We start from the raw sequence: 115,343 nt of genomic DNA on the forward strand, positions 1-115,343 counted from the left end.
GGCGAAGCACTTGCCTATTTCGGCGTATTTATGAGTCTGCCGATGGTAATTGGTCCTTTTTTAGGTTTAACAATTATTTCTCATTTTTCGTTTACTGTATTATTTATCGTTTGTTCCGTATTTTCATTACTTGCATTTTTATTAGGACTACTTGTCAATATTCCGCATGAAGCACCTGTAAGCAAACAAAAACGAGAAAAAATGAAATGGAAAGACTTACTTGAACCATCTTCTATTCCAATCGCTCTTACAGGATTTGTTTTAGCCTTTTCTTATAGTGGTATTTTATCCTTTATTCCTATTTATGCAAAAGAGCTCGGTTTAGCTGATATTGCAAGTTACTTCTTTATTTTATACGCACTTGTTGTTGTCATTTCTCGTCCATTTACAGGTAAGATTTTTGATCGCTTCGGTGAAAACGTACTTGTTTATCCAGCTATTATTATTTTCACAATTGGGATGTTCATTTTAAGTCAAGCACAAACTTCATTTTGGTTCCTTGGTGCAGGTATGCTAATCGGTTTAGGTTACGGAACATTAATTCCTAGCTTCCAAACGATTGCGATTTCTGCCGCTCCAAACCATCGACGTGGTTCTGCGACAGCTACGTACTTCTCATTCTTTGATAGTGGTATTGGCTTTGGTTCTTTCATTTTAGGTATCGTCGCGGCGAAATCAAGTTACCATAATATGTATTTTATCGCAGCTATTATCGTTGCTTTCACTTTACTTCTATATTATGGATTACACGGCCGCAAACAAAAATTCAAGAAACAACGTACAGATGGACAAATATCCGCTTAACTTTTATAAGGAAAGTAAACTTCCCCGTTTACTTTCCTTATTTTGTATTTCTTTCAATAGAAGCGTATACTTATAATAGAAATAAAAAGGAGGGACCGCTATGAAACTAAAAAAATCTCCCCTACTCTTACTTATAATCACATTCATATTTGTAATTACAGGGCTCGGTTTTACATACTTCAAACATAATAAAACGACTCCATCGAAAAATAACGTGACGAAGAAAAATTGGTTAGACGATCCTTACTTACGTTGGTCATACACACATATGAAAGAATTTACTTTAATTAATGATGTAAAAAACAAACCTGATCAAATTGCTCGCTTCCCATCTGCATTGCAAAACTTAGACGATTTTGCTGTAGAGCGTAGATTGGGAAATACAACTCCTCTAAAAAAACTTTTAGATGATAACAAAACAGATGCGTTTGTCGTTGTACACAATGGACAACTTGTTTATGAACGATATTTTAATGGATATAACGAGAGTGAACCTCATGGCATGGCATCATTAGCAAAGGTATTTACTGGAGCAATAATACAATCTCTCGCTGAAGAAAACCGTATTGATTTAGAAAAAACAGCTGATACATATATAAAAGAATTAAAAAATACACCATTTGGAAAAGCAACACTACAGCAATTAATGGACATGCAAGTTTCTGTGGAATACCCTACTCACGGATACGAACATCCAGCGTTAGAAAATCAAGATGCACAACTATACTTGGCGAGCAATATTTTACCTCGAGGTAAAAATTACGACGGCCCGATGAAAATTTATGATATGTTACGAGAAGCAGAAGAAACTGCACCGCCTGGTTCCGATTTTTCTTACGATAACGGATCAGCAGAAACACTCGCTTGGATTATTCGAACGATCACTGGGAAATCATTAGCTGAAAACGTTAGCGAGCGCATATGGTCTCAAATTGGTATGGAAGAAAACGCGTATTACGTAACAGATGAAACAAAAGTTGAACAAGCAAGCGCTGGTTTAAATGCAACTGCTAGAGATATGGCGAGATTCGGACAATTATTATTAAATAACGGGGAATATAACGGAAAACAAATTCTCCCTTCTTCTATTACTGAAGATATAAAAAATGTGCAAGAAGGTGAACTTGCAGTTGGCCCTGGAGCTTCCATTTCTTATCATAATCAATGGTGGATTCCGCATAATGAACAAGGTGCTTTTGAAGTGTTAGGTAGTTACGGACAAACACTTTACATCGATCCGAAAGCGAATATGGTAATTGTCCACTTCTCTTCTAACGCTACGCCAAGTAATGAAATCCATTCCGTTTACTCCAATATGTATATTGATATTGCACATCATTTAGAGAAGCTTCCACAGTAGTGGAAGCAGGAGTTTAAACCTTACATGTATGACTATTTGATTGAACACACGATCTGTTGTGTGGAAACATCAATATATCTAAAAAAAGGAGCTCTCTTCATAAAGAGAGCTCCTTTTTTTATTTCTTCTTCTTTTCTGTCGGTTGACTTTGTTTAGCGAAATTAGATGAATCATCGAAATTTGGTTGCTTTTTACCAGCATTATTACTTCTACCTTTTCCCATATGTAATACACCTCCCCTCATCCTTACTATTCCCAATAAAAAAATCCTCTTGCATCCAGAAATTTTTTTATTGTCCCTTATTCATAAGGCACCACTGTTCTCGTAGTACTTCCAACACCCCATTACCCTCATCACGTTTATTCATAATGAAACTTTTTATTAGCAATCCAATAATACGTTACGAAGAGTGTCAATAAGATCCAAACTATAGTTAGTACTCCTGTAATTATTGCGTTTGAATGTACGCCCCCCGTAACTAACGTTTCCATTGCATACTTACTCATACTAGCTGGATTAAGCTGATTCATTATTGGATTCAAACCGACCATTACTCTACAGGCTAACAGGAAAACAATTGCAATTAATGCAATCATACCTTGACTGTGAAAAATAGCACTTATCATTGTTGTAAAAGATACGATAAAAAGAATCCAAATTAGATACAATAGTAATCCAGTAATTAGGTGCGCGAATGGAACAGCGCTAAAAAGAAAATTTACATATAGATAAGAAGTAACGTATCCAATTGTTACACTACAAGCTACCATTAAATAGTTGGCCACTATTTTCCCACCTACATATGAAGTAACAGTAACGGGTCTTGTTAAAATAAAAGCCAACATACCATTGGCTTTATCTGTTTGAATAGTACCCATCATAGATATCACTAGAATCATAAGTCCGAGCTGATCAAACTGGGATCCCAAAGTACTTGCTAATACTTCGCCTCCTTTTTGTGTTGCCATATTTGGATCAATGATAATTCCCTGCCCTCCACCTAACGCTTCTAAAATTGATGGTACATAATGAGTTACTATCGGTTGTGTCGCGCCTAAAAATATAAAAACAATTGGTAGCCAAATGATCTTAAAATCACGTAACATTTGAACATATTCTTTTTTTATCAATACAATTGAGTTATTCATTTTTGCACCACCAATTTCAAAAAAATTTCTTCTAAAGTATCGTTGCTCATTTCAAATTTAACGATGTTCACTTTATGTTCGAGTGCATTTTGCAATAACATATTTTTGTTGATTTCGATACTTTCAACCTTCACTTTGATTTTAAGCCCAACCACTTCTACGTCCTTCACATACGGTAATTTTTTTACAACTTCAATCCACTTTTGATCTTTAGTTGTTATTTCAATAATCAATTTATTTTCACTATTACGGTGTAAAAGTTCGGTAATCGTTGTGTCTTCTATTTTTGTTCCATCTTTTATAATGACAAATCGTTCACAGATTTCTTCTGCATCGCTTAAGATATGGGTTGATAATAAAATGGTTGTATCTTTTTTTATTTCTTCAATCAGATTCAATACTTCTCGCCGGCCGATCGGATCTAATGCGGATACCGGTTCATCCATGACAATAAGCGAAGGTTTATGCAATAATGCTTGTGCAATACCAAGTCGTTGTTTCATTCCACCAGAAAATGTACTAACCTTTGCGTTTTCTTCGCCCTTTAGTCCAACTTTCTCCAAAATCTTTGGAATCAACTTTGACAATTCTTCTTTTTTCAATCCCGAAAGTTGGCCCATAAACGTAAGCGTTTCTCTCGCTGTCATCCAATAAAAAAAATTAGGATATTGAGGTAAATAACCAATTTCTCTTTTCATTTTTGATATTTTTATCCCATTCAATAAAACTTCACCAACAGTTGGATGAATAATATCCGAAATTACTTTTATTAATGTAGATTTCCCTGCTCCGTTTGGTCCAATTAATCCAACGCATTCCCCCGCTTGCAGTTCCATCGAGAAATTATTGACAGCAGTTTTTCTTTTAAATGATTTTGTTACATTTTTAATCTCTAGTTTCATAATTTCTCACTTTCCTTTCTCCCTATAACAAAGTAGAAAATAGGTCCCAATATATTAACGAAAAGAATAATGAACGTCCATACAAGTACATTTTTTCTTGTTTTTCTATGTCGGTATAAATCAATGAATGCAATGAAAACTAAAAGTACCCCCACTGCAATAACTGGCAATATAATGGGTAGAAAAGTCATAATATCAATGTCTTTAAGATCATTCAATCCATAATGTAGTTGCATTATTGTCATTCCTCCCTAAATTCATTCTCATTATTGATAATGATAAATCATAAGCGAATGAATTGCAAACATTATTCTCATTATTTATAATGAGAATAAAAATATATAATAAATAAGGTGAGTGAATGAGTAATAAAGTTGAAATTTTAATGCATCCGGTAAGAATGAAAATTTGCCAAGTGTTAATGAGAAATAAGGAAAATGGGCTAACACCATTAGAAATGGTAAAAATCATTAAAAATGTACCACAAGCCACACTATATAGACAGCTACAAACTATGGTTGATTCTGGTATCGTCCATGTAATTAAAGAAAAAAAGGTAAAATCTGTTTCTGAAAAATATTATGCAATCAATGAAGAAGATGCAAAAATTGAAGGAAGTGAGTGGAAAGAATTATCTAATGATGAAAAGTTAAACTACATTTCCTATTATCAGTTATCACTTATGACACAATATCAAAGTTACCTTAAGAAATTAGAGGAACAAAACAGTCAAGAAGATACTGCTACTTTTTCTGTAGTGGAATTAAAGCTAGATGAAGAACACTTTGGAAAATTTCAAAGCGAACTTAACGAATTAATGATTAAATACTACAATAGCCAAAATAAAGATGAAATAGAGGCTCCGGTTCGGACCATCGCTATTACAATTATTCCAGAAACGTGAACTCACTCAACATACATAATACAAGCCGATGATTCCTTACCGTAGGAATCATCGGCTATCTTCATTTTGACTTTTGCTGTATGACTGGCGAAAAAACAGAACTTGAAGCTGAAATGTTTTAAAATCTAGAATTCGAATGTGCTTAAAGTTGCTATCTATATTACATGAATTCTTTTCTCGTGTTAATCTCATACGATCCACACTCTCTCCAAACACTTTTAAAAAAGAAGCATGGGTAAACTAACAAATATAAATTAGGGATCCACCAAGACATATCAAAATCTAAACGAATTGTCCAAAATGCTAGAGCTTGTAATCCTGAGCAAAAAGTTAAAATTAATGATAGAAATGCAAAGTGGCTCCAAATATGTTTTTGTTTAGAATGCAAATACAAACTTAAAAATCCCGTTAACGAGATTAACAAATCTAGAGGCAGGAAAGACCAATTCCATGCTACTAAAATAGGATCTTCATAATCTTTAAACAAATATTCTTGCGGAATCATATGAAAAATTGTTATGAGCCAATATATAACAAACCCAACATCAGTAATAAGGAAAAAATACTTTAATCGATTCAATGTATACGTTCCTCCACCATTTCTTTTTTCTTCGCTTCATGTGCCGTACTATTAAAATTTAATATTACGACTCCAACTAAAATAAAAAGAATTGCTAGTATCTTAATTATATTGATACTTTCTCCAAAATAAATAAAGCCAATTGTTGTAATCGTTACAATTCCCATACCTGACCACACCGCATATGCTACGGACATTTCCATCCCTTTTAATGCAAATGACAGAAATGCAAAACTTACTACATAAAATACAAAAATAAGAATGCTTGGTACAAGTTTCGTTAATCCATCAGATAGTTTCATTGCAGTTGTACCTGCTACCTCAAATAAAATTGCTAAGCATAAATAAATCCACTGCACTACTCTCCCACCTTCTATTTCGAATTAGAAATGCCATATAGTAACATATCCATAATAGATTCCAGCATACTTCCTAATGTATGATCACTTTTTTCGATAAACATCGGATCATATATGCGATTCAGTGCCCCCAAATAGACTTCAATAAAAAACGGAATTTGAATTTTTCTTATGCTTCCTTCTCTCATTCCCTCTTCTATTAAACCAATTACAGTAGACCACCCTTCACGTAAAAACTGATCTAATTTTAACCATTGGTAATAATGATGTTTTTTTAGTTCTACTAATAAACGTGCATCCATGAATGTAAATTGTTGTGGAATGCAAATTAAGATGAGTCTTATTTTTTCAACTGTTTGTAACGTATCATCTTCAGCGATATTTTTTTCCTTTTCTTGAATACTTTCTATTACATTACGAATAACTTCATCTACTATTTCATCTTTTGAAGAGAAGTGCTCATAGATTGTCCTCTTACTGACAGCTAATTGTTTTACTAAATCACTAATTGTAAATGTAAACCCCTTCGTTTGAATTTGATGAATGGTTTCTGTTACTATTCTTTGTTTCATAATCCGCCCCCTAAACCTTTGGTACCAATTTAGTTTTTTTGGTACCATTTCATTTTACAATATTTAACACAATGTATACAACTAACATTTCAAATTTTCTTATTTTTAACTCAAAACAGGTAAACATAAGAGCGTTGAGAATCATACCTGCATATTTAACAATCAAGTGAATGTATAAAATAACACTCATACATGAAAGTTTAACTAAAGTTAAATGCAATTGTATAAGGCTATGTTGGTAAATATTCTTTTTTAGCTTGATGGGGAGAAACGCCGATTTACCTTTCACCTAAGTAAAAAAGCGCCCTATAAACAGGGCGCTTTGCTCCAACCTAATGACTAATACTAGCCGTTGGGTATAATGTTGTTCCTCCAATTGAAACCTTTATTTCATTTGTTAATGGAACATTTTGTTCATTAATAATTGTTCTCCACCATTCCCATGCAAGACCTGTACATTCTCTTGCTACTATTTTTATATTTTTTGAATTTGGTGGAAGAGGGATTACTGTAGAGTAATGGGCTGTTTTGTCTTTGCCACTACCTTCCCATGTTTTATGTGTTAGTACTTCTTTCCCATTTTGATCAAATGTGAATTCATCCCAAGATACATCAAATTGCGCAACGTAAGCACCGTAATGATCAAGTGTCATTTTTGCACTTGAATATTCTGTAGTTGTCGTCTCGATATAATCTGTATTGTTATGAACAGCAGCAGTTGCATTATCTCTTAAGAACGTGCTTGTATATGAAATTGGGTATGCTGGATTTTTAAAACTTAATTCAGCATTATCTTTAATGATATTTCGGATTTCATTGAAATCTTTTGTAACAACCTTGTTATGCTCTTTCGCATCTCCACCTAATACGACAGCAGTAAAGGTACTTTCTTCAAAAATATCTTTGTACTGTCCACTCGTTTCGACGCTGTTATTCTTCAGTAAAGCTTTAAAAGCAGCTTGTACATCTTTACTCTTAGATGTTGTTTCTAATTTTACATAAACCGTTCTACCATAAGCTACATTTGAAACCATAACAGGTGGAGCCGAATTACTTACTCCTTTACGAGTTAGCTCATCAAAAGTAACACTATTATCAAATAGATCAGATGGATTATTAGGTAGTTCAGCACTTACAGTATAAAATATTTGTTTATATGCCGCCACCATCACTTTCTTTTCTCCATTTGCAACTGCATTAAAGTCAATATTTAGACTGTTATCAAGATATTTAGCATTAACATTAAGAGCACTTGCGATTTGTGATTTACTATAAACCATAGATTCTGTATACTGCATTCTTGCAGGTAACGTATGTGTTGTGGAATACTTTTCATTCCAAGTAGATACTAAATCATCTACTGCTCCAGCCACATTACCATATGTCGGATTTTGGACAGTGATTGTATTTTCTTTTCTCATACCAGGTAAGTCTATACTAATATTCAAAGGCTTTCTCTTAGCCACTAATAAACTCGGTTGATTGTCTGCAAAAGCTTTATTGGCAAGTTGTACAGCTCCTGGATACGTACGATTCGCTACAGAATCAATAATCGAAATATCGACTGGTGATGTTGTAAGTGATTTTTTCTCACGTTCCACTACTACAAATTTACCATTTGAATTGATACTTTCTTTCGGAACAAAACTCTCTACTTTATCACCATTTACAGCTAAAACCTCTTGATTATTATATGTAAGATTCCCTATACCAGTATCAATGCTACTAGCATTTTTATTTATATCATTTGCATGACCGATTTGTGTTTCTGCGAAAGAAATAGATGAATAATTAAGAGTGCATAGACTAACTAATACACATGTAAGGAACTTTCTTTTCTTGTAATTTTTCTTAATGTTCAGAAAAATCACCCCGTTCTTTTTTTAGTAAGATATAATAATGATGGATATATGATAGCTAACGAATAAACTTACATAAACGCTTTTAAAAGTTCTTGAACTAAAGGAATTACTCCACCTAAAAATTTTAAAACTGCCATTGCGATTTCCATATTCCTTCCTCCTCTTTGCTGTATTAAGATGTGTTGTATATTTATGCTTTCATTATAATAAGCTTTTACATTTGCATCAATTCATTTTTATATGCAATATTTCATATTAGGGAAAAAGCAACTTTTTCTGTCAGGGTGATGATGCTACGACTCTTCTTGAACATATTTCAATCCCTCTAAAAATATCAGAATTTTCTATTTTTAAGAGGTTATGAACGAAACAACCTCGAATAATTGTAATAAACATACATAAGGAGGTTGATCTATTTTGTTTCGTTCTTTTACTAATGGTTGCGTCGCCTTAGTGCAACGTTTCTTGCCAGAACCGTTTATTTTATCATGTTTATTAACTGTTTTTGTTATTTTCTTCGGCATGTTTGCAACGCATCAAACACCTGTGGAAATGATTAATCACTGGGGGAATGGCATTTGGGGACTTCTCGCCTTTTCTATGCAAATGGCACTTGTACTCGTGACAGGATCTGCTTTAGCAAACGCTCCTCTTATTAAAAAAGGATTAACGAAAGCGGCAAGACTACCAAAAACAAATGGACAAGGTATTATTGCCATTTCAATCGTAAGTTTACTAGGGGCATACATAAACTGGGGATTTGGTATTGTTGTATCTGTTTTATACGCAAAAGAAGTGGCAAGACAGCTGGAAGGATTAGATTATAGACTGGCAATTGCTTCTTCTTACTCTGGATTTCTCATTTGGCATGCAGGGCTTTCTGCTTCTATCCCTCTTACGTTAGCAACAGGCGGAGAAACGTTAATGAAAACGACAGCTGGAAGTATTAAAGAAGCGATTCCAATCACTGAAACGTTATTCTCCCCATACGCTCTCGTTCCAGTTATTATCTTTTTAGTTACGATGCCTCTCATTAATAAGGCGATGCATCCAGATGCAAAACATACAATAACAGTAGATCCTAGCGTATTCCATGAGGAAGCTGCCGCTCAAGAGATAGGAAAAAATACGTTCGCTGAAAAAATGGAAAATAGTATCATCATTACACTTTGCGTTGGATTATTAGGTCTCATTTATATTTTCAACTACTTTTATACGAAAGGCTTTAACCTTACTCTTGATATCGTTATTTTTATGTTATTAATTGCTGGACTCGTTTTCCACCGTACTCCGATTCAATATATTCGCGCTTTTTCAGACTCTACGAAAAGCGCTTCTGGCATTCTACTTCAATTTCCGTTTTACGCAGGAATTATGGGGATGATGATTGGAGCAAATAGTGAAGGCCTTTCACTTGGAGGAGCTATTTCGAATTTCTTTATTAGCATTTCAAACGAAACAACTTTCCCGCTCTTTACTTTTTTAAGTGCTGGCATCGTTAATATTTTCGTTCCATCTGGTGGCGGTCAATGGGCTGTGCAAGCACCCATTATGATTCCAGCTGGCGCTGAACTTGGTGTACCTGCTGCAAAAACAGCAATGGCCATTGCGTGGGGCGATGCTTGGACAAATTTAATTCAACCTTTCTGGGCATTACCAGCATTAGCGATAGCTGGTTTAGGTGCTCGTGATATTATGGGATTTTGCGTTGTGAACTTACTATATGCAGGATTTATCATAAGCCTATGTTTCTTATTTATTTAAACGAAAAGCTAGTTTTATACTAGCTTTTTTACATAATAAATCATTTATTTCCCACGCAATTTATCACGGTCTTCCACTCTATCTCCGTAAGATATAATGCCTCAAATGCAAAAAAATCTTCACATACTTTTTCAATTAAATGTGGATTGTTCTTAAGGAAATTCCACTGTAATGCTTTAGGAAGAAAATATGTATCATATTCTTTACTTCCCCTTACTACTTCATCAACTTCTCTTTCACAAATTCCTCTTATTAAGTAATCATTTCTTAATTGTATTTGAATTTGCTGAAATGTTTCGCTACATTTCTTCAATTGAATTAAGCAATTAATATATGTACGAAAAAGTTCATTATCATACTGACAACAATTTATAATACGTTCCATTTCATTCATAACGTACGAGCCTTTTCTTCAATTTGTAATAACCACTTTTCCCGCTTCTCTCGTTTACTCGTTTTCACAGATTGAAAAACAGATCGTTTTATATCGCGAATGCCGCAAAAACGTAAAACACCTCTCTTCATTATAATCCAATCGGCTGATCGATATAGTAGTGCGACGTACCATAACGGTGAGTCTAACGTATTAATTACCCATGCCTTCTTACCTTTTAGTAACCCTTTCGGCAGGGCACCTTCATATTTATAAGCAAAACCAGCAACGAAAATGCGATCAATAAATCCTTTTAAAATAGCTGGCATCCCCCACCACCATATTGGATAAATGAAGAGAAGAGTATCCGCTTCTTCTACTAACGCTCTGTACCGAGCTGTTTCTTCTTCATTTACTAAATCACGCCTTTTCTTCTCTTCATTAAATACAAGGACGGGATTAAATTGTTCTTTATATAAATCAAGTACCGTAACCGAATGGTTTGTTTCTTGTAATCCTTTTTGTACATGCTTTAAAATCGCCGCGTTAAAACTGGAAGGACTAGGATGAGCGTATACAATTAGTACATTCAATACATAACAACTCCCTCTATAAGTTAAAGTTTCCCCTTCTTTAACATCTTCTCTACAATTTGTACATTTTTTGAGCTTTGTAATAAACGGTTTAATACGGTAAGCAACTCTTCCTTGTCTAAATCTTTCAGTTTCTCTTTCACCGTACTTTCACCAGCACCTTGAATATCATAAACAACTGCCGCCATATGTTTACAATAGTTTTCATATGGACACTCACAGCTACTTTCTGTAAAATCTTCAAGATCAATAATCACTTCATAGTTTCCTGCATTTCCAGTAACGAAAGCAAATATTTTCTTGTCTTGTATTTCAACATCATCTACATGTCCTTCTTCATAATATTCATACCCTTGATCCATAATGTACTTAGGAATCCATTTCGTTATATCATGTAATAAATAAGCGTACATAACAACACCTCTTCCTTTAATTCCCTTTTGACTTCTAGAGCCACTGCATGTTATTCTAATAACTGTCAAATAGCAAGTCTATATGACAAAACAACTGACACCTATTCGGCGAAGGTGTCTCTTTTCATTTGCAGCCGATATGAAGTGCCTCTTTCAGGCACATTCAATCTTTGACACTACACACTCAACACCATTCCCTGTATCAGGCTGCTTAAGCAGTCTTTTACTCTACATACTTCAAAAAAAGAGAGCTTAGCTCCCTTTTCTCGCCTTATAAAATACCCCTTTTTCCGTATAGAGATATTCATCAGCTAATGTAATTTTCCCATCCAGTTTCAGTTCATCTAATAGTCTTGATAAATAAAATTGATGTAACATCTTTTTCGTGAATTTTCCTTCATGATGCGAAACGATATGTTCTTGAATATCTAACAATGATATTGGCTTATCTTGCTCTATCATATATTCATAAACTGTACTACGCAGTTTTACGTATTTTTCGAGTGTCACAGTAATGCGCAACCCCTTTCTTCTTAATGTAAATTTTCGTAATCGGTTTTTTTGCAATAAAAAAACCTCTCCGATAAGAAGAAGTTACGTATATATCTTCGTCTTATCTCCCAGAACAAATTTGTTCTGCTGGAATTAGCACCTGCATCGCGGTTGCTGGGTTTCATCGGGCCAGTCCCTCCACCTCTCTGGATAAGAAAATATTCACTTAATTCTTACTATACGTAATTTCATTTCAATTGTCAAACAAATATAACAAATTATATTTTCTTCTTTACTGTTCATACTATACATATATGAATATGCAAGGAGGATTATAAAATGCATCAAAATGCCCGCGGATATGTCCAAGACTCTTTTCAATCATTACAAGAAGCAAAACAATGTTTAGAAGCAGCATTACAGACTGTTGAAAAAGATTTTAATCGCGCTCGTATTGAGCAATCTCTTTATGCGATCGAACAAGCTATTCAACGCTGCGATTACACCGTTCATATTTTAGAACAAGATTGAAAAAACTTCCCATCATAAGGTGGGAAGTTTTTTCAAATGGCATACTTCATAATTATTGCCGTTATGATTAAAAAATATACAGAATTCACAATTTCTAAAATCCCTACTTTTATAATAGAAATTTTTTTGCCATACAATATAATGGCTCGAATGACACTTGGTATAAAAATAAGAGAACACAACGGATTAATAGCAAATACAATGATCATTAATAGAATATGATAACCCCAAGATATAAAGCGATACTTCGGATTATTTTTCTCACGTATCATCGTTTTCACATAAAACGTACTTCCTAAAAAATATAAAAATGAAATAAGCGCAATAAATAATGCTGTTTTATCTATAAGTTTCATTGAAAAATAATAACTAACTAAACCACCAATACAGAAAACAACAATCGCACTAATGTCATTTAGTAATGCCCTTTCATTTTTTTGACGAGCATAATGCATATTTACTATAAATAGTGGAATCATGACTATTACGAATAAAAGAATGCGCCATTCATATAATAGAGAAATCATCCCAAATACAAAAGCGATGATAAAATACACAATTGCTGCATGTAAATACTCTTTTTTTCGTTTTTGCTTTATATACATAAGGAATGGATACGTAGCTAAATAGATAAAGAACCAAGCTATAAACAATGGAATATGATATATAGTAGGTTTCCCAAGTATGACACTTAATAGAAATGGTATAACAAGCATCGCCCATGCACCATGTTGCTTCGGAATAACTAACTTCATTAACTATATACCTCCCTTTTGAAAATAATTCTCACCTACTATTATACAAATAATTTTATATAGTAACGGATATATATTGGACTATTTTTTGACAATAAAAAATGCTCCTTACAATATGTAAGAAGCATGAAAGAGGCAAACGAATATGTAAGTCGCGACCCTACCTTATATGAGTATGCTTTTCTATACCATGTTATGCTCATCTAATATGCCATATTTCTTTTTAAATCTTGTAAGAATTGTAATCCAAGAAGTACTAAATAATAGCAAGAACACAACATTTGAAATTGCATGGCTCAAATCGAAATAAAAACTTGCGATATAATACGAAATGACTGTTTCCCACGTTGCCTCTCGTATAAAACCGAGAAGCCCCCAAAAATTCATGATCCAGCCAAATAAAAATCCAACAAACAATCCGTATAGTAGTCTTCCCCATAGCTTTTTCATTAAAAACGTATTACGTAATAATCCAGCTATAAAACCAATCATACCCCATGAAAACATTTGCCACGGCGTCCACGGACCTTGTCCTAAAAAGATGTTAGACACAATCGCTGCTGTTGCCCCAATCATAAATCCCGTCTCGCTTCCAAACACAATTGCTGAAACGATAATAACAAAAGAAGTCGGTTGTACACTTGGTAAAATAGAAAATGGTACGCGGCTCACTGCTGCAATTGCGGCTAACACAGCGACGAGAACAATTTCACGTGAAACAAACGCCTTTCTTTCAAAGCGGATATAGAAAGGTAACATAATAACGACTAATAAAAACAAACTACTTAACATGTAATACCCATCCATGATAAGTGTAGTAAAGAGTAATGTGCCTATTATTACTGCAAAAATACATATTATGAATGCAACATATCGTTTGGACACGCTCCGTACACATCCTCCCACGTTAATGCATATGGCAATTCTTTTCGAATGAATCGGTTAATAGAGGTTGTATAAAAGAAGTTACCACTAAAAAATTCTTTCGGTGCATCATTCATAATGACTGCTCCGTCGAATAACATCATACATTGATCAACGTATTTCGCTGCAAACTCAATATCATGCGTAGCCATTACAATTGTTGTACCTTCTTTTTGCAACTTCCTAAATAGCTCTCCTACTCTTTCTTTCTTCCATGGATCGAGTCCCTTTGTCGGTTCATCCAGTAATAATAAAGTCGGCTTTGATAATAACGTTGTACATAATGCAAGTAGTTGTTGCTCTCCCCCGCTACAATCATGTGGATGGCGTTCTTTAAGCGAGTACAACCAAAACTGTTTTAGCGTATCTTCTGCTCTTTCTTTTCCTTGTTCTCCGTATAATTCACGTGCTCGTTCATACACTTCGTCCCACACTGTATCAAATGTAAAATGATAATACGGATGCTGCGATACATACCCAATACTTTTAAATCGTTCTTTCGAATCAATTTTATGTATCACTTTCCCATTCCACTTTACTTTCCCTCTTCTCGATTTTTGTAACCCTGCTAAAATCGTTAACAGTGTAGACTTCCCTGTACCATTCTTTCCAACGAGAGCTACCCATTTTCCTTTTTCAATCGATACTGTTAAATCTCGTAAAATGAGCGGACTATTCTTTTCATATTGGAACGAAATATGCTCGGCACTTAAAATGACTTCTTGCTTTTCACTTTGTACTATTGGCTCATTTACATATGATATCGCTGAAGAATCATTCATTTTCATTTGTGCTTCTCGCACTGTAAACGGAATATCTTTCGCATTCCACTCTAAAAACAATCTTGGAATTTGCGGAATAAATGGCCGGAACTTTTCTACTTTCCACATATTTGCTACAACCGTTTTCGGACTACCGTCATACACGATTTGGCCGTTACTCATACAAATAACGCGCGTTGCAAGGGGTATTACTTCATCTAAACGATGTTCACTTAAAACGATTGTAATTCCAAGTTCTTCATTAATACGCTTTAACAATCCTAAAAATTCTTTCGCAGCAATTGGATCTAACTGCGCAGTTGGTTCATCTAATAATAATAATTTCGGTTGCATCACTAATACCGCAGCTAAATTGACAAGTTGCTTCTGTCCGCCAGATAACGTATGAACAGATTGATGCAATAAATCTTGAAATCCTAAGAAACTAATAAGCTCGGCTATTCTTTTTTGAATAATATGTGATGGTAATCCGATATTTTCTAAAGAAAACGCTAATTCTTGAATTACTGTATCCATTACGAGTTGATTTTCTGGATTTTGAAATACCATACCAATTTCTTGAGCAGATAACAAATCCGGTACATTTTCTAATAAAGTACCATCATAATATGTATCCCCAGTACGCTTACCGATTGGAAGTAATTCCTTTTTAAAATGTTTTAATAAAGTCGTCTTTCCAGATCCTGATCCTCCAGCAAGTGCAATAAACTCTCCTTTTTGAACAGAAAGAGAAATATGCTGTAACGCTTTTTCGTTTTCATCAGCATATACAAATGATAAATTGTTTATTTCTGCATGCGCCACCATAACCATTCCCTTCCTTCCATTATAATTGGTAAACTAATAAACATCGTAAATACGATAAACATCATCCCATCGTATTGCTGAAATAAAATAGATTCGACTTTCGGATAAATGATTAACTTTCCTCCGCCATACGTACTACATATGATAGTAATTATAAATAGAATACTTAAATAACTGAGCGTATACCAATCTCGTTTTTCCATTCTATAGCGAATATATGTCGTACGTTTCGTTACACCAAATCCACGAGCTTGCATAGAATCTGCCGTTTGCAGTGCATCTTCCAATGAACAAATTAATAATACTTGCAATAGTTGCATACCATTTTTCACACGTTCCACAATGGAACCTGCATCTACCTGTACACCTTTCGTCTTTTGGACGAGTGTTATTTTCTGTAATCTTCTCATAAACAAAGGAACAAATCTCACTGTAATCATCGTTAACAATGCTACTTTCGGTGAAATTCTAGAAAACAAATATAAAAATTTATGACTTGAAATAATATCATTATACGAAGCAAACGTAAACATAATCGCAACTAGTAATAACCCCATTACTACTCCAAACATAATTGCCTCAAGTTTAATACGGCTATCACCTAACCAAAATAACGTAGTTCGGCCTCTATGTGTTAATAGCGAATTAAATAAAATGACCATAACAAAGAAAACGATTGTGCTCGGTAACATCTTTCTTACCTTTTCGCTATTCCCTTGCATCACATTTAAAATAACAATTAATAGTATTGCTCCAATTAAAAAAAGAGGATGAAGACACATCATACATAGTATCATCACCCCGATATAATAGAAAAAATTCACAAAAGGATGTAAAGAAGAAAAACTTATTTTCATAGTCCTTTACCGAATGCCTTTCTTAATTTAGTATACATACACCCATTCGATTGTATCTCCGGGCTTCACTGTAACTACACCCGCACTATAGTTTGGAAACGAACCGTTTACACGATATTTCCATCCGCTATTATCGTTTACATCTTTTTCATATAAATCATTAATACCTTTTACATAAATATCACCTTTAGAACCCATTGCATCCACATCTAAACCTGTACGTTGCAATACTTTATAAACTGTATCGCCTTCTTGTACATCCATTTTTCTCGCACCCAATAAGTAGCCTTTATCACCTTTTACTGAGATCGTGACTTGTTTTGCTTGTGGTTTTGGTGGTGGAACTGGGTTTGGTTTTTGTTTTTGTTGTTCAGAATTTGGAACGGGCGGAGTCGGTATCGTTTTCTCCTCTTTATTCGGATCAACTTTTTGCTCCTGCTTCGGTGTTTCTTTCGGCTGATTCACAACCTTCGCTTCTTCTTTTACTTCTGGTGCTTTCGGTTGTTGCTCTTGTTGTTTCTCTTCTTGTGCTTTTTGTTGTTCTAGTTGCTTATTTACAGCTGGTTGTTCTTTCGGTTGTTCCTGTTGTTTCTCTTCTTTCTTTACTTCTGGCTGTGCCTGCGGCTTTTCTTCTTTCGGCTTCTCTTCTACTTTTTGTTCTTGTTTCTCTTTCTGTTCGTCTTGCTTATTTTGCTCTTGTTCAGCTTGTTTTTCCTCCGGCTTTTCTTCCGGTTTCGCTTCATCTTTTTTCTCTTCTTGTTTCGCTACTTCTTCTTGCTTCGGTTCTACTTTCTTCTCAGGCTTTACCGCTGCCTCTTCACATCCGGCAAGTAGCCCAAGTGAAAGCAGTAAAGAAATAAACCACTTCATCTTACTCATGTTGCCTCTCACCTTTCATATTAAAAATTAGGAGCAAATGATTGCTCCTAATTTTTGTTAAGCTGCTTTACGTCTCCATAATACATATGCAGAAGCAATACATAATACACCCATACCTACTTCTGTCGCTGCACTATGAGAAGATGCTCCTGTTTTCGGTAATGTGCTACCGTTTCCGGATTTTTTATTTTTAACCGGTTCGTTATCCACAACAACTTTTAAAGTGTCATCTTTTGTTTCTTGTTGCACTTGTTTTTGTTCTTCTGGTTGTTCAGTAACTTCTTTTTCTACTACAACATTTTCTGAATCTACATTTGGTTTTGGATTAATTTCAGTAACAGATTCAGTTGACCAGTCATAAATCGATTTTCCAAGATCTTTAAACTGAAGTAAAGCTAATAACGCTTGCTCTGTTGCCATTCCGCTACCGTTTTGATCGCCTGGTAACCATTTAAATTCACCATTTGGAAGTTGATATGACAATAGATTTTGCACTGCCTTATGTAGACGGTTTTGATCTACATCTTTCACAAGTGATAATCCAATAATTGCTTGCGCAACACTATTAGAATTTTCTTGTCCATCAGCAGAGAAACCGCCATTTTCTAGTTGTTCATTATATAAGTATGCGACAGCCTTTTGCACTGCTGGTTTCACATCTGCTCGGTCTTGATAAGGAGCTAATGCTGATAAAACCATACCTGTTACATCAACGCTACTAGCACTATCTTTACTGCTTGCGCTATCGTAAGTCCAACCGCCATCTGTATGTTGCGCGTTTAAAAGTGCATCTACTAAAGCAACTCGATTCCATTTTGAATCTACTGGAATTTCATATTTTTTCGTATCAAATGCAAGTAAAGCAAATGTATAACCTGTAACAGAATTCACTTTATCTGATTCGTACAATTTTTGAACTAAATTATGTTCGCCTACCATTTTTGGGTCTGCATTCATTGCATTCATCATAATAATTGTTCTAGCTAAATCTGTCGCTGAAAAACGATTAACGCGCTTTTCTACCTTTTCAGTTACAGCCTTAACATAATTTAATTTCGCCTCGATTGGTATATCCTTTCCAGAACGAGAAAGACCTAGCGCTACCCAATCACTTTCAATTCCATCTTGTAACATCTTTTCAGATGTTTTAGAGATCGCGTCATTTACTTGTGCTGCTGGAACTTGAATGTTCTCTTGCTTTGGTTGTTCTGGTTTTTCTTGTTTTGGATCATCCGTCTTCGGTTCTTCTGGCTTTTCTTGTTTGGGATCATCCGTTTTTGGTTCTTCTGGCTTTTCTTGTTTTGGATCATCCGTCTTTGGTTCTTCTGGTTTCTCTTGCTTTGGATCATCCGTCTTTGGTTCTTCTGGTTTTTCTTGTTTTGGATCATCTGTTTTTGGTTCTTCTACAGTTTTACAAGTACCAAATTTATCTAATGTTTGTTGTAATGTTTCTTGACTCATATTGTTCCAATCTGAAACAAATCGGAAAACAACAACATCTCCAGATTTTAATTTATAACTATCCGCTCCAACTTCTGCAGATTGATCATTTACATCATATAGCCAGCCGCTTGTAGCCCCGGCCATTAAGCCATCAATGCCTTTTACATACGTTCCAAACGACATCGTTTCAGCTTCTACTTTGTCCCCCATGACTTTTTGTAGCAAGCTTAAAGCTGTTTCCCCATCTTTAATTTGCTCTTCTTTCGGACATAACATAATGCCCTTTTGTGATTCACCAATAATTGCAAGTTTTGCTGTATTTCCTTCAGCAAACGTAATATGTACTGTATTCGCAAAAGAAACAAATACAAGTGTAACTGCCATTAACGACGTAAGCAGCCATTTTTTTAACATTGCCATCCCAAAATTTCCTCCCTTACTACTATTCACACAAAAAAAGGCCCTTCAAGGGCGTGCAATTGACACTCTTTTTTTGTAAGTGTCGAACAAACTGTGCAACACCTCCTACCCGCATCATTCGCGGCTATATTTGTATAGGAAAAATAATTTTGTTCATGAACGTATCATTGTGATAACATTCACTTTTCTAGGCACAACTTACTTCCATTTAAGTTATCGTAAAACGATAAACCTATACATTCTGTTAATTTTAAATTTCTGTATTATTTTACTATTGACAAAGAATTTTGTCCATGCTTTATCGGATTTATTTTCTAAGAATAGTAACTTACTAACCTTTAACGATGCAAACTCTTTTCACTAATAATGACGCCATCTTCATCCACATACACATATTCATCCGGCTTCCATTCTACTCCTCCAAATTGCAATGAAATATTTCGTTCTCCTTTCCCTTCTTTTACACTTCTATTCGGCATTGTCCCTAACGCTAAAATACCTATATTTATATTCTTTAGTTCACTAGAATCACGAACGTATCCATATACAATAATTCCTGCTAGCTTTCTTTCCTCCGCAATAGCTGCCAAATTATCACCGAGTAACGCACAATTCGTAGACGCTCCCCCATCAACAACTAATACCGTTCCTTCTGGTAATGTTTGCAACCCTTCCTTCACTAGTACATTATCATCCTTCACTTTTACCGTTGCAATTTTCCCGTGGAATTGTTCTTTCTTCCCAAAAGATCGAAAAGACTGGCGACATATTTGTAATTCATTTTCAAACTCATCACATAGATCCGTAGTTTTCCACATCTTTTTCCCTCTTTTCTTTTTACTTTCTATTTAACATATTCTTGGATTATTTTCGTTTCCCTGTCTAATGTTGCAAGAATTTGTATGTGCGGGAAAAGGACAGAAAAACTATTGCCTTACGAAGCCACCTTTATTATAATCTATTTCACAGATAAATTTCAGAATATTGAAAATTAACCAAGTGAAAAAAGGAGGGGTTTTATGCAATTACAAACTGAAGTAAAAAAACAGCCTAGTAAACGAAAGTTTAAAATGCCTGACGCGTACGTACTACTATTTTTTATTGCTCTGCTTTGTGCAATAGCTACGTATTTCGTTCCTGCAGGAGAATTTAAAAGAGTTACAAACGGGACTGTTACAACGACAATACCAGGAAGTTACCATTCTGTTCCGCAATCACCGGTAGGGTTTGTTTCTTTTTTTACCGCTATTGAAAAAGGAATGACACTTGCTGCTCCGATCATCTTCTTAATTTTATTTACAGGCGGTGCCATTGCGATTCTTGAAAAAACCGGTGCTCTTGACGGTTTAATCTATCATGTTATTAACAAATTTCGTAATCAGCAATTACTTTTCATATGTATTGTCGCCGCACTCTTTTCCATTCTCGGAACGACTGGCATTATCGTTAACTCAGTTATCGGCTTTATCCCCATCGGCATCATCGTTGCACGCACATTAAAATGGGACGCTATCGTCGGCGTAGCAATTATTTATTTAGGGACTTATGCTGGTTTTAATGCTACTATATTATCTCCTTCACCTTTAGGCATTTCACAAAAGATTGCAGAACTTCCGATGTTTTCGGGAATTGGTTTACGTACAGCAATCTATCTCTCTTTTTTACTTGCTACCATTCTATATATTAATTGGTATATAAAACGCTTAAAGAAATCGAATAAAGGAAGCATTCTCGGCGACAACTGGTTTCCAAGTAATGCTCTTTCAAGCGGAAAAGAGGCGCAAAAAACAGAAGTTCCTTGGACAATACGTCATAAATTAATTTTACTCGTTTCAGCTTTATCATTAATTGCATTTTTAATCGGCGCTTTTCGTCTACATTGGACAGACGCAGAAATGACTGCTACTTTTATTTTCATAGCAATTACAGCCGGAATAATAGGTGGCATGAAAGCAAACGATATCGCTTCTACTTTTCTAACAGGCTGCCAAAATCTCATATACGGTGCTTTGATCGTTGGAATGGCTCGTTGTATTTCAGTCATTTTGGAACAAGGTAAATTACTTGATACAATCGTTAACCAACTCGCACAGTCTCTCGAAGGACAAAGCCCAGTATTTGGCGTAATCGGTATGTATGTAAGTAGTGCCGCATTGCATTTCCTTATTTCATCCGGTACAGGTGAATCTGTTATTTTTATTCCGATATTAGCTCCGTTAGCTGATTTCATGCACATTACACGCCAAGTTACAGTACAAGCTGTTATGCTCGGCGAAGGTGTAGTGAACTGCCTCAATCCAACTTCCGGTGTTTTAATGGGCGTTCTCGCAGCGAGCGGTATTTCTTATGGAAAATGGATTCGATTTATGGCTCCACTTGCATTCATTTGGTTTATTATTGGACTTATTTTTCTTATTGTTGGCGTGAATATTGAGTGGGGACCGTATTAAAACTATGAAACTTTCTCCCTATTATTTCCCCGTTATCTTATAATAATGAAAAAAGGATTGATTATAGTAATCAATCCTTTTCACTTGCATCTCTCAAAGCTAAATCTCTGCAGCTAATAAATTGTACTCATTGTCAAAAGAAGCATGGATTCTATGGCCACCAAATACATCTCCATCATTGAATTCGCAATATATATCATTTTCTCTCATTACAATGTCCATAAGAGTAATAGATTGCTCAAATGTTTCTTTCGTCATATCATATTCTCCTGCATCTACAGCATCCCAATCTAAATGTTCATCATTCTCATCATATTCAGGCCAAAAATCATTTTTATACTCTATTAATTCTTCCGCTATAGCAAGCTTAGCTTTTTTATCAAATTCCTCTAAACATACATAAAGCTTTTCTGCTCTTTTCAGCATTTCATGTACTTGTACATGCTCGTTTCTAACATCCAATTCCCAATGTACTTTTCCTTCGTTTTGTACATATGTATGTAAAGTTTCATTAAAGATAAACATTCCAATTAATTCACTTTTTATTGATTTTTCCATGATTTCATTTCCTTTCTATCTCTGAAAAAGAAACTTTAATTAGTTTGATAGACATGGGACTGAACTCCTAATGCTTTATTTTTATGCTGATTTTTTTCATGAAATAAAACTCAGTTATCAGTCTAAACCATTTTTTAGATTTAACAATAACATGTGTGCATTTGTAAAATTCCAATTAAGTTTGTTAAAAATGAAAAATACTGAAGTTAGTCTTTTATTAAATTTTATTTCAACCCAACAGCATTTTTATCCTTCAAATAGTCTCTTTCATTCTAATTTCTGCATTTCTTTCAGCCGTTCTATATCCTTTTCTGAAGCCTTTTCTATTTTATACAATTCATAGCTACCCTTTATCTCATTTATCACTACAAATTCGATTTCATTCCGAACATAGCTTTTCGTTTTTCCTTTTTTATAACCAATAACATTATCTAATATAGTTTTCCCACTATCTTTTTTATATAAATTATAGCTAACAGGTGGACGACCAATTACATACTTATTATCAGAAAATCCGACTATATCATCCCTTCCTAATCCTGTCGAAGCACTCCAGACAAACATAATCTGAAATATAGAATAAACAACAATACCGCATAAGAAAAAAAATAGGATTGATTTAAAAAATAACTTTACAGGCATGCTTCCCAAAAGACATTCCCTCCCATTTCACCTCAGGATAGCAAGAACAATACGTGAATTTTGTATGCTAAGGCACCAAAGTTTTTATAATGTTCCACAGCTAGTTTAAATAGTGCATCCTTACCTCAAAAACTATCGTAGAGAGTAGCTCGGCTTATGACCTTTCTCCAAAAATAAATACATAGCTTTATTTAAAGCTTGCTCTTTATTAAAACTAATCTTTCTACCCATTAACCACACCCCCGTATTATATATTTTAGTATAAATATTTTGGAACGATAAGCCCGCAAAATATTTTAAAATTAATTCTTCCGTTAGAGGGCGCTTTAAAGGTTTATATAAATGTATTAATAATAATCAAAAACACTTGAAGTTGACGTTAGGTCATTTTATATACTGTTAAGTAGCTACTATTTAGCAATTTCATAAAAGAAATTAGAAAAATAGGAGGTTTCCAGATGAAACAGGGCGATATTATTATTTATGGATGTGTCATTATAGGTGCAGGTATCGGACTGACATTAGATTATGCATTTCCTGGTGTACTAATTGGATTAGGAGCAGGCTACTTACTTAAAAATCTTCTTAGTAAAGAAGGTTAGATGCGAAATAAGAAAATAATCGTTAAAGATAAAATCTTAACGTACAGAAAGGTAGGTTTATCAGTTGATACACATTAATAAAGTTGCAGAACTGACAGGCGTTACAGTAAGAACACTGCGTTATTACGATAAAATCGGATTATTAAAACCAGCATCCAAAACAGAGGGGGGCCATCGTTTATATACAAATGAAGAAATAAAAAAACTTCAGCACGTTCAATTTTTAAAAAAGGTTAGCTTTCCGTTACAAGAGATTAAACATATGCTCGACTTCAATGAGTGGGATTGGTCGGATAGTTTAAAGAGCCAATTATCTTATGTAATAAATGAGCAGAAAAATTTAAAGAAAATAGAATTATCCTTACGAGAAATGATAAATGGAATTGCGTTAGAGGGAGAAGAAAGCTGGATCGCGATTCAAAAAATCATGCAATTATCCAGCAAAGATAAAGAAATACAACAGTATTATCGCGAATCTGTATTTAAAGAAAAAGAAATAAAACTATTGGAAAAGGTTCCTAAAATGGCAAGTGACTGCTCTGATTCACTCGAATGGATTGCTCTCATCGGCCAGTTAAAGCGTTATATGAAGGATGGCCCAAAAGCAACGAAAGTTCAAAATATCATAAGACGAATGGAGGAAAAACGCTTAGAAGAATTTGAAGGTGAGGATGAATTTCTAAATAAGCTTTGGGAGATAAGGATGGCTCCCGAACAATCAGAGAAACTTAGTTTATATCCAATCGATCAAGATGTGCTTCAGTTTATGAACGAGGCATATGCCATTTTTATGACTAAAAAAAATAATCCTGAGCCGGAATAAGGGGGAAAGCACAATGGGTACAGAGCAACTTCTCCTAATAGGCGGATTAGCTATATTAGACACGCTAAGCCCTACTACAATAGGAGTAACAATATATCTACTTTTAACAGATAAAGAGCGTCTCACGAAACATTTATTCGTTTATCTATTGACGATAGCAGGATGTTATTTTGCTGTTGGAGTTTCACTTATGTTAGGATTAGATTTTTTGTTTAAGATTATTTCTGACGTATTTCAAAACCGAATCGTAAGCTGGTCGTTCTTCATTATTGGCGTCATATTATTCATCGCAAGCTTTTATATTCCACCAAAGAAAAATTCAGAGATTCCCTCACCAAAATCAAAAAGCATTTTTTCTATGATTGCGCTAGGATTCACTACTACATTCATTGAAGCGGGTACTGCATTTCCTTATTTTGCAGCAATTGGCATACTTACTACTTCTAATCTATCCTGGATAGAATGGTCTTCTATTTTAGCGGGATACAACTTTATTATGGTATTGCCCTCTCTCGTACTGTTTCTCTTCTATCTCCTATTTGGTCGCTGGATGCAAAAACCTCTCGAGAGGCTTCGAATGAAAATCGCTAATAGTACAGGATCAGCTCTGTCATGGATTATGTGTATAGTTGGCTTCTTCCTAATATTAAATAGCCTGGATTATTTATAGGGTATTTATAGAACCTACACTCAGGGGAATATGTTTGAAACTACAGAAGTACTTACACCTACCATTCCCCCACACCAGTTTGTCTTTTACAGGCAGTTACTCTCCCTTCCATCTTCCTCATATTCACCTAATTTTGATGTAAGAGTCCTACTACCGGGGATAAAATATGATTCCATCCAATTTATAATTATTTCTTCCAGCTCTGGATGAAGTGGCTTTCTTGCCCCTTCTTCATAATTCTTTTTAAACTCTAAAGCCTTGAAATCCCCCTCAAAACTTTTCAAACTATGATCCATATCTTTTATTACATGTACTTCAGAATCCCCCTTCACATAATCACCGATTCGCTTCGCTCTTTCAGGATCAGCCTGAATATCTTTATCACCAGCGATAGCTAGCACTGGACATGTTACTTGTTGTAAATCTTTATAAATATCATGCTGAAAATGCTCTCTAAACCACTTTGCGTTCATCGGTTTAAAACCAACTTTAATCATATCTTTTTCTGTGTTCATCATTTTCTTTTTTATTTTTTCCATCTGCTTCTCTCCACGTTTCTCCACATTGAGAAGACGCATTAGTTTTCCTTTTATTCCTTTCTGTTCTTTTAGTTCTTTATATGCAATTTCTCTTTGTCTTTTCGTAGCCTCTTCTAATGATTCCGCAGCTCCTGTAAGAAGGATAAGCCCATTAACTGGTGTTCTTGCGTTTACTACAGTTGCCAACATACAACCTTCACTATGACCAGCTAAAATGATATTTTCCGGATCAACAAATGGTTGTTCTTTTAAATACGTAATCGTAGACTCTATATCACTAACTAAATCCCACATTCCAGTCTTTAGAAATTCTCCACCACTCTTTCCTACTCCGCGCTTATCAAAGCGGAGCGTCACTACACCCTGTCCCGCTATTACATGCGCTAAATCTTTATATATGTTCGCCTCAAGCTTTAGCGGTACGATCGTTCCATCACGGTCAATTTCTCCAGATCCCACGATAATAACAACAGCCGCATACTTCCCTTCAGCTTTGGGCCTTGTAATCGTACCTTGTAAAGTACACTCACTCTTTATCGCTACTTCATATTCATCAAAAGTCATCATTTTGTCACCCCTATTCTTTTATATCCAATTTAAATTTCAAACTCGTTATTATATTTTTATACTCTCTTACATCTTTCATTGGAGCAAAAACTGGATTCTCTGCAATACTTTGTAGCATGCTTCGCTTTATAATCTCTTCATTTCTAACTGTTTTAGCGCCGAGCGGAAACTCTGCAAACCATCCATCAATCGCATCAAAATATGAATCACCGTGTAAATGCAGACTATTTACTGTGAAGCTTGCCGCACAAACTGCTACATATTTACGTAACATTTCTAATGCTCTTTCAAAATTGCCTTGCATACAATATACTTGCGCAGCAGCATAGTATACTTTTAAAGTCATATTAGGATGTAATGTTTCTATTTCATATATATCTATTAACATGAAAGCTCTATTTAAAATTACCTCTACTTTTTCAACGCTTGAGGCATTTACTACTACATAATTCGGTATTGTCGCAACGAGTTGTATTAAATGTTGATACATACTAATTTGCATTATTTCATTCGCCTTTTCAGTATTTCCAAGCATTTGATACGCCTGTGCGATTAAATCTTCCTCTGGAACGTTAGGACGTATCGTTTCACCAAGCAATTGCAATACTTCATTCGGTTTATTGAGTATAAGATAGCAAGTTGCTTGAAACGATACCGCCTCTTTCACAAGAGAAACATCATCACTTTCTTCCTGAACCCTGCTAAAGAGATGAATTGCTTCTTCTAAAGTTTCAATTCTTTTATCCGTATCCTCTGTTAACATGTGATGATTAATAAAAAGTATTCCTATTTGAATTAATAATGGAAAGCAAGAATAATATTTTTTTATGATTTCCCTACACTCCATCATTACTTCATTAAATGGTTTTTCACTAAAAGCTTCCGCTAGTCTATGATATAAATTTTTAATATCTTCCTGTTCCATTTGCGGTTTATAACTGATTAGTTCATCTATACTTATATTAAAGTACGATGCTAGCAGTGGTAAAAATGTAATATCCGGATAACTCTGCCCCGTCTCCCATTTGGAAACAGACGCCTTCGTAATACCGATATACGCCGCTAACTCTTCCTGCGTAATCCCCTTTTCTTTTCTCTTATCCGCAATTATTTTATAAATGTTTATCTCCTTCACATCATCACCTCATACTTTTATTATATGCTTTTATTTCACACAAAATATGGATTTGAAGTCAACTTTCGTTAACAAAATCAACTGTTAGGAAACATGTCTCTAAAATCAAAGGCAGGGACATATTTGATATGTCCCTGCCTTTTTAATGTGGGTACCGCTACATAGCCATCTAGCTAAGATTTTGAAGTACTTCAAAATCAAACATTTCATCTCACCACAGTTTTCTATGGGAATCCAGTGAACAGCTTATTTATATAGTTTTCGAAAGCGGAAGTTATTTTAAAATTCTATGTTTCGATTTTTTCTTTACCCTTACGGATAAACCACCATATCAAAGCCACAAATAGCACGAAAAACGGTATTATTTGAATAAAGAAAAATCCTTTCCAAAAATAAAGTGGATTATTATATATAAATTCTGTTGACGCCTCATGTTTATAAGAAACAAACGAACCTACCAAACAAGAAATTGGAATTGTAAATACATTTATCGCTAAACAGATTATTATCAATGATAAATTTTTAGCCTTAATTTTTGGTGAAACAGATAAGAAAAATAAAAATATTGAAATACCGGATATAAGAAACAATGGTATTACATAAAAAATCAACATAATATCCCTCCATGATTTTGATTATACCATCAGCAAAAACAATTTTGATAACCTCACATGAATGGAGTATTCATGTGAGGTTATCAAAACGTCTCATTATCGGCATCAATGAAAAGAGGAAAACATATACTCACAAGAGAACCTTCTTTTTTACATGGATCCATGTATTTTTTATACATTCCTATCCTAGCTCAGTTTTAAAATTCTCGTTTGTTACTGAATTAGCTGAAAATCCACATAAAAATTTGCATACTCTTAACCTGGAAATTTTCTAAAAACCTGACGATATCCCTCTCATAAAATCTTCTTTTGTACAGAAATAATAGAGTGCTATAAAAATACCGGTCATATTTTTCAGCAATTGGGCCAGATTATAGAGTGATTTTATTAATTGCGAATCAATCGTTTTGCATTTCATATAATCTTGCCCCTACTGTGCTGTGCGCTCTAATCCAATTTTACTAATATTTGTTTATGACATCTGACATCGTAGATTTCATTGTTCGTAACAGTTCTTCTTTTGTTATCTTTTCTTGCACATTTTTAAAAGGACCACCTAAAGATTTACCATTTTGATCCTTAATCTCTAGTTCTGTTATCTTTTTATTATTCTCCTGAATGAGTTGAAATAGAGCATATAAACGATCTAATTCTACGGAATTCAATTGGCTAAAGTCAATCTCGTTACTCATTTGCAAAGTTAATAATAATTCATTAGTAGGTTTTCCTTCATCTGGATCTTTATTATCTAATATATATTGAAGAGGATTTTCCGTTTCAGATTCCACGTATCCTAATTTTTTTATTTCTTCTAGAGTTGGTTTGAATTTCTTATATTCCTCAAATGTTTTTTTCCCATATTGGTATTCATCACCTACTAGATACGAATAGAGGAGACCTTGTACCTTTACTCGGAATTTTAGATATTTGTTATTTTTTTCTTGTACAGTATGGTAGGTATTACCACCATTATTTTCATTTATCGGGCTCCAATCTGTTACAACAACATCAATACCGTGTTTTTCTTTTATATATTCTTGTACCTCAGCTCCATTTTCTTGATTACAACCATTTAGACATAAGAAACATAATACTACTATTACATGCTTCAAAGTTTTCATATAAGCACTCCTATGTAAGAATTAATTCTTGAATGTGTGGCACACTACAAAACCTTCTTTTCCTTAGTCATATACTTTAACTTTTATATAGTTTGAATCTTAAATCATTTAAGTTACTTAATCCCCTAAATATACCACTTAAAGTATTACCGTCTTAAAATATATAACTTATTTGTTTTTAGGTCTTTCTCAATTCTATAAGCCTATGTTTCATTGGGCTCATATCTAAAACGTACATTTATACCATGATACCTATTTTACTATAAAATCCGGTTACATTGTTAAAATATCCCTTTTTTCATTTCCTAGTATAGGCGTTCCTTCTACTCAATGAGGGAATATTTATGGAAAGACATTATACAATTTCAAGTTATGCACCATCTATAACCAGAGAAAACATAGATATAAACATAACAAAACCAAAGTAATATATACGAATAATCACATTTAGAATCACTAATGATAATGTTATACTACTATCAACCAAGAAGAACCCAATAAACTATGATTAATCACTACATCCTCTTTCAAGGGTAGCACCCCATGCCCATCTAGCTAAGATTGGGTATTTCTTGAACCCCTATTAAACACTCTCCCGTCACTTGTCTATCTTTAAGAGTAACTCTGCTTGTTTATTTAAAGTCCTCGCACCGAGGCTTTGTCGTCCCCAAAAATCCAAACAAACGATTCAGATTATATGTTTATATCAAACTGAACATTCAATCTTTATTTGGTTTATCCAGTTTGAAAATAAAAAAGGATAATCCGCCCTCATAATGGACTAACTATCCTATAAATCTTTATCTAAAGTTAATAAAACTAGAACTTCTTTTCCTATGTATCATTACTTCGTTACCTCACCAAACTGCGCTCTCGTCACTTTCGCTAAGTCATCCACTTTCAGCTCAATTTGTATACCTATTTTCCCGCCGCTTACAATAATCGTTTCAAGTGATTGAGCACTCGCATCAATACATGTAGAAAACAACTTTTTCATTCCGACTGGTGAACAACCACCGCGAATGTATCCTGAAACTTTCGTAATATCTTTTACAGGAATCATTTCAATTTTCTTTTCACTTACTGCTTTTGCGGCAGCTTTTAAATTCAATTCCTCATCTACTGGGATGATAAAAACGTGATAATTTTTACTATTTCCTTGAGCGATTAACGTTTTATATACTTCTCTCACTTCTCGTCCAATTTTCTCGGCTACTGATACGCCATCAATTTTCCCATCGTCTGGATTATATGACATCATCGAATATTCAATTTTCTCTTTATCTAATATTCGCATCGCATTTGTTTTATCTTTTTTCATAGCGTTCTCCTTAAACGGTTATTTCATATTATTAAGTTTTATTATACACCCTTTTCCATTTCTCCTACATAACTTCACGTATTTTTCAAAACTAAAAATATTGATAATTCAAAAATCATCTGATATAATTTGGAAAAACTTATGTTAAGGAGAGATTTGTAATGCAAAATTTTAATACTTCTTTCCAACTTCATCATCATACGTAACGCCTTGTATCCGAAGAAAAATTTTTCTTCGTGGGTACAGGGCTTTTCCTGTTGACCCACGAAGCGTTCATAAAGCTATGTGGGTATTTTTATACCTGCATAGCTTTTTTTAATTTAAAAAGGAGTGATTACAATGGAAATGAGAAATGTAAAAGGAACGAAAGACTATTTACCAGAGGAACAAGTGCTGCGAAATAAAATTAAAAGGGCTTGTGAAGACACGTTTGAGCGATACGGATGTAAACCGTTAGAAACGCCGACATTAAATATGTATGAGCTTATGTCATACAAGTACGGCGGTGGTGATGAAATATTAAAAGAAATATATACACTTCAGGATCAAGGAAAACGCGACCTTGCCTTACGATACGATTTGACAATTCCATTCGCAAAAGTCGTGGCAATGAACCCGAACATCCGCCTTCCTTTTAAACGGTATGAAATTGGGAAAGTGTTTCGAGATGGCCCTATTAAACAAGGGAGATTTCGTGAGTTTATACAATGTGACGTTGATATCGTCGGTGTTGAGTCTGTCATGGCAGAAGCTGAACTTATGAGCATGGCGTTTGAACTGTTCCGAACGTTAAACTTAGAAGTAACGATCCAATATAATAACCGAAAATTGTTAAACGGTATTCTTCAGGCCATTAACATCCCTACTGAGTTAACGAGTGACGTCATTTTATCATTAGACAAAATCGAAAAAATTGGGATTGATGGCGTACGAAAAGATGTATTAGAGCGCGGAATTTCTGAAGAAATGGCTGATACGATATGTAATACTATTTTATCTTGTCTAAAGCTTTCAATTGCTGACTTTAAAGAAGCTTTCAATAATTCACTCGTTACCGATGGAGTAAACGAATTACAACAATTACAGCAATTTTTAATCGCACTTGGAATAAATGAAAATGCTATATTCAATCCGTTTTTAGCGCGAGGACTCACAATGTATACAGGTACCGTATATGAAATCTTTTTAAAAGATGGTTCGATTACATCTAGCATCGGTAGCGGTGGTCGTTACGATAATATTATCGGAGCATTCCGTGGTGATGATATGAACTATCCAACAGTCGGTATTTCATTCGGTTTAGACGTTATTTATACAGCACTATCACAGAAAGAAACAGTATCATCTACAGCGGATGTATTTATCATCCCGCTCGGAACAGAAATACAATGCTTACAAATCGCCCAGCAATTACGTTCTACCACTTCCTTAAAAATCGAACTCGAACTAGCAGGACGCAAATTAAAACGTGCCCTTAATTATGCCAATAAAGAGAATATCCCTTATGTGCTTATTATTGGAGAAGAAGAACTTAGTACAGAAACCGCTATGCTGCGGAATATGAAGGAAGGTAGTGAAGTGAAGGTTCCGCTTTCTTCTTTAAGTAATTATTTGTAATACGAACCACCCTCGTTTGGGTGGTTTTTCTATTTTATAGATACCCAACAATTAGTTTGCATAAAATTATTATATTCTACTAAAATCTACAAATATATAATATCCAATTACATATTATTTTTGGTAATATATAGATATGAATTATTTTAGGAGGATTCACTTTGAAAACCTACATCCAAGCACTAAAGTGGACTACAGGGATCTATCATCTTTTATTACTTCCTTGTTATTATTTATTTCTAAGTCACGTTAACCTATATGGGATACCTTTACTTCTATTGATTGTGTTGCATATCACTACTATTTTATTAGCTAAAAAAGTAGACATGAATACGTACCCTCATTATATCGGCATTATCGTTACTCTAGTTGCCTTCTTTCCTTATATAGTAATCGTTCTACATATTATAGCAGCCATTTTCCTTTTATTAGATGCGGCTTCTATGAATGCAAAAGAAGTGTATGATTCATAACAGGATAAAATGAAACTTTAATCAGTAGAGTTTTGAAGTCGGTTAGCAAATTGCAATACTTACATAATAACGTTATTGTTAACACCCAAAAAGGATTTACTTTTTAAGTAAATCCTTTTTCAAATTACTCTCCTTACCCCAGACTAATAAAAGAATATTCTGTTTAATTTTTATACATTTCTAAATATTTATAAAATATTCAAATTAACATACATTTTAGTTATGTAAAAAACTAAGTTTAAAGGAGAGGAATTTATGCTTAAAAAATTGATAGTAGGTGCAGTGGTAGCCATTTCATCATTAACTGTAGGATTGGGATCAGTATCAGCTAGTACCGAAAAGAATTATTCGATTACCTCTTTTGAATATGTAAGTGTAGATGAAAAGACTGTAGATTCGTTTAACAAATTGGATGCTCCATCAAAGGAAGACATAAAAATAACTTTAGTTCTACCGAAACAAAATCAAAATGGAGAATGGTTATCTTATGGATTTTCGAGCAAAGAAAGTTTAGAGTCTTTTATTAAAAAAGATAAACAAAGATTGAATCATACAATCACTCCCCTTGGGGTTGAAGGAAGCGGCCCTGGTAGTACAGACTTCTATAAACGTACAAATCAAGTTAGCGAGTATTTTTCTCTAAGTAGCGGTTATAAAAACTTGTCTCCTAGTTGGCAAAATAGAATTTCTTCTGTAAGTACAGCGTCCCCTACTGCTAGCTATTCAACAACGCTATGGGAACATACTTCAACTGAAGGATATGGAAAAGGTGTTGTTTTTAAACACGCTGATTGGTATGGCAAAACTGTAAACTTGAATGACTTTTTAACTTCAGCAGTTGAAGTTAAAAAGTAAAAATACAGAAATAAAAGGTGTCTTCACGTATGGAAGACACCTTTTATTTCTACAACTCTTAACTATTATTTTTCATATTCCTACTCTCCAAAACTTTCTCCATATTATGAGTCGCCCACTCCATCATTAATAGAATCATTGGACGCAGTGATTCACCAAGCTCCGTTAACGAATATTCTACTTTCGGGGGTACTTCACGGTACACTTCACGATGTATAATGCCATCTGCTTCGAGTTCCCTCAGCTGTAATGTTAACATTCTTTGTGTGATATTTGGCTTTAACCTTTTTAACTCATTAAACCTCTTTGTACCATCTAATAGATGATACAAAATTACCCCTTTCCATTTCCCTCCAATGACCTCGACCATCGCTTCCACTGGACAAGAATATTTATTTAAAAATGGGTAATTTATATTATTTTCGTTTGAACAATCCATAATAAATCCCTTCCCTTAACATTAGTATCTTTTTTGATACTATACCACATAAATGTGCGTACTTGTTTCTATGTTGCTTTAAAAATATAATTTACTTACAAAATAAATAAATGAAAAGAGGAATTTTTATGACAAATACAAATCAAATTACAAAAGAAAAAATTATGGAGGCTTATCATTTCAGACATGCATGTAAAGAGTTCGATTCTATGCAAAAAATTTCAGAAGAGGATTTTAAATTTATTTTAGAAACAGGAAGATTATCTCCTTCTTCTTTCGGATATGAACCTTGGAAATTTGTTGTCGTACAAAATAAAGAATTAAGAGAAAAACTACGACCATATTCATGGGGCGCTGGTGGGCAACTTGCAACAGCTAGCCACTTTGTCATTGTTCTTTCAAGAAATATTAAAGATATGCATTATGATGCAGATTATATTAAACATATGATGAATGATATTATTGAATTACCTGAAGACGCGCAAAAAATTAGATATGAATTCTTCAAAAAGTTCCAGGAGTCAGATTTTAACTTATTACAATCCGACCGTGCTGTATTCGATTGGGCATCTAAGCAAACTTATATTGCTTTAGGGAATATGATGACGAGTGCAGCTCAAATTGGCATTGATTCTTGTCCAATAGAAGGATTTGATAAAGAGAAAGTAGATTCTTTACTTCGTCAAGAAGGCATTATCAATGGAGATAACTTTGAAGTATCTGTTATGGTTGCCTTTGGTTACCGTAAAGAAGAGCCAAAACGTGATAAAACAAGACAGACTATGGATGCAATTGTTGAATGGATTGAATAAGATAACATGCGCTCCTTATAGCTGTATACTCATACGAAAAAAGTAGAATTTCATTTCTCTTATGTATGAAATTAGTTTTTCATGGAAAGATATATTAGTATGTATGCAGTTTAAATACTCTATTTATTAGAGTTGGACAGGAGGAGAATGAATATGTCTGATATTGAAGTTGGCGAAGTGTTTACTCTTAGTGATGAGAATAACGAAGAGCAAGAAGTAGAAGTGCTCGGAGCGATGGATGTCGAAGGTGCAGAATATATTGCAGTTGCCTTTGTTGAAGACATTCAAACAGAAACCGAGGAAGACATTGATATTTTCTTTTTAAAAGTAGAAGAAGATAGTGAATTCTCATATATTGAGAATGACGAGGAATTTGAAAAAGTATCTGCTGCGTTTGAAAAGATTTTGGATGAGCAAGAGCAAGAATAGAATGAAACACACGAGGACGGATACATATCCGCCCTCTTTTTATTTTTCACTCACCCAAAGATTTATGCAACAATTCCAGTACATCTTTCATCACAAACGGACCATCTTTCTTCACATGCTCAGCAAATTCAGAAACGAGACGTAGTGTACTCACACTTTCAACCGGATGCTCTCCTGAAGCACTTTCAGCAGAAAGCATAACAGCATTCGTTCCATCCAGTACAGCTTGAAACACATCAGTTACCTCAGCCCTTGTTGGAATCGAATGATCTACCATAGATTGAAGCATTTGTGTCGCTGTAATAACATATGTATTCGTTCGATTACATTCCTGAATCATCATTTTCTGCAAGAGCGGAATAAATTGATACGGCAACTCTACTCCTAAATCGCCCCTTGCAATCATAATTCCGTCTGCTTCTTTACATATATCTTGAAAATTCTCGATTGCTTCCATCGTTTCTATTTTTGCAATTAAATTAGGTGATGTTTCTTTATACTGTTGTATAAAATCTCGTATTTCTTTTATATGACTAGGTTTTCTTACGAAAGAACACGCGATAAAATCAACATCCTCTTCTAAAAGAAACTGAATATCTTTTTTATCTTTCTCTGTAATAGCTGGTAAACTAACGATTGCTCCTGGTAAGTTCACTCCTTTATGTGATGAGATATTACCACCTGTTTTGACCTTTGTTTCTATTTTATCCGTACTTACCTTCTCAACGATTAACTCAACTTCACCATCATTCATTAAAATTCTACTTCCGACTTTCACATCATTCGCGATTCCTTCATAATCAACACTTGCTTCAGTACTACTCCCTGTAACTGGTTGCGTACGTAACATAAAAGAATCTCCCGCCTGAAGTGTAATTTGTTCTCCTTTTATTTCACCTAACCTTATTTTAGGACCTTGTACATCGCCTAAAATTTTAATAGAATCATCTAACGATTTCACTAAACGAATAATATCTTTATGACTTTCATGCGTGCCATGTGATAAATTTAGCCGAACAATTTTCATACCATTGCTTATCAACTTCGCTAACGTTTCTTTATTATTACTTGCTGGCCCAATTGTACAAACTCGATCGATTGTCATATTTCCACCATCCTTTTTCATTAGGATTCCCATAAGCTTTAATTACACTCTCAACATAAAAAAAGCCTACTCACACAAGTAGGCTTTTGAAACTACGAAAGTTTTGTTAATAATTGATTTAAATCTTTTTTCGTTTTCGTCGTTAATGACTTCATTTTAGTAATATCTATCTTTTCTTTCTCCGCTCCTACAATTAATGGATACATACTTTGTCCAATTGTTTTATATTCAGCTGGGTGTGATGTTTCTAACTCTTTCTCGATTACATCCCACTTTGCATTAATTTGTTTTCCAAGTTTATTTACTGTTTCTAATTTCGGATTAGCAGCTAATTGCTTATCTAAGCTATCAACTAATGCAACAACTTCTTTCACACTCGTTTTCACAGCTACACTTTTCTTCGGATCTTTCGTTGTTTTTCCGTCTGAGTTTGTACTTGTACTTTGATCTGTTGTTTTTCCGCTAGTCGTTTGATCATTTGTTTTTCCTGTCGTCTCTTTTTCTTTTGTTTTTACATTCTCGTTTTGAGTTGACGTTTTACCGTTACTTTCTGTTCCTGATGATTCTTTCGTGTTTTTAGCATCTTTATCTGTTTTTTCGTTGGAAGAAGTATTTGTTTCTTTGTCAGTATCTTTCGTTGTTTTTGACGTTTCATCTGTACTTGTCGTTTTTACTTCCCCTTCATTTTGTGCAGTTACTTGTTCCTTCTTTTCTGTCTCTTTATCTGCTGACGGACTACAAGCTGCCATAGTAAGCATTGTACCAATTGTTATCGATGCGATAGCGACCTTTTTCATTTTCATATAAATCCCCCTATGTTTACTTTATTTATCCTCCCCTTTACGATTCGATTTCCCTTTAAAAAATCCTTTTCATACGAATTACCATCTTTCCGACAGTAATCTTCATAATAATACGTACAAAAACTGATAAATCAATTTGAATATTCGAGTTTCTTCTACTTCATTTTTCTTCTCTGTAGGAAAAGAAAAAGAGTATATTGTCACATGAAGAATTACGATCTTCATATGACGATATACTCTTCTATCAAATTTTTATCTTTCTTGACATTTTATTTATACAAAAAAATAAAATTTTCTTTCATTTTTTTGTTTTCTCAATGATTGTTAACATAATATATTTATGAATAACCACCATTCGAATGAATAACTTGCCCAGTAATCCATTTTGCTTCTTCACTTACTAAAAAAGATATTAAGCGCGCAGCATCCACCGGCTCTCCTACTTTACCTTGCGGGAACTTCCATACTAAATGATGCTTCAGCTCCTCTGTAATCCATCCTGTATTCGTCGGTCCTGGATCAACAGCATTTACTGTAATCCCCTTCTCCATCGCAACTGGTGCTACTGATTTTGTAAATGCTTCAATTGCTCCTTTCGTTGCTGCGTATGCTAGTTCATCAGGCATTGGCCCTAGTGACTGTCCTGAAGTAAGATTAATAATACTCCCACTCGTCTTGCTTGCATACTGTTTTATAAATAATGAACTTAATAACATAGTAGCCCGAACATTAACCGTATAATGTTTATCTAACTGTTCTACATTTAATTCCTCAATTCTCGTATGAGTAGCATACGCTGCATTATTAATTAAAATAGATGGATCACCTAACCGTTCTGATACCATATAAAACAAACGATTGGGCGAATACGACTGCGATAAGTTGATTTCTGCCATTTCACATCGAACACCGTAACTTTCAATCTCCTCTTTCAACAAAAAGGGCTCTTTGTCATGCATTCCCCACGGCATCGCTTTATCATACTGAGACCAATACGTGAAAAAAATTTCTATTCCTTTTTGAGCAAGCACCTTGCATACAACTGCACCAATTCCATTCAGACGAGTGGCCCCTGTTACAATTGCTATTTTCTTCACCTTTTCTCCTCCACCTATGGATAAATCCTCTGCACGAATACAGAGGATCTATCTTTTTATTCAATATTTGACAATATACGTTCTGCACCTAATTTTAAAATTTTAATAAAGATATAATTTACAATCGTAAACATTACAAATAAAACGATAAACATAACCCACAGTCCGACATGAAGGAAGAAGTATAATAGACTTACTCCCGCTACAATAACTAAAGCTATTAAAATATTAGCTAAAAAATTCCACAAAGTTGTATAGCGGCTCTTAAATAATTTCTGCTCTGTATCCCAATGTATATCTGCAGTTTGTGCATCCCAGCGTGTGCCGATTAAATTAATTAACAATAAACCGTTCGCACTTAATAAGAACCAAAGAACCATAAATACTGGAGAAATTCCCGCTACAACTGCCATCGTAATACCGAACACTGCTAAAATAATTACATTAATTAGCCAAGCAGTGATCGCTTTCGCAAAAAAGATATCCGAAGCTTTTACAGGTAAATATCGATTCACAAACCAAGAGCTTCCATCACGTGAGAATGAAGTTGTTGCGATGACGTTACTTCCCATTAAAAATAGAGAGGCACAAAGGCCAACACCAATTGCAAGTCCTGCTGATTTTGGATTATCAATATATCCCGTGACCCATTTTAAATTCCCATCTTGCACGAATAAAATGAAGAACAACATAATCGGCATAACGAAAGTTTGTACGATACAATTTAAGAAAAATTGTGGTGTACGGAATAACGTTTTAAATTCTTTTTTCACATATGCTTTCAAATGTGAACTTTGTACCGTAGATTTCTGTAAGCCTTCTGCTGAAATGACTTCTTTTTTTGCTGTACTCGTTGAAAGTCCAATAACCCCTTTTAAATATGTACGCTCTGCAATGTAATAAAACAACACAAAAAATACAAATGAAATAACTGCAAAGATTATTACGTATAAAGGACCCTTCCAATTTGCATTTTCTACTAATGCTACTGCTCCAAAATATGTAGTTGGAAAATAGTTTGTCATTTGTACTAAAAGAGAAGACTGGTTGTTTGCAAGATAATCCGCAATTGCATCTTCAGAAAACGAACTTTTATTTTTCCACTGCAAAAATACGTTAATTCCTACAATAAATAGTATACTTACGATTCCAATAAATATATTTCCTCGGTCTTTATTTTTCGCTATATTTGTATACCTCATAATAACTGTCATGAGTAACGAAGCTAGTACTAACGGCACAATTGGGAAGAGTAAGTAAATGAAAATCATATATATGTAATATGTAATAAATGCGCCACTTTTTAAACCGTACGTAATAAAGATTGGTAATAAAATAAATGAACTCATTACGTATTGTGTAATTAATACCGTTAAGAATTTGGCTGAAATAATTTGCGCTGGTTTTAATGGTAATGGTAATAACATTTCAATGTCATTGCTGTAGTAAAATACAGTTAAAATGTTCGTAATACTCATTAAAAATACCCATATACTCGCAATCGCAAGTCCCATTGCGATAATCATTCCTGGATCTTGCCCTAAATGTATCATTCCCTCATACATTGCATGCGTGATAGAACCAAACAGTAAAAAGCCGACAAATAAAATAGCTGCAAATGAAAATACATACGCCCATCGCTTCTTCTTATCTGTTATAAAATCTGCATAATTTAATTTCAATAATACTTTCGTTAACGTCCAAATTTTACTCATTGCCTGTCATCTCCAAGAACATTTTTTCAAGTGATTCATTGGATTTAAAATGATCTCTCATTTCATCTAAATTCCCTTTAAACTGCAGATTTCCCTTATTAATAATCGCGACGCGGTCACATAATTTTTCTGCCACTTCTAATACGTGTGTAGAGAAGAATACAATCTTTCCTTTATCCGCATGTTCTCTCATCATTTCTTTTAAAATATATGCAGATTTCGGATCAAGCCCCGTTAACGGTTCATCTAAAATCCATACATCTGGCTCATGCACGAGCACACCAATAATAACAATCTTTTGTCTCATACCGTGCGAGTAACTTTGAATTTGATCTGATAAAGCATTATAAAGATCAAATTTCTTCGCTAAGGACTCAATTCGTTCTTGGCGTACTTCTTTCGGCACTTCATACATATCTGCCATAAAGTTTAAATATTCAATTCCCTTTAATCGTAAAAACATATCTGGACTATCTGGGACATAACCAAACGTCCTTTTCGCTTCCATCGGATTTTTCATAATATCTATACCGTTAATCGTAATCGTCCCTTTGTCCACCCCATGGATACCAGTAATCATCTTAATTGTCGTTGATTTACCCGCACCATTTGGCCCTAAAAATCCAAAGATTTCTCCGCTAGGCACAGATAAACTTAAATCTTTTACTGCATAGGTAGAACCATTATAACTTTTTGACACATTCGTAATTTCAATCATTCCATCCAATCCTTTCCTTAATTACCAAATAACTATATTAACATTATAGCATACTTCTATTTTTAGATTTTTGTATTTTTCAGTTTTTTAACCTTTAAAATAAATATACAAACCTAACCCAACGATTAAAACGACAGCTAGTATAATATAAATCATCGTAAGTCTTCTAATATTCCCCTTTGTCGCTTTACTATAATTTGCATCACCCTTTCGCCCAATTAACACCGTCGCGACTACAGTAATCACTACAAGTAATACAACGATCATGATCCAATTTAGCATACCTTCCTCCCCCTCCTTACAACCATTTTACAATATTATCCTCTTTGTTTCGCAGTATATTTCCTCTTTTTACTATTATTATGAAGCAAACTGGAAAACTATTATTACCATTCCCATCTATATGTGATATATTTATAACATAACGTGATTTATTTCTAACATGATAAGGAGGAACTATCATGAAAACAACTTGGATAAAATATTTAGGATTTCTTGGTTTCTTCGGTTTTCTTGGCTTTTTTTATGAAAAAGTATTGTTCACTATGTTTTGTTTCTTCTCCTTTTTCACATCGTATAGAACAGTTCAACACGATGAACTATTTGAACAAATCGTCAATAAATCGTGCCATAATGCTTTTATCGTTACATTACTAACTACCGCTATCATTCTGTTTATTGAAATGTTATTTCCAAACCCGGCACTACAAGAGATTGATATCGCTCTTATTTTCAGCACACTCATTCTTACGTTCGGATTCTCTATGTTCTTTTACGATAAACCTGTTGACGAAATGGAAGATGCACCATGGCGTTCGTAACGAAAATAAAAGAATACCGCGCCAAATTGAATATGACACAAGAAGATTTAGCAAAGAGCGTTGGTGTACGTCGTGAAACAATTAGCCACCTTGAAAAAGGAAAATACAACCCTTCCTTGCAGCTTGCTCACGATATTGCGAGGGCACTTCATAGTACGATTGATGAAGTTTTTATTTTTGAGGATGAATAAAAAATACCGGCATTCTTTTCACAAAGAATACCGGTATTTTTCATTTATCACCCATACAAAACCGCATGAAATACGCTCAATAGTAAATATTGATCCTCTATATAATCCTTATCATATACATTCATCTCGATGTAATACATATCTTCCTCAAGACGAATATTCCAATCTGCAATTACATAGCCTTTTCGTAATAACTTTCCCATCCCAAAAGTAGTTTTATGAACAACAAATTCTTCTCTCTTATATGTGAAAGTAAATAAGAAATTTGCATCCAATAACTTTCCGTCACATACAAGTATTTCATGCTCTGCATCATGATTATCTTTATATGTTACTAAAATCCTTCTTTGGCGCTGCCTACTTACATCCTTTGCAATGACGCGAATATTGTCCTTACTATCCTTTATTTCATAAATAATATTACTACCGACTTTCGGAATGAAATCTAGCACTCTCATCAACGTATTTTTATAATACCCCCGTACTGCGCCTACTCTGTCGCTTCCAATGTAAACCTCAATAGGAACCGTGTCCGCTTTACTATCACACAGTCTTTTGTAAGAAAGCTGCATCACCCGCTCTCCTCTTAAGTACTGATCAAACGTCACAGGATATTCTATCGCGCGCAGTTCTTTATTTAACTCATATAAATAACGCTGAACACTCTCCACTAATGCTGTAGTAGAAATACATTCCTGAACCTCAAATTGTTGCCAACTGGAAGAAACTCTCCATTGATTGTCCTCTTCATAGGAGAAACTAAGAATGATTTCTTCACGGTCAGGCGTTTCATAATTCATATGTACATTCTGCCCGTGTTGCACTTGCTCCATCCACTGTCCTAAATAAATACCGAGCTCTGCGACCTTCATACATGACTTTTGAAAAAATACGCTGTTACTCGCGTGAATCGTTACATCCCCTTCGATAAAGCCCTTTGAATAAGCATCATACCGCGGCTCATCTTTCTGTGGGATATTCTTGTCTAACTCAAATAAAAATGTTAACATCTTTCACTCACCTCTAGTTATTACACCGATCGTACCTATAAAATGAACGCAACTCAAATTATATCGACGATTTTGCCAATATATCTACCGTAACTTAAAATATATCAACGATTTTTTCGATATATCGACGATTCGACAAAGAATATCGACTTATCAACAAATATCGACACGATTAAAATGAAACTACCTTTTCTTCCGCCACTTCTACAAGTTCTAAAATTTGCAGCAGACTCTTCACTTCATAAGTCGGATTAACACTTGCCTTATTCTCTTTCAAACTCGGATTATACCAACACGTATCAATGCCGTACTCTTCTCCGCCTTTCATATCAGAAGTGAGCGAATCTCCAACCATTAGTACACTTGATTTATCCGTAATTCCAAACTTTTCAAACGCATAATCAAAAATCTCACGTGCTGGTTTTTGATGGCCAACCTCTTCAGAAATAATAATATGATCAAAGAAGTTACGTAAAGGCGAATTTCCAATTCTAGATTGTTGTACCCTCGTATATCCATTCGTAATAATACCTAACTTGCAATCTTGTAGATTCTCACATAATTGCACTGCACCTTCTATAAGATGTACTTCTTTACCTAAGTTTTCAAGGTATACATCGCTAAATTGCTGCGCATCTACTTCTATATTATGAAGGGCAAATAATTGTCTAAATCGATCTACCGCTAATTCACTTAACGTAATCATTTTATTTTCTAAATCTCTCCATAACCCATTACTAATCTCTTTATAACTTGCAAGATAATCAGTATACCCTGTAGGCATACCAAACTGTACAAACGCATTATGCAGTGCGTGTTTTTCCGTTTCAGGGAAATCTAATAATGTATCATCTACGTCGAATAATATAACTTTGTATTTCATGATGTTCTCCTTAGTTCCTATTTTAAAAGCTTCGTTCTCATTGCTTATAAGTTTTTATATATTTCTTGATGAAGCGCTTTAACCCGCTCTTTATAGAATACACCTTTATCTTTTATTTTCAAATGTGCTATAAATAAGTTTGCTAGCATGACAGCTGTATCTAGTCTATAAAATAAACTAACGATATGAGGGGTAACATTAAAGATACTATCATTCTTATATCCATCTTTAAATTCATCCCAACTAATTTCATTAGTTTCAGCTATTCTCATTAACTCCAGCAATGGATGACCAATTAAAGCGTTATCCCAATCAACTATTGCTTTAACTTCTCCATTATACCCGATTAAATTGGCTGGTCGAATGTCCATATGTAATAAGCATTTTACATGATCTGCTGTACTAAGAATATGTTCAATTATTTTTGTATCTGGAAGTTTAATTCCACAATTCGTAATTGTATTAAACCCTTCTATCCGTTTCACAATTCTTTCTGCTATATACTTACTAATCGGCTCTTTAATATTTTTCTCGTAATGCAAACCATCAATTGGCATGCTATGAAGCTTGCTCACTAACTCTCCTATTTTGTGCGCAGAAATTGGCATATGATCCGTATACACACAATCCGAAATTAAAAAATCAAGTTCGGCAGAAAGATGCAATCCGTGTATCTTTGGCACCGAAATACCTTTTGAATGACAATACTTAGAAAGCTCTGCTTCCTTTTTCAATGAAATTCGACTATTAAATAAATCTTCATTTATATTTTCTACTTCTCTTTCCCACGGCACTCGAAATGCCAAAGACCCCTTTTCTGAATCTCCTCGAAAAACAATATTTTGCACTCCCGTTCCAATCACCTTTAAATCCTGAACAGCTAATTCCTTATAATCTTGACTTAGTATTGTTGCTAGCTTTTCTCTTAACCCCTCTGTTTTTCCACGTGTATGAATCATTTTATCCCCCGATTCGTAAGTTCTTTTCATCCATTCTCTCTTCGTTGCACAACATTCTCATTAGCAAAATTATAACAACAATAAGAAAAGGAGGCTAATCCAATCAGCCTCCCTCTTCTTTATTTATCTTCTAACAATAAAACTTTCATTTCTTCTAACGACTCTTTCGTAAAGCCAAGTGCTTTTTCAGCATACGCTTCAACTGAACCATATTGTTTTTTCACTTCATCAATCGCAGCTTGTAAATACTCAGCACGAGCTTCGAACATCGCACCTAATATCGCTCTACTCTCATCGTTTTGTAGTTTTGCACCTAAAAAGGCCATCATTTTCTCGTTTAACTTTTCACGGAAACCGTTACTTAGTAAATAATCTTCCATTACTGTTTTCTCTGGTACACCTAGTAAAAGTAATAATAATGCTGATCCAAATCCAGTACGGTCTTTTCCAGCTGTACAGTGGTTTACTAACGGTAAGTTTTCCGGGTTTTGCGCTAAGTTTAAGAAGCTTACGAACGCCTCGTTACCACTTACGAAATCTTGATTCATTTTCACAAGGTATTCGCCTGGTTTGCCTAACATAGAAAGGTCACCAACTTGGAAAAACTCATTTATGTTCAAGTCTTTTGCTAAGTCTTGCATAACTGGTAAGCACACTTGACGAGCTCCTGTAATCTCAGGGTTTGGCTTATGCTTCACTTCAAAGTCTGTACGGTAATCGCAAATTAACTTTAAGCCAGACTTTTGTAAATACGCAATATCCCACTCTGTTAATCCTGCTAATTCTTCAGAACGGTATAATTTACCCCATTTTACTTTACGGCCTTCTGTCGTTTCATATCCTCCCATATCACGGAAGTTAAACGCGCCTTGTAATGGCAGTCTACGCTCAGCTACTGTCACTGCTTGTCCATTACTACCTACTAATCTAAAATATGGACGCTCATTTTCGCTCGGGTTTTCAATTGTATATGATGATTCTCCATTTACCGTTGCAAGTAATTCTCCATTTTCTTCAATATGATCTGGCGAAGTACTCCAGTAAATGCGAACTTCCTCTATATTATTTTCCCACTTTATTTGTAACGTATTATCTTCATTTCTTTCTACAGTTGCTTGTAACCAATGTCTTTGCTGCTCCATTCTTTCACCAACGCTTTCTCTTATAATCAAATCTTACTCTATTTTATTATAGGAATATCTACTTTGTCGTTCTCATTTTTCTTTTTATCTTACAAACAGGCAAAAAGTTCTTTTACTTGTTCATAAGTTGTACATGGATTCCCTCGAAATGAGTTCAAGAGAGTACATCATTCATCCTCCTAAAACTTCCTCACATACCGCTCAGTAGAACTCAGCAGCTGACATCCGTTCTTTTCAAAAATATCCTTCATCCACTCATTTTGCACATTTGTCTCACCGATATAATAAGATGCTCCTATTTCTTTTAATACAAACATTGCCCCTGTAAAGAATGCTGCTTCATACCCTTTATTACGCATATTTGGAGCGACTGCGAAATACATAAGTTTTCCTTCTTCTAACGTCCCCTTTTCAATATGGGGGATTACAATTCCGATCGGCTCTTCATTAATACTCGCAGTTAAACAATGTTCTTTCCATTGCTCTCCAATTTCTTGTAGCATCATATTTACAAATTGATCATAAGTGACTTGTTCTTCTGTCATCTCGTTCCAAAGTGAATAAAAAGCATCTTCACCAACTTCTTCAATCAACTTAAAATCAATTTCACTTTCTACATCTTCTACTTTATATAGGTCCTTAAACACAATGATGTTTTCAGTAACATATTCAAACGAATACGTTTCAAAACATTTTTTATACATATTATAATTGGGGCTTTTCGAAGAAATCTCAAAATGTAAGTTTTCTATTCCCTCTTCTTCAGCCTCAGCAACGCAATATTGCATCATTTCCTTTAATTGCTCTTCTGTAAAAATCTCTGCATTATTTTCTTTTATCATGATAGAAGAAGCATTTCTTCTTATTTTAAAATGTTTTTCTAACTGTTCTATAGTCGTCATATACTTCCCTCATCTATGTCATACTTGAATTTATACTTGTTCTCCTTGCATGAGCAGGATTGTCCTTGAATATATAGAATACTAGAAAACATCGCATCTTTAAAGTGCGGAGGAGGTTCTCCATTGGATATTACAGCGCTGCAACAACAGTTAGAGCTTATACAACAAAATGACTATACGCAACTGCGACATATAGATATTAATGAGTTAACGCTCAATATGCTTCAGTTTATCGGAACGACTGATAGTTACGTTCGTTATCAACTTATCTATAAATGTTTTGTGCATTTTATTCATCATGAATTTCTTATGGATGATCAGCTGAAATTGCTTTTACATACTTGTTTAAGTGATGAGTATTTATATTGTGACATTTACACTCCGCATACAGATGGAGTTTTCACCCGTTCATACACTGTTTCGTTAATTGCGTTAATACTCCAATTCGCTAACTCGCACTACTTTTGTACGGAGGAGGATATCGAAGAAATAAAAAACAAACTCATTACATATACAAACTTAGAAACAGATTTTCGGGGCTATATTGAAAATAAAGGATGGGCTCATTGTCTTGCTCACGTATCTGATGCCTTTACGGAAATTGTTCATAATACGTATACAACTTTTGAATGGTACGAGGAGTTAATTCATTGCTTATTAAATAAAATCTTTATTCCATCTGACCTTTTTCATAATAACGAAGATGAACGAATTGTTACGCCATTACTAGCGATGTTGTATCATGACTTTCCGCAAGACGAGTTAATTTCTATTATTCATAAAAAAATAAAAAGGCTTCCTCAAATTAGAAAACGCCTTTCACTTAATGAGTATTGTATTTTATGTGCCAACATTAAAACCTTTTTACGCACTTTATTTTTCAGAACGAAAGATGATCATAACTTAGCCTTTACAGTACGGAAAACAGAAAGAATGTTAAAAGAACTTCCTAATTATTACTAGATATAAGGAGAACAACTATGGGTTATATTGAAGATATGAGAAATTTAGTAGGAAACCAGCCACTGATTTTAATAGGATCACACGCCATTATAGTAAATGAAAACAATGAAATATTGCTGCAGCTCCGCACCGACTTTAACCGCTGGGGTATTATTGGCGGCGCCTTGGAATATAACGAAACGTTAGAAGACGCTTTAAAGCGAGAAGTATATGAAGAAACTGGACTTATTATCAAAAATCCAGAACTATTCCGTACATACTCAGGACCAGATTTCTTTCAAATCTATCCAAATGGCGATCAAGTACACGGTGTACTCGTTGTTTATATTTGCCGAGAATTCAACGGTGAGCTTGTATGCGACCATACGGAATCGAAAGAACTACGCTTCTTTTCACTGAATGAGTTACCGAGTAATCTTCCTCCTGTTATTGAGAGAATTATTAATGAGTTTCAACAATCCAATTTATACGTGAAATAGAATGGCTTTTCCTTTCATTTTATATAGTAATATAAAAACCTCATTTCTCGTCATTACAACGTGAAATGAGGTTTTTATCGTTCACCGTAACTCCCTATTTCCCCAAAATGATATTAACGTTCTCTTTCTACAACTTTATATCCCTTTATAAAAAGTATAGTTATATAAGAAACGATAAATGAAAGAATCGTATACATGCCAACCCAAAAGAAAAATACTGGATCGTGCACTGTAACATTTAACATAAGAAAAATAAGAAATGTTACCATTGGCATCACGTAAAATGTACCAATTTTATATGTCACAGCTATTGAAAAAATACAAATAAGTAATGGATATATACAGAAAATCAAAATTGACTCACTCAATGTTATGTCCCCCTTTCTGCAGAAATAATAGGTTTCTTGTAAACATTTTGGGGAACAACAAAGTTTTATATTTTCATTCGTTTTTAGTAAACAAAATGTTAGATCGTTATCTCAATCTGATTTCCTTCAGGATCACTTACTACACTTTCATAGTAACCATCCCCTGTAGTACGCGGGCCATTTAACACAGCGTATCCTGCTTCTCTTAATGTATTCGTTAATTCGTTCACCTTTTCTTTACTACCTACAGAAAAAGCAATATGCGCATATCCTATTGTTTCTGTTTGTAATGCATCATCTAACCCTACCTGCTTCATAAGTTCTAGACGCGCACCGCCTTCAAAAGTTATGAAATAAGATTCAAACTGCTTTTTCGGATTGTGATATAAGCTATTTTCTTCACCGTTAAAATACTGTTTATAGAAATCACGCATTTCTTCTAAATCATTCACCCAAATTGCTACATGTTCAATTTTCATAATCGACACCTTTTCTTTTATGTTATTCAACTGGCAATTGGATGCTTCATTGCCAGTACATTTAATTTTCTTTATTTGTTCTCGTAATCATAAGATCAAGTCCAAGGCTTTTTAGCCCATATAAATAATCTTCTTTCCAGTTGCTCACTGTTATTTTCGGAATATGTTCTGCCGGGATGTACTGCGGACAACTTTTTACAATTTGATCTATTACAATTTGATTCACTTCATCATCACAGAAGATGAAGGCATGAGGGTTAATAATAGCTATACATGTAGCGATTAAACGAGTAATAGCATCTATATTATATTCCTCTGGATTATTCGAATCTTCACTTCTCAAAGCTTGCAAGAAATTTTTGTTATTATACTGCGGGACGAAAGATATCTCTCCTGAGAAAAATGTGCTTCCGCGTACGACATCTCCATTTACCATAATACCTGCACCTGGACCATTTTGACCGGAATACAAATATACAAGAGAGGAATTGTCATAGTTTCCAGTGTTTTTATAATAACCAAGCACAGCAGCATTCATATCGTTTTCTATTACTACTGGTATAGAAAACTGTTCCTCTAAATGACTTTTCAAATTAAAATTTTGGAACTTTTCATATCCAGGAATATAAAAAATACGACCATTATCAACCGAACCAGGCACACCAATTGATATAGAGCTTATTTTCGGGAATGTAGCGATAAGACCTTCAATATGTTTAGATAATACATTTACGCCCGTATCAATTAACATACTTGAAGTACTCCCCTGTTCTTTTACTTCCCCTAAACAGTTAAAAATTGTATAGTTCGTCTCATTTTTTTCTAAAAATATCGCTAAACCTAACATATATTCTGGATTATATTCATATCGTTTCGCTCTTCTTCCACCACTTGAATCATCTAAACCAGCTAAAGTGACTTCACCGTCTTGTTTCATTTTTTCTATAAATTTACTTATCGTTGGAAAACTAATTTCTAATGTATTACTAAGCTCAACTTTCGTTGCACTACCTCGCTCTAAAAGAACTTTACGAATGCCGCGAAGGATTGTCTCTTTAATTGATTTTTGAGTAACAAACTGTTCACTCAAATCGCTCACCACCTTAATCAACATACTTATTAAACACTTTTAATAAGTTGCGTTGACAATATATCATACATCATTTTCTAAAGCAATAAAGATGATATATTTCCGATGCATGCACTCCCTGTTTCGCTTCATGTATTCATACAATTCCAGATAACAGAGCAAATAATAAAACAGCTAGTAAAGCATTACGTATTCCGAATGATTCCCCTAGTATACCAGATGACTAAAAAGGCTATATAACCGATGAGAGAAACTTACAGCAAACGAGAAAACCAGCAAAACAAATAAGAAAAAGAGCGTTTCAAGAAGTAAGTAATGTCTTCGTACGATTTTCCGCACTATTTTTCTTTATATGAAACACCTTTCACATTTTCTATACGATACAACATCTGTTTATTCATGCACTCATAAAAAACGATTTCTATAAGTCTATCGTTTTAATAACTTTAGCTGGGTTACCACCAACTACTACATTATTGGGTACATCTTTTGTCACAACTGCCCCTGAAGCAATTACAGCGTTATCTCCAATTGAAATACCAGGGTTAATAATAGCTCCCCCGCCTACCCAAACATTGTTACCAATCTTTACAGGCTTTCCATATTCTTTACCAGAATTCCGCTCTACCGGGTGTAAAGGATGAGTAGCAGTATAAATGTGAACACCAGGTGCAAACATACAATTATCCCCAATTCGCACTTCACAAACGTCTAAAATCACACAATTGAAATTGGAGAAAAAATTCTTTCCAATATGGATATTGTAACCATAATCACAACGAAAAGTAGGTTTAATATGTGATGCCCCGTCAGCTGAAGAACCTAAAAGCTGATTTAATAATGTAAAACGCCTCTCATCTCCTGTCTCCATCGCCTCGTTATAAAGACGTGTTAAACGTTTTGCCTTCACCCTATCAGCTACTAATTCTTCTTCATCTGCAATATACATTTCTCCCGCTAACATCTTTTCTTTTTCTGTTTTCATAGAATCATCTCCTTCGTAATCAAATGAACCCTACTTATTAAATATCTTTATTAAGTGACTTTCATTATACTTATTAAACACGTTTAATAAGTAACCCTATAGTAGCATACTTTTTAATATATGCAACTAATAAGTTTCAAAAGAATATGCGAATTCCTTGCTTTACTCATCGATATGACGAATAAGTTATAGAGAAAAAAGAGGGAACGCTCAGTGCTCCCTCTCAAATCCAATCCGTTTCTTAATTTCTGTTAAATTTACCTTCGCAATAGTCCGCGCCCGCTCAGCACCTTTTTCCAACGCTTCATATAATAAATTTGGTTCATTCATATACATAGCATATTTCTCACGAGGCCCAGCCAATTCACGGTCTACAACGCGAAACAACTCTTTTTTCACATCGCCCCATCCAATGCCAGTTTCATATTTTTCACGCATTGACTGCATTTCATCTTCCGTTGCAAATTCTTTATATATTGTATATAACGTTTCTAGTTCTTTCGGTTCATTTGGAAGTGAAGAATCTGTTTTGATTTTAAATATTAACTTTCGTAGTTTTTCTTTCTCTGCAAATAATGGGATCACATTCCCGTAACTTTTACTCATCTTTCTTCCATCAAGCCCTGGTAATATTGCGCCTTCTTCTTGTATGACATACTCTGGAAGCGTAAATGTCGTGCCGAAAGTATGATTAAAATACGTCGCAATATCACGCGCGATTTCAATATGCTGAATTTGATCTTTTCCGACAGGCACATGAGTAGCTTGAAATAATAATATGTCAGCCGCCATTAATATTGGATACGTATATAACCCCATATTCACACCAGCATCTACCTCTAACCCTGCCTCTTTATTTTGCTCTACTTTCGCTTTATACGCATGAGCACGGTTCATAAGCCCTTTCGGAGTTAGGCAAGCTAATATCCAAGCTAATTCTAGAATCTCGGGCACTACCGTTTGCCTATAAAAAATAACATCTTCACTAAGTCCAAGTGATAACCAAGTAGCTGCTACCTCTTTCGTATAACTACTGAACTGACCCGGATCATGCACAGCATTTAACGCATGATAATCAGCTATAAAGTACAATGCTTTTCCTTCATTCTTCTTTGACATTTGCAACGCAGGTTTTATAGCGCCAATATAATTTCCTAAATGCGGATAACCTGTTGGTTTAATCCCAGTTAACATTATTTTCTCACTCATGCTAACTCCTCCTTTCTCAAAATAAAAAGAGCCCCTCATCCTTAAAAAAGGACGAGAGACTCCCGCGGTACCACCTTAATTAGCTATTGTTAGCTCACTTCAACTTCTTAACGTGAAGCAACCGTCTTTACCTACTCATTTCAGTTAGAAGCTCCAGAGCCCATTCCACATTCATCCCTTACTGATTCCCACCACACATCAGCTCTCTGAAAAGTTTCGAATATGTACTCTTCTCTTTCATCGCTTTTCGTTATTTTTTACAGTTTATCACATTTCACTTCTAAACAAACCAAAATTTTCTATTTTATATAGCAGGAATTTCCACTTCAATTGCCTAATATTATATAGGTTTGCAGAAATACTCGAAACAACTTTGGAGGTTTTTTTCATGGTAAAATATATATCCATTTTAGGTTCAACAGGATCTATCGGCACATCTGCATTAGATGTCGTTTCAGCTCATCCCGAACATTTTAAAATCGTCGGTTTAACCGCAAATTATAATATCGAGCTTCTTGAGCAACAAATCAAAACGTTTCAACCTCGCATTGTAAGCGTCGCGACAAAAGAATTAGCAGACACGCTTCGTACGCGTATTTCAACCAACGTAAAAATTACATACGGAACAGATGGCTTAATTGCGGTAGCTACTCACCCTGATTCAAATCTTGTATTAAGTTCCGTCGTTGGTGTTTCAGGATTACTCCCAACAATTGAAGCATTAAAAGCGAAGAAAGATATTGCCATCGCTAATAAAGAAACGTTAGTTGCAGCTGGACATATTGTAACTGAACTTGCGAAACAAAACGGATGTCGTTTAATTCCAGTCGATAGCGAACATTCAGCTATTTTCCAATGTTTAAACGGAGAAAATAATAAAGAAATTGACAAATTAATCGTTACAGCTTCTGGTGGTGCATTCCGTGATAAAACACGTGAAGAAATGAAAAATTTACAAGCAAAAGATGCTTTAAAGCACCCAAACTGGTTAATGGGTGCAAAACTAACGATTGATTCTGCTACGTTAATGAATAAAGGTTTTGAAGTAATGGAAGCGAGATGGCTATTTGATATCCCTTACGAAAAAATTGATGTTATGATTCATAAAGAAAGTATCATTCATTCTTTAGTAGAGTTTATTGATGGATCAGTTATAGCGCAGCTCGGTGCTCCTGATATGAGAATGCCAATTCAATATGCGTTTCACTACCCTACTCGGCTACCTTCTTCCTATGAAAAATTAAATTTATTAGAAATCGGTAGTTTACATTTTGAAAAACCAGATTTAGAGAAGTTCCCTTGCCTACAATACGCATTTGAATGTGGCAAAATTGGTGGTACTACTCCTGCTGTATTAAATGCAGCAAATGAAATTGCAAATGCACTATTCTTAAAAAATGAAATTACCTTTTTCGATATTGAAAAAACAATTTACAAAACAGTTGAAGCCCATCATAACGTAAAAGATCCTTCACTAGATGCTATATTAGAAGCGGATCAATGGGCACGCCAATATGCAAATCAATTGTTAATAAAAAAGAGCTAAAACAGATAATACTGTTTTAGCTCTTTTTCCTACGTATTCAACTTAACAAATCGATAACCGTGCGTAACTAACACTTTTAGTATCGCATATCCTGGAATTGCTAAAATAATCCCCATAATTCCAAATAAATTTCCGGCAGTTAAAATAATAAAGATAATAGTAATCGGATGAATATCTAACTTTTTCCCCATGACTTGCGGAGAAATAAACTTACCTTCTGCTAATTGTACAACCATCATTACGATAATTACCTTTAAAACCATTGCTGGCGAGTCAATAAATGCGATAATTAACGCTGGTGTAATTGCAATGATTGGTCCTACATACGGAACAATATTTACAATCATCGCTAAAATAGCAAGTAGTACTGCATATTTAATACCGATAATAAGGTAACCAATTAATAGCATAATACCGATAAATAAGCTAACGATAATTTGTCCTCTAATATACGAGCTAATCGCATAATGCATATCGTCTAGTATTCTCATCGCTGCTGGTCGTCTTTGTTCTGAAATAAACTTTAAAAAGTGATTCGGTAATTGCTCACCATCTTTTAAAAGATAGAACAATATAAACGGAACCATTACAAACGTTAAAACGACCTCTGTAAGGGTACTTAAAAATCCAGTTACATTTCCTGTTACTGATGATAACGACTTCGTAAAATCAACTGTATAGTCTTTTACCATACTCGCTACATCAATATTTAAATTCTCCTGAATTTTTCCTAGTAAATTACTTTCCCCAAATCTACGTGCCGCTCGTTCAATTTCATGACCGAAATACGGTAAGTTATCTATTAATGCATCAATTTGATCTTTAATAATTGGAATAACCGTTAAAACTAAAAACACAAATAACCCAATTACGATTAAGTATATCGAGGCTATCGATACGATTCTTGAAACACCTTTCTTTTCTAAAAGTGAAACGAATGGATGCAAAATGTAAAATAATACGCCCGCTAATAATACCGGGAAGAAAATTGTTTTTAAAAAGACGATAAACGGTGTAAAAACAAATGATATTTTTGTTAGTAGTAAAATATTAATGAACAATAGTGCAAACCCAAGTAACACTGCTAAATAATTGTGTTCTCTAAAAAACTTTTTCAGCTTATCTCTTTTTCTTATACTTATTTTCTCCAACGAAACCACCTCTTCGAATGATGAAAAGCCCTTATTCAGGGCTTTTCATCATAATCTATATATCTATTTCTTTGCAGCTTTCACTACAAATGATACAATAAAAATTAACACGATTGCTCCTAATAATGCTGGCACAACATGAATCCCACCAAGTGATGGCCCAAAGGATCCAAATAACTTACCACCTAACGAAGCACCTAATAAACCTGCAATTATATTACCGAACATACCACCCGGGAAATTTTTACCCGTTATAGAACTAGCAATTGCACCTATAATAGCACCAACTATTAATGTGATAATCCATCCCATCTTTAGTCCTCCATTTCTATTATAGTGTAATTCTTTTTCATACTAAATTATTATGTAGCTATTATAATTATTATATCCAAAAAAGAAAAATGTTGTCAAATCTATGAAAAGAAAGTCTAAAAGGAGGTTTTACCCTATGATTCAAAAATTAGTAACAACTTCTCACAGAACCGCTACTTCTATTTTAAACATTCAAATACCTGCTTATGAAATCGAGGCAAAATATATAAATAGTACAGCTATCCCTCGACTTTATGATACTGTAGCCGATATTCAATCATGTGATGAAATTTTCTACGGCTATTTTTATGAAGATACACTTGCTGGTTTTATTTCTTTTAAAATAGATGAAGAGGAAGTAGATATTCATCGTTTAGTAGTATCCCCCGATCATTTTCATAAAGGGATTGCAACAAAACTACTACTTTATGTATTTGACATGTTCTCCTCTTCGAAAACATATATTGTACAAACAGGGAAAGAAAATACACCTGCTTTGTCATTATATAAAAAACATGGCTTTATTGAAGTACAAAATATCGTATTGCCTGATGGTGTGATTTTAACCTCACTAAAAAAGACAGAAAACAATAAATAGTTTGACTAACCTGATTATTTGTGTTATCTTTTACTCTATAAAACCTTTTGCTGAGTCCAAATTTTGGAGCGGGGGAACCACTTTTGTAGCTATGCTACTTGGGGCGAATCTTTTTTAAGTAGGGAACTCTCACTTCCCGAGTCCGACAGCTAACCTCGTAAGCGTAATGGGAGAGGAAGGTGCTTTTTGCCTATGCTACACATTTTGCCTCCTTAGTTATAAATATGGGATCGATACCAAATAGTCACCTATATTTATAGAAAAGGGGAAATGTATTATGTTACGTTTATCTGATCACGCAATCAAAATGATGGAGCAAAGACTCCGACTCGAGCAACATCGCACATATCAAGCAAATAAAATTGTAGATAACTTACATCACAAATACTTCTTTCAACATATTTTTCAACCGAAGAGATAAGTATTAACCTTTAATAAAATACAGCGTACGCTTTTTTCAGTGTACGCTGTATTTTTCATTTTCTTGCCTTAATAATAAAAGTAGTCGGCACCATCCTAGCTTTATGTAAAGAATAATATTTCGTAGACGGCTCAGCTAATTCTTCATCAAACGAGCTCGATGGTTCAGGCTCTTTAATCCTCTCAATTGTAAAACCAACTCTATTTAACTCATTTATGTATGTACTCATTTTTCGTTTATATAATGTCGCTTGTACATCTTCCCCTTTAAATGTTTCAAACGTAATAGGAGTTTCTTCATGATAAGACGAGCTGAAAGCAATCTCCTCTGTTCCATACATTAAGTTTGAATATACGGGATGCTCCCAGCTAAAAATAAAGCTTCCTTCTGGCTTTACATAAGAATAAATTAATTCCAACGTTTTTCTTAAATCTGAAGTCCAACCTAATGCATAAATGGAGTATACTATGTCAAAATACCCTTTCGGAATATCCCTTTCCTCTTCCATTGCTCCACATATTAACTTTGGATTCCACGACTGTAACGTTTCATGTGCCGTTTCAATTTGTGTGCTCGAAAGATCCAGTCCCCACAATTCTTCTGCACCACGTTCCGCCATATATTGCAACGAATGCCCACTTCCACATCCAATATCAAGAACCTTTTTACCTTTAATTGAATCAAACAAATGAATCTCATCTTCAGACGCTGTATACGGGCCATATTTCGGTAAACAGTCCACTTGAAAGAAATAAGGTGCAACTGTATCCCAACACTTTTTATTTAAAGCTAACATTTGTGTACCTTTCATATGCTACATTCCCCCATCCATTTTCTTCCCTTACTATTAATTACACATTATAACCCGTTCTTCCTTTTCTCTTCGCTCGGTAATTTTTCACTTTTGCAATTGTACCGCATGCTCTGCCTCCTTCTTCACCAGCATACATACCGCACCATCTTTTGCTTCCATTTCGCGAATGATCGTAAAATACCCAGCGACAATCTGGACATGCTTTTAACCTCCCCCACAAATTTTCTTGAACTGCCATTAAAACAATACTTAATACTTTTGTATATATATTTTCCTCGTGCATTGGTTCATACGTAATACCTTTCATATCTTCCATTACATGTACATGAAATGGATATTTCTCTAACCACTTTTGCAACGATCCCTCACCTTCAATTGCCGCCCGAATATCTTCTCGAAAACTTTTTAATTCCTCTATCGTATGAAATGGAAACTGTTCATGAAAAGATTCTTTCATAAATTTCTTTATATCCTCTTCTGTTTGCAGCAAGTCAATTGGCTGTCTCGTATCATTTGGTATTTTCCATGTATTTAAAAATTCCCGAATATATTCTAGTTCATTTGGTGCATTTTGATTCAATTCCATTCACCTTCTTCTTAAATTTTACTTTTTTCTGACTTTATGTATAATTATAATATAAAATAGTTAACCATTAAATCATTTTACTGGTTACAATATTAGGAGGAGTTCTATGAAAAGTTTCTCAACACCGATACGTTTCATGCTTATTTCTTCATTTTTTATGTCTTTTGGATATTTTGCAGTATACGCATTTTTAGCTATTTATCTATTAACCTTTCTCCATTTTTCAGCTTTTCAAGTAGGAACAGTGTTGACGGTTATAATAATTACATCACGAGTTATCCCTTTATTCTCAGGATTAATTGCTGACAAAATAGGCTATATCATTATGATGATAGCCGGTTTATTTTTGAGAGGAATCGGATTTATCGCTTTAGGAATATGCTCTGATTTCTATACAATTTCTATTTCTTCTGCACTTATTGGCTTCGGAACTGCATTTTACGAACCTGCCGCTCGCGCTATATTTGGCTCACAGCCAGCTCATTTGAGAAAAAATTTATTTACATATTTAAACCTTAGCTTTAATTGCGGTGCAATAATCGGACCAATTGCTGGAGGGTTCTTACTCTTACTCGATCCAATCTATGCTTTCTCTCTAACAGGATTTCTTATGCTGTTATTTGCTTTTATCTTTTACTTACTTAAAAATCACTTCCAAGTCACTACTGAAAACACGTCTATTACATTAGGAATACAGGCCATCTTACAAAACAAGTCTTTCCTTCTGTTTTCCTTTATCATGATTTTCTTCTATATTATGTTTACTCAGCTCACTGTCGCACTTCCACTTCATATGAAAAACATTAGTAATAGCAATCAACTTGCTACACTCGTTATTACGATAAATGCAATAACAGGCGTCATATTTATGGTATTATTCCGAAAATTATTCCACAAATACAACACACTTTCGATTATTAAATACGGTGTTTTATTAATGAGTATTTCCTTTTTACTCATTCCTTTATTTCAACACCCATATTGGCTCTTTATTTGTGTAATTTTATTTACAATCGGTGAAACACTCGTATTACCTAACGCTGATATCGCTATTGCAAATTACAGTAATGAATCATATACAGCCACTTTCTTTGGATTTTATCAACTATCACTCGCATTTGGTTTTATCATCGGTAATTATACCGGTACATCTTTTACATCCAACTTAAGCGGAGTGTATACACCATGGCTTATTTTTGGTGGAATAGGACTTATTGGTTTTATTTCATTACATATTTTAAATACGAAAAAGGATTTCCTAAAGAAGATATATGCCTACTGTAAAAATACTAATTTACAGCAATAAGTAAACTTTCAATCTCCCTTAAATTGGATATACAGCCTGCGTCATTTTACATATTATGGTACAATCAAAAGGAATGCTCACGAAACGTTTACATAAAACACTAGCAGTCTAACAATGCCAAAATCAAAAATCACATAGAATCGGGGGGATGTTATGAAAAAGAAATTAATTGTTCTTCTATTCACCGGAATCATACTATCAGGATGTTCAACTATAGCAGAAAATTCTTTAGAAACCGGAAGCGGCAGTATGGAATTATTAACACCAACGATTACAACAAAAGATAATGAGTTAGAAATTAAGACCGAGGGAATTGATGACAATAAAGTAACTTTTATTTATGTTGCTAATAAAAAAGTGTTAGAACAAAAGCTAAAGAATGGTGAATCCTACAAGCTTAACATTAAAGATATCGAACACGCTCATCGGACAGACTACAAACCAAAAGTTCAACTTTTACAAACGAAAGATAATAATGATGATGGAGAAATAGTCACCTTCAAACAAGTTAGATATACAGTTAAAAACTAATTTTAAAGTTGTTTCATTATAAATGTAACGAACGAAAATATGCTTTTAACAGCGGATACATGTAAGGGGTGTTAACATGAAAAAACGATGGATTTCTTGGTGGATTGGTAACCTATTTTGGATTATCGTTTTTGGAATATGGGCCGCTATCATTTGGCTACGAGATGTGGATGGTGCTGGTGTTATTCAAACACCCGAAATTAAATCCATATCACTTATCGTTTTATTAATCGCGTTTATCATACCGGTATTTTTTCAAGTTATATGGCTAATCATTAATTTGAGGATGAGTAAAAAAAATAATTATACGATTTAGTTTTTCAATTAACAATAAAAAAGAGAGGAATCTATTTTAATGTAGATTCCTCTCTTTTACATATGGGAACTTTTAAAGCGGCACTACTCCCTTTTCTTTACGATGCATGATGATCTTTTTTCTTCATTAACGCTCTCTTCTTCATCGCCTTCGTTAAATATCCACCTTTAAATGAGCGGATTTCATAAGAAGACATAAAGGCTTTCGGTGCAATTTCATTAATAATTTCTAACAGTTCTTTTTCTCTAGAACGTTTTGCAACGATATCTAATCGATAACGTATCGAATTAATACCTTCGCCTTCAAATACTGTGACGCCAAATCCAGAGTGACGTAATTCATCTACTAATTCATTACAACGGTCTAGTAAACTAACTTGATACGTAATATAACCAATTGCTAATTTATTCTCTATATAACCGCCTAATAACAGTCCCGCACTAAAGCCAATGACATAGGCAACGATGTTCATCCAATTTGATAAATCTTGAAACACAATACCTAAACTGACAATGTAAATAGCTCCTTCTAACAATCCAACAGCAGCAGCGGATCTTGTTTGATTCTTTACAAGCAAAATCGTACGAATTGTTAAAATGGGAACGTAAATAATTTGAAGCACAAAAATTAGTAGCGCTTGTAACATTGATATCCACCTCTTTCAAAAAGTCTTTTGTCATGATAACATACATAACCTTAAGAAATCGATGGGTTTTTAAATTTTTTTTTATTATTTTTCATACTATTGAAAAACGCAAAAAAGAAGCGTATTATATTTGTCGTTAATTTAGTTACTTGTATCATATCAATAAAATAAAAAGGAACCCCAATTAGGCCCCTCTCATCATAGCTCAATGTTTTTCGAAGCATGTTCCCTTTTCTTTTCTTCTTCTTTCACTACCTGCATATTTGCATAAGCTAAATTCGCAATCATTAAAAAGTGACCACCTAAAATGCCTGTACCGAATGCCCACATTTCCATTTCATGCTCAATTTCATACATGATGATAGCTCCTAAAATGGCAGCTGCAAATCGGTTTAAAACTCCTAATCCAGGAGCCTTTTCTTTCATTACAATGCTTTTCCCTATTTTCTCTACTCTGCGAGCTAATAGCCAAAGACAATATGCACTTACAGCTAAACCAATTCCAAACCCTGTTACTTGTTTTCCAAACGGAGTAATCGTCCACATAAGTAGTAAACCACTAAAGATCACATACAATTGTAATCGATATACGCGTAAGGCTTCTTGAATCAAAATATCCGCTCCTAAGTTCTCATTTTTTTGTACTTTAGAAGAAAAGCAGCAACTTACACAGTTGCTGCTTTCTCTTCTTCTTGTTCCTCTTCCATCTTACGAATTTCAACACGTTTAATTTGGTAAGCGTCTTTTTCTAACACTTTAAATTCATAACCTTCCGCCTCAACGTGTTGTCCTTCTTCGATTTCATGATTTTGCATCATAATCCATCCACCGATTGTATCCACATCATCTTCTTCAATGTGTAATCCAAATAAATCTTTCACTTCTGAGATAAGCACTTTTCCATCAACAATGATATGTTGCTCGTTCACATGTTGAATTGGTGGTGCTTCATCTTCATCATATTCATCACGAATTTCGCCGACGATTTCCTCCAAGATATCTTCAAGCGTTACAATTCCAGCTGTTCCTCCGTACTCATCATATAAAACAGCCATCGGAATTCGCTTCTTCTGCATTTGAAGTAATAAATCGTGAATTGGAGTCGTTTCCATCACTTCAATAATCGGACGCATATACGAGCGAATTGATGATAAATCTTTTTGATCCTCGGTCATATATCGAATAAAGAAATCTTTTACGTTGACCATACCGATAATATCATCTTTATCTTCTCCAAAAATCGGATAACGTGTGTATCGCTCATTTTGGATTACTTTCATGTGTTCTTCTACTGAATCTTCCAAATAGAAACCAATGATTTCTGTTCGCGGTACCATAATCTCTTTTGCAATACGATTATCAAATTCAAAAATGTTATTTACATACTTGTATTCAGCTTGATTAATTTCGCCACTTTCATAGCTATCTGAAAGGATAAGGCGTAATTCTTCCTCTGTATGAGCTACTTCATGTTCTGAAGCTGGTTTTAAACCGAATAAGCCAGTTACAACACGCGCTGAACCATTCAATACCCAAATAAATGGATACATCACTTTATAGAACATCATTAATGGACCCGCCAATAATAACGTTACCCTTTCAGCCTTTTGAATTGCCATCGTTTTTGGAGCTAATTCTCCTACTACAACGTGTAAATACGTCATAATCATAAAAGCAAGACCAAATGTTAATACTGATGAAATAGAAGGATTTAAGTTCCATTTCTCAAATAACGGGTGTAATAACTTTTCAATTGTCGGTTCACCTAACCAACCTAATCCCATAGCTGTAACTGTAATACCTAATTGACAAGCAGATAAATATTCATCTAAATTTGTTGTTACTTTTTTCGCTGCTAAAGCACCGCGTTTTCCTTCTGCAACAAGCTGATCAATACGACTTGAACGTACTTTTACAATCGCAAACTCAGCTGCTACGAAAAATCCAGTAAATGCGATTAAAATCGCAACCATGACTAAATTAAATATTTCCAATGAATCCCCTTAGTAAAAAAACTAAGGTGTCCACCTCCTGTATACTATAATGTTTTCTTATTTCTTTCTTAGAAAACATAGCCCGATACAAAAATTAAAGAGGTCGGATTTCACTTTTTCTATAATAATAGAGCAAGTGTCTGTATTAAAGCTGTCGTTTGACCAGATAAAGATTTCGATATTTTTTCACGTTGTGAATCAGTCAATCCATCTAAAAGCGGCTTTAATTCTGTTAACTCTGCTTCTAATCGATGAATATGGTCTGTCACTTCATTCACTTGTTTCGAAACGTGTTCATTGATACCGAGCAGCTTTTTCTTCTCCTCGATTTTCTCTTTAATCTCACAAAGCGGCATATGCATTTCTTTGCACTTCTCAATAAATTGTAATGTCTCAAATGCTGTTTCGTCGTAATAGCGATAATTAGATTGAGATCGCTCCGCTTTTAAGATACCTAGATTCGTATAATAATCAATCGTTCGTTTCGACACGTGAGCCATGAGAGCCAACTGTCCGATTCGATACACCTTCCCAACGATCTTCCCCCCTTGTTTATATTACTACCATCATACAATACATAAACTATACAGTCAAACGTGACGGTTTATTATTCATAATTTATACACAATTCCACTTACCATTTTATCATTTTGTAAATTAACAATATATTACTTAATTCTTATAATCGAATTATATTTCCTATACTACATTACTATGAAAATATCATCATAGAATCGCATATTCCTTTCAACCTTTTTTAATACAAAACATATGATAATAATATTTAATTAAAATTATTATTCATGCTATTGGAGGAGATTGAAATTACTAAAACTATTATCTCTCACTTTTATAACGAGGAGTATTTATTACCATGGTGGCTTATGCATCATACAAAAATATTTGATCACGGTATTTTAATTAATAGAGGTTCTACAGATCGTTCCGTTGAAATTTGTAAATTATTTGCTCCCCACTGGGAAGTACGAGATTCAAGATTCCTTGAATTCGATCCGACTAATACTGATATTGAGGTAATGGAAATTGAAAGAGAAGTTTCAGGTTGGAAGATGGTATTAAATACTACAGAATTTCTTTGTTGTAACAATGTAGAAGAATTTTTCTCATCACTTCATACGTTAGGTCAAAATATGTATGCGATTCGAATGATTGTCATGATTGATAAGCATGATTACAATTATTCAAAACTAAGATATTCCACTCCTTTAGTAGAACAACGATATCACGGACTTTTTCCTTATAACCCAGAAATCGGCTGTGCCTGGAGATTTATACACAACCATCTTGATGGTGCATATTTACCAGGCAGACATTTTACGCGGCATCAACATGTCGTTTATAACTCCCCTTCATTCATTGTTAAATTTTACTTTAGTCCTTGGAACGAACATACAAAGGCAAGAAAGTTACAAATAACACCTACCCTTTCAAAAAAAGGCATTCGAATGGGGCTTCAAACACATTATGGTCAGTCCTCTGATCAACTTGAAACTCGATTTTTAGAGCTTAGTAGCATAACACAAGACTTACGTAACCACCCTGAATATCAACAATTATTCCCTAAATTTAAACCTTAATATTTCTCACACCATCATTTTCCACACATTTTTACGCACTTAGTCAAAAACAAAACCATTTGCATACAATATGAATACTGTATATATTATAAATTTTTATTTTAGGAGGAAAAAATGAAAGCTGTTATTCTTGCTGGTGGATACGGGACAAGGATTGGGGAAGAAACACATTTAAAACCGAAACCTATGATTGAAATTGGAACAAAACCTATTCTATGGCACATTATGAGTTTGTATAGCCATTACGGCATTACAGAGTTTATTATTTGCTTAGGGTATAAAGGATATGCAATTAAAGAGTTCTTTCTAAATTACAACTTACACATGTCAGATTTCACGATACATTTAAGCGATAATACAATTACTAGCCATTCTCAACGTGTAGAACCGTGGAAAGTTACACTAATCGATACTGGTGTAAATACCGAAACGGGAGGACGAGTGAAAAAGATTCAAAATTTTGTTGGCGACGAACCTTTCTGCCTCACTTATGGCGATGGATTAAGTAACGTAAATATAAAAGAACTTATTGCATTTCATAAAAAACATGGAAAAACGGCAACTGTTACCGCCGTACAACCTCCTGGTAGATTCGGTTCTCTCATATTAAATAAACAGTCTGTAACATCTTTTCAAGAGAAGCCACTCGGGGATGGCGGATGGGTTAACGGTGGATTTTTCGTTTTAAACCCTGAAGTTTTCAATTACATTAGTGGAGATAAGTCTGTTTTTGAAACAGACACTTTAGTTCAGTTAGTAAACAAAAACGAACTATCAGCATATCAACATACTGGTTTTTGGCATCCGATGGATACATTGCGCGATAAAAATAAATTAGTCGAGCTATGGGAAAGTAATAACGCTCCGTGGAAGGTTTGGTAATATGGCTTCTTCATCTTTTTGGAATAAGAAAAAAGTATTTATTACGGGACATACTGGATTTAAAGGCTCTTGGCTCACCCTTTTCTTAACTTCTTTAGGTGCAGAAGTAGTTGGCTTTTCTTCTCATCCCCCATCGATTCCTAATCTTTTTGAACAATGTAACGTAGCAAAAGAGTGCATAACAATTAAAGGCGACATTACAGATTACGATTCTTTATTACACGCCCTAAAACATCATAACCCTGACATACTATTTCATTTAGCTGCCCAGCCAATCGTCACCACTTCATACAAAGATCCTATCGAAACATTTAAAACGAATGTTTTAGGCACTGTTCACGTATTGGAAGCTGCAAAACATATAGAAAGTATACGTGGCATCATTAATGTTACAAGTGATAAATGTTATGAAAATGACGGGAGCGGTAACCGGGCATTCGTGGAAATTGACCGGCTAGGAGGTTTCGACCCTTATAGTGCTAGTAAAGCTTGCGCTGAAATAGTGGCAACATCCTATCAAAAATCATTCTTCCACACTAATACTCAGAAACTCGCCTCAGTAAGAGCAGGTAACGTCATCGGTGGTGGGGATTGGGCCGAAGACCGATTATTCCCAGATGTCATTCGTGCATATTTACAAGATGGTACGTTAACGATTAGAAACAAAAAGGCTATTCGCCCGTGGCAACACGTATTAGATCCTTTACACGGCTATATCCTTTTAGCTGAAAAACTTTGGACAGACGCTGCATATGCAGAAGCATGGAATTTCGGCCCGTTGAACGAACTTAACAAAACCGTTCATGATGTCATTCAATCTGTAATAAAATTATGGAATAAACAACTAACAATCACTTCCCCCTCTACAAACACTCCTTATGAATCGCCTGTTTTAACACTCGATAGTACAAAAGCAGTAACTAAACTCGGCTGGACTCCTAAGTTATCAACAGATAAGGCTATCACTTGGACTGTTGATTGGTACAAAAAATATGCATCTGGTGAAAATATCGAATCTTTCACGCGACAACAAATCGATGCATTCAAAAATTTATAAGGGGGCTATAAAATGGAACAGAAAAAATGCCGTTTTTGCCACTCATTACTCAGCAACACTTTTTTAGATTTGGGTGTTTCTCCTCTCGCTAACTCATTTGTTTCTCCAGAAAACTCATATAAAATGGAGCCTTTTTATCCGCTGCACACATTTGTTTGTCACTCTTGTTTACTTGTGCAATTAGATGAATTTGAATCTCCGCACAATATTTTTCATGACTATTTATACTTTAGCTCTTACTCATCAAGCTGGCTACTGCATGCTAAACAATATGTAGAAATGGCGATTAAGCGTTTCTATTTAAAGAAAGACTCCAAGGTGGTTGAAATCGCGAGTAACGACGGGTACTTATTACAATACTTTCAAAAAGAAAATATCGAAACATTGGGAATTGAACCTGCAAAAAATGTAGCAGAAATCGCTATCCAAAAAGGAATTCCTACGGAAGTGAATTTTTTCAGCAACGACTTAGCAAAAAAATTACCGCAAGCAGATTTAATCATTGCTAATAACGTATTAGCACACGTTCCGAACTTACATGATTTTGTGGCAGGTTTAAAAACGTTATTAAAACAAGACGGAACAATAACAATTGAATTCCCGCACTTATTAAATCTCATATCCTTTAAACAGTTTGATACGATATACCATGAGCACTTCTCCTATTTCTCACTTATAAGCCTGCAAAAAGTTTTATCTCACCATCATTTACAAATTATCGATGTAGAAGAACTTGCTACGCACGGTGGTTCCTTACGTATTTTTGTAAAACATCATAGTGACGAATCAACTACCCATTCTAGTGTTACAAAATTAATCCAAAAAGAAGTGGATCACGGGCTAAATACATTAGATTGTTATCTCCTTTTTTCTAAACGCATCGAACAATTGAAAATAAATATTTTACAGTTTTTTATCGAAGCGAAAGCTTTAAACAAACAAATTATCGGTTACGGTGCGCCAGCTAAAGGAAACACCCTTTTAAATTATTGCGGGATAGGAAAAGAATTTCTAGCTTATACAGTAGATAAAAACCCTCATAAACAAAATCTCCTTCTACCAGGAACCCGCATTCCAATAAAATCTCCAGAAGAAATAAAACGTACAAAACCTGATTACATTCTTATACTTCCTTGGAATTTAAAAGACGAGATTATGAAAGAATGCTCTTTCATTCGTGAGTGGGGCGGCAAATTTTTAGTAACAATACCAGAAGTTGAGGTAATTGAGCCATGAAAAAAATCCTTGTAACAGGCGGTAGCGGATGGATTGGTAAATATGTTGTACATTCTCTTATTCAAAAGGGCTATGAAGTGCACGCCACTTACAATACAAATAAGCCTTCCCATCTTTCTTGCCATTGGCATAAAGTTAACTTACTTTGCGATGAAGAAATAAAAAAACTCATTTACGACATAAAACCTAGTCATCTCATTCATTTAGCTTGGGAAGCAGTGCCTCCAGCATGCTACGTATCCATTAATAATTACTATTGGCTTACATCCAGTATCTCATTGATTCAACACTTCACAACATGCGGCGGAAAGCGAGTCGTCGTTGCCGGTACTGGCGCAGAGTATGAATGGTTTAACGGTGTATTGTTTGAAGATTCACCGCTTCTTTCTTATAAAACCCCGTATTCATTATGTAAAAATGCACTACACTCCTGGCTCCAAACGTACGCCAAGCAAACCGGTCTCAGCATGTGTTGGGGCCGCATTTTTCATATGTATGGCCCTCATGAACAAGGGAACCGGCTCGTTTCTAACATTATCACTTCTTTATTAAAAAATGAGGAGGCAATATGTACACATGGAAAACAATCAAGAGATTTCCTCCATGTGAGCGACGTCGCTCATGCTCTCGTAACGATATTAGAACACGACGTTACAGGCACAATCAATATCGCTTCTGGTCAATCTGTACAAATTAAAGAATTAGCATCTATCATTGCGAAAAAGATAGGAAAAGAGCACTTAATTAAACTGGGTGCAATCCCTTTCTCTAAAGATGAACCTTTATTTGTCGGGGTTCATGTAGAACGTTTAAAAACTGAAGTAAACTGGAAACCGACATACGATCTAAATACAGGAATCGAAGAAACAATTTTATGGTGGGAATCATTTATACAAAAGCATAACGGTACGCATCACTAAAACGTAAATCCTTCGTCCCTCTTGCTAATTCCTTATACCATTCTTCTAATCTTTCCGGCGTAATAATATGGTGTGTACCCATCCCCCCATGCTTACTAGCTTCAGAAAGAGTCGGACCAATTTGTAACTTTCTCTTTCTCATCGCATCGTTCCACGGACTAAATCCAAACCATAATATACAAGCAAGAGGGGGATAAATCATAGATTCATGCGCGGATAAATGTCTTCCAACCGTATAACTTCCATGTTCATGATTATGAATAAATCTACCTCTTCTCCACAACGGCCAGTCTTCTGGTAAATAACCGTGAAATCGCTGTTTCATTAAAGGTAGTCCAAAGTTAAGGTCCGGATAATTGTAGTTAGGATCATCTACCATAATAAGCCCTTCTAGCCAATACATTCTTCCTCCCAATTCATTTAGTGATTTCCAAAACTGATTTTTATCTTGCACACAAAGAAACTCGGTCGTATTTAAAATCATTTTCCATCCTTGTATTTCTTGTTCTACCCTCATCACTTCATGATCCGTCGCATATGCATCAAACTCTGGATTTACAGAATCTCGTACCTCCCAGTGTGGTGCGAATTTTTTACAAATCTCAACCGAACGATCTGTTGAGCCTTTATTAATTAAAATGCCATGATCAAACAGTTTCGTATGATGAGCGAGCCACCACGGTAATAAATACTCTTCATTATAAAAATGAGAAATAACGGTTGTAGTTATAATAATCTCCTCCACTTTCTCTATTAATCTACTTTTTCACCCTACTCTTAATATACTTATCAATTATGTAATTGGTTTCTTTTATTTAAAAAATATGTTTTTCTACTATATACTATGCTTTCTTACACAACCACCATTTCCATTTTCTAAAGAAACACACTAATAAACTGAAAATTAAGTTATAATATCATTATAAAATTATGAAGGAGGAATGCACGCATGTACTACAACACTTCATTCGAAAACGATCAACCTGTAGGCCGTCTATAAACTAAGACGGGCAATCATATAACAAGTGCACTATGCCTCGTCTTAGGGAACTCATCATACCTAAAAATAGACGGAGGTACTTTACATGAAACAAACCATTTTAGGAGCTATATGTTTATCACTAGCAGCTAGTATATGGGGCGGTATGTACGTTGTTAGCAAATATGTACTCGACTTTATCCCACCACTAACACTCGTTTGGCTACGCTTTATCATTGCTTTTGTTGTTTTGTATATGATTTTAAAAATTACTGAGAAAAAGCAAAAGAAAACAGTAACCATCCGTAAAAAAGATTGGTTATTATTCGCTTGGATTGGATTTATCGGATATTTCATTTCGATCACTTGTCAATTTATCGGAACAAAATTATCCGACGCTCATACAGGATCTTTAGTAACATCAGCTACACCTGCATTTATGGTTATATTTGCAGCGATCATTTTAAAAGAAAAACTAACCGCTCGTAGATTACTATCTACCATCATAGCGACAATCGGTGTCATTATCGTAATCGGATGGGATATTGAAATTGGCTCCTATTTTATCGGTACAATCATATTAGTTGGTGCCGCTATTACGTGGGCTTTACTATCTATTTATGTAAAAATTGCTTCAGCCAAATTTTCATCTTTAGTGATTACAACGTACGCCATATTCTTTTCACTCTTTTTTATTACACCTTTTATGATATGGGAATTTCAATCAAGCCCGATTGAACATATAAGCCTATATGTACTATTAGGCGTACTGTATTTAGGAATCGTCTCAACAGCAGGTGCCTTTTTCCTTTGGAATAAAGGATTAGAATTAATGGATGCAAGCATCGGCTCGTTATTTTTCTTCTTCCAACCTATCGTCGGATCATTGCTTGGTTGGCTCTTATTAAATGAGACATTAAATAATAACTTTTTTATTGGCGGTATTCTTATTATATGTAGTGTTTTCATTACTACTTTTGAAAAGAAATAAAAAGCAGGCAGAGGTTCTTAATCTCTGCCTGCTCGCATAATTGGATCTTGGTCGTGAAAACCAATACAAATCGGTATATTACTTTGCACTTCACTACGTACACTTATAAAACTACACAGCGTTTTAGCAATTAAATATAAAGTGATACCGATTGCTTTTTCACTTGTATCAAAGCCATTTTCCTTATACATATCTGCTAATTCTACAGACCCTGGCCCCTCAATATTATATGTCCATTCAGATGCCCAATCGTCATCCTCTTCTTCCATCGGAAAATACTCCTCACAAACATAAAACTGACTATCCCATTCGTTATCAAGGTCATACTCAAAATAAATCGCTTTTGCTTCTTCATTAGTAGCCATTTCTACAGCTACATCCAAACCTACTCGAATACTTTCCTTATATGACTCTAAATCAATTGCTTTAATTCGTTCTGCATATTCTGTAGACGCCATCATGCAACAAATATCATAATACTTCGCTTCTATTTGCTCTACTGCTAACGAAAAGACATCCTCTTGCATCTCTTCTAAATACTGAAATATGTCCACTCTAAATACTCCTCACTCTTTACGCACTCCAATGCGATGGACGAGACAACAATTTCGGTAATTTCGTATGTTTATCCCCTCTTGCCGCATTAACTTGAACTTGCGTCAGAAAAATACTATTTGTAAAATCAGCCCCACGAATATCTGCATCTCGTAAATCTGCTCCAATGAGATCCGCCCCTCGTAAGTCTGCACCATTTAAGTTTGCCGCAATTAAATATGCTCCTCTTAAATTCGCCCCTTGTAAATTTTTCTTTTTCAGGTTTGCTCCCATAAGATCTGCGCCGCGGTGTATGATTCGTTTCTTACGCGCAGTATTCATTTCTTTCCATACTAGTTCGCTCGTTTCTAAAAGAAGAATGTTCACCTCTGCCCTATGCATTGGAACATTTATTTTCATTAACTCATCTGGATTTAGATTCGAAAGTCGCTCTGTCTCCTCAATTGCAGTCTTCAACTCTTTATGAATTGGCTGTGTTGCCTTTAAAAGAATCGCCTCATTCAAATACCAAAGCATTTCATGGAGCTGATGCATAACTGGAAAAGCATCATACATTTTTCTCGCATGCTTAGCATCTTTCCGCCAATCTACCCCGTTAAATGTAACTTGAGAAATTTTCTGTCCAGCGCCAAAACATTCAAATACTGTACAGCCTTTATAACCTTTTCCTCTAAGATTTTTATGTATACTGCATTTAAAATCTGATTGTAAATTGGAACATGGTTTACCACCATCTTTATTCACTGCAAAATCTACCGATGCTGCGAACGGTAATGCAACGCAACATAGACCGAAGCATTTTTCGCAGTTTGCTTTTAAATATTCGCTATGATTAGTCAAAATGTATACCCCCTGTTGTCTTTTGACTATTTCATAATATTCTAACTGCACGAAATAATCAATTTAAAAATAAACGAGCATCTTTCATTTCAAATCACAACTTTATCATTCGATTTCCTTTCAATTGAAAAGGACTAACTCTACCCAATGAATTATAATTAAATTATAAATTTTCTAAATAAAAGGAGAGTTACTATGGCACTACAAATGAAAACAAACTGTCAAATTTGCGATCAATCGCTAGAACAAGATTCTGAAGCATACATTTGCGTATATGAATGTACATTTTGTGCACCATGTACAGAAGAAAGACACAACGTTTGCCCAAACTGCGGCGGCGAGTTAGTACGTAGACCGAAAAAGAAACAATAAAAAGCAAAGCGATATCGCTTTGCTTTTTATTGTTTTCTGAGTATATGAAATTATATCGAACACAACTTAAACGTTTAAAAACTTAACACAAACAGGCTCCGGCACAACAACATCAGATTGGATAAGCGTTAACTTACCTGTAGATTCACTTCTTGAAAATAGTACAAGATTATGTGATTTTTCATTTGTAGCAACAAGGAATTTTTCAGTAGGATCTAATACAAAGTCTCTTGGCCAATTTCCTTCTGTAGATGTATGTGCAACAAATGCAAGCTGGCCTGTGTTTTGATCAACACTGAAAACAGCAATACTATTATGACCACGATTACCTGCATATACAAAGCGACCATCAGAAGAAATATGAATTGCACTTCCTTGATTATTTTCATCAAACTCTTCTGGAACAGTAGAAATATACTGTAATTCTGTAAATGATCCTTCTGCCGGATTATATGTCAACACAATAACTTCTGAACTAAGCTCCGTCATCACATAAGCATACTTTCCATTTGGATGAAAAGTAATATGTCTTGGACCACTCCCTGGATTTACAGATAAACGATTCACTTCTGTTAATGTACTATCTTTTATTTCATACGTAATTATTTTATCTATCCCTAAATCAACACCCACTACATATTTTTCATCAGGAGTATATCCCGCACAATGTGCATGTGGTTTTTCTTGTCTTTCTTTATTCGGACCTGAACCTTCATGTGCCATAATCGATGTAGCAGGATTTATAGTTCCATCTTCATTTACTTCAAAAGATTCAATCGTTCCTTTATGGTAATTTGCTGTAACTACCGTATGATTTCCACTATCAACACTCACATGACAAGGAGAAGCCCCTTCTACTACTTGTCTGTTTTCTTCTATTAGCTCTCCAGTTTTACTATCAATCGAATAAGCAGCTACACCACCAGATTCGCCTTCCTTAACAACAGAGTAGAGATATTCATTATTTCGATTAATCGTTACATATGTAGGGTTATCCAACTTGGCCGCAAGTGTTACATTACTAATTTTCTTTGCTTCCGTGTCTAACGTAAACTTATATATTCCTTCACTATTTTCTTTCGTGTATGTTCCAACATATCCAATAAACTCTTTGTTATCCTTCATTTTCATAACCCTCTCTCCCTATATTTTTCGTTCATCATACTTCTTAACATATTTTATGTTGAAAGAGTATCCTAAAAGAATTGGAGTACCTCTTTATACGTTACCATATTTTCTTGCAAAATAGCCTTTAAACCCACTTTTTTTGATACGCTGCTATACTTTCATATTCTTCTTCCAATTGACGGGACAGACGAATATAGATTGGTGTTAAATCTTTATATTTTTCCACACTTTCCATGTTTGGTTCATGGTGGAAATTCGCACCTACCATTTCAGAAACTACATGCAACGTATCTACTTCACCTAAACTATATAAGCCGAGGATGGCAGCTCCTAAGCAAGAGCTTTCGAAACTTTCGGGAACATATACGTCTTGATGAAAAATATCCGCCATCATCTGTCTCCAAAGTTCCGATCTTGCAAAACCGCCTGTCGCTTGAATTTTTTTCGGTTCACCAATGAGTTCTTTTAAAGCAAGGAGAACGGTATATAAATTATAAATTACTCCTTCTAAAACAGCACGGATAAGATGTTCTTTCTTATGATGCAATCCAAGTCCAAAGAAAGATCCTCGCGCATTTGCATTCCATAAAGGAGCTCTTTCCCCTGCTAAATACGGATGAAATAATAAACCGTCGGATCCCGGATTCACTTTTGCTGCTATTTCAGTAAGCACTTCATATGGATCTTTTCCTAAACGCTTCGCAAGCTCAATCTCTGAAGTACCTAATTGATCACGAGCCCATCTGAAAATCATACCACCGTTATTAACCGGTCCGCCAATTACCCAATGGTCTTCAGTTAAGGCGTAACAAAAAATTCTACCTTTTGGATCTGTTACAGGACGATTTGTTACAGCACGTATCGCACCGCTTGTACCAATTGTAACAGCCACAACACCAGGATCAATTGCATTTACACCTAAATTGGATAGGACTCCGTCACTCGCTCCTACTACAAATGGAGTAGAAACAAGTACATTCATCTCATTGGCAAGCTCTTCATCTAATCCTGTTAAACTGTGCGTTGTTGGAACGAGTTTAGAAAGTTTGTCATCTGTAATTCCCGCAACATGTAAAGCCTCTTCATCCCATTTTAAAGATTTCAAATTAAACATCCCTGTTGCTGATGCTATAGAATAATCAATTACATACTCCTTATATAACTTATAAAAAACATACTCTTTAATAGAAATAAATTTATAAGTTTTTGCGAACAATTCTGCCTGCTCATTTTGTAGCCAAACTACTTTCGAAAGTGGTGACATCGGATGAATTGGTGTCCCAGTCCGCAAATAAATTTCATGACCATTCATATCATTCTTTATTTTCTCTGCCCAGCTTGCACTTCTATTATCTGCCCAAGTAATACATCTCGTTAACGGCTTTCCCTTCTCATCTACAGCAATGATACTATGCATTGCCGAACTAAAAGAGACGCAAACAATATCATTCGGCTGTACACTACTTGTCTGTACAGTTTCTTTAATCGTATGTATTACTGCACGAAAAATTTCTTCTGGGTCTTGTTCTGCTGTTTCCGGCGTAGGAGAATATAAAGGATATTCAATTCCATGACTTGCAATAACAGATCCATCAGTAGAAAATAGAACTGATTTTGTACTAGTTGTCCCAATGTCTACACCAATCATATATTTTGAACTCACCATTTCTTCCTCCTAACAAAAAATTACTACAGTATCCCACTATAAAAACATCCTTATTTTAAACAAACATATCAAGTAGTAAAACTCCTCCAAAAGCGATAAATGAAAGTAATGTTTCTAATACCGTCCATGTTTTAAATGTTTCTTTCACTGTTAAACCTAGGTATTCTTTTACCATCCAGAACCCAGCATCGTTTACGTGTGAAAACATTAATGCTCCTGCACCTGTTGCAATGACTAGCAACTCTAAATTCACACCTGTCGTATTTTCAACGATTGGCGAAACGATACCCGCTGCTGTTGTTAAGGCAACTGTCGCTGACCCTGTCGCAATTCGAATTAATCCAGCTACCATAAATGCTAATACAATTGGAGATAAGGCTAAATGCTCAGACATTTGAGCAATAGCATTCCCTACACCACTATCGATAAGAATTTGCTTAAATCCGCCACCAGCACCAATAATCGCAACAATTGAACCGATTGGTAATAAGCTATCTTCTGTTACCTTCTTAATAGCCTTTTTATCGATACCTTGACGAAATCCAAGAAAATAAAACGCTGCAAAACATGCAATCAATAAAGCAATGATAGGACTACCGATTAATGTCACAATCTTCATCAAAGTAGTAGAAAGTGGAACATAAGGAGCTGCTGCAGCTAAAACCATTAACATAACTGGTAACAATATAACTAAAAATGAAACTCCTATTCCTGGTAATTTCGTTGATTTTGTATTTACACGTATCAATTCTGGCTCATTTTCAGGAATTACACGTTTGTGAATCCATTTAGCGAATATAGGACCTGCAATAATCGCTGCAAAAAATGTAATAATGAGTGAATACAATAATACCTTCCCAAGGTTCGCTTTATAAATGCCAATTGCAACGATTGCCCCTGGATGCGGAGGAACAAGACCGTGTACGACAGATAACCCAGCAATTGCTGGTAACGCTATCAATAAAATATTTTGTTTCGTAGTTTTATGAATGGAAATTACTAACGGCAACAATATTAAAATACCTACTTCGAAAAACACTGGAATTCCAATAATAAAACCTGCAATTAACATCGCCCATGGTAAGTTTTTTATCCCAAAGGATTTAATAAAGAACTCTGCCACTTGCATTCCAGCACCTGACTCTGCCATCATTTTCCCTAAAATTGTACCTAATACTAAAATACCTACTAAATGCCCAAGAACACTTCCGACTCCCGTTTCATAAGCACTCACTATTTTATCCATTGGCATTCCAGACATAATTGCTAAAAACAAACTTGCAACCGTTAAACTAATAAACGCATGCCATCTCCACCACGATACCCCTAAAATAACAATTACAATTGATAATAATGTAATCATTAAAAGGTACATATTCATACGCAATTCCACCCCTTTATGTAAACCCTTTCAAAAATGATATACAATGAAAAGAACCTATATAGTTCTTTCTTGAGTAAAAATTTATATATCGATATACAACTCATCTTCACAACATAATAATTTATATAAAAAGAATCTCCCTTACCAGAGATACATGTTACCTACTCTCTCTGATAAGGGGACTTCTCTTTCATAATTGTAATGTTATTGTGATAAACGCTTCGCGTAAGCATATTTTCCTTCTTCAAAAGTGAATGACACTTTCTTCTCTTGCTATTTTCACATAGTAAGACTCCAAACTCGGGATCCAAGTTAAACGATGAAGTTACCTAGGAATCTTTCCTCTCATGAAAAGCAATTTTCGGAAAGCCTCTTACTTTTATACATTATAATTTAGGTGCTTTCGCCCAATCCGCAGCAAACTTTTCAATACCTTGATCTGTTAATGGATGCATAGCAAGTTGTTCAATTACTTTATAAGGAATTGTTGCGATGTGAGCCCCTGCCATCGCTACACGAGTTACATGATCTGGATGTCTAACAGACGCCGCAATAATTTGTGTATCTAATTGGTGAACATCGAATAATTCAGCAATTTTAGCAACTAATAATACACCATCTTCAGAAATATCATCTAAACGTCCTAAAAATGGAGAAACATACGTTGCACCTGCTCGAGCAGCTAAAAGTGCTTGGTTCACCGTGAAAATAAGTGTAACGTTCGTTTTCACACCTTTTTCAGTAAGATAGCGACAAGCTTCTAATCCTGCTAACGTCATCGGAAGTTTAATTGTAACTTTTTCATCGCCGCCGTTAATCTTAATCAGTTCCTCTGCTTGGGCAATCATCTCTTCAGCTGTAACAGCATCTGGCGTTACTTCTGCCGAAACAGATTCAACTTTCGGCACTGCCTGACAAATTTCTGCGATACGGTCTTCAAATTTAATGCCCTCTTTTGCTACTAAAGAAGGATTCGTTGTAACACCAGCTAAAACTCCAAGTTTATATGCTTTTTTGATGTCCTCAAGATTTGCAGTATCAATAAAAAATTTCATGATCTATTCCCTCCATTTTTTAAACGTCAATGAGTTAAAATTTTAAGATGTTTATTTCTTTTCTACTGCATGTCCGCCAAATTCATTGCGCAGAGCTGCTACTACTTTTCCTGTAAATGTATCATTGTCTAATGAGCGGTAGCGCATTAATAACGACATTGCGATAACAGGAGTTGCTGTTTGAAGGTCTAATGCTGTTTCTACTGTCCATTTTCCTTCACCAGAAGAATGCATAACACCCTTAATTTCATCTAGTTTTGCATCTTTAGAAAATGCATTTTCTGTTAATTCCATTAACCATGAACGGATTACTGAACCGTTGTTCCATACTCTTGATACTTTTTCATAATCGTAGTCAAATTCACTTTTCTCTAGAATCTCAAATCCTTCACCAATAGCAGCCATCATACCGTATTCAATTCCGTTGTGAACCATTTTTAAGAAGTGACCACTACCAGCTTTTCCAGCATATAAGTATCCATTTTCTACAGCAGTATCACGGAAGATAGGTTCAACGATGTCCCAAGCTTCTTGATCTCCTCCGATCATATAACAAGCACCATTACGAGCGCCTTCCATTCCGCCAGAAGTTCCTGCATCCATAAAGTGAATACCATCTTTCTTTAGTTGCTCATATCGGCGAATTGACTCTTTATAATGTGAATTACCCGCTTCAATTAAAATATCTCCTTTTGATAAAAGTGGTGTAACCTCATCAATAACAGAATCTACAACAGCGTGTGGTACCATAACCCAAAGAACTCTTGGTGATTGTAATGACTGAACAAGTTCATTTAAACTAGATACACCTGTTGCCCCGTACTCTTTCATTTCTTCCACTGCGCTTGCATTCAAATCAAATGCTGCTACTTCATGTTTATGATCCATTAAATTTTTCCCTAAGTTTAATCCCATTTTACCTAAACCAATTAATCCTACTTGCATAATATAATTCCTCCTCAAATCATCTTTTATTAAAAATTCATATCACTACAATCTGGAATACCTTGCAGCACTGATATGTACGGAAAGGTATTCACAGTCATAGCTTAAGAATTTAATACATTTTTTGTAATTTGAACAACATTTTCTGTCGTAAATCCAAATAGATTCATGACTTCAGCCCCAGTTCCTGAAGCTCCAAATGTTTCAATCGATAATATGTTTCCTTCTTGTCCTACATAACGCTCCCAGCCGAGAGATACACCCATCTCAAGAGATACTCGTTTCGTTACAGAAGACGGAAGAACGGATTCTTTATATTCTTTCGATTGGCGATCGAATAACTCCCAGCTTGGCATTGCAACGATGCGAACAGAGACATTGTCTTCTTCTAGTTTCGCTTTTGCACTAGCAGCTAAGGATACTTCAGAACCTGTCGCAATTAAAATTACATCCGGATTTTCATTCGTTTGTGTTAACACGTAAGCCCCTTTAGAAAGATTCTCTATGTTTGCTTTCGTTTCATGAAACACCGGTAAATTTTGACGGCTAAGTACTAAAACGACTGGACCATCCATTTGCTGTAAAGCATACGCCCACGCACTTGCTGTTTCATTTGCATCTGACGGACGGATAACTGTTAAACCAGGGATTGCCCGAAGAGCTGCTAAATGTTCAATAGGTTCATGCGTTGGACCATCTTCTCCTACAGCAATTGAATCATGTGTAAATACGTACGTAACAGGTAACTTTTGCAATGCAGCCAATCGAATAGATGGACGAAGATAGTCATTAAATACAAAGAATGTACTCACGAACGGTTTTACTCCTCCATGAAGAGCCAGTCCATTCGCTGCTGCGCCCATTGCATGTTCACGTACACCAAAGTATATATTTCGGCCAGCATACGATTCTACCGCATACACTGCTTCACCTTTTATATCTGTCATCGTAGAATGAGAAAGATCTGCACTTCCACCGAAAATAGAAGGAATCGATTTCACATAATGATTAATAGCTTCCCCACTTGCAACACGAGTTGAAATCGTTTTTTCAGTATCGAAGGATAAAATGTCTTTCGCTTCGATTAAAACTTCACCTGTAATCGCTTTTTCTAATTCATCTGCTAGTGCAGGGTTTGACTCTCTGTATAAGTTGAACTGCTCATTCCAGCCATGTTCTTTTTCAATACCTTTTTGTTTCAGTTCATTAAAATGAGTTGTTACTTCTTCAGGTACAAAGAAGTCTTCTTCATAATGCCAACCATACACTTGTTTTGTCGCTGTCGCTTCTTCTAATCCAAGCGGGTTACCATGTGCTTTGTTCGTTCCAGCAACTTTTGGACTTCCGTAACCTATAATGGTTCTAATTTCTATAAGAGTAGGTTGGTCCGTATTATCTTTCGCTAATTGAATCGCTTTTGTAATCGCATCAACATCGTTTCCATCTTCAACTCTTACATATTGCCAATGTGCAGATTCTACCCTTTTCTGCATGTCTTCAGAGAAAGCAATGTTTAATTCACCATCAAGTGAAATTTCATTTGAATCATACAGCACAATTAACTTGCCAAGTTTCATATGTCCTGCCATTGACATCGCTTCATAAGCGACACCTTCCATTAAATCACCGTCTCCAACTAAAGCGTACGTATTGTGATCAATAATAGAGTGACCATCCTTATTAAACTTCGCTGCTAAATGCGCTTCTGCCATTGCCATTCCGACAGCATTGGCAATTCCTTGTCCTAACGGGCCTGTCGTCGCTTCAACTCCAGAAGTATGACCAAACTCAGGATGTCCTGGTGTTTTACTATTTAACTTTCTGAAGTTTTTCAAGTCATCAATTGAAACGTCATATCCAGCTAAATGAAGTAAGCTATATAATAAGCTAGATCCATGTCCCGCTGATAAAACGAAGCGATCACGGTTAAACCATTTTGGATGATTAGGATTATGATTTAAATGATTCGCCCATAATGCATAAGCCATTGGCGCTGCTCCCATCGGAAGACCTGGATGACCTGAATTTGCCGCATTAATAGCATCAATTGATAACGTACGAATTGTATTCACTGCTAATTGATTTATGTTTTGTGTCATAGTAATCGTCCCCCTACATGCTTTCATGAAAGAAAGTACTTATTTTTTCGTTTCTTGATCTAACCACCATTTAAATCCACTTTCTTGCAATAATTCATTAGATGTCTCTGGACCATATGAACCAGACTCATATTCATGAAGTGGTAATAAGTTTTCCTCGAATGCTTCAAGAATTGGTTGTACCCATTCCCATGACAATTCAACTTCTCTCCAATGTGCAAAGAATGTAGCGTCTCCACTCACAGCATCATGAATGAGTCTTTCATACGCTTCAGGTACCCCCACATCCGCTTGCTCACAAGTAAAGTTAATACGGATCGGTTCAATTTCTCCATTTTTCAATGGATTTTTACTATTTAACTGTAATGAAACGTTCTCACCTGGGCTAATTTCAATTATTAACAAGTTAGGTGCTGCATTTGGATTACTATCTTGATATTGCTGTTTTAACGTATTTTTAAATTCGATTACAATACGAGTAGACTTTTCTTTCATTCGTTTGCCTGTTCGTATATAAAAGGGAACGCCAGTCCAAAATGGATTATCGATCCACAAGCGAGCAGCGACAAATGTGTCTATATTAGAAGAAGGATTTACTCCTGGCTCCTCTTTATATGCTACAACTTGCCCGCCATTTATCTCACCTGCACCATATTGTCCGCGAATGATATGGTTTTGAACGTCTTCTTTTTTCACTTTACGAAGCGCCTCCATTACCTTTCGCTTTTCCTCTCGAATTTCACATGCATTAACCTTTTCCGGCAAATTCATAGCAGTCATCATTAATATTTGTAACATATGATTTTGAACCATATCTCGAATGGCTCCTGCCTGATCATAATATCCTGCCCTTTCTTCAACCCCAACTGTTTCACTCGCTGTGATTTGTACATTCGCTATATGTTCTTTATTCCAAATCGATTGTAAAACAGGATTTGCAAACTCTAGTGCTTCAAGGTTTTGAATCATCGGCTTACCTAAATAATGATCAATACGATATATCTCGTCTTCTTCAAACGTGCGACTAAGCTTATCATTCAGCTCACGAGCAGATGTAAGGTCGTGCCCGAACGGTTTCTCAATCATTAGGCGTTTCCATCCATCCGTTTTATCAAGTCCGCTTTCCTTAATATTTAAAGCGATTGTCTCAAAAAATTCAGGAGCAACGGAAAGATAGAACATTCTATTCCCTTTTATATGTAGCTCTTCTTCCCTTTCACGAACGACTTGTAATAATCTCTCATAGTCTTCCGGCTTACTCACATCTAATGGACAATAACGAAAATTATCTAAAAAACCTTCGAGTTCTGGAGTACCTTCTTCTCTATGACGAGAAAACGTCTCTATTGATTCTTTTATTCTTTTTTGGAAATCTACATGAGATACTTCACGTCTCCCAAGCCCGATAACGGATATTTGCTTTGGAAGCTTTTGATCTCTATATAAGTTATATAGTGCGGGGTAAATTTTGCGTTTCGCTAAGTCCCCTGTCGCTCCAAATAAAACAAAGGTCATTGATTCCAATTTCAGTCCCCCTCTTGTTGTATAATCCTGGTCAATATATTAAAAATGAATTGTACAGAAGCTCATGTTTTTATAAAAAACAAAGAGTTATCAAATTCCAATTCTTTTTATACCTTTCGCTTTCTAATTGTCCCCAATATTAATAGTGGCAATTCAAAGCGTTTCTACCACGACTTACTTATTTATAGTACTTTACGAAATAACATATATTTAATTACTTTTAGTAATTAAATAATCTTATGTCTAGTATATTAACCACATATATTATTATCGTCAATAAAAATGTCTTAAATTACATACTATTTATTTCGTATTACTTTTCTAAGTTTATCCTTAGTTACCACTCATTTTCAAAGATAATGATCGATATAAAAAATATCAGTTTCATCAAAATCTTCAATTAATTTTTCGTTAAACTCGTGAGCAGACGTTACATGATGACCAAAAGGCTTCTCTATAATAAGACGGTTCAATCCTTTTGTAGCCCACAATCCAATTTCCTTAATATTTAAAGCAATGACATCAAATGCTTCTGGTATAACAGATAGGTAAAACATGCGGTTTTCAGGAATGTTTAATTCTGTTTCACGTCTCTTTACAAGACTCAACAAATCTTGATAGTCCTCTATATTTGCTGTATTTAATTGACAATAACGAAATGTGCTAATAAATTCTTCTACTCCTAATTCGTCATCAGTAGATCTTCTAGAAAATGTAGCAAGGGATTGTTCTACCTTTGTTTGAAATTCCACATCTGACATTACCCTTCTACCAATACCGATAATCGAAATAGATTGCGGTATATTCCCATTACTAAATAATTTGTATAAAGCAGGGTAAATTTTGCGTTTCGCTAAATCCCCTGTCGCTCCAAATAAAAGAAATGTCATTGAATCCATTTGTTCTCTCCCTTTTAAAACAATTGCTAGAATAGAATATATAAACTCATTCGCTACTTAGCACAATACTGTCTCTAAAACCTCATACTTTACCAATGTTTCTTCAATACTATTTTGCCACGAGCACGCTCTGACTCACTTATGTGGTGTGCTTTTTTTACACCTTCTACATGTAAAGGCAACACATGCGTGACAACGGGTTTAATCTTCCCGCCCTCAATTAATTCTGTAATAAGAGAAAGTTCATATCCGTTAGGTTCAGTAAATATATGGTCACTCTCAATATTTTTCTCTCTTGATATCTCGGTTTGCGGAATTTCCATACCTTTCGGACCATAAATAGACGCTAACTTTCCATTTGGTGCAAGCACTTTATAACTATCCTTTAGTACATCTCCGCCTAACACATCAAATACAATATTGTAATTATGCAAAAGCGAAGAAAAGTCTTCTGTTTTGTAATCGACGACAGTATCAGCGCCTAGATCCTTTACAAATTGCATGTTTTTCGTACTAGTCGTAGTTGCAACATGTGCACCGAAGCTTTTGGCTAGCTGAATAGCAAACGTACCAATTCCTCCGGATCCAGCATGAATTAAAACCTTATTGCCTTTTTGAACATTTGCGAACTTTACTAAGCTTTGCCAACTTGTCAAACCTACTAGAGGGATTGATGCCGCCTCTTCAAAAGATAAATTCCTCGGTTTTTTCGCTACATATTTCTCATCTACAGCCACGTACTCTGCATAAGCACCGTTTCGTTCAATATCCGGACGACTATATACTTCATCCCCCACTTTACATGCTGTTACGTTTGGCCCTATAGCAGCAGCTACACCTGCAACATCCCATCCTAAAACGAGCGGGAAGTCATAAGAAATTACGTCTTGCAGTAAACCTTCACGTATTTTCCAATCCACGGGATTTATACCAGCTGCATATACTTCAATTAGTACATCGGTGTCTCCTAATAGCGGTGTCTGCATTTCAATCTCTTGTAGTACACTTTTATCTCCATATTGCATAAGTCCTATCGCTTTCATTCTTTTCACTCCTTTACAATGCTGGGAAATGAGGTAGTACTTCTTCTCCTAGCTCATCCAATACTTCGTCAGCTGGACGTTGACCATCAAATAGAGCAAGGAATAAATGATTCACACCAATACTTCGATATATATCAAGCAATTCAATTAGTGCTTTACGCCCTGTACGGTAACCTAAACGTATCGGTGTAGGACGTTCATTTGGATCTTCAGATAAGTCTAAATGCATCGGTTGGATAAATGGTTTGAATACATCTGGATGATAATCCTCTACTAGTTCTCTCCATTGTCCAATTGCTGCTGCCTGATGCACTGGACTACGTGGATAGTACATCCATCCATCACCATGTTCAGCGAACCAGTCCATATTTTGCTGACTAAAACCTGTAATAAAGGTTGGAACACGTTTAGACGGTTTTGGAACTAAATTCGCACCATGAACTTCCCCTAATGTCGACTGGATAGACGGGAAGTTTTTATATAAAATCTCTTCCAAGTAAGCAAATGCTTCTCTAAACTTTTCACCTCGTGTTTCATGACTAACACCTAACGCTTTAAAATCTGCACGTCGGTCACCGGATGAAACGCCGAGCATAATTCTTTCTGGAAACAGTTGATCCAATGTCGCAATTTCTTTTGCCACGCGTAATGGATGGCGAAGTGACAATACGGTTGCCGATGTTCCAAATGCGATTTTCTCTGTTTTACTTGCTAAATACGTCAAATAAATCATCATATCGTAAATTTGACCTGTTGCAGGATCACCAAAATCAGGGTCTTGCAGCAATACATCGCGAAGCCATACACCTGTAAAACCATATTGTTCCGCTTTTTGTACTAACTCTACTTGTTTTTCCATCGTTGGAGCATGAAACTGATAATTTTCAATCGGAATGTGAACTCCTAATGTAAGTTGATCTTTCGCAAACATACGATTATATCCAAAATGGTTCGCAAACTTTTCCATGTATTTCACTCACTTTCCCTCATTCATATAAATCTATACTTTTCATATTTCTTCTCAAAATTCATAAGCAATACTGCAACACCACATTGTTTCCGATTGTCATCGTTATAACTTTCTTTGTGCTACGAGTGTTATTATAAATCGGTCATAATATGAATAACAGTACGTACTTTAAAGTGATGTAGGCACTTAAAAGTACCTATACTAAGTAAGTAGTAATAAACATAATGAATACATCGTGCTGTAAAAATAACATCTATCCTTTCTTCAAAAAACTTTACAATTGCTTTTGCAAGTACGTTACATAATCCCACGTACTTTCCTCTTCTTTATATAAAATGCTCAATATGCAAATTCAAAATATTATACTTATTTTTTGTACTTTGCTATGCTATAACCACGAACAGGAGGTAAGGACCAATGAAAGCACAAATTATCCATTCTTTTGGAGATTCATCTGTATTTCAATTAGAAGAAGTTGCAAAACCGAAACTTTTACCCGGTCATGTTCTAATTCATGTAAAAGCAACAAGTGTAAATCCAATCGATACGAAAATGCGCAGTGGCGCTGTTTCATCAGTTGCTCCTGAATTTCCAGCTATATTACACGGGGATGTAGCAGGTATTGTTATAGAAGTAGGAGAAGGCGTTTCAAAATTCAAAACTGGTGATGAAGTATATGGATGTGCCGGAGGTTTTAAAGAAACTGGTGGTGCACTTGCAGAGTTTATGCTTGCTGATGCGCGATTAATTGCTCATAAACCTAAAAATGTAACAATGGAAGAAGCAGCTGCCCTACCATTAGTTGCAATTACAGCTTGGGAATCTTTATTTGATCGTGCAAATATTAAATCAGGTCAAAATGTGCTCATTCATGGAGCTACTGGTGGCGTAGGACACGTAGCCATTCAATTAGCTAAATGGGCTGGTGCTAAAGTTTTTACAACTGCTTCTCAGCAGAACAAAATGGAAATAGCTCATCGTCTAGGAGCCGACATAGCTATTAACTATAAAGAAGAATCTGTTCAAGAATATGTTCAAAAACATACGAATGGCAACGGATTTGAAGTTATATTTGATACAGTAGGTGGCAAAAATCTCGATAACTCTTTCGAAGCTGCTGCAGTCAACGGAACTGTCATAACAATTGCAGCTCGTTCAACCCATGACCTCTCTCCTTTACACGCAAAAGGACTCTCTCTGCACGTTACTTTTATGGCGTTAAAAATATTACATACAGATAAGCGTAATGATTGCGGAGAAATCTTAACGAAAATAACGCAAATTGTAGAAGAAGGAAAACTCCACCCATTGCTAGATTCTAAATCTTTTACGTTTGATGAAGTCGCACAAGCACATGAATATTTGGAGTCGAATAAAGCAATAGGAAAAATAGTGTTGAAAAACGTTTGGTAACTTTCACTTCATAATACAACTATTGTTGAAAAATAATAGAGGTATCGCTTTAAGCGGTCATATTTTTTCTTAAGAGATACCACAACGCTAAAAGCTTTCCATCCTTTACAACAAGTAAAAAAATAACAGCCGAATTTTTCTTATAGTAGAAAATTCGGCTGTTTGCATGTTGCAATTTGCTTTTTCTATATTTCCGTTAATAGATAAAATACAACTCATTTACTTTACCTTCAACAGAATATAATGTTGTTTTTAATTTTTTAAAATACACTACGTACTAATCCCCCGTCTATTCGCAACGCGGAACCATTAATTGCTGAAGAAAGTGGGCTACTTAAGAAAGTGACAAGATTGGCAATTTCTTCTGGTCGAATAAGTCTTTGAATGATAGAGGTTGGTCGATTCTCTTTCATAAATCGCTTCTCAGCTTCTTCTATTGTCAATTGCTCATTAGGATAAAGATTATTTAACATAGTCTCCACTCCTTCCGTTAAAGTCGAACCAGGCATTATAGTATTAACAGTCACATTCGTTCCTGTCGTCAGCTCAGCTAAACTGCGAGAAAGTGAGAGTTGCATCGTTTTAGTCGCACTATAATGAGCCATTTCTTGAGAGGGCATAATAGCTGCTTCGCTAGCAATAAAGATGACTCTTCCTTCTTTTCTTTCAATCATTTTTTTCAAGTACGAGCGAGTAAGTCGAACACCACTCATAATATTAACTTCAAACAATTTAAACCAATCTTCATCAGGGATATCAAAATATTCTACAGGTTCAAAAATTCCTAAGTTGTTAATAAGAATGTCTACTTCAGGGTACTTTTCAATCACATTTTGGCACCCTTGTTCTGTTCCTAAATCAGCTACTACAGGTTGAAGAATAGCATCAGGATACTGCGCTCGAATTTCTTTTATCGTTTCATTAACATTTTCTTCACGGCGTCCATTAATAAGTACAGTAGCTCCTTCTGCGACTAATGAAGTGGCAATTGCTTTTCCAATCCCTGCCGTAGATCCAGTAACCAGTGCTGTTTTTCCTTTTAATTGCATATGCATATAGATTCCTCCAAATTCATGTGCTAAATGATTGACTTACGTTGGAATAAATAATTACGTTTATATTGTGGTTCACTTCTCTTATCTTTAACAGAAAATAAGCAGATCCACCCTTTTTTCAAAAGAGTATAAACGAAAATTATGTAGCTATTTCACTCTGTACTAAATCAAAAATCAAAATTATCAGTATTTAAATCCACTCGATAATTTTGATTTAAATCATTCTAATGTAAAAAATTACATCAACAGCAGAGTAAAGCTAAAACCAACTAGTAAATACCATTATGATCTATATTAACTAGAAAGAAAATTACGCACTTTAAAGTTCCATAGGAACAAAAAAGTGCCCTATATACTATAATTTCTAACTTTTTATATTTACTAACGTAGTATCTTTTCTATCATAGAAAAGATTAATTTAAAAACAACTTTTTACTTATCCGAATTACCAATTAGTACGAGATGATAATCCTTGAAGTAACATACATTCTAAAAAACCTTGCAGAAAAATTCTACAAGGTTTTTGCCTACATATACAAACCAATCATTATATTAAAATAAGAGAGTTTTCAATTCATCACAATAGTATTAAATATAAGCTGCTTTAAAGGCTTGTTGGACGGCTTGTACTTCTGATGAGTCTTTACCATATAAGTTCGTTGCTACACGAATACAAGCTTCTTTTAATTCTTTAAAATCAGAAGTCATATTTAATTCATCGGTATTTGCATAATAGAAAATATCAAACATTTTATCTTCCCCCATGCCTTGTACATTTACTCCATTATGATTTCCACCACTAGCAATTAAATAAGCTACTTTATTTATAATGCTAGAGTTTGTGTGTACACCACCATAATCGTGATCAGCATCAATAGGTAAATTGTTATAATGTCTATAATCTTCTGGATATCTAGAAGAGATAGATGATGGGTTTTTCATATCTCTAAATATACGACCTGATTGTTCCCCCATTGTCCAATTGAACTTTCCGTTATTGGCATACTTTTCAACTGCTACCCCTAAAATATCAGATAGAGCCTCATTAATGGCACCAGCTTCTCCTGCGTACTCAAGTCCAGACTCATTTCTTGTAACCGCGTGTGTAAACTCATGTCCTGCCACATCAAATGCTCTAACAATTGGATCTCCGTATACTAGCATAGCCCCATTACTAAATGCATTAAACCACTGCTTAGGATTTCCTATATTCTTACCATTTGTATTCCAGCCATGAACGACTGAAATTACTTTTTGTCCATTATTATCAAAGCTGTTACGACTATATTTTTCTTGATAAAAATCATATACTTTCGTCGCTAAATAATGTGCACTAACTGCTTTAGGATCTGTAAAATTTGTAGAATTACTTGTTACTAAATCATCCAAATAACCCCATACATTTCTTCTATAATTATTATAATCTTTATAATTCGCAGTATACGTTTCAATTCCCTTACCACGAGAATAATCTGCAAGAGTGTACGTTCCATCACTTCGCTGTGAAATTCCAAACGTACGATTCATACCTAAATCATCTTTTCCTGTGCCAATTAATTTAGAAGGATCTTGTGATTTATTTGCTGTTGCAGATTGAACGATACTGCTATCTACTTGTATACCCAATTTTTGAACGAGTTCTTTTAATAGATCTCCAACAAAAGCATCAATTAATACCGTACCAGATACATATTCAGGTGTAGAGGCACTAAAAGTAATTTCATATGCGTTTGTAGCTTTATTTGTATTTTCATCTACATATACCACTTGTTTAATTTCTGGTTCTTCAACAAATGTGAGATTATCCCCATAGATTTTAAAAAGCTGCTTCTTTGCATCCTCTTCTGATAGAGTAATAGGTTGTTTCAAATCTTCCTGTTGTTGTAGGTCTTGGGCACTATCCCCCGAAATACTCGTAAGTACACCATCATCATTAATGTGTGCTGTTAGTTGATATCCGTATACATCACGTCCTTCATATGTTTGTTGAAGACGCACCAATGTAGTACCATCATAAGATTTACGGCTTTGCGTAACATTATAATTAACTTTTGATTCCGTATTAACTTGTTTTGAGGATAATGCTTGTTCTGTTTTCCCTTTCAGCGCATCCTTTACTACATTTTCTGCCGATTTTTGAGAAGGTGCTGTTAAATTACCTGTTCGGAACGTATCTTCCTTTGTTTCCACTTTTAAATCTTCTGTTGCCGCATGTACTCCTCCATAAGGCATAATCGCCGATAACACCACTCCTGTAGTTAAACCTACCTTTACGAAATTATTCATATTCTTACTCCTTTATAATCTTATTATTAAATTAAATAAATGTATTTTAGAATTTTAAGCATAGATAAAACTTTTAACTATAGTCAATCAATTTTACATACATAGGTTAATAGATTAGTTTGCCACATTTTTAGATTCAATTCATTTCTCAAAAATCACTCATTATATAAGCTATCTTTATATTTATTCATATACGTTATTTTTTGTGGTTCTGATAACATATTTATTGCCATCCACACATTCTTTTTCATTTCTAATTTTTGCATTGGTATCTCTTTTAAAAAGGGATTACTTATAATCGCTTCCATTTCTTCATCAATTCTTTTCATAAGATTTTCTTCTGGATTATTTTTTAAATAAGTATTTTTCAATCCCCATTTTGTCATTATAAATTCATTTGTTTTATTCATAGGATTAATAATAGTAGCTTTACTAGTTAATCGTTTTTTTATTTCATCATGATAGATTTTAATTTTATATCCTTCTTTTAGTGGAATGGTATCTTTTACAATCGTTACATTTGTCCCTTCCATTTCCTTCGTATAAATTTTTTCACCTTTCTCATTAAACAACTCTATTGATGCATATTTTTCACCTGCATAATAGCTATGAGGCGTTTTAGTAGTAACCGTAAAAACAGCTCGCTTTTGCTCTAAGTCTGTATTTAATTCGGCAAACTGATCATCTCCTAATCCTAGGAATTGAATCGTTTCATTTACCAAATTGCTCACTTTCATTTCGTTAACATCAATCGTTAGGCTATTATCCTTTTCCTTTACATAGGTATAATACGAACTAAAATGGTACATACTATCCGTTTTCCCACCTGAAATCTCAACTGTATAAACTCCATTTGGTACGTCTTGTAAATTAATATCTGTTGTTTCAATTGTTTTCTCTTGAATAACTGTATTCCCTTCTTTTAATTTAATCTTTCCTCCTTTCAATGTATCTATTTCATTTATATTTAAATGGATATGCAAATTCCCTTTTAACCCAAGTGAAGCAATTTGCTGATTCGTAACTATTTCAAAGTTAGAGTTTATCGGAATATCAGGATCAACTAGAGCCCTCGCCTTAGCTAATTGTGATTCAGGCACTATATACGCTAAAGAAGTAACTGCCGGATAACCTTTCGCTCTATTCATCTCTATTTGTTTATGATTAAGCTTAAAGCCCCATCTTTCAAAAACAGGTGTAAAATCAACTTGTACATTTTCGCTATAATACTGATTCATTAAATCTGGTAAAGAATGGTCACCTTTTTTAAAAGCAGCATTGCTAGCTAGTTTTCGATAACCTTGATACATTTTTGCAAAAGCTTCATTACCAGCTTTTTGTTTCGCCATCGTTAAAAGAATAAGTTTTTGTCGTAAATCTAAGTCATCATAATTTTTATTTTCTTTCATTAAAGCATTGTATAAATTCCGTTCTACCTGTTCCTTCTTCCCAAAATTAAATAACCAACCAACTTGATCTGCTTTTTTGCCGTATTTACTATATTGATATTGAACACCAAATAGATTATTAGAAACTTCTCCTGTAAATATTCCTTGATTATCAAAACCTGCTTGATATCCATGAGCGATTTCATGTAAGGTTCCCCAACTTAGTTTATCTAACCACATCTTTGTACTATCTGTACTATTCGCTGTCCAATTTGCGCCATAATAGGCACCGCCAGCACCGGATATATCTGCTTTTAAGAAATAACGATTTTGACTTTTTTTATTTTCAACCGTTGAGCCATCTAAACCAATAATGGAATCATACATCGCAAAAATATCTTCATAATATGCAATTAACTCATCCAACGATTGAAAATCTTTTAAAGATCTTACTAACTCTTTATCTTTTTTAGGTATAAATAATTGGAAACTCTCCCCTTGAATTAATGCATACTCCCCATCAAATTGATCCCATGTACTAAAAAATTGAGATACACTTCCTTTTGATTTATAAACTGGAAGAGGTTTAGTAGCACTTTTACTCTCTACTTGGTACTCAAGTAGGGCAGGCTCTTCACCATACGGAGTATCTATGAAAGGAACTAAAGGCGTATCACCTTGGATCGTAACCCATTCATTTCCTACTTGTATGGATTTTTCATTTTTTGAGTCATTAGACAATAAACGTACTGTTAATTTGTCTTTAAAATTAGGATTCGTTTGTCTTACCTTTAATGGTGTATTTCTCTGCAAAATAAATCCTAAATCTTGTCGATCATGATATTTCCCCTTACTTATGCCAGCCTGAAATATCCACGTAGGCTCTTCTAAACTAGTAATTTCTTTTACATTTGTTCGTTCGTCAGCATGTAAGTGTATATTTCCTATGAGGAAAAACATTGTATACATGATGCCTATAACAAGTAGCCTCTTCATTTACATATCTCCTTTTCTATTTTTTATATACAAAATACAATAAAACCCTCCTTCTTCACTTATAACTGTCGTCAGTAAGTTACTTATCAGTGTAATTATTATAGTTACATTAACTCGTGATTATCAATCATTATATGTATGTAATTTTGCATATATAAATAATCAGCATTAACTATTTAAATATCATACAATTTCACACTTTTATTTCTTCTCTTTCAGACATGAATTAAAAAACACGAAGACTTAAAAGTCTTCGTGTTTTTTGAAATATACATATTGTTACACCTGTCATTGAATTCATAACTAGAATCTTTTTACTCATAAAAAAGTCAATTTTCTTCTGGATAATATCCATACCTAAACTTTTTAAATTTATTAATTCTATGTCTTGGCTCTATTTGATTTTCTAGTTAAATCCTTACATGTCTTTCTTTATAATATCTCCTAACTCCGTCCAATTTGTAATACGCGGGATATTGAGATGTTGATTGTAAGAAGTAGTTTTTGCATACACATTTATAGGTTTTCCTATTAATGTTTCTAAGACAGCCGGCTTATCATCAAAGAAATAGTTTAAGTTTATTTCTTGTATAAAGTGTATTTTTTCTTCATCCTTCATTCCATAGAAAAAGCGATCTTCCTGTACTGGAAATCCTTTTTCTATTAACCATTTTTTCGTTTGCTCTCCATGCTCTTTAGGTCGCGCTGTTATATAGTATATTTCATGTCCCTGTCTTTCTAATTCTTGCAATGTCTCTACTGCATGCGGAAACGGTGAACAAGAAGTATAATAAATCTCATCCAGCAAACTATTCCACATATGATTGCCTTCCTCCGAAGTCATACCAAATGCTTCATGAATTTCAATTGTTTTTAAAGAATGAAATACATCCAATCCTACTTTTTTGTTTAATTTTTTATTATATAAATGAAAAGCATGCTGCCTTAAATCAATTAACGTATCATCAATATCAAATCCAAACTTCACTCTTGATCGCTCCTTTCTGCAATCCATTTATCAGAAAATATAAGTAGTTTTTATTCTCCTTATTTTTCACCTTTCCGATATTCTGGGTAACCAATAAATCTATAATCTTTTCCAACCTGGGTAAATGATATATCCTTAAATTCAATTGCATCTTGCATTTTAGTAATACCAGCCCCCTCTACAAAGCTAGGCGCCATTCTACCCCCAATCATTTTAGGTGCAATATATAAAATAAGTTTATCTATTAATTTATTTTCAATAAACGAAGCATTTACCTCTCCACCACCTTCAATAAGCAGGGAGGAAACTCCTTTTCCCCCTAAAACATCAAGCATTTCATATAAGTTTATATGCTTTTCTCCGCTAGTAACAAATATTTTGACTCCTGCATTTTCTAATGCTTTCTTTTTTTCCGCTGCATGATTACTTGTTGTAAATATCCAGGTAGGAGCTTCTCCATCTGTAACAACGTTAGCTTCCATTGGTATGCGTAATGTTGAGTCCAATATTACTCGAATTGGATTTCGCCCATTTGGAATACGCGTTGTCAATGATGGATTATCCTTTTGTACAGTATTTGCTCCTACTAAAATGGCTGCATTTTCATTTCGTATTTGGTGTACTTCCTGTCTCGCTTCTGTAGATGTGATCCACTTACTATCCGATAAAGAAGTAGCAATTTTCCCATCTAATGTAACACCCGATTTAATCGTTATAAATGGGCGCTTTGTCAAAATATATTTATTAAAGACTTCATTCATCTTTTTAGATTCTTCTTCACACACTCCTACAAGCACTTCAATACCAGCATCTTGCAGAATTTTAATTCCACGTCCAGAAACAAGTGGATTTGGATCAAGTGTAGCAACTACTACCTTCTTAATTCCTGCTTGTACAATTGCTTCTGCACAAGGGCCTGTTCTTCCATGATGAGAACAAGGTTCAAGAGTTACATATATTGTACCACCACGCGCCTGTTCTCCCGCCATACGTATCGCATGTATTTCAGCATGTGGTTCTCCAGCCTTCATATGTGCTCCAATCCCTACAATTCGGTTATCATTTACAATTACAGATCCAACCAGTGGATTTGGAGTCGTTTGTCCCTTCATAGCCTTGGCATTTTCTAGTGCTAACTTCATATACAATTCATGCTCAAGCATGTAAGTGTCCCCCTTCAAAATGTCCAGAACGTTGAATCTTCGTTTGCAAATATTTCTCATTAAACTCTGAGACATCACCCCATAACGGTTCACGACTCGTAACATTTAATCCAGCTTTTTGTAACGCTTCTAATTTTTTCGGATTATTTGTAATAAGTTTTACAGGTTTTGAGCGTAGTGCTTTTAATACTTCAATTGTATCATCATAGTTTCGAACATCATCTTCAAAACCCAAGTTTAGATTAGCTTCTACTGTATCTAACCCATTTTCTTGTAAGAGGTACGTCATCGCTTTACTAAACAAGCCAATTCCTCTTCCTTCATGATTCGCTAAGTAAAATAAAGCACCTGAACCATGTTCTGTAATCATGTGTAAAGACTGCTTTAATTGGAATCCACAGTCACAACGTTTACTACCAAAAATATCACCCGTGTGACAAATACTATGCATACGAATTAGAGCATCTTCAGAATTCTCAAAATCACCATATACAAGCACACTAGATTGCTGCATATCAGCTAAATTAATAGATGAAAGTTTTTCAATAATCCCTTCTACACTATTTGTACCCTCACTACATTGTAACCAAGAATACCATTGGAAAACTTTAGTCTCCCCATATAAATTAATTGGCAATTTGATAGGACCTACTAAATAAATATCCTTTCCATCTTGATGTATAAATTGAATTTTATCTTCTAACATATGAATTGTATCTGTTGTAACCATTAGGTACCTCCTAGTATAGAGAATCTCTAAAAATCCTCTTCCATCGTTATATTTTTTATTGTTTAACTTACACAACGTAAGTGTTTTTACAGATGATATTCTTTTTTCTCTCAGCTTATATGCAATATGTATCATCACAACTTTGGCCATTTAAAGAAAAGAACTTTAGTTACATAAAACTACTTAGTTACTTTATGTAAGTTAGTATATATTTGTAATTAATTTACGTCAAGTAATTAATTATAAAAACATTTGTTACTAATAGTAATATGTTATATAATTTACTTTAGGAGGTGAAGGAAAATGAAGGATTCTACATTATGCCCTCGCTTTGAAAAAGGAATGAAATTTTTTAGTCAACGATGGACAGCACTCATTATTTACCAACTTTTCTCTGGACCTCAGCGCTTTTGTACGCTTGAATCTTCTCTTCCTGTTAGCGGAAGATTACTTTCAGAAAGATTGAAAGAATTAGAACTAGAAGGAATTGTCGAACGTAAAGTCTTTCCTGAGACACCAGTTCGTATAGAATATTCTTTAACTCAAAAAGGATTTGCTTTAGAAGCTATTATTCGCGGAATAGAAGAATGGTCACAGGAATGGATAGAGCTTGAGGAATAATATAAAAGCTTTTTCGTATATAGTTTTAAGTAATCAAATTACAAATACCTATGATTAAAACGCTAGTTTTTCAAGCATTTATGAAAAATTAGCGTTTTTTAATAAATAAAATGCAAGAAATAAAAAAAGGTGATCAAAACGATCACCTTTTTCCTTTAAAGATTAAAATAGTATTTCTAACGCCTTTTATTTATACATACTCGCTTAATAAAAAGAACGAAGAAACTTTTTGTAACTAAACAGTTTTATTTTCACAATACAGATAGCTTCCCCCGCTATTTGCGGACAGTAAGACCACGACTAATTAAAGTTTCACTTTATTACTTATGAAATTTCACACGCTCTTCAAGTGGTTGGAATTCTTTTTCTCCTGGTGTAGCCGTTGGATTACCAAATGGCATTTGTGCAATGAGCTTCCAATTAGCAGGAACATTCCATTCTGTTTTCACTTCATCATCAATTAATGGATTATAATGTTGTAAAGACGCCCCTAATCCCTCTGCTTCTAGCCCTGTCCACACGACTAATTGGTGCATACCTGATGCTTGGTGTGACCAAATTGGGAAGTTTTCAGCATATGCAGCAAATTTTTCTTGAAGCGATTTAACGATAGACTCATCTTCAAAAAATAGTACGGTTCCATAACCAGCTTTAAAAGAATCCATTTTTTGTTGCGTTCCTGAAAAATCTCCATCTCCAACTACTTTTCTTAATGTTTCAGTTGTAATATCCCATAATTTATTATGAGCTTCACCAAATAATACAACTACTCGCGCAGTTTGTGAATTGAAAGCTGATGGAGTATATTTTACAGCAAACTCCACAATTTCTTTAATTTTTTCATCTGATACTTGTACCTCTTTATTAATCCCATAGTAAGTACGTCTTTCTTTCAGTGCAGTATAGAAATCTTTTGTCATAATTCATTTCCTCCCAAGCTTTAATATTCTTCAAAATGATACATCTCGAAGATAATATTCGTTTAAATGAGTCCATTTTTAAATCATTGAACTCCATAACACCAATTGCCAGTCATTCTGAATCTAAACCACTGCTTATTGCTTCAGTTTACCTAAAAAAATTCTTATAGCATCATTGATACAATCTAGTGATCATTCGGTATTATTTTACCCATTCTCTATTCATGTATTCTGCTTGTTTCATATTTACACAAATATGAAAATAACCTTAAATTGATGATCAAAAAAGCCAGGTAACATGAATAACACATTACCTGGCTTTTTACATTGTAAATTCAACTAACGATGTTTAATGAATAGTAGTCAAAACTATACTTATCGCTTATTTAATAATTAACATCTCATAAGGATGTTGTTCCATAAATCTATTCTCCCATGGAATCTCTAATGACGTCCAATTTGAACCACCATCTACCGACTTATAAACCCCTTTATTACTAAATAAATAGAACGTTCCATCATTTGTTGCCTTTAATACTGGTATGATTGTGCCCTTAGGAGTTGGTAAACCTGCATTCATTTCTGTCCAAGGCTGATCTTTTTCTTTTTTATAAATATATGATTCACAATTTCCATTATTGTAATCGTGTGCTACGTGTGGATTTGACGATGTCGCAATAATAATATTTTCCGGATCATTAGGATTAACTGCCATTTGATATGCGTAATGATGCTTTAGCCCTCTACACATATAGTTCCACGTCTTACCTCCATCATTACTCTCCGCATACTCGTGACCTGGTTCTTTCAAGAATGAATCACCTAAAACCCCGTATAAGCGATTTGAAGCATTGCGATGTGATGTAAGAATGTGAATATCTTGAGGGTAGTTCCCCTCTTTTTCCTCAGTCCACGTCTTACCTCCATCTACACTTTTAATTAATCCCCCGACCTCAATCGTTGTATATATAGTTTCTGAATTATTAGCATCAATTTCAATATGTTTTACGTGGTGCGTATATGTTCTTTGAGGAAAGAACCATGATGAATATGATGGCATTTGTTGATAATCCGTTAGCAATTCAAAACTGTCTCCTCCATTTTTGGATACAAACATGGCGCTCGGTTCAGTTCCTACATATACGATCCCGTTACCGTCATCACCCTTCGCTGGAGATACAGAAACTGCTGTAATAGCTCTCATATGAATAGCATTAGCTGGGAACACTTCACCAAAAGAAGGTAAAGTTCCAATCGCTTCCCAAGAACTTCCTCCATCTTTACTTCTCCATAATCCTCTATCAAAAGTACCACAATACATTCTTTCTGGATCGTATGGATCTAAAGCTAACGCAACTGGATTCGCACCTACAAACTGTGATTGGACACTCCATGTTGAGTCTTTTTTTTCTGCAATTACAAGCTCTCTATCAAACGCTAATATGAATTTTTCCATAACTAAAATCTCCTCGTTTCATAATATATCTACTGTATTATTTAAATTTTCGCCATTACAATTTAAGAGGCGGATTTTATATGCTATAGCATATAAAAGATGAATTTTATAAGCAATATGTGATTAAAAACTTACATTATATATTTTGTTAATTTCACATCAGTACGATGAACAAGATGTCCTGTTCACTCATATAAGTCCATATGCCACCTCCAAATAACTTACAATATACATGCTATAGCATACATATTATAGAATGCATGATTACATGTCAAACTTTAATACTGTCTTAGAGTAAGTTCTCTACATAGCCAAAAGCAATTCAACAGCCATAATATAAACGCTAATCAAACAAACAGAAACATTTTATTGAATAGAAAATAAAAAAGAGTGCAACTTTGCACTCTTTTTACTCATTCTTTAATCTTAGAAATCAAAGTTATCAGGATCTGGACCAACGCGGTGATTTTGGTTTAACGCATCGATTTTTTCCATATCTTCTTTCGTTAATTCAAAGTTAAATACATCAGCGTTTGCAATAATACGGTGTTCTTTCGTTGATTTTGGAATTGTAATTACTCCATTTTGAAGATCCCAACGTAAAATCACTTGTGCTGTTGTTTTACCGTATTTCTCCGCAATTGCCTGTAATGTTTCATTATCTAATAATTGACCTTGCATAAGTGGTGACCATGCTTCCATTTGAATACCTTGTTCTTTACAGAAAGCTTGTAATTCTTTTTGTGTTAAACGAGGATGGTATTCTACTTGGTTGATCATTGGCTTAATTTCTGCATCTTTTATTACATCTTGCAGGTGATGAATTTGGAAGTTACTTACGCCAATTGCACGTACACGCTTTTCTTTATAAAGCGTTTCTAACGCTCTCCACGTATCTTTATATTTCCCTTCTACAGGCCAGTGAACAAGATATAAATCTAAATAATCTAGTTGTAATTTTTTTAAACTCTCTTCATATGCAGCAATTGTTTCTTCGTATCCTTGATCTGCGTTCCATACTTTTGAAGTGATAAATAATTCTTCTCTTGAAATTCCAGTCGCTTCAATACCAGCGCGAATTCCTTCACCTACAGCTGCTTCATTTCCATAAATCGCAGCTGTATCGATGCTACGGTATCCTGCCTTAATTGCTGATTTAATTGCTTCTACAAGTTCTGGTCCTTCTTCTACTTTAAATACGCCTAAACCGAACCAAGGCATTTCTACTCCGTTATGCAATGTTGTTGTACTTTGTAAGTTTTTCATTATATTTTCTCTCCTTTTATTTTACTTGATCTCGTTTTTCTAATGACATGCTCCATGCTGTTAAAATAACAGCACCTACTACCATAATGCCACCTACCCAAGCCGTATGAATTAACCCTAACGAATTCGTTACCATACCGCCTAAATAAGCACCAAGAGCAATCCCAGCATTAAAAGCCGCAATATTAATTGCCGATGCAACATCGACAGCACTCGGTACAAATCGTTCAGCTAACATTACGACATATACTTGTAACCCTGGAACATTCATAAATGCGAATAGTCCCATAAAAATAATTGTAATTAACCCAGCTACTTTAAATGGCGCTGTAAATGTTAAAACAAATAATATAATCGCTTGAATAAAGAACATGTAAAATAGCGCTCGAATTGGATTATGATTCGATAATTTCCCGCCAATCACATTCCCTATTGCAATAGCGATTCCATATACTAATAAAATGATCGTAACCGTATTAGCTTTAAATCCTGTTACTTCTTGTAATAACGGAGATAAATACGTAAATGTTACGAATGTTCCCCCATATCCTAATGCAGTAATGATGAAAACTAGTAACAGTCTTCCGTTTGTAATCAATTTAAACTGATCGCGGAATGATACAGACGCACCTTTTTTCATATTAGATGGAATGAGAATACTATTTGCGATTAAGGCAATAATTCCAATTACTACAATTGCTAAAAATGATGTTCTCCAGCCAAATTGTTGACCAATAAATGTTCCAATTGGTGCACCTGTAATAGTTGCGACTGTAACACCAGTAAACATAATGGCAATCGCGCTAGCACGTTTATTTTCTGGTACGAGTGCCGCAGCAATCGTTGAACCAATTGACATAAACACACCATGCGAAAGTGCTGAAACAATTCGCGCAATAAGTAATACAGTGAAGCTTGTTGCTACCGCTGCGATTCCGTTACCAATAATGAAAATAATCATAATCCACATTAATAACGTTTTTCGTGACATATTAGCTGTTAATGACGTTAATACCGGAGCACCAAATGCTACTCCTAACGCATATAAAGAAACTGTTAAACCAGCTGTTGTCACCGAAACATTTAAATCTTCCGAAATAGATGGTAATAAACCGACACTAACAAATTCAGTTGTCCCAATCCCGAACGCACTAATTGCTAGCGCTAATAACGCAAATATACTTCTTCGATTCGTCTGAACTTCTGAAGACGATGCTGTATATGAATTCAATTGATTTCCCCTCTTCCCTATAATTCCTATCATAATAGTGAGATAAAAAGGCCCTTTTATCTTTCAAAACATATATTTAATCTCTACAAACGCTATTATGAATGGTTTCATTCTCTTTTTAAAGAACGCACTTTAAAGTGCTGTAGGTACTAAAAAGTAACATAGTTAATTACTAGTACCATAAAGCTTGTTTCCCTCTCACATGTGCTATTATGAATGATATTTAACATAATAAAAAGTACGTACTTTAAAGTACTATAGGTACTAAAAAGTAACATTTATATAACCTAGCTTATTTTGCTCAAAAATTGAAATCTACATTCCATGAAAAAGACTTTCAAATGAAGAAATACCCTTTCCCGTAGAGGCAACTTTAGAGGACATTACTTAAACATATTAAGGTCATGCTCATTACCACAGAGAAATAATAAAAAGGCAAAAACGAACAGAAATATGTTCATTTTTGCCTTTTTTATTTAACAATTAAAATGTACGACTTTTGCAAAGGAAATCTTTATCGGCTCCCGTTACACCACTTTGTCCCCAGTTTCCTGGAATCATTTCACGAATAAGAATTAGCACTTTATCCAAAGGTGCATGTGTATATTTAGAGGTTACTTGTGTAAGTTCGTTTACCCACTTATCCTTTGTATCTTGATCAAATGTATTCCATATGTCAATCTTAATAATAGCCATTCCATCAACGTTACCAGACGGTGTATCGTAAGACTCTTTTGTCTCCCAATCGGACACCCTACTTTTCTCAGCAAAGGTAGCATCACTTGCTACAGCTCCAGCTTTCCCCCAATTTTCTTTCTCAAGTTCCGTAATCAACACTTGAATTTTGTCAGGGACAATTTTTAATCGTTTTATTGTAAGTTCGGTTACTTCATAAATGAATTCTTTTTTTTCTTCTGTTGACATCGTTGGCCAAGTATTTAGTTCAATTAATGGCATAGTATTGCCCCCTAAAGTTAATTAATTAATTATTTATTCACTAGCTACAACTATTGGTTTAAATGATTTTTAACTGCCCTTACTACCAATTCGTGATCTTCTTCTGGTGGTAATCCTGATACTGTTATCATTCCAATAACCCCTACGTTTTTTATTCTGATAGGAAAACATCCACCAAATGCAGCATATTCCGAAGTATCTAAAAGATATTTTTCATTATATGAAATTCCAGTTATTTCACTTTGTATCTGCATATAATACGAGCTACGATCATGCAGGGAAACGACTCGCTTTTTACGCTCAATCCATTTCGTATTTTCCGCATTTGTCCCTGTCATCTTGAAATGAAATAATTGCACACCGTTTTTCGTTATATCAACAGCAATCAATTTTCCTTCTCGCTTTGCTGTTTCAACGATAAATAAACCTAGTTGCAACGCATCTTCATTTGTAAAAGAGGAAAATTGAAGTGTTTCCTCCTCTTTTACAATTTGTTTACTTATTTCATTCAAATTTGAAGAACTCATATTTTTAACCTCCATAATTGTTTTATGCCACACTGACATTTTTTTGAAATTATTAGGCCATATCGTACAACCTTTTAAACAATCTGAATCTAAATAAACTGTTATAACATCATTGGTAACTAGTACCGAAAAGCTTGTTTTCTTCTTACTGGTGCTATTATGAATGATATTCAAAATTATAAAAAGTACGCACTTTAAAGTGCTATAGGTACTTTAAAGTACTATTTTACTTATCCCTATCTTACAGAGACTACTATGAAATATATTTAACATCTTAAAAATGTATGTACTAAAGAATAATATTTTCCATATCAAACTTTTTTGCTCAATAGCTGTAATTCAAGCCCATCAAATTTTTGTATAAAAACAAACGAAAAATAAAAGAACCTAGTCGATACTAGATTCTTTTCTTATCTAAAAAATACTCTTATATTTCTTTTGAGTTGTTACAAACGAATTAGAATAGAACTTCAACTAAAGGCTCATTTTAATTACAGTAAAAGATTGGTGAAACGATACATTACACCACCTAAAAATAGGAGGTAACAAAAATGAGTGAAAAAACAGCAGGCTTTTCACAAGTAAATCATGTTGGAATTACAGTAAGTAATTTAGAAAAATCTATCGTTTTTTATGAAGCATTAACAGGTAGGAAAGTATCAAACATCGATGAAATTGGCGGGAAACGAATGGCACAAACTCAAGGACTTGATGATACTCGTATTAAATATGCCAACCTTCATTTAGACAATTTAAATATCGACATTTTAGAATACGTTGTCCCTAAATCAGATAAAGCATCTTACTCAAATGATCAAATTAGTGCGATGCATCTTTGTTTTGAAGTAGAAGATATCGATGCTGCTGTAGAACGTCTAAAAGCAATTGGGGTAGAACCAGATGGAGATCCAATTGTCTTTCAAGAAGAAGACGGCTTGAAATCTGGATTTGGTACAGGAGTTGCCTACTTCCGTGATCCAGATGGTACTAATCTAGAACTAATTGCTCCAAAAGGTCCATTTAGACGTGAATAGTAAAAATAAATTAATACCGAAACAGCCACCTTATCTCTGAAAAGGTGGCTGTTTATTGCTAGAAGAAATAAAAAGGACAAACTCTCAAACGTGAGAAGTTTGTCCAAAAATAGATATTTTATATTCCACTACTTTTACACTAAAATCAAAAATCTTAAATTAGAATAATGACTTAATACTTGCTAAAACAGTAAGTACACCTACAATAATAACAAATACGTTACTCATTTTCCCTTTGTACTTAGCTAATACCGGTACTTTTTGAATCGCATACATCGGTAATAGACATAAGATAGCAGCAACTAATGGACCGCTTAGAGAATCAATAAGTCCAAGAATACTTGGATTTGTATAAGCAACAAACCAGCATGATAATACAACAAAAGTAAGGACGATTGTCTTAATTGTTTTTTCTTCAATATCTTTTCCACGTGATTTACCAAACTTAATAATCATGTCACGCATTACTTCAAATGCTCCGATATAATGGCCAAGGAAAGACTTTGTAATAGCCACAAAAGCAATGATTGGAGCTGCAATCGTGATTACAGGTGAATTAAGCTCATTCGCAAGATATGAAAGGATTGATAGGTTTTGTTCTTTTGCCATTTTTATATCATCTGGAGTCAAGCTCAATGCGCTACTCCAAACGAAGAACATAACAACAGCGAATGTCATAATATAACAAACCTTTTGTATTTGCGCACATTTCGCATCAGTGGCTTCGATTCCATACGTAGCTCTCTGTTTCACAACAAATGATGAAATCATAGGTGAATGATTGAATGAGAATACGATGATTGGTAGAATCATCAATATCGTCCCAAAATAGCCTGTTCCTGTTGAAGCAGTTGAAACAGCTGAAAAACTAAGCATTGACGTATTCCACTGTGGAATTAAAGATATTGCGATAAACAGTAGAGAAACGATGAAAGGATACACTAACATACTCATTACCTTTACAGTAATATCTTGACCAAAATTTAGTATAGCGATAAGACCAAGAACTAATACAAGTGATAAAATTGCTCTTGGAGGTTCTGGCATGTGCAATTGATGCACGATAAAACTACTTGCAGTGTTTGTAAGCGCAACCGAATACATTAGTACGATTGTATAAATTGAACCGAAATATACGATGTTAAAAATGATACTCGCTTTATTTCCGAAATACTCTCTAATTGTACCTGTGATCCCCTCATCAGCAGAATTAGAAGCGTATATCATTTTAGCAAGCGCCCTATGTGAGTAGTACATAACTGGATATGCAAGCAATGTAATTAGCAGTAAAGATAATAAACCACCTGAACCTGCATTAATCGGTAAAAAGAGCACCCCTGCTCCAATTGCAGTTCCAAATAGACTGAGTGCCCATGTAGTATCCTGCTTATGCCACTTTTTCGGATCTGCATATTGCTCATTTTTTAGTGCGGTATTTTCAGCTTGAACTTCTATTTTCTTTGCAGTATTCCCGTTCATATAATAGCTCCCCCTTGTATCTATTCCTGCCTCTCTCTTAATAGCTACCGAATATTTTCCTTTTTGGGAAAATGAATTCCTTACAAGTTGCCCCACATTGTATGTCCTTCATCATAATGAAACCAAATTGAAACATTCGCTAGTTAGCGTCCTAATATAATTGTTAGCGTTCACAAAAAAGTTCACTCGTAATATCCGCTCTTTATATAGAGACCCCTTAAAAGAACAATATGGAATAGACTTCATAAATACGTTGCAACATTTCTAATAACAGTGTATTACTTTAATGGTTTCTCTTTTTTACTTTTAACAGTAATTTTAGCTAAACCAGCCTCTCTTCATTTGCGAGGCATTTCTTTCTCAATTCTATACATTACTTTCATAACTTCGGTAGCACTGATGATATTGCTTACACAAGCCACTGAAGTACTTTACATACATTTCGCCTCTAATCACACACCTTTCTTACTAATAATCGCATTTTTTATATTTTCTCCAGAGATAATAAAATTTCTCTCGACGCCCTCATTATAACGTGTATATTTATAAAATTAATATTTTTATATTTTCAGAAATATTAACTGGATATAATTTTACATGGATAACATTTTACAGTTCGCATGCAACCCTTGTTCCTATCGCTTAAAACTGAATGAATTAGCATAAAACACAGTCATATATTATTTATCCAATTTACTCATTATAAAGATACTTATATTCTCCTTTGTCAAAAAAAATCATTTTAATTAAAAAAGATATTCTAATAAATAATTAACGTGGTTAAAAAGAAATATCTTTTTGAATATACCAACCAATTTTCAGGATATATATTATCGACATTGCATTCATATACATTTTTAGGAAGCTACCTTTTTACTTGATGGCAATAAGAGGACCGCTAACATTTTACAAAAACCTACGCTAAACGCAAAAATACAATAAGCTGCCCATATCAGGCAGCTCATTGACATAATTATCGTTATCAGGAGTGGGCAAACAAATCATTTCAAAGTCATCTTAATTCGAGTTTTTTTAACTCTTCTTCAGGAATATCTCTATGTTTGTAATGAATTGTTTTTACATCATTTCCTTTAATACGAAAAGTAATTGTGTCCTCTCCATAAGGGGGATTGTGTGCCCCCTCAAAGGTTTGAATTTGAACAGTTACATAGAAAATAGAATTTACTTCGTCTTTTTTTATTTCAAATATTTTTTCAGAACCTCGATACCAAAGTTTTGGTTCCTTATAATAGTTTTCAACTTCTTTACTTATCGGCTCTAATAAGAGATTAATGACCACTTCTTTTAAAAATTGTTTTGGTACAGGTATTCTGTTAATTTCCTTCCTTTTTACATCTATAATTCTCCAAAAATCACCACTCTTTTCAACAGTATAAAGAACATTCGTACCGTCTGCTTTCCAAAGATGAAAATAACCTTTATTTCCCTTAATATATAATCTTGGTTCATCAATCCACTCACCTTCTGTTTGAATTATCCCTAAAAACAGTTGAGTAAGTGGCGTTATCTTATAACCTAATTGATTAAAATCACCAAACGAATAAAGTTCATAACCGGTTAAATTTATGTCAAAGCTTTGATTTCTATTATTTTCTATTTTTACAATTGCTTGAGCAGAAATACAGGGTAATACAAAACTCAGAAAACATATGATGCTAATTATTTTTATTTTCATACCATCAATCACCTCTTTTATTAAAGTGCGACAAAAGAGATGATATTATTGCTTATTGCACGATTCAAACTATTAAAAGCCAATAATGTAATCTTTAAACTCCCTCGTTAACTAGCTCTTTTATCGAGTTTAATTTTGAAGAAAGCTCCATAAACCATTCTTCGTCTCCTGTTAATAATGCAAGGTCTATCAGATAAAGGATTTGCTCCTTATTAATTACCTTTGATTCAGGAAGTTTGTTAACATGTTTACTAAAGAGTAAAATCGCTTCGTTTATTGTGTACTTGTCGTCACGTTTCACAATACTAACTGTAACTACATCTTCCACTTCATCAAGTGATACAATGTAACCAACTATGAATTCACCCTCATTTGATATTCCACGAACCCAATCTCCTACTTTTAAAACTTGATTATTATTTGACATCATACTTTTTCACCTTCTTATAAATATTTTTTGTGGCGATAAAAAAGAAATAAAAACGAAATCAAACTGTAATATTTTCTATTACATTTAAATAGTAAGAACTTACGTCTCTATATAACAAGTAAGCCGCTTAACGTTCTTGATTGATAAGATCAACAACTTCTTTCATTGTATAGTTCTTTAAATATTCACCTAAATGTTCTTCCGCACCTAAGAAAATAGTAAACAGCACTTTTCGCATGTTTGAACCTACAATGCACTGATCATTTGATTCTGGGCACTTAGGCTGCAACGCACCTTCAGAGGTTATTTGATAAATATGCCAAAGATTAACTTCATCTAAATCCCGAGCAAAAATAAAACCTCCACCGGTCCCCTCTTTTGATTGTATAAACTTATGTTTTTTTAATAAACTTAGTACTTTGCGAATACGTACTGGGTGAACACCTGCACTTTCTGAAATCGCATTACTTGTTGACATCCGGTCTGGCTGTAAAGCTAAATAAGTTAAACTGTGTATGGCCAAAGTAAAGTCGCTGCTCATGGTTTTCCTCCTACGATCAAAAATATTGTTTCTCCTATATTAACATACTGTAGCCATAAATATTACAGATAGGTTAGCCAAACGTTAAAATATATAAGAACCACTCTTAGCATAAAGAAATAGATTCCATAACTTCATTGAGCTTTTTAAGTTAAACATACATTTAAAGACTCCATTGTTTCTTCACTTGTTCTTCTGCCAATTGTTTAATTTTTGTCCATATCGTATCTTTGCTTACAATAACATTTGTTTGATAATTTCTATCGTTATAATTGACTGTAACACATACTTCTATCATTTCCTGCTTCCTCCTTTCAAACAAATTTCTTATCTATATTTAAGTCCTGAAAAATCTTGGATTTAGTTATAATCTCTAACCTATAACTTCATATTTTTGATAATCATATTTAAAAATCCCACTGTTTTTTGACTTGTTCTTCTGCCAATTGTTTAATTTTTGTCCACACCGTATCTTTGCTTACAATAACATTTGTTTGATAGTTTCTATCTTTATAATTCACTGTAACGCATACTTCTATCACCTTCAGTTTCCTCCTTTCAAAAAATTTCTCTCTCATACCATTACTTATTAATTAGCCAACTTTTGCAGTTCAATATTTAAAAATGTTCGAACGCTACGTGGTAAAAATTTACGAATTTCTTCGTCATTAAAACCAATCTGTAATCTTTTCTCGTCCAGCATAATTGGGCGACGCAACATTAGCGGATGCTCAATTATTAATTTATAAAATTCATTTAGCGAAAGCTCATCTATATTTATATTTAAGTCTTGAAAAGTTTTGGATCTAGTTGAAATAATTTCAGTAGCACCCTCTTCAGTTAAACGAAGAATGGACTTAAGTTCATCCACTGTCATAGAATTGGATACGATATTTTTTTCCGTATAATCAATTTGATTCTCCTCCAGCCATGCTTTCGCTTTTCGACATGAAGCACAGCTTGCTGTTGTATATAAAACCACCATATTTCACTCACTCCTTTAATGTTCTTTATAAAATGTACACTTTAAATATCGTTTGTTGAAATGTATTAAAAAAAATTACAGTTTAGAATCAAATTCACGTAATGTTAGTTATTCCGCAATGTTTCGTTTATTTTTTACTACTCGGTTCTTTGCATGCTTCTTTTATAAAATAGTTGAAACTACATTTTACAGATGATGACAACTCACTTCTTAAATCTATACTGTAATTTTAAACCTTACAGTTCTATTAATCAAATGTTAAGTCTTGGATTAATTAATCATTTTTTGTGAATGTCCCCATAGTGTTATGCCGACCCATTCCAAATGCACTTCAAAGTACATTTTATTCATTTCTTACTTACATGTGTTAGTATGAACGATATTTCGCATAATAAAAAGTACGTACTTTAAAGTGTTATAGGTACTAAAAAGTAACATATAAACTTTCTAGTGCAGTTCTACATCGGTTATTATGAACGATATTTCGCACAATAAATAGTGCGCACTTTAAAGTGTTATAGGCACTAAAAAGAAATAATTTTATTATTAAAGCGTATCTAGGTCCAAAACTGTAATCTACATTCATCAAAGGGGTTTTTTATGAAGACATACAATATTCCTGTAGAAGCGACTTTAGAAGTTATTGGCGGAAAGTGGAAGGTTGTTATTCTTTGCCATTTAAAGAAAGGCACAAAAAGAACGAGTGAATTAAAACGTTTAATGCCTGGTATTACACAAAAAATGTTAACACAACAATTACGGGAACTAGAAGAAGATGGTGTAATCCAAAGGAAAGTATATGACCAAGTGCCACCGAAAGTAGAGTACTCTTTAACGGATTACGGTTCGTCATTAGGAGCTATACTCGATTCCCTCTGTTCCTGGGGAGAAGTTCATCTTGAAAAAACCGGTAACACATCCATGCTGATTACAGCAGATGAATAATAGCTGTTCCTACTATATTGAAAACAGAAAATAGGTTGAGGCAATACGTGCCCCAACCTATTTTTTATACCTCTTTATAACTTTTTGCAGTAATAACTGTTTCGAATTCAAAGGTTTCCGGCAAGTGATCGGCATAAGAGTATTCAAAAGTGCGTCCATCCGTTAAGTAGGCCACCTGTTCCACTCTCATTAGGAAATCTTGATTTGTTAAGTTCATAAACTGCTTTTCTTTATCATCCGGGCGAATTCCTTTAACCCTAACAACGGATGTTCCCACTTGAAGACCTAGTTTATTTTGAATGTGGGAGTAGATTGATTCCTCTAAAACAGAAACCTCAACACCTGGAATGACCGAAATCGGCATCCATGTATGCTCCATAATCGTTGGAATACTGTGAATGATGCGGAGGCGGATGATTTTATATACAAAATCCCCTACTGAAATACCCAATTTTTCAGCAATGACTTCATCGGCACCGACAATCGTAAACTCAATAATTTTACTTTCTACCTCACTGCCATAAACAGCTTTTGTACCTGTTAAAGTTTGAATCATTCGTGCTTTTTCCTGTTGACGCCAATCTTGAACGACCGTTCCACTTCCGCGCCGGCGAATGATGTAGCCGTCTCTAACTAACAGATCCAGCGCTTTTTTTATAGTAAGGACAGAAACATCAAATTCTTCAGCGAGGACGGGGCTACTTGGAATTTTTTCGTTAATCTTATATTCGCCGTCTAAAATTTGCTGTTTCATTTTTTGATAAATGCCGAGGTATTTTACTTGTGTGGATCCGCTTGCCATTTCCATACCTCCTTTATGCTGTATTCCCTCTTCTATTCATTTAAGTTTAAAGCCTCAAGTTTGTAAACGGAAGGTGATGGCGCAGCAAATCCGTTTTCTAAGATTTCAATATTCGTTATCGCTTCTTCATCTTTCACAAGTTTTGGTGCACCATTCACGATTGTTTCATACGCTGCATCATAAAAACGACCGTAATCACCAAGTGGCGTTTTAATTTGTTTTTCAATCCAATCACCATTTGCATTGCGATATTTCGCAATTCCATAGTACATTGGTGAATCTTCACCAAATCCTGCACTCTCAGGCATAATACCCGCTTTCAAATCATTTTCCTGCTGATCTTCACCATATTTAATAAACGATCCATTTGTTCCATGAACGATAAAGCGCGGATAATCTTTCGCTACAACATGGTTCGTTTTCAGTTTAATTTTCAACTTATTTCCGTAATGTAGACCAACATCGAAATAATTATCAACCGCACCTTTCACTTCATTATTACGAATATCGTATGTCACTGTATCTGGACGGCCAAATAGTGAAATCATACGGTCCATCGTATGAATACCTAAACTATAAAATGAACCTTCTTCTTTCGGACCTTCGTGAGTGATTGAACCCGGACGGAAATAATCAATATGTGATTCAACCTCAACAATATCACCAAGGAATCCTTGTTCCACAACTTGCTTCACTGCTAAGAAATCACCATCAAAACGGCGGTTTTGATAAGGCATAACTACTACACCTTTTTCTCGTCCTAAAGCTAATAATTCTTTCGCATGTTCCACTGTATCGCAAAATGGTTTTTCAACGATAACTGATTTTCCAGCAAGTATAACTTTTTTCGCTAATTCGTAATGCGTATGTGCTGGCGTACAGATTGTCACTACTTGGATTTCTTTATCATTCAACAATTCGTTCAAATCAGTAGTGAAACTAACACCTTTTTCCTTATATGGAGCCGCTAATTCTTCATTAATTTGGCGAGCAAAAATCGTTTTTACTTTTATATTTTTACGTATATTCACATACGGTAAGTGATAGCGGTTAGCTGATTTTCCAAATCCAATAAAGCCCATTGTTAATGTCATATTATTCAACTTCCTTGCTCATAAATTTTTGATTCTATATTTATTATATATTTTTATCATTAAAAGTATATAGTTTTGTTTTTAAAATTATATATAAAAAAGTCGAGATGGAAATCATTTTCTGATTCCGATCTCGACTTTAAGTTATAGACTTATGTCCTACCATCATTTTATTTACACTCGATGAGTAGTTACAGAGCTGCTTCATTACATGCTCTTATTCATACATATAAGAACGTGTCATCGGAATTGTATCGTTAATACCTTTTGTAAATACAAATTGATGTAAATCAATATTACCTGTAAAGAACGAAGCTGCACATGCATTTAAATATAAGCGCCACATACGAATGAATCGCTCATCTTTCGTTTTGCGAACTTCCTCCAGTACGTTTTCAAAATTTCGAGCCCAATGCTGTAATGTTTTCCCGTAATGTCTACGTAAGCTTTCCACATCAACAATGTAAAATTGTTCGTTTGTCATGTTCGTGATTAATTCGTTAACAGCAGGAACATATCCGCCAGGGAATATATATTTTTCAATCCAACCATTCGTAGCACCACCATTGGCCGGAGAAGTAATACAATGAAGTAGCGAAATCCCACCATCATTTAGTAGTGCATTCACTGTCTCAAAGTATTGTGTAATGTTGTCTTTTCCTACATGTTCAATCATACCTACACTAACAATTTTATCAAATTTACGATTCTTAATATCACGGTAATCAAGTAAAGATACTTCAACTAAATCCGTAAGTCCCTCTTGTTTAATTCGTTCGGAAGTCTTAGCATATTGTTCCTCACTTAACGTTACTCCCATCGCTTTCACACCGTACTGCTTAGCGGCAGCTGTAATGAGCTCACCCCACCCGCAACCAATATCTAATAGCGTATCACCTTTTTGAAGGTTCAACTTTTTCAAAATATGATTCACTTTATTATGCTGAGCTGTCGTTAAAGAATCTTGCTCATTTTGGAAATACGCACAAGAATACGTCATTGTTTCATCTAGCCATAATTTATAGAAATCGTTCCCAATATCATAATGATGAGCAATATCATCTTTATTTTTTTGTTTTGAGAAATTCCATTTACTTTTGAAATATTGCAACTTACTATCACCTAAAAAGCTATCCTGCCTTTTATAAATAGATTGAATTGCTTTTTCAAGGTTACCCTCTATTTCAAGATCTCCATTCATATATGCTTCACCGAATGCGATAGAAGGATCCTTAGCAATCTCTTTTTTTGAAAGCGGCTTATGAAATGTTACATGGAATTGAGGTTCCCCTTCTCCATATTGTATTGTTTCTCCATTCCAAAGTGTAATTTGAACTGGATCTGAAAAAAGATTTTTAAGTATTTTTTTATAAAAAAGTTCTTCAACCATATAAACATCTCCTACTAAAGAAATTGAACAAAAGACTATACTAGTTAATAAGTCTTTTTGAACATAGCTTAAAACCGTTATGACTTCTTGCTACGAGTGTCATTATAAAACGGTTATATTATGAAGCATAGTACGTACTTTAAAGTGATGAAGGCACTTTTAAGTACCTATGAAAACTTTAATCCATTATTCATCACGGCTAAAACAGTTGTTAATATGGTATAGATCCTTACTTTCTAAATTTTTATACTAAAAAACACCACCTCGTCATTAGGTGGTGTTTTCAATATTACATAAAGAGATTTCATTTCACTTAACTTTACTATTTTTTCTATCTATGCATCGTTCTCCCCATACGGTCAATTGATTTAATACATTTTGCAAAGACCACCCATAATCAGTTAAGGAGTATTCTACTCGGGGTGGAATTTCTTTATAGATTTCACGTGTAATCACACCATCATCTTCTAGCTCACGTAATTGTTGCGTCAACATTCTAACAGAAATTTCAGGAATTAGACGCTGCAACTCGCTCGTTCGCTTCGTTCCTTTCGTTAAGTGACATAAAATGACGACTTTCCACTTTCCCCCGATAATTTCTAAAGTTGCTTCTATCGGTATATTGTATTGTTTCACACAATCTCCCTCCTTTTTTCTAAATTTCTTCTCTATTGTTACGTAAAAACAAATAATTTTCTATACGGCACATTTTAGTTCCTACAGCACAAAAAAGTACCTATATTACCAAAAAGTAATTATGCCGTTTAAAAATATTCCTATATACAAAAAGAAAAACGAACGTATTCTCGTTCGTTTTTTTCTTGTTTATTCTGCTGTAATAAGCATAGACGTGTTGCCATTCTTTTCAAGATGATGTTCTCCCCAGTTACAAAGAGAATCGAGTATAGCATCTAAAGAATGACCGTATTCCGTTAACGAATACTCTACTTTTGGCGGCACTTGGTTATACACTTTTCTCTCGATTACACCATCTTCTTCTAATTCACGTAATTGCTGTGTTAACATCTTTTGTGTAATACCAGACATTAATTGTTTTAATTCGCACGTTCTCTTTTTATCTTTCTTTAAATGACAAAGGATCACTACTTTCCACTTCCCACCGATAACCTGTAAAGTCGCCTCTACAGGAATATTATATGTTTTCATATAAAAATCTCCTTTAATAATGTGATAAGGCAAGTAAGCTAAAGATTTAAATATTACTTTTAAGTATCTATAGCACCTTAAAGTACGTACTTTTTACCCTGTTAAACATGTTTCATAATAGCATATGTAAACAGCAGATGAGTAGTACGGTACCAAAAAGTACCTGTATTACTTTTTAGTATCTATATCACTTTAAAGTACGTACTTTTCATTATGTAAAATACATTTCATAATAGCATTTGTAAGAGTTGAGTGAGTCATGCAGTATTAGAAATTACATTCTTGTCCCGGTACTTTAAAGTGAGTATTTTTATCATACATTTTGTCCGACGATGAAATGACATATTTTCATTTTCACATCCATTCACAATGATGAATTAATTTTTAAATACATTTTAGGAGGATATTAATAATGAGTAAATTACTAAAAGAAAAAATTGGTTTTGGTACAGCACCACTAGGAAATATGTACCGTAATATTCCAGAAGAAGAAGCAATCGCTACAGTGGATGCTGCTTGGGAGAATGGCGTTCGTTACTTTGATACAGCTCCACTTTATGGATCTGGTTTAGCAGAAATTCGTCTTGGCGAAGCACTATCAAAAAGAAATCGTGATGATTACTTTTTAAGCACAAAAGTCGGTCGAACGATTTCAGATGAACTAGAAGATCCATCTGCACGTGATTTAGGTGAAAAAGGCGGACTGTTCGAATTTGGTCGTAAAAATAAAATGATCAATGATTATAGCGCAGATGCAACACTTCGTTCTATCGAGCAAAGTTTAAAACGTTTAAAAACAGATCGTCTAGACTTTGTTTTCATTCATGATTTAGCACAAGACTTTTATGGTGATGAGTGGATTTCACAATTTGAAACAGCTCGAACAGGAGCATTCCGTGCACTAACACGTTTACGTGAAGAAGGCGTTATTAAAGGCTGGGGACTTGGAGTAAACAAAGTAGAATCAATTGAACTGATGCTTGATTTAGAAGAAGCGCAGCCAAATATATCCTTACTAGCTGGTCGTTATTCATTACTAGACCACGAGCGTGCATTGCAACGAGTAATGCCTGCAGCTGTTAAGCATAATATGGATATTGTTGTTGGTGGCCCATATAGCTCAGGTATTCTTGCTGGAGGTGCTCACTTCGAATATCAAAAAGCATCACCAGAAATCATTGCAAAAGTTGAGAAAATCAAAGCTCTTGCAGATCGTCACGAAATCAGTATCAAAGCTGCTGCATTACAATTTTCACTAGCGAATCCAGCAGTTGCTGCCGTTGTTCCTGGTGCAAGTAAACCGGAACGAATTGTAGAAGACCAAAACGCCTTAAATACAGTAATTCCAGCAGCATTCTGGGAAGAAATGCGTGAACAAAAACTAATAGCACCTAATGCACCACTACCAATCAACGTAAAATAAATTGAAACCTTAATCAGTGGGGCAATCCCCACTGATTATTTACCCGCAAATACCGGGATGAAAAGGAGCGTAATGAACATGGCACATACTACTACATCTATGGAAATTTTCGGTTCACCTGAACAAGTATGGCAATTAATCGGAGGCTTCAACTCCCTTCCAGACTGGTTACCTTATATACCTAGCAGTAAATTAACGGAAGGCGGTCGTGTACGTCACCTAGCTAATCCAGATGGTGACACGATTATAGAACGATTAGAAGTATTCAATGAGAAAGAACGATACTACACGTATTCAATCATGAATGCACCATTCCCAGTCACAAATTATCTATCTACAATCCAGGTGAAAGAAGGTACTGAAAGTAACACATCGGTAGTAGAGTGGTCTGGTACATTCACTCCTGTTGAAGTTAGTGATGAAGAGGCAATAAACCTTTTTCATAGTATTTACAGTGATGGACTGAAAGCATTGCAACAAGCATTTCTAGATTGAGCTATTAAAAACAATGAAAAGCAAAGCGATATCGCTTTGCTTTTTTATAAAATCCCTTTTAACTTTTCACCAATTAACTTCGCTACATACTCATAGCCTTCTGGTCCAAAGTGTAGCCCATCTCTTTCATTATTTTCTACAAATGTTTTATAATTCCGTTCTTGAATCATTTCAGCATACAAATTTAGAAAATAGCTTCCTGTTTCTTTCGCTACTTCCTCTACCACGTCTGCATACTGACCGAGTACTTCATTTGTTCTATTATGCTGTCTTTCTTCATCAACTGGGGCAGGACTAATAAGCAGTACTTTACCTGAAGAAATATGGTTCACAATCTTCTCTAAATTTTCTTTGTATGCTTGTAATGACCCTTGCGAAAAAGAGACTGCA

General features: G+C 34.6%; 126 protein-coding genes, 2 pseudogenes, 2 riboswitches and 1 other annotated feature (2 of these 131 cut by a window edge). Of the genes and pseudogenes, 37 read left to right on the forward strand and 91 right to left on the reverse strand.

Going from position 1 to position 115,343, the window contains the following annotated elements; all coding sequences use genetic code 11:
• Together MR147_RS10860 and MR147_RS10865 are read left to right on the forward strand one after the other, a co-directional pair.
• Positions 1 to 804: the 3' portion of an MFS transporter gene (locus MR147_RS10860; RefSeq protein WP_001190334.1), read on the forward strand. 396 nt of this gene lie to the left of the window's left edge; the window shows 804 of its 1,200 coding nt (coding positions 397-1,200); its start codon lies beyond the left edge, outside the window; the stop codon is at positions 802 to 804.
• A gap of 100 nt (positions 805 to 904) precedes the next feature.
• Positions 905 to 2,164 (forward strand): serine hydrolase domain-containing protein, encoded by a 1,260-nt coding sequence (locus MR147_RS10865; protein ID WP_242304154.1) that lies wholly within the window; start codon positions 905 to 907, stop codon positions 2,162 to 2,164.
• Positions 2,165 to 2,524: 360 nt separating this feature from the next.
• Here the strand turns inward: MR147_RS10865 and MR147_RS10870 are convergent, their stop codons facing one another.
• From MR147_RS10870 to MR147_RS10880, 3 genes are read right to left on the reverse strand one after another with little or no spacing between them, the layout of a single operon-like run.
• On the reverse strand, positions 2,525 to 3,313 hold the full coding sequence (locus MR147_RS10870; RefSeq protein WP_242304155.1) for an ABC transporter permease: 789 nt from the start codon (positions 3,311 to 3,313) through the stop codon (positions 2,525 to 2,527).
• A complete protein-coding gene (locus MR147_RS10875; RefSeq protein WP_242304156.1) occupies positions 3,310 to 4,215 on the reverse strand; it encodes an ABC transporter ATP-binding protein in 906 nt (301 codons plus the stop codon). Before MR147_RS10875 ends, MR147_RS10870 begins: the two co-directional genes overlap by 4 nt.
• Positions 4,212 to 4,451: a PLD nuclease N-terminal domain-containing protein gene (locus MR147_RS10880; protein ID WP_001175972.1), complete on the reverse strand. Its 240-nt coding sequence runs from the start codon at positions 4,449 to 4,451 to the stop codon at positions 4,212 to 4,214. Before MR147_RS10880 ends, MR147_RS10875 begins: the two co-directional genes overlap by 4 nt.
• A 125-nt stretch (positions 4,452 to 4,576) precedes the next feature.
• On the opposite strand from MR147_RS10880, the gene MR147_RS10885 reads away from it, so the two are divergent.
• Positions 4,577 to 5,119: a transcriptional regulator gene (locus MR147_RS10885; RefSeq protein ID WP_073542811.1), complete on the forward strand. Its 543-nt coding sequence runs from the start codon at positions 4,577 to 4,579 to the stop codon at positions 5,117 to 5,119.
• A gap of 160 nt (positions 5,120 to 5,279) precedes the next feature.
• Here the strand turns inward: MR147_RS10885 and MR147_RS10890 are convergent, their stop codons facing one another.
• The 4 genes from MR147_RS10890 to alo form a co-directional block, all read right to left on the reverse strand.
• Positions 5,280 to 5,699, reverse strand: coding sequence for a YvaD family protein (locus MR147_RS10890; RefSeq protein ID WP_074609263.1), 420 nt, complete (start codon positions 5,697 to 5,699; stop codon positions 5,280 to 5,282).
• Complete coding sequence (locus MR147_RS10895; RefSeq protein WP_001198606.1) at positions 5,696 to 6,058, reverse strand: DMT family transporter; 363 nt, start codon at positions 6,056 to 6,058, stop codon at positions 5,696 to 5,698. The genes MR147_RS10890 and MR147_RS10895 overlap by 4 nt, the downstream gene beginning before the upstream one ends.
• 14 nt (positions 6,059 to 6,072) lie before the next feature.
• Positions 6,073 to 6,630 carry a TetR/AcrR family transcriptional regulator gene (locus MR147_RS10900; protein ID WP_242304157.1) on the reverse strand — a complete coding sequence of 186 codons (558 nt, stop codon included), beginning with the start codon at positions 6,628 to 6,630 and terminating at the stop codon, positions 6,073 to 6,075.
• Between the two features lie 332 nt (positions 6,631 to 6,962).
• The gene (gene alo, locus MR147_RS10905) at positions 6,963 to 8,501 is read right to left on the reverse strand and encodes an anthrolysin O/cereolysin O family cholesterol-dependent cytolysin Alo (protein ID WP_242304159.1); all 1,539 of its coding nucleotides are present in this window, start codon (positions 8,499 to 8,501) and stop codon (positions 6,963 to 6,965) included.
• 408 nt (positions 8,502 to 8,909) lie between these two features.
• Here alo and MR147_RS10910 point away from each other — a divergent pair, with 408 nt between their 5' ends.
• A complete protein-coding gene (locus MR147_RS10910) occupies positions 8,910 to 10,256 on the forward strand; it encodes a short-chain fatty acid transporter (RefSeq protein WP_074609253.1) in 1,347 nt (448 codons plus the stop codon).
• Positions 10,257 to 10,296: 40 nt separating this feature from the next.
• Here MR147_RS10910 and MR147_RS10915 read toward each other — a convergent pair whose 3' ends face one another.
• From MR147_RS10915 to MR147_RS10930, 4 genes are all read right to left on the reverse strand, one after another.
• The gene (locus MR147_RS10915) at positions 10,297 to 10,650 is read right to left on the reverse strand and encodes a group-specific protein (RefSeq protein WP_139302850.1); all 354 of its coding nucleotides are present in this window, start codon (positions 10,648 to 10,650) and stop codon (positions 10,297 to 10,299) included.
• The gene (locus MR147_RS10920) at positions 10,647 to 11,222 is read right to left on the reverse strand and encodes an NAD(P)H-dependent oxidoreductase (protein WP_001101667.1); all 576 of its coding nucleotides are present in this window, start codon (positions 11,220 to 11,222) and stop codon (positions 10,647 to 10,649) included. Before MR147_RS10920 ends, MR147_RS10915 begins: the two co-directional genes overlap by 4 nt.
• Before the next feature lie 23 nt (positions 11,223 to 11,245).
• Positions 11,246 to 11,635: an SWIM zinc finger family protein gene (locus MR147_RS10925; protein ID WP_074609249.1), complete on the reverse strand. Its 390-nt coding sequence runs from the start codon at positions 11,633 to 11,635 to the stop codon at positions 11,246 to 11,248.
• 252 nt (positions 11,636 to 11,887) lie between these two features.
• Complete coding sequence (locus MR147_RS10930) at positions 11,888 to 12,145, reverse strand: hypothetical protein (RefSeq protein ID WP_000171478.1); 258 nt, start codon at positions 12,143 to 12,145, stop codon at positions 11,888 to 11,890.
• A 100-nt stretch (positions 12,146 to 12,245) separates the two neighbouring features.
• A riboswitch (SAM riboswitch) is annotated at positions 12,246 to 12,344 on the reverse strand.
• A gap of 122 nt (positions 12,345 to 12,466) precedes the next feature.
• On the opposite strand from MR147_RS10930, the gene MR147_RS10935 reads away from it, so the two are divergent.
• Positions 12,467 to 12,658 carry a hypothetical protein gene (locus MR147_RS10935; protein ID WP_000554033.1) on the forward strand — a complete coding sequence of 64 codons (192 nt, stop codon included), beginning with the start codon at positions 12,467 to 12,469 and terminating at the stop codon, positions 12,656 to 12,658.
• A gap of 32 nt (positions 12,659 to 12,690) precedes the next feature.
• On the opposite strand, the gene MR147_RS10940 is transcribed toward MR147_RS10935, so the two are convergent.
• The 7 genes from MR147_RS10940 to rraA form a co-directional block, all read right to left on the reverse strand.
• The gene (locus MR147_RS10940; protein WP_074609247.1) at positions 12,691 to 13,413 is read right to left on the reverse strand and encodes a YwiC-like family protein; all 723 of its coding nucleotides are present in this window, start codon (positions 13,411 to 13,413) and stop codon (positions 12,691 to 12,693) included.
• 183 nt (positions 13,414 to 13,596) lie between these two features.
• Complete coding sequence (locus MR147_RS10945; RefSeq protein ID WP_000044896.1) at positions 13,597 to 14,298, reverse strand: ECF transporter S component; 702 nt, start codon at positions 14,296 to 14,298, stop codon at positions 13,597 to 13,599.
• Complete coding sequence (locus MR147_RS10950; RefSeq protein ID WP_242304161.1) at positions 14,271 to 15,932, reverse strand: ABC transporter ATP-binding protein; 1,662 nt, start codon at positions 15,930 to 15,932, stop codon at positions 14,271 to 14,273. The genes MR147_RS10945 and MR147_RS10950 overlap by 28 nt, the downstream gene beginning before the upstream one ends.
• Entirely contained in the window at positions 15,905 to 16,783 is an 879-nt protein-coding gene (locus tag MR147_RS10955; RefSeq protein ID WP_242304162.1) for an energy-coupling factor transporter transmembrane component T, read from the reverse strand. Before MR147_RS10955 ends, MR147_RS10950 begins: the two co-directional genes overlap by 28 nt.
• Before the next feature lie 27 nt (positions 16,784 to 16,810).
• Positions 16,811 to 17,662 (reverse strand): DUF4430 domain-containing protein, encoded by an 852-nt coding sequence (locus MR147_RS10960; protein WP_242304163.1) that lies wholly within the window; start codon positions 17,660 to 17,662, stop codon positions 16,811 to 16,813.
• 57 nt (positions 17,663 to 17,719) lie between these two features.
• Positions 17,720 to 19,525, reverse strand: a complete 1,806-nt coding sequence (locus MR147_RS10965) for a DUF4430 domain-containing protein (RefSeq protein ID WP_242304165.1) — start codon at positions 19,523 to 19,525, stop codon at positions 17,720 to 17,722.
• Between the two features lie 338 nt (positions 19,526 to 19,863).
• Positions 19,864 to 20,343, reverse strand: a complete 480-nt coding sequence (rraA, locus tag MR147_RS10970) for a ribonuclease E activity regulator RraA (protein WP_074609238.1) — start codon at positions 20,341 to 20,343, stop codon at positions 19,864 to 19,866.
• A 201-nt stretch (positions 20,344 to 20,544) separates the two neighbouring features.
• Here rraA and MR147_RS10975 point away from each other — a divergent pair, with 201 nt between their 5' ends.
• Positions 20,545 to 21,975: a YfcC family protein gene (locus MR147_RS10975; protein ID WP_074609236.1), complete on the forward strand. Its 1,431-nt coding sequence runs from the start codon at positions 20,545 to 20,547 to the stop codon at positions 21,973 to 21,975.
• A gap of 99 nt (positions 21,976 to 22,074) precedes the next feature.
• Here MR147_RS10975 and MR147_RS10980 read toward each other — a convergent pair whose 3' ends face one another.
• The 3 genes and pseudogenes from MR147_RS10980 to MR147_RS27240 form a co-directional block, all read right to left on the reverse strand.
• On the reverse strand, positions 22,075 to 22,533 hold the full coding sequence (locus MR147_RS10980) for a DUF2262 domain-containing protein (protein ID WP_074609234.1): 459 nt from the start codon (positions 22,531 to 22,533) through the stop codon (positions 22,075 to 22,077).
• Between the two features lie 267 nt (positions 22,534 to 22,800).
• The gene (locus MR147_RS10985; RefSeq protein ID WP_396022887.1) at positions 22,801 to 23,175 is read right to left on the reverse strand and encodes a hypothetical protein; all 375 of its coding nucleotides are present in this window, start codon (positions 23,173 to 23,175) and stop codon (positions 22,801 to 22,803) included.
• Between the two features lie 128 nt (positions 23,176 to 23,303).
• Positions 23,304 to 23,406 (reverse strand): annotated as a pseudogene (locus MR147_RS27240) (TetR/AcrR family transcriptional regulator); the annotation flags it as partial.
• A 227-nt stretch (positions 23,407 to 23,633) separates the two neighbouring features.
• On the opposite strand from MR147_RS27240, the gene MR147_RS10990 reads away from it, so the two are divergent.
• From MR147_RS10990 to MR147_RS11000, 3 genes are all read left to right on the forward strand, one after another.
• Entirely contained in the window at positions 23,634 to 23,777 is a 144-nt protein-coding gene (locus MR147_RS10990) for a hypothetical protein (RefSeq protein ID WP_175574539.1), read from the forward strand.
• 64 nt (positions 23,778 to 23,841) lie between these two features.
• Positions 23,842 to 24,600: a MerR family transcriptional regulator gene (locus MR147_RS10995; protein ID WP_074609232.1), complete on the forward strand. Its 759-nt coding sequence runs from the start codon at positions 23,842 to 23,844 to the stop codon at positions 24,598 to 24,600.
• A 13-nt stretch (positions 24,601 to 24,613) separates the two neighbouring features.
• Positions 24,614 to 25,270, forward strand: a complete 657-nt coding sequence (locus MR147_RS11000; protein ID WP_242304168.1) for a GAP family protein — start codon at positions 24,614 to 24,616, stop codon at positions 25,268 to 25,270.
• An 86-nt stretch (positions 25,271 to 25,356) separates the two neighbouring features.
• On the opposite strand, the gene MR147_RS11005 is transcribed toward MR147_RS11000, so the two are convergent.
• The 5 genes from MR147_RS11005 to ybaK all read right to left on the reverse strand — a co-directional run bounded on the left by MR147_RS11005 (position 25,357) and on the right by ybaK (position 30,567).
• The gene (locus MR147_RS11005) at positions 25,357 to 26,373 is read right to left on the reverse strand and encodes an alpha/beta hydrolase family protein (RefSeq protein ID WP_242304362.1); all 1,017 of its coding nucleotides are present in this window, start codon (positions 26,371 to 26,373) and stop codon (positions 25,357 to 25,359) included.
• A 13-nt stretch (positions 26,374 to 26,386) separates the two neighbouring features.
• Entirely contained in the window at positions 26,387 to 27,511 is a 1,125-nt protein-coding gene (locus MR147_RS11010; RefSeq protein WP_242304170.1) for a helix-turn-helix domain-containing protein, read from the reverse strand.
• Between the two features lie 287 nt (positions 27,512 to 27,798).
• Entirely contained in the window at positions 27,799 to 28,125 is a 327-nt protein-coding gene (locus MR147_RS11015) for a hypothetical protein (RefSeq protein WP_242304172.1), read from the reverse strand.
• A gap of 461 nt (positions 28,126 to 28,586) precedes the next feature.
• The gene (locus MR147_RS11020; RefSeq protein WP_242304173.1) at positions 28,587 to 29,246 is read right to left on the reverse strand and encodes a hypothetical protein; all 660 of its coding nucleotides are present in this window, start codon (positions 29,244 to 29,246) and stop codon (positions 28,587 to 28,589) included.
• Between the two features lie 844 nt (positions 29,247 to 30,090).
• Positions 30,091 to 30,567, reverse strand: a complete 477-nt coding sequence (ybaK, locus tag MR147_RS11025) for a Cys-tRNA(Pro) deacylase (protein ID WP_000710879.1) — start codon at positions 30,565 to 30,567, stop codon at positions 30,091 to 30,093.
• A gap of 339 nt (positions 30,568 to 30,906) precedes the next feature.
• Here ybaK and MR147_RS11030 point away from each other — a divergent pair, with 339 nt between their 5' ends.
• The 3 genes from MR147_RS11030 (at position 30,907) to MR147_RS11040 (ending at position 33,512) form a co-directional block, all read left to right on the forward strand.
• Positions 30,907 to 32,184 carry a histidine--tRNA ligase gene (locus MR147_RS11030; RefSeq protein WP_242304174.1) on the forward strand — a complete coding sequence of 426 codons (1,278 nt, stop codon included), beginning with the start codon at positions 30,907 to 30,909 and terminating at the stop codon, positions 32,182 to 32,184.
• A 161-nt stretch (positions 32,185 to 32,345) separates the two neighbouring features.
• Positions 32,346 to 32,657 carry a hypothetical protein gene (locus tag MR147_RS11035; protein ID WP_000860710.1) on the forward strand — a complete coding sequence of 104 codons (312 nt, stop codon included), beginning with the start codon at positions 32,346 to 32,348 and terminating at the stop codon, positions 32,655 to 32,657.
• A 255-nt stretch (positions 32,658 to 32,912) separates the two neighbouring features.
• On the forward strand, positions 32,913 to 33,512 hold the full coding sequence (locus MR147_RS11040) for a hypothetical protein (RefSeq protein ID WP_242304175.1): 600 nt from the start codon (positions 32,913 to 32,915) through the stop codon (positions 33,510 to 33,512).
• A gap of 58 nt (positions 33,513 to 33,570) precedes the next feature.
• On the opposite strand, the gene MR147_RS11045 is transcribed toward MR147_RS11040, so the two are convergent.
• Positions 33,571 to 33,951: a winged helix-turn-helix transcriptional regulator gene (locus tag MR147_RS11045; protein ID WP_000340653.1), complete on the reverse strand. Its 381-nt coding sequence runs from the start codon at positions 33,949 to 33,951 to the stop codon at positions 33,571 to 33,573.
• A gap of 128 nt (positions 33,952 to 34,079) precedes the next feature.
• Between MR147_RS11045 and MR147_RS11050 the strand changes: the two genes are divergently transcribed.
• Positions 34,080 to 34,763 carry an NAD(P)H-dependent oxidoreductase gene (locus MR147_RS11050; RefSeq protein WP_074609220.1) on the forward strand — a complete coding sequence of 228 codons (684 nt, stop codon included), beginning with the start codon at positions 34,080 to 34,082 and terminating at the stop codon, positions 34,761 to 34,763.
• 147 nt (positions 34,764 to 34,910) lie between these two features.
• On the forward strand, positions 34,911 to 35,192 hold the full coding sequence (locus MR147_RS11055; RefSeq protein WP_001997837.1) for a DUF1292 domain-containing protein: 282 nt from the start codon (positions 34,911 to 34,913) through the stop codon (positions 35,190 to 35,192).
• Between the two features lie 46 nt (positions 35,193 to 35,238).
• Here the strand turns inward: MR147_RS11055 and MR147_RS11060 are convergent, their stop codons facing one another.
• From MR147_RS11060 to MR147_RS11085, 6 genes are all read right to left on the reverse strand, one after another.
• Complete coding sequence (locus MR147_RS11060; RefSeq protein ID WP_242304176.1) at positions 35,239 to 36,297, reverse strand: pyruvate kinase; 1,059 nt, start codon at positions 36,295 to 36,297, stop codon at positions 35,239 to 35,241.
• Positions 36,298 to 36,389: 92 nt separating this feature from the next.
• On the reverse strand, positions 36,390 to 37,100 hold the full coding sequence (locus MR147_RS11065) for a hypothetical protein (RefSeq protein ID WP_098270077.1): 711 nt from the start codon (positions 37,098 to 37,100) through the stop codon (positions 36,390 to 36,392).
• A 338-nt stretch (positions 37,101 to 37,438) separates the two neighbouring features.
• Positions 37,439 to 38,197 (reverse strand): SDR family oxidoreductase, encoded by a 759-nt coding sequence (locus MR147_RS11070; protein WP_242304177.1) that lies wholly within the window; start codon positions 38,195 to 38,197, stop codon positions 37,439 to 37,441.
• A gap of 56 nt (positions 38,198 to 38,253) precedes the next feature.
• On the reverse strand, positions 38,254 to 39,912 hold the full coding sequence (locus tag MR147_RS11075) for a putative ABC transporter permease subunit (protein WP_242304178.1): 1,659 nt from the start codon (positions 39,910 to 39,912) through the stop codon (positions 38,254 to 38,256).
• A complete protein-coding gene (locus MR147_RS11080) occupies positions 39,905 to 40,630 on the reverse strand; it encodes an ABC transporter ATP-binding protein (RefSeq protein WP_000570195.1) in 726 nt (241 codons plus the stop codon). The genes MR147_RS11075 and MR147_RS11080 overlap by 8 nt, the downstream gene beginning before the upstream one ends.
• 87 nt (positions 40,631 to 40,717) lie before the next feature.
• A complete protein-coding gene (locus tag MR147_RS11085; RefSeq protein WP_000935861.1) occupies positions 40,718 to 40,912 on the reverse strand; it encodes a hypothetical protein in 195 nt (64 codons plus the stop codon).
• 179 nt (positions 40,913 to 41,091) lie between these two features.
• Here MR147_RS11085 and MR147_RS11090 point away from each other — a divergent pair, with 179 nt between their 5' ends.
• Both MR147_RS11090 and MR147_RS11095 read left to right on the forward strand, forming a co-directional pair.
• Positions 41,092 to 41,451, forward strand: coding sequence for a DUF3796 domain-containing protein (locus tag MR147_RS11090; RefSeq protein WP_242304179.1), 360 nt, complete (start codon positions 41,092 to 41,094; stop codon positions 41,449 to 41,451).
• Positions 41,439 to 41,642, forward strand: a complete 204-nt coding sequence (locus MR147_RS11095; RefSeq protein ID WP_074609209.1) for a helix-turn-helix transcriptional regulator — start codon at positions 41,439 to 41,441, stop codon at positions 41,640 to 41,642. Before MR147_RS11090 ends, MR147_RS11095 begins: the two co-directional genes overlap by 13 nt.
• Positions 41,643 to 41,689: 47 nt before the next feature.
• Here the strand turns inward: MR147_RS11095 and MR147_RS11100 are convergent, their stop codons facing one another.
• From MR147_RS11100 to MR147_RS11120, 5 genes are all read right to left on the reverse strand, one after another.
• Positions 41,690 to 42,652 (reverse strand): tubby C-terminal domain-like protein, encoded by a 963-nt coding sequence (locus tag MR147_RS11100; RefSeq protein ID WP_242304180.1) that lies wholly within the window; start codon positions 42,650 to 42,652, stop codon positions 41,690 to 41,692.
• Between the two features lie 172 nt (positions 42,653 to 42,824).
• Entirely contained in the window at positions 42,825 to 43,535 is a 711-nt protein-coding gene (locus MR147_RS11105; protein ID WP_242304182.1) for a YjjG family noncanonical pyrimidine nucleotidase, read from the reverse strand.
• Between the two features lie 44 nt (positions 43,536 to 43,579).
• Positions 43,580 to 44,524 carry a phosphotransferase family protein gene (locus MR147_RS11110; RefSeq protein ID WP_074609203.1) on the reverse strand — a complete coding sequence of 315 codons (945 nt, stop codon included), beginning with the start codon at positions 44,522 to 44,524 and terminating at the stop codon, positions 43,580 to 43,582.
• An 89-nt stretch (positions 44,525 to 44,613) separates the two neighbouring features.
• Positions 44,614 to 45,636: a tyrosine-protein phosphatase gene (locus tag MR147_RS11115; protein ID WP_242304184.1), complete on the reverse strand. Its 1,023-nt coding sequence runs from the start codon at positions 45,634 to 45,636 to the stop codon at positions 44,614 to 44,616.
• A 179-nt stretch (positions 45,637 to 45,815) separates the two neighbouring features.
• Positions 45,816 to 46,538 carry a GNAT family N-acetyltransferase gene (locus tag MR147_RS11120; protein WP_144532856.1) on the reverse strand — a complete coding sequence of 241 codons (723 nt, stop codon included), beginning with the start codon at positions 46,536 to 46,538 and terminating at the stop codon, positions 45,816 to 45,818.
• Between the two features lie 123 nt (positions 46,539 to 46,661).
• On the opposite strand from MR147_RS11120, the gene MR147_RS11125 reads away from it, so the two are divergent.
• Both MR147_RS11125 and MR147_RS11130 read left to right on the forward strand, forming a co-directional pair.
• Positions 46,662 to 47,501 (forward strand): DUF2785 domain-containing protein, encoded by an 840-nt coding sequence (locus MR147_RS11125; protein WP_242304186.1) that lies wholly within the window; start codon positions 46,662 to 46,664, stop codon positions 47,499 to 47,501.
• Between the two features lie 17 nt (positions 47,502 to 47,518).
• Complete coding sequence (locus MR147_RS11130; protein ID WP_242304187.1) at positions 47,519 to 47,980, forward strand: NUDIX hydrolase; 462 nt, start codon at positions 47,519 to 47,521, stop codon at positions 47,978 to 47,980.
• 113 nt (positions 47,981 to 48,093) lie between these two features.
• Here the strand turns inward: MR147_RS11130 and MR147_RS11135 are convergent, their stop codons facing one another.
• From MR147_RS11135 to MR147_RS11155, 6 genes and pseudogenes are all read right to left on the reverse strand, one after another.
• Positions 48,094 to 48,348: a YbeF family protein gene (locus MR147_RS11135; protein WP_074609194.1), complete on the reverse strand. Its 255-nt coding sequence runs from the start codon at positions 48,346 to 48,348 to the stop codon at positions 48,094 to 48,096.
• A 98-nt stretch (positions 48,349 to 48,446) separates the two neighbouring features.
• Positions 48,447 to 48,827, reverse strand: coding sequence for a VOC family protein (locus tag MR147_RS11140; protein ID WP_242304189.1), 381 nt, complete (start codon positions 48,825 to 48,827; stop codon positions 48,447 to 48,449).
• Positions 48,828 to 48,888: 61 nt separating this feature from the next.
• Complete coding sequence (locus tag MR147_RS11145; protein ID WP_242304191.1) at positions 48,889 to 49,917, reverse strand: ROK family transcriptional regulator; 1,029 nt, start codon at positions 49,915 to 49,917, stop codon at positions 48,889 to 48,891.
• 136 nt (positions 49,918 to 50,053) lie between these two features.
• Positions 50,054 to 50,171: pseudogene (locus MR147_RS27245) on the reverse strand (MFS transporter); the annotation flags it as partial.
• A gap of 167 nt (positions 50,172 to 50,338) precedes the next feature.
• Complete coding sequence (locus MR147_RS11150; protein ID WP_242304193.1) at positions 50,339 to 50,902, reverse strand: maltose acetyltransferase domain-containing protein; 564 nt, start codon at positions 50,900 to 50,902, stop codon at positions 50,339 to 50,341.
• 210 nt (positions 50,903 to 51,112) lie between these two features.
• A complete protein-coding gene (locus MR147_RS11155; RefSeq protein ID WP_242304194.1) occupies positions 51,113 to 52,111 on the reverse strand; it encodes a tryptophan--tRNA ligase in 999 nt (332 codons plus the stop codon).
• A gap of 44 nt (positions 52,112 to 52,155) precedes the next feature.
• Positions 52,156 to 52,361: a binding site (T-box leader), on the reverse strand.
• A gap of 138 nt (positions 52,362 to 52,499) precedes the next feature.
• Between MR147_RS11155 and MR147_RS11160 the strand changes: the two genes are divergently transcribed.
• Positions 52,500 to 53,657, forward strand: a complete 1,158-nt coding sequence (locus MR147_RS11160; protein WP_074609184.1) for a 1-deoxy-D-xylulose-5-phosphate reductoisomerase — start codon at positions 52,500 to 52,502, stop codon at positions 53,655 to 53,657.
• 29 nt (positions 53,658 to 53,686) lie between these two features.
• Here MR147_RS11160 and MR147_RS11165 read toward each other — a convergent pair whose 3' ends face one another.
• A complete protein-coding gene (locus MR147_RS11165; protein WP_242304196.1) occupies positions 53,687 to 54,808 on the reverse strand; it encodes an AI-2E family transporter in 1,122 nt (373 codons plus the stop codon).
• A gap of 63 nt (positions 54,809 to 54,871) precedes the next feature.
• Positions 54,872 to 55,120 carry a GlsB/YeaQ/YmgE family stress response membrane protein gene (locus tag MR147_RS11170; protein ID WP_242304197.1) on the reverse strand — a complete coding sequence of 83 codons (249 nt, stop codon included), beginning with the start codon at positions 55,118 to 55,120 and terminating at the stop codon, positions 54,872 to 54,874.
• 136 nt (positions 55,121 to 55,256) lie between these two features.
• On the opposite strand from MR147_RS11170, the gene MR147_RS11175 reads away from it, so the two are divergent.
• A complete protein-coding gene (locus MR147_RS11175) occupies positions 55,257 to 55,718 on the forward strand; it encodes a GNAT family N-acetyltransferase (protein ID WP_242304198.1) in 462 nt (153 codons plus the stop codon).
• Positions 55,719 to 55,756: 38 nt separating this feature from the next.
• A riboswitch (cyclic di-AMP (ydaO/yuaA leader) is annotated at positions 55,757 to 55,898 on the forward strand.
• Between the two features lie 97 nt (positions 55,899 to 55,995).
• Positions 55,996 to 56,139: a hypothetical protein gene (locus MR147_RS11180; RefSeq protein WP_000945244.1), complete on the forward strand. Its 144-nt coding sequence runs from the start codon at positions 55,996 to 55,998 to the stop codon at positions 56,137 to 56,139.
• A 55-nt stretch (positions 56,140 to 56,194) separates the two neighbouring features.
• Here the strand turns inward: MR147_RS11180 and MR147_RS11185 are convergent, their stop codons facing one another.
• Complete coding sequence (locus tag MR147_RS11185; protein WP_242304200.1) at positions 56,195 to 56,950, reverse strand: class I SAM-dependent methyltransferase; 756 nt, start codon at positions 56,948 to 56,950, stop codon at positions 56,195 to 56,197.
• A 40-nt stretch (positions 56,951 to 56,990) separates the two neighbouring features.
• Positions 56,991 to 57,533, reverse strand: coding sequence for a CGNR zinc finger domain-containing protein (locus tag MR147_RS11190; RefSeq protein ID WP_242304364.1), 543 nt, complete (start codon positions 57,531 to 57,533; stop codon positions 56,991 to 56,993).
• 112 nt (positions 57,534 to 57,645) lie between these two features.
• On the opposite strand from MR147_RS11190, the gene MR147_RS11195 reads away from it, so the two are divergent.
• The 3 genes from MR147_RS11195 to MR147_RS11205 all read left to right on the forward strand — a co-directional run bounded on the left by MR147_RS11195 (position 57,646) and on the right by MR147_RS11205 (position 59,692).
• Positions 57,646 to 58,845 carry an MDR family MFS transporter gene (locus MR147_RS11195; RefSeq protein WP_001993968.1) on the forward strand — a complete coding sequence of 400 codons (1,200 nt, stop codon included), beginning with the start codon at positions 57,646 to 57,648 and terminating at the stop codon, positions 58,843 to 58,845.
• Positions 58,846 to 58,998: 153 nt separating this feature from the next.
• Positions 58,999 to 59,376, forward strand: coding sequence for a hypothetical protein (locus MR147_RS11200; RefSeq protein WP_242304201.1), 378 nt, complete (start codon positions 58,999 to 59,001; stop codon positions 59,374 to 59,376).
• Between the two features lie 76 nt (positions 59,377 to 59,452).
• Complete coding sequence (locus MR147_RS11205) at positions 59,453 to 59,692, forward strand: DUF3923 family protein (protein ID WP_103141402.1); 240 nt, start codon at positions 59,453 to 59,455, stop codon at positions 59,690 to 59,692.
• A 97-nt stretch (positions 59,693 to 59,789) separates the two neighbouring features.
• Here the strand turns inward: MR147_RS11205 and MR147_RS11210 are convergent, their stop codons facing one another.
• The 4 genes from MR147_RS11210 to MR147_RS11225 all read right to left on the reverse strand — a co-directional run bounded on the left by MR147_RS11210 (position 59,790) and on the right by MR147_RS11225 (position 62,859).
• Positions 59,790 to 60,338, reverse strand: a complete 549-nt coding sequence (locus tag MR147_RS11210; RefSeq protein ID WP_000938434.1) for a DUF2179 domain-containing protein — start codon at positions 60,336 to 60,338, stop codon at positions 59,790 to 59,792.
• Positions 60,339 to 60,536: 198 nt separating this feature from the next.
• Positions 60,537 to 60,950, reverse strand: coding sequence for an ATP synthase subunit I (locus MR147_RS11215; RefSeq protein ID WP_000613868.1), 414 nt, complete (start codon positions 60,948 to 60,950; stop codon positions 60,537 to 60,539).
• A gap of 53 nt (positions 60,951 to 61,003) precedes the next feature.
• Complete coding sequence (locus MR147_RS11220; RefSeq protein ID WP_000402269.1) at positions 61,004 to 62,332, reverse strand: hemolysin family protein; 1,329 nt, start codon at positions 62,330 to 62,332, stop codon at positions 61,004 to 61,006.
• Between the two features lie 119 nt (positions 62,333 to 62,451).
• Positions 62,452 to 62,859, reverse strand: coding sequence for a MerR family transcriptional regulator (locus MR147_RS11225; RefSeq protein ID WP_000285637.1), 408 nt, complete (start codon positions 62,857 to 62,859; stop codon positions 62,452 to 62,454).
• Between the two features lie 276 nt (positions 62,860 to 63,135).
• Between MR147_RS11225 and MR147_RS11230 the strand changes: the two genes are divergently transcribed.
• The 5 genes from MR147_RS11230 to MR147_RS11250 all read left to right on the forward strand — a co-directional run bounded on the left by MR147_RS11230 (position 63,136) and on the right by MR147_RS11250 (position 68,025).
• Positions 63,136 to 63,930 (forward strand): glycosyltransferase family 2 protein, encoded by a 795-nt coding sequence (locus tag MR147_RS11230; RefSeq protein WP_003305232.1) that lies wholly within the window; start codon positions 63,136 to 63,138, stop codon positions 63,928 to 63,930.
• Positions 63,931 to 64,044: 114 nt separating this feature from the next.
• Entirely contained in the window at positions 64,045 to 64,812 is a 768-nt protein-coding gene (gene rfbF, locus MR147_RS11235; RefSeq protein ID WP_242304203.1) for a glucose-1-phosphate cytidylyltransferase, read from the forward strand.
• A gap of 1 nt (position 64,813) precedes the next feature.
• Positions 64,814 to 65,869: a CDP-glucose 4,6-dehydratase gene (gene rfbG, locus MR147_RS11240; RefSeq protein ID WP_074609169.1), complete on the forward strand. Its 1,056-nt coding sequence runs from the start codon at positions 64,814 to 64,816 to the stop codon at positions 65,867 to 65,869.
• A gap of 12 nt (positions 65,870 to 65,881) precedes the next feature.
• Positions 65,882 to 67,105, forward strand: coding sequence for a class I SAM-dependent methyltransferase (locus MR147_RS11245; RefSeq protein ID WP_000435754.1), 1,224 nt, complete (start codon positions 65,882 to 65,884; stop codon positions 67,103 to 67,105).
• On the forward strand, positions 67,102 to 68,025 hold the full coding sequence (locus tag MR147_RS11250; RefSeq protein WP_242304204.1) for an NAD-dependent epimerase/dehydratase family protein: 924 nt from the start codon (positions 67,102 to 67,104) through the stop codon (positions 68,023 to 68,025). The genes MR147_RS11245 and MR147_RS11250 overlap by 4 nt, the downstream gene beginning before the upstream one ends.
• Here the strand turns inward: MR147_RS11250 and MR147_RS11255 are convergent.
• Positions 67,994 to 68,770 (reverse strand): glycosyltransferase family 2 protein, encoded by a 777-nt coding sequence (locus MR147_RS11255; protein WP_080493753.1) that lies wholly within the window; start codon positions 68,768 to 68,770, stop codon positions 67,994 to 67,996. The genes MR147_RS11250 and MR147_RS11255 overlap by 32 nt on opposite strands.
• 340 nt (positions 68,771 to 69,110) lie before the next feature.
• Here MR147_RS11255 and MR147_RS11260 point away from each other — a divergent pair, with 340 nt between their 5' ends.
• Positions 69,111 to 69,995, forward strand: coding sequence for a DMT family transporter (locus tag MR147_RS11260; RefSeq protein WP_074609166.1), 885 nt, complete (start codon positions 69,111 to 69,113; stop codon positions 69,993 to 69,995).
• 17 nt (positions 69,996 to 70,012) lie between these two features.
• Here MR147_RS11260 and MR147_RS11265 read toward each other — a convergent pair whose 3' ends face one another.
• Positions 70,013 to 70,549 carry a hypothetical protein gene (locus tag MR147_RS11265; protein WP_074609164.1) on the reverse strand — a complete coding sequence of 179 codons (537 nt, stop codon included), beginning with the start codon at positions 70,547 to 70,549 and terminating at the stop codon, positions 70,013 to 70,015.
• Positions 70,550 to 70,568: 19 nt separating this feature from the next.
• The gene (locus MR147_RS11270) at positions 70,569 to 71,390 is read right to left on the reverse strand and encodes a pentapeptide repeat-containing protein (protein WP_071736379.1); all 822 of its coding nucleotides are present in this window, start codon (positions 71,388 to 71,390) and stop codon (positions 70,569 to 70,571) included.
• Between the two features lie 195 nt (positions 71,391 to 71,585).
• Here MR147_RS11270 and MR147_RS11275 point away from each other — a divergent pair, with 195 nt between their 5' ends.
• A complete protein-coding gene (locus MR147_RS11275; RefSeq protein WP_001207874.1) occupies positions 71,586 to 71,762 on the forward strand; it encodes a DUF1272 domain-containing protein in 177 nt (58 codons plus the stop codon).
• 66 nt (positions 71,763 to 71,828) lie between these two features.
• Here MR147_RS11275 and MR147_RS11280 read toward each other — a convergent pair whose 3' ends face one another.
• From MR147_RS11280 to MR147_RS11330, 11 genes are all read right to left on the reverse strand, one after another.
• Positions 71,829 to 72,893, reverse strand: a complete 1,065-nt coding sequence (locus tag MR147_RS11280; protein WP_074606688.1) for a lactonase family protein — start codon at positions 72,891 to 72,893, stop codon at positions 71,829 to 71,831.
• A 121-nt stretch (positions 72,894 to 73,014) separates the two neighbouring features.
• Positions 73,015 to 74,556: a gluconokinase gene (gene gntK, locus MR147_RS11285; RefSeq protein ID WP_242304205.1), complete on the reverse strand. Its 1,542-nt coding sequence runs from the start codon at positions 74,554 to 74,556 to the stop codon at positions 73,015 to 73,017.
• Between the two features lie 55 nt (positions 74,557 to 74,611).
• Complete coding sequence (gene gntP / locus MR147_RS11290; RefSeq protein WP_074606692.1) at positions 74,612 to 75,937, reverse strand: gluconate permease GntP; 1,326 nt, start codon at positions 75,935 to 75,937, stop codon at positions 74,612 to 74,614.
• A gap of 389 nt (positions 75,938 to 76,326) precedes the next feature.
• Positions 76,327 to 76,995, reverse strand: a complete 669-nt coding sequence (gene fsa, locus MR147_RS11295; protein ID WP_000667676.1) for a fructose-6-phosphate aldolase — start codon at positions 76,993 to 76,995, stop codon at positions 76,327 to 76,329.
• Positions 76,996 to 77,046: 51 nt separating this feature from the next.
• A complete protein-coding gene (gene gnd / locus MR147_RS11300) occupies positions 77,047 to 77,940 on the reverse strand; it encodes a phosphogluconate dehydrogenase (NAD(+)-dependent, decarboxylating) (RefSeq protein WP_074606694.1) in 894 nt (297 codons plus the stop codon).
• A 104-nt stretch (positions 77,941 to 78,044) separates the two neighbouring features.
• On the reverse strand, positions 78,045 to 80,039 hold the full coding sequence (tkt, locus tag MR147_RS11305; protein ID WP_242304206.1) for a transketolase: 1,995 nt from the start codon (positions 80,037 to 80,039) through the stop codon (positions 78,045 to 78,047).
• Between the two features lie 39 nt (positions 80,040 to 80,078).
• The gene (zwf, locus tag MR147_RS11310) at positions 80,079 to 81,563 is read right to left on the reverse strand and encodes a glucose-6-phosphate dehydrogenase (RefSeq protein WP_000445344.1); all 1,485 of its coding nucleotides are present in this window, start codon (positions 81,561 to 81,563) and stop codon (positions 80,079 to 80,081) included.
• A 350-nt stretch (positions 81,564 to 81,913) separates the two neighbouring features.
• Positions 81,914 to 82,462 (reverse strand): glucose-6-phosphate dehydrogenase, encoded by a 549-nt coding sequence (locus MR147_RS11315; RefSeq protein ID WP_074606698.1) that lies wholly within the window; start codon positions 82,460 to 82,462, stop codon positions 81,914 to 81,916.
• Between the two features lie 89 nt (positions 82,463 to 82,551).
• On the reverse strand, positions 82,552 to 83,505 hold the full coding sequence (locus MR147_RS11320) for an NADP-dependent oxidoreductase (RefSeq protein ID WP_242304207.1): 954 nt from the start codon (positions 83,503 to 83,505) through the stop codon (positions 82,552 to 82,554).
• A 13-nt stretch (positions 83,506 to 83,518) separates the two neighbouring features.
• Positions 83,519 to 84,472: an LLM class oxidoreductase gene (locus MR147_RS11325; RefSeq protein WP_000410328.1), complete on the reverse strand. Its 954-nt coding sequence runs from the start codon at positions 84,470 to 84,472 to the stop codon at positions 83,519 to 83,521.
• A gap of 134 nt (positions 84,473 to 84,606) precedes the next feature.
• A complete protein-coding gene (locus MR147_RS11330) occupies positions 84,607 to 84,786 on the reverse strand; it encodes a hypothetical protein (RefSeq protein ID WP_000521934.1) in 180 nt (59 codons plus the stop codon).
• Positions 84,787 to 84,892: 106 nt separating this feature from the next.
• Here MR147_RS11330 and MR147_RS11335 point away from each other — a divergent pair, with 106 nt between their 5' ends.
• Positions 84,893 to 85,888, forward strand: a complete 996-nt coding sequence (locus tag MR147_RS11335) for a zinc-dependent alcohol dehydrogenase family protein (protein WP_074606704.1) — start codon at positions 84,893 to 84,895, stop codon at positions 85,886 to 85,888.
• A gap of 260 nt (positions 85,889 to 86,148) precedes the next feature.
• Here the strand turns inward: MR147_RS11335 and MR147_RS11340 are convergent, their stop codons facing one another.
• The 6 genes from MR147_RS11340 to MR147_RS11365 all read right to left on the reverse strand — a co-directional run bounded on the left by MR147_RS11340 (position 86,149) and on the right by MR147_RS11365 (position 94,494).
• On the reverse strand, positions 86,149 to 86,943 hold the full coding sequence (locus tag MR147_RS11340) for an SDR family NAD(P)-dependent oxidoreductase (protein WP_242304208.1): 795 nt from the start codon (positions 86,941 to 86,943) through the stop codon (positions 86,149 to 86,151).
• 588 nt (positions 86,944 to 87,531) lie between these two features.
• A complete protein-coding gene (locus MR147_RS11345; RefSeq protein ID WP_242304209.1) occupies positions 87,532 to 89,229 on the reverse strand; it encodes a M4 family metallopeptidase in 1,698 nt (565 codons plus the stop codon).
• A gap of 155 nt (positions 89,230 to 89,384) precedes the next feature.
• Positions 89,385 to 91,613 carry a putative mucin/carbohydrate-binding domain-containing protein gene (locus MR147_RS11350; protein ID WP_242304210.1) on the reverse strand — a complete coding sequence of 743 codons (2,229 nt, stop codon included), beginning with the start codon at positions 91,611 to 91,613 and terminating at the stop codon, positions 89,385 to 89,387.
• A gap of 418 nt (positions 91,614 to 92,031) precedes the next feature.
• Entirely contained in the window at positions 92,032 to 92,601 is a 570-nt protein-coding gene (locus MR147_RS11355) for a 5' nucleotidase, NT5C type (RefSeq protein ID WP_242304212.1), read from the reverse strand.
• Positions 92,602 to 92,660: 59 nt separating this feature from the next.
• A complete protein-coding gene (gene ribD, locus MR147_RS11360) occupies positions 92,661 to 93,764 on the reverse strand; it encodes a bifunctional diaminohydroxyphosphoribosylaminopyrimidine deaminase/5-amino-6-(5-phosphoribosylamino)uracil reductase RibD (protein ID WP_098946556.1) in 1,104 nt (367 codons plus the stop codon).
• Positions 93,757 to 94,494 carry a GTP cyclohydrolase II gene (locus tag MR147_RS11365; protein WP_076868563.1) on the reverse strand — a complete coding sequence of 246 codons (738 nt, stop codon included), beginning with the start codon at positions 94,492 to 94,494 and terminating at the stop codon, positions 93,757 to 93,759. Before MR147_RS11365 ends, ribD begins: the two co-directional genes overlap by 8 nt.
• Before the next feature lie 303 nt (positions 94,495 to 94,797).
• Here MR147_RS11365 and MR147_RS11370 point away from each other — a divergent pair, with 303 nt between their 5' ends.
• Positions 94,798 to 95,115: a winged helix-turn-helix transcriptional regulator gene (locus tag MR147_RS11370; RefSeq protein WP_000655363.1), complete on the forward strand. Its 318-nt coding sequence runs from the start codon at positions 94,798 to 94,800 to the stop codon at positions 95,113 to 95,115.
• 320 nt (positions 95,116 to 95,435) lie between these two features.
• On the opposite strand, the gene MR147_RS11375 is transcribed toward MR147_RS11370, so the two are convergent.
• The 6 genes from MR147_RS11375 to MR147_RS11400 all read right to left on the reverse strand — a co-directional run bounded on the left by MR147_RS11375 (position 95,436) and on the right by MR147_RS11400 (position 101,511).
• Positions 95,436 to 96,035 (reverse strand): nitroreductase family protein, encoded by a 600-nt coding sequence (locus MR147_RS11375; protein ID WP_242304214.1) that lies wholly within the window; start codon positions 96,033 to 96,035, stop codon positions 95,436 to 95,438.
• A 382-nt stretch (positions 96,036 to 96,417) separates the two neighbouring features.
• Positions 96,418 to 97,491, reverse strand: coding sequence for a WD40/YVTN/BNR-like repeat-containing protein (locus tag MR147_RS11380; RefSeq protein WP_242304216.1), 1,074 nt, complete (start codon positions 97,489 to 97,491; stop codon positions 96,418 to 96,420).
• A gap of 426 nt (positions 97,492 to 97,917) precedes the next feature.
• On the reverse strand, positions 97,918 to 98,757 hold the full coding sequence (locus MR147_RS11385; RefSeq protein WP_000793586.1) for an aldo/keto reductase: 840 nt from the start codon (positions 98,755 to 98,757) through the stop codon (positions 97,918 to 97,920).
• A gap of 16 nt (positions 98,758 to 98,773) precedes the next feature.
• Positions 98,774 to 99,988 (reverse strand): MFS transporter, encoded by a 1,215-nt coding sequence (locus MR147_RS11390; protein ID WP_074606713.1) that lies wholly within the window; start codon positions 99,986 to 99,988, stop codon positions 98,774 to 98,776.
• 483 nt (positions 99,989 to 100,471) lie between these two features.
• The gene (locus MR147_RS11395) at positions 100,472 to 100,945 is read right to left on the reverse strand and encodes a tautomerase family protein (RefSeq protein ID WP_098946551.1); all 474 of its coding nucleotides are present in this window, start codon (positions 100,943 to 100,945) and stop codon (positions 100,472 to 100,474) included.
• Positions 100,946 to 100,995: 50 nt separating this feature from the next.
• Entirely contained in the window at positions 100,996 to 101,511 is a 516-nt protein-coding gene (locus MR147_RS11400; RefSeq protein ID WP_242304218.1) for a heme-degrading domain-containing protein, read from the reverse strand.
• A gap of 512 nt (positions 101,512 to 102,023) precedes the next feature.
• On the opposite strand from MR147_RS11400, the gene MR147_RS11405 reads away from it, so the two are divergent.
• Positions 102,024 to 102,506, forward strand: coding sequence for a VOC family protein (locus tag MR147_RS11405; RefSeq protein ID WP_242304219.1), 483 nt, complete (start codon positions 102,024 to 102,026; stop codon positions 102,504 to 102,506).
• Between the two features lie 159 nt (positions 102,507 to 102,665).
• On the opposite strand, the gene MR147_RS11410 is transcribed toward MR147_RS11405, so the two are convergent.
• The 7 genes from MR147_RS11410 to spxA all read right to left on the reverse strand — a co-directional run bounded on the left by MR147_RS11410 (position 102,666) and on the right by spxA (position 107,637).
• A complete protein-coding gene (locus tag MR147_RS11410) occupies positions 102,666 to 103,985 on the reverse strand; it encodes an aromatic amino acid transport family protein (RefSeq protein WP_074606719.1) in 1,320 nt (439 codons plus the stop codon).
• A 1,012-nt stretch (positions 103,986 to 104,997) separates the two neighbouring features.
• Positions 104,998 to 105,681, reverse strand: coding sequence for a DUF3888 domain-containing protein (locus MR147_RS11415; RefSeq protein WP_242304220.1), 684 nt, complete (start codon positions 105,679 to 105,681; stop codon positions 104,998 to 105,000).
• A gap of 94 nt (positions 105,682 to 105,775) precedes the next feature.
• Positions 105,776 to 106,111, reverse strand: a complete 336-nt coding sequence (locus tag MR147_RS11420) for an IDEAL domain-containing protein (protein ID WP_000987470.1) — start codon at positions 106,109 to 106,111, stop codon at positions 105,776 to 105,778.
• Between the two features lie 127 nt (positions 106,112 to 106,238).
• A complete protein-coding gene (gene saiR / locus MR147_RS11425) occupies positions 106,239 to 106,652 on the reverse strand; it encodes an Rrf2-family transcriptional regulator SaiR (RefSeq protein ID WP_000093217.1) in 414 nt (137 codons plus the stop codon).
• Positions 106,653 to 106,815: 163 nt separating this feature from the next.
• Entirely contained in the window at positions 106,816 to 106,950 is a 135-nt protein-coding gene (locus tag MR147_RS11430; protein ID WP_000573531.1) for a BA3454 family stress response protein, read from the reverse strand.
• 109 nt (positions 106,951 to 107,059) lie between these two features.
• Positions 107,060 to 107,194 carry a BA3454 family stress response protein gene (locus tag MR147_RS11435; protein ID WP_000573519.1) on the reverse strand — a complete coding sequence of 45 codons (135 nt, stop codon included), beginning with the start codon at positions 107,192 to 107,194 and terminating at the stop codon, positions 107,060 to 107,062.
• A gap of 47 nt (positions 107,195 to 107,241) precedes the next feature.
• On the reverse strand, positions 107,242 to 107,637 hold the full coding sequence (gene spxA, locus MR147_RS11440; RefSeq protein WP_074606723.1) for a transcriptional regulator SpxA: 396 nt from the start codon (positions 107,635 to 107,637) through the stop codon (positions 107,242 to 107,244).
• A 600-nt stretch (positions 107,638 to 108,237) separates the two neighbouring features.
• Between spxA and MR147_RS11445 the strand changes: the two genes are divergently transcribed.
• The gene (locus MR147_RS11445; RefSeq protein WP_000860831.1) at positions 108,238 to 108,582 is read left to right on the forward strand and encodes a winged helix-turn-helix transcriptional regulator; all 345 of its coding nucleotides are present in this window, start codon (positions 108,238 to 108,240) and stop codon (positions 108,580 to 108,582) included.
• A gap of 64 nt (positions 108,583 to 108,646) precedes the next feature.
• On the opposite strand, the gene MR147_RS11450 is transcribed toward MR147_RS11445, so the two are convergent.
• The 5 genes from MR147_RS11450 to MR147_RS11470 all read right to left on the reverse strand — a co-directional run bounded on the left by MR147_RS11450 (position 108,647) and on the right by MR147_RS11470 (position 113,035).
• Complete coding sequence (locus MR147_RS11450) at positions 108,647 to 109,384, reverse strand: GntR family transcriptional regulator (RefSeq protein WP_000146305.1); 738 nt, start codon at positions 109,382 to 109,384, stop codon at positions 108,647 to 108,649.
• Positions 109,385 to 109,416: 32 nt separating this feature from the next.
• Positions 109,417 to 110,478 (reverse strand): oxidoreductase, encoded by a 1,062-nt coding sequence (locus MR147_RS11455; protein ID WP_242304221.1) that lies wholly within the window; start codon positions 110,476 to 110,478, stop codon positions 109,417 to 109,419.
• Between the two features lie 217 nt (positions 110,479 to 110,695).
• Complete coding sequence (locus MR147_RS11460) at positions 110,696 to 111,868, reverse strand: cyclopropane-fatty-acyl-phospholipid synthase (protein ID WP_000229046.1); 1,173 nt, start codon at positions 111,866 to 111,868, stop codon at positions 110,696 to 110,698.
• 309 nt (positions 111,869 to 112,177) lie between these two features.
• Complete coding sequence (locus MR147_RS11465; RefSeq protein WP_000816333.1) at positions 112,178 to 112,504, reverse strand: winged helix-turn-helix transcriptional regulator; 327 nt, start codon at positions 112,502 to 112,504, stop codon at positions 112,178 to 112,180.
• A gap of 189 nt (positions 112,505 to 112,693) precedes the next feature.
• Positions 112,694 to 113,035: a winged helix-turn-helix transcriptional regulator gene (locus MR147_RS11470; RefSeq protein WP_000860838.1), complete on the reverse strand. Its 342-nt coding sequence runs from the start codon at positions 113,033 to 113,035 to the stop codon at positions 112,694 to 112,696.
• A gap of 412 nt (positions 113,036 to 113,447) precedes the next feature.
• Between MR147_RS11470 and MR147_RS11475 the strand changes: the two genes are divergently transcribed.
• Positions 113,448 to 114,458, forward strand: coding sequence for an aldo/keto reductase (locus MR147_RS11475; RefSeq protein WP_098946548.1), 1,011 nt, complete (start codon positions 113,448 to 113,450; stop codon positions 114,456 to 114,458).
• Between the two features lie 78 nt (positions 114,459 to 114,536).
• Positions 114,537 to 114,953, forward strand: a complete 417-nt coding sequence (locus tag MR147_RS11480; protein ID WP_000951534.1) for an SRPBCC family protein — start codon at positions 114,537 to 114,539, stop codon at positions 114,951 to 114,953.
• 44 nt (positions 114,954 to 114,997) lie between these two features.
• Here MR147_RS11480 and MR147_RS11485 read toward each other — a convergent pair whose 3' ends face one another.
• Positions 114,998 to 115,343, reverse strand: the 3' portion of a protein-coding gene (locus MR147_RS11485) for an SGNH/GDSL hydrolase family protein (protein WP_074606732.1). 221 nt of this gene lie beyond the right edge of the window; the window shows 346 of its 567 coding nt (coding positions 222-567); its start codon lies beyond the right edge, outside the window; it ends in the stop codon at positions 114,998 to 115,000.

Source organism: Bacillus cereus group sp. BfR-BA-01350 (genome assembly GCF_022663775.1).
In the GTDB taxonomy this organism is placed as follows: Bacteria; Bacillota; Bacilli; order Bacillales; family Bacillaceae_G; genus Bacillus_A; species Bacillus_A paranthracis.

Bases quoted from the DNA above. Each gene is read 5' to 3' on its own strand.
- MR147_RS11325 (WP_000410328.1), bottom strand. From the start codon at position 84,472: ATGGAAAAGTTTGCGAACCATTTTGGATATAATCGTATGTTTGCGAAA.
- MR147_RS11200 (WP_242304201.1), top strand. From the start codon at position 58,999: ATGAAAAAGAAATTAATTGTTCTTCTATTCACCGGAATCATACTATCA.
- MR147_RS11000 (WP_242304168.1), top strand. From the start codon at position 24,614: ATGGGTACAGAGCAACTTCTCCTAATAGGCGGATTAGCTATATTAGAC.
- saiR (WP_000093217.1), bottom strand. From the start codon at position 106,652: ATGAGCAGCGACTTTACTTTGGCCATACACAGTTTAACTTATTTAGCT.
- MR147_RS11320 (WP_242304207.1), bottom strand. From the start codon at position 83,505: ATGAAAGCGATAGGACTTATGCAATATGGAGATAAAAGTGTACTACAA.
- ribD (WP_098946556.1), bottom strand. From the start codon at position 93,764: ATGCTTGAGCATGAATTGTATATGAAGTTAGCACTAGAAAATGCCAAG.
- MR147_RS11140 (WP_242304189.1), bottom strand. From the start codon at position 48,827: ATGAAAATTGAACATGTAGCAATTTGGGTGAATGATTTAGAAGAAATG.
- MR147_RS11415 (WP_242304220.1), bottom strand. From the start codon at position 105,681: ATGAAAATAAAAATAATTAGCATCATATGTTTTCTGAGTTTTGTATTA.
- MR147_RS11480 (WP_000951534.1), top strand. From the start codon at position 114,537: ATGGCACATACTACTACATCTATGGAAATTTTCGGTTCACCTGAACAA.
- MR147_RS10865 (WP_242304154.1), top strand. From the start codon at position 905: ATGAAACTAAAAAAATCTCCCCTACTCTTACTTATAATCACATTCATA.
- MR147_RS10990 (WP_175574539.1), top strand. From the start codon at position 23,634: ATGAAACAGGGCGATATTATTATTTATGGATGTGTCATTATAGGTGCA.
- MR147_RS11410 (WP_074606719.1), bottom strand. From the start codon at position 103,985: ATGAACGGGAATACTGCAAAGAAAATAGAAGTTCAAGCTGAAAATACC.
- MR147_RS11115 (WP_242304184.1), bottom strand. From the start codon at position 45,636: ATGGAGCAGCAAAGACATTGGTTACAAGCAACTGTAGAAAGAAATGAA.
- MR147_RS11470 (WP_000860838.1), bottom strand. From the start codon at position 113,035: ATGAAAACATATAATATTCCTGTAGAGGCGACTTTACAGGTTATCGGT.
- MR147_RS11045 (WP_000340653.1), bottom strand. From the start codon at position 33,951: ATGGATTGTTCAAACGAAAATAATATAAATTACCCATTTTTAAATAAA.
- MR147_RS11380 (WP_242304216.1), bottom strand. From the start codon at position 97,491: ATGGAAAAATTCATATTAGCGTTTGATAGAGAGCTTGTAATTGCAGAA.
- MR147_RS11160 (WP_074609184.1), top strand. From the start codon at position 52,500: ATGGTAAAATATATATCCATTTTAGGTTCAACAGGATCTATCGGCACA.
- MR147_RS11420 (WP_000987470.1), bottom strand. From the start codon at position 106,111: ATGATGTCAAATAATAATCAAGTTTTAAAAGTAGGAGATTGGGTTCGT.
- MR147_RS11430 (WP_000573531.1), bottom strand. From the start codon at position 106,950: ATGATAGAAGTATGTGTTACAGTCAATTATAACGATAGAAATTATCAA.
- MR147_RS10900 (WP_242304157.1), bottom strand. From the start codon at position 6,630: ATGAAACAAAGAATAGTAACAGAAACCATTCATCAAATTCAAACGAAG.
- MR147_RS11105 (WP_242304182.1), bottom strand. From the start codon at position 43,535: ATGAAATACAAAGTTATATTATTCGACGTAGATGATACATTATTAGAT.
- MR147_RS11315 (WP_074606698.1), bottom strand. From the start codon at position 82,462: ATGGATTCAATGACATTTCTTTTATTTGGAGCGACAGGGGATTTAGCG.
- MR147_RS11340 (WP_242304208.1), bottom strand. From the start codon at position 86,943: ATGCATATGCAATTAAAAGGAAAAACAGCACTGGTTACTGGATCTACG.
- MR147_RS11275 (WP_001207874.1), top strand. From the start codon at position 71,586: ATGGCACTACAAATGAAAACAAACTGTCAAATTTGCGATCAATCGCTA.
- MR147_RS11005 (WP_242304362.1), bottom strand. From the start codon at position 26,373: ATGACTTTTGATGAATATGAAGTAGCGATAAAGAGTGAGTGTACTTTA.
- MR147_RS11080 (WP_000570195.1), bottom strand. From the start codon at position 40,630: ATGATTGAAATTACGAATGTGTCAAAAAGTTATAATGGTTCTACCTAT.
- MR147_RS11090 (WP_242304179.1), top strand. From the start codon at position 41,092: ATGAAAACAACTTGGATAAAATATTTAGGATTTCTTGGTTTCTTCGGT.
- MR147_RS11130 (WP_242304187.1), top strand. From the start codon at position 47,519: ATGGGTTATATTGAAGATATGAGAAATTTAGTAGGAAACCAGCCACTG.
- MR147_RS11095 (WP_074609209.1), top strand. From the start codon at position 41,439: ATGGCGTTCGTAACGAAAATAAAAGAATACCGCGCCAAATTGAATATG.
- MR147_RS11065 (WP_098270077.1), bottom strand. From the start codon at position 37,100: ATGAAAATGAAAAAGGTCGCTATCGCATCGATAACAATTGGTACAATG.
- fsa (WP_000667676.1), bottom strand. From the start codon at position 76,995: ATGAAATTTTTTATTGATACTGCAAATCTTGAGGACATCAAAAAAGCA.
- MR147_RS11110 (WP_074609203.1), bottom strand. From the start codon at position 44,524: ATGAAAAGAACTTACGAATCGGGGGATAAAATGATTCATACACGTGGA.
- MR147_RS10925 (WP_074609249.1), bottom strand. From the start codon at position 11,635: ATGTACGCTTATTTATTACATGATATAACGAAATGGATTCCTAAGTAC.
- MR147_RS11345 (WP_242304209.1), bottom strand. From the start codon at position 89,229: ATGAATAATTTCGTAAAGGTAGGTTTAACTACAGGAGTGGTGTTATCG.
- MR147_RS10960 (WP_242304163.1), bottom strand. From the start codon at position 17,662: ATGAGTAAGATGAAGTGGTTTATTTCTTTACTGCTTTCACTTGGGCTA.
- MR147_RS11350 (WP_242304210.1), bottom strand. From the start codon at position 91,613: ATGAAGAGGCTACTTGTTATAGGCATCATGTATACAATGTTTTTCCTC.
- MR147_RS11475 (WP_098946548.1), top strand. From the start codon at position 113,448: ATGAGTAAATTACTAAAAGAAAAAATTGGTTTTGGTACAGCACCACTA.
- MR147_RS10985 (WP_396022887.1), bottom strand. From the start codon at position 23,175: ATGCCTGTAAAGTTATTTTTTAAATCAATCCTATTTTTTTTCTTATGC.
- MR147_RS11405 (WP_242304219.1), top strand. From the start codon at position 102,024: ATGAGTGAAAAAACAGCAGGCTTTTCACAAGTAAATCATGTTGGAATT.
- MR147_RS11030 (WP_242304174.1), top strand. From the start codon at position 30,907: ATGGAAATGAGAAATGTAAAAGGAACGAAAGACTATTTACCAGAGGAA.
- MR147_RS11055 (WP_001997837.1), top strand. From the start codon at position 34,911: ATGAATATGTCTGATATTGAAGTTGGCGAAGTGTTTACTCTTAGTGAT.
- rfbF (WP_242304203.1), top strand. From the start codon at position 64,045: ATGAAAGCTGTTATTCTTGCTGGTGGATACGGGACAAGGATTGGGGAA.
- MR147_RS11060 (WP_242304176.1), bottom strand. From the start codon at position 36,297: ATGACAATCGATCGAGTTTGTACAATTGGGCCAGCAAGTAATAATAAA.
- MR147_RS11175 (WP_242304198.1), top strand. From the start codon at position 55,257: ATGATTCAAAAATTAGTAACAACTTCTCACAGAACCGCTACTTCTATT.
- MR147_RS11075 (WP_242304178.1), bottom strand. From the start codon at position 39,912: ATGAGTAAAATTTGGACGTTAACGAAAGTATTATTGAAATTAAATTAT.
- MR147_RS11260 (WP_074609166.1), top strand. From the start codon at position 69,111: ATGAAACAAACCATTTTAGGAGCTATATGTTTATCACTAGCAGCTAGT.
- tkt (WP_242304206.1), bottom strand. From the start codon at position 80,039: ATGACACAAAACATAAATCAATTAGCAGTGAATACAATTCGTACGTTA.
- MR147_RS10980 (WP_074609234.1), bottom strand. From the start codon at position 22,533: ATGGAAAAATCAATAAAAAGTGAATTAATTGGAATGTTTATCTTTAAT.
- MR147_RS11365 (WP_076868563.1), bottom strand. From the start codon at position 94,494: ATGGTTACAACAGATACAATTCATATGTTAGAAGATAAAATTCAATTT.
- MR147_RS11015 (WP_242304172.1), bottom strand. From the start codon at position 28,125: ATGTTGATTTTTTATGTAATACCATTGTTTCTTATATCCGGTATTTCA.
- MR147_RS11370 (WP_000655363.1), top strand. From the start codon at position 94,798: ATGAAGGATTCTACATTATGCCCTCGCTTTGAAAAAGGAATGAAATTT.
- MR147_RS11180 (WP_000945244.1), top strand. From the start codon at position 55,996: ATGTTACGTTTATCTGATCACGCAATCAAAATGATGGAGCAAAGACTC.
- MR147_RS11230 (WP_003305232.1), top strand. From the start codon at position 63,136: ATGCTATTGGAGGAGATTGAAATTACTAAAACTATTATCTCTCACTTT.
- MR147_RS11400 (WP_242304218.1), bottom strand. From the start codon at position 101,511: ATGTCAGTGTGGCATAAAACAATTATGGAGGTTAAAAATATGAGTTCT.
- MR147_RS11375 (WP_242304214.1), bottom strand. From the start codon at position 96,035: ATGACAAAAGATTTCTATACTGCACTGAAAGAAAGACGTACTTACTAT.
- MR147_RS10950 (WP_242304161.1), bottom strand. From the start codon at position 15,932: ATGGTTATGGTGGCGCATGCAGAAATAAACAATTTATCATTTGTATAT.
- MR147_RS10965 (WP_242304165.1), bottom strand. From the start codon at position 19,525: ATGGCAATGTTAAAAAAATGGCTGCTTACGTCGTTAATGGCAGTTACA.
- MR147_RS11445 (WP_000860831.1), top strand. From the start codon at position 108,238: ATGAAGACATACAATATTCCTGTAGAAGCGACTTTAGAAGTTATTGGC.
- gntK (WP_242304205.1), bottom strand. From the start codon at position 74,556: ATGGTGAGTTCAAAATATATGATTGGTGTAGACATTGGGACAACTAGT.
- MR147_RS11020 (WP_242304173.1), bottom strand. From the start codon at position 29,246: ATGAAAACTTTGAAGCATGTAATAGTAGTATTATGTTTCTTATGTCTA.
- MR147_RS11100 (WP_242304180.1), bottom strand. From the start codon at position 42,652: ATGTTAACATTTTTATTTGAGTTAGACAAGAATATCCCACAGAAAGAT.
- MR147_RS11460 (WP_000229046.1), bottom strand. From the start codon at position 111,868: ATGGTTGAAGAACTTTTTTATAAAAAAATACTTAAAAATCTTTTTTCA.
- MR147_RS11170 (WP_242304197.1), bottom strand. From the start codon at position 55,120: ATGGGATGGATTATCACATTAATAGTTGGTGCTATTATAGGTGCAATT.
- MR147_RS10975 (WP_074609236.1), top strand. From the start codon at position 20,545: ATGCAATTACAAACTGAAGTAAAAAAACAGCCTAGTAAACGAAAGTTT.
- MR147_RS11250 (WP_242304204.1), top strand. From the start codon at position 67,102: ATGAAAAAAATCCTTGTAACAGGCGGTAGCGGATGGATTGGTAAATAT.
- MR147_RS10875 (WP_242304156.1), bottom strand. From the start codon at position 4,215: ATGAAACTAGAGATTAAAAATGTAACAAAATCATTTAAAAGAAAAACT.
- MR147_RS10915 (WP_139302850.1), bottom strand. From the start codon at position 10,650: ATGAATGAAATGGAACGTATTATAAATTGTTGTCAGTATGATAATGAA.
- rfbG (WP_074609169.1), top strand. From the start codon at position 64,814: ATGGCTTCTTCATCTTTTTGGAATAAGAAAAAAGTATTTATTACGGGA.
- MR147_RS11210 (WP_000938434.1), bottom strand. From the start codon at position 60,338: ATGTTACAAGCGCTACTAATTTTTGTGCTTCAAATTATTTACGTTCCC.
- MR147_RS11205 (WP_103141402.1), top strand. From the start codon at position 59,453: ATGAAAAAACGATGGATTTCTTGGTGGATTGGTAACCTATTTTGGATT.
- MR147_RS11385 (WP_000793586.1), bottom strand. From the start codon at position 98,757: ATGAAAAACTTACAAAGTACAACAACATTGCATAACGGAGTAGAAATG.
- MR147_RS11280 (WP_074606688.1), bottom strand. From the start codon at position 72,893: ATGAAAATGAAGGATAACAAAGAGTTTATTGGATATGTTGGAACATAC.
- MR147_RS11085 (WP_000935861.1), bottom strand. From the start codon at position 40,912: ATGCTAAATTGGATCATGATCGTTGTATTACTTGTAGTGATTACTGTA.
- MR147_RS11450 (WP_000146305.1), bottom strand. From the start codon at position 109,384: ATGGCAAGCGGATCCACACAAGTAAAATACCTCGGCATTTATCAAAAA.
- MR147_RS10955 (WP_242304162.1), bottom strand. From the start codon at position 16,783: ATGAAAATAAGTTTTTCTTCTTTACATCCTTTTGTGAATTTTTTCTAT.
- gnd (WP_074606694.1), bottom strand. From the start codon at position 77,940: ATGCAAGTAGGATTAATTGGTTTAGGTAAAATGGGATTAAACTTAGGG.
- MR147_RS11335 (WP_074606704.1), top strand. From the start codon at position 84,893: ATGAAAGCACAAATTATCCATTCTTTTGGAGATTCATCTGTATTTCAA.
- spxA (WP_074606723.1), bottom strand. From the start codon at position 107,637: ATGGTGGTTTTATATACAACAGCAAGCTGTGCTTCATGTCGAAAAGCG.
- rraA (WP_074609238.1), bottom strand. From the start codon at position 20,343: ATGTGGAAAACTACGGATCTATGTGATGAGTTTGAAAATGAATTACAA.
- MR147_RS10870 (WP_242304155.1), bottom strand. From the start codon at position 3,313: ATGAATAACTCAATTGTATTGATAAAAAAAGAATATGTTCAAATGTTA.
- MR147_RS11040 (WP_242304175.1), top strand. From the start codon at position 32,913: ATGCTTAAAAAATTGATAGTAGGTGCAGTGGTAGCCATTTCATCATTA.
- MR147_RS10940 (WP_074609247.1), bottom strand. From the start codon at position 13,413: ATGAAGTTAGTTATTCCGAAGCAACATGGTGCATGGGCGATGCTTGTT.
- MR147_RS11050 (WP_074609220.1), top strand. From the start codon at position 34,080: ATGACAAATACAAATCAAATTACAAAAGAAAAAATTATGGAGGCTTAT.
- ybaK (WP_000710879.1), bottom strand. From the start codon at position 30,567: ATGAAAAAAGATAAAACAAATGCGATGCGAATATTAGATAAAGAGAAA.
- MR147_RS10885 (WP_073542811.1), top strand. From the start codon at position 4,577: ATGAGTAATAAAGTTGAAATTTTAATGCATCCGGTAAGAATGAAAATT.
- MR147_RS11195 (WP_001993968.1), top strand. From the start codon at position 57,646: ATGAAAAGTTTCTCAACACCGATACGTTTCATGCTTATTTCTTCATTT.
- gntP (WP_074606692.1), bottom strand. From the start codon at position 75,937: ATGAATATGTACCTTTTAATGATTACATTATTATCAATTGTAATTGTT.
- MR147_RS10935 (WP_000554033.1), top strand. From the start codon at position 12,467: ATGCATCAAAATGCCCGCGGATATGTCCAAGACTCTTTTCAATCATTA.
- MR147_RS11120 (WP_144532856.1), bottom strand. From the start codon at position 46,538: ATGACGACTATAGAACAGTTAGAAAAACATTTTAAAATAAGAAGAAAT.
- MR147_RS11245 (WP_000435754.1), top strand. From the start codon at position 65,882: ATGGAACAGAAAAAATGCCGTTTTTGCCACTCATTACTCAGCAACACT.
- MR147_RS11155 (WP_242304194.1), bottom strand. From the start codon at position 52,111: ATGAGTGAGAAAATAATGTTAACTGGGATTAAACCAACAGGTTATCCG.
- MR147_RS10880 (WP_001175972.1), bottom strand. From the start codon at position 4,451: ATGCAACTACATTATGGATTGAATGATCTTAAAGACATTGATATTATG.
- MR147_RS11455 (WP_242304221.1), bottom strand. From the start codon at position 110,478: ATGACATTAACAATGGGCTTTATTGGATTTGGAAAATCAGCTAACCGC.
- MR147_RS11395 (WP_098946551.1), bottom strand. From the start codon at position 100,945: ATGCCATTAATTGAACTAAATACTTGGCCAACGATGTCAACAGAAGAA.
- MR147_RS11185 (WP_242304200.1), bottom strand. From the start codon at position 56,950: ATGAAAGGTACACAAATGTTAGCTTTAAATAAAAAGTGTTGGGATACA.
- MR147_RS11150 (WP_242304193.1), bottom strand. From the start codon at position 50,902: ATGAAAACAGAAAAAGAAAAGATGTTAGCGGGAGAAATGTATATTGCA.